Origin of the sequence: Tolypothrix campylonemoides VB511288_2 (genome assembly GCF_045999855.1) — a bacterium.
GTDB lineage: Bacteria > Cyanobacteriota > Cyanobacteriia > Cyanobacteriales > Nostocaceae > Scytonema > Scytonema bouteillei_A.
In genome coordinates, this window is record NZ_JBFPMW010000006.1 from 1 (window position 1) to 115343 (window position 115343).

The 115343-nt window shown below is 42.2% G+C and carries 87 protein-coding genes and 1 pseudogene (1 of these 88 running past the window's edge); 49 read left to right on the forward strand and 39 right to left on the reverse strand.

Annotated features, from left to right (window positions below; translation table 11 throughout):
- Nucleotides 1-538 precede the first annotated feature (538 nt).
- Nucleotides 539-1975, forward strand: coding sequence for an AAA-like domain-containing protein (locus AB0756_RS19185; protein WP_038073258.1), 1437 nt, complete (start codon nucleotides 539-541; stop codon nucleotides 1973-1975).
- A 231-nt stretch (nucleotides 1976-2206) separates the two neighbouring features.
- Here the strand turns inward: AB0756_RS19185 and AB0756_RS19190 are convergent, their stop codons facing one another.
- A complete protein-coding gene (locus AB0756_RS19190) occupies nucleotides 2207-2764 on the reverse strand; it encodes a calcium-binding protein (protein WP_038073260.1) in 558 nt (185 codons plus the stop codon).
- 435 nt (nucleotides 2765-3199) lie between these two features.
- Between AB0756_RS19190 and AB0756_RS19195 the strand changes: the two genes are divergently transcribed.
- Entirely contained in the window at nucleotides 3200-4369 is a 1170-nt protein-coding gene (locus AB0756_RS19195) for a pyridoxal phosphate-dependent aminotransferase (RefSeq protein WP_038073263.1), read from the forward strand.
- Between the two features lie 70 nt (nucleotides 4370-4439).
- Here AB0756_RS19195 and AB0756_RS19200 read toward each other — a convergent pair whose 3' ends face one another.
- Nucleotides 4440-5618, reverse strand: coding sequence for a glycosyltransferase family 2 protein (locus tag AB0756_RS19200; RefSeq protein WP_038073265.1), 1179 nt, complete (start codon nucleotides 5616-5618; stop codon nucleotides 4440-4442).
- 256 nt (nucleotides 5619-5874) lie between these two features.
- Between AB0756_RS19200 and AB0756_RS19205 the strand changes: the two genes are divergently transcribed.
- Nucleotides 5875-6051: a hypothetical protein gene (locus AB0756_RS19205; protein WP_153021419.1), complete on the forward strand. Its 177-nt coding sequence runs from the start codon at nucleotides 5875-5877 to the stop codon at nucleotides 6049-6051.
- 253 nt (nucleotides 6052-6304) lie between these two features.
- Nucleotides 6305-7597 (forward strand): proton extrusion protein PcxA, encoded by a 1293-nt coding sequence (locus AB0756_RS19210; RefSeq protein WP_038073268.1) that lies wholly within the window; start codon nucleotides 6305-6307, stop codon nucleotides 7595-7597.
- A 10-nt stretch (nucleotides 7598-7607) separates the two neighbouring features.
- On the opposite strand, the gene AB0756_RS19215 is transcribed toward AB0756_RS19210, so the two are convergent.
- Nucleotides 7608-7904 carry an acylphosphatase gene (locus tag AB0756_RS19215; protein WP_038073272.1) on the reverse strand — a complete coding sequence of 99 codons (297 nt, stop codon included), beginning with the start codon at nucleotides 7902-7904 and terminating at the stop codon, nucleotides 7608-7610.
- Nucleotides 7905-7975: 71 nt separating this feature from the next.
- Here AB0756_RS19215 and AB0756_RS19220 point away from each other — a divergent pair, with 71 nt between their 5' ends.
- Complete coding sequence (locus AB0756_RS19220; RefSeq protein ID WP_038073275.1) at nucleotides 7976-8341, forward strand: DUF1823 family protein; 366 nt, start codon at nucleotides 7976-7978, stop codon at nucleotides 8339-8341.
- Here the strand turns inward: AB0756_RS19220 and AB0756_RS19225 are convergent.
- A complete protein-coding gene (locus AB0756_RS19225; RefSeq protein WP_038073278.1) occupies nucleotides 8338-9762 on the reverse strand; it encodes a hypothetical protein in 1425 nt (474 codons plus the stop codon). The two genes, AB0756_RS19220 and AB0756_RS19225, sit on opposite strands and share 4 nt — an antisense overlap.
- A 23-nt stretch (nucleotides 9763-9785) precedes the next feature.
- Complete coding sequence (locus AB0756_RS19230; RefSeq protein WP_050046567.1) at nucleotides 9786-10244, reverse strand: hypothetical protein; 459 nt, start codon at nucleotides 10242-10244, stop codon at nucleotides 9786-9788.
- Nucleotides 10245-10438: 194 nt separating this feature from the next.
- On the opposite strand from AB0756_RS19230, the gene AB0756_RS19235 reads away from it, so the two are divergent.
- Together AB0756_RS19235 and AB0756_RS19240 are read left to right on the forward strand one after the other, a co-directional pair.
- Nucleotides 10439-14764, forward strand: coding sequence for an nSTAND1 domain-containing NTPase (locus AB0756_RS19235; RefSeq protein ID WP_272900019.1), 4326 nt, complete (start codon nucleotides 10439-10441; stop codon nucleotides 14762-14764).
- Nucleotides 14765-14849: 85 nt separating this feature from the next.
- Nucleotides 14850-15692, forward strand: a complete 843-nt coding sequence (locus AB0756_RS19240) for an Rpn family recombination-promoting nuclease/putative transposase (RefSeq protein WP_038073283.1) — start codon at nucleotides 14850-14852, stop codon at nucleotides 15690-15692.
- A 259-nt stretch (nucleotides 15693-15951) separates the two neighbouring features.
- On the opposite strand, the gene AB0756_RS19245 is transcribed toward AB0756_RS19240, so the two are convergent.
- The 5 genes from AB0756_RS19245 to AB0756_RS19265 all read right to left on the reverse strand — a co-directional run bounded on the left by AB0756_RS19245 (nucleotide 15952) and on the right by AB0756_RS19265 (nucleotide 21088).
- Nucleotides 15952-19488: a caspase family protein gene (locus AB0756_RS19245; protein ID WP_038073286.1), complete on the reverse strand. Its 3537-nt coding sequence runs from the start codon at nucleotides 19486-19488 to the stop codon at nucleotides 15952-15954.
- Nucleotides 19489-19591: 103 nt separating this feature from the next.
- Nucleotides 19592-19741 (reverse strand): hypothetical protein, encoded by a 150-nt coding sequence (locus tag AB0756_RS19250; RefSeq protein ID WP_408103998.1) that lies wholly within the window; start codon nucleotides 19739-19741, stop codon nucleotides 19592-19594.
- Nucleotides 19742-19819: 78 nt separating this feature from the next.
- Complete coding sequence (locus tag AB0756_RS19255) at nucleotides 19820-20200, reverse strand: DUF3991 domain-containing protein (RefSeq protein WP_408103999.1); 381 nt, start codon at nucleotides 20198-20200, stop codon at nucleotides 19820-19822.
- Complete coding sequence (locus tag AB0756_RS19260) at nucleotides 20089-20376, reverse strand: hypothetical protein (protein WP_038073294.1); 288 nt, start codon at nucleotides 20374-20376, stop codon at nucleotides 20089-20091. Before AB0756_RS19260 ends, AB0756_RS19255 begins: the two co-directional genes overlap by 112 nt.
- Complete coding sequence (locus AB0756_RS19265) at nucleotides 20354-21088, reverse strand: pentapeptide repeat-containing protein (protein WP_050046569.1); 735 nt, start codon at nucleotides 21086-21088, stop codon at nucleotides 20354-20356. Before AB0756_RS19265 ends, AB0756_RS19260 begins: the two co-directional genes overlap by 23 nt.
- A 759-nt stretch (nucleotides 21089-21847) precedes the next feature.
- Here AB0756_RS19265 and AB0756_RS19270 point away from each other — a divergent pair.
- Nucleotides 21848-23824: an ATP-binding response regulator gene (locus AB0756_RS19270; protein ID WP_038073296.1), complete on the forward strand. Its 1977-nt coding sequence runs from the start codon at nucleotides 21848-21850 to the stop codon at nucleotides 23822-23824.
- 45 nt (nucleotides 23825-23869) lie between these two features.
- Here the strand turns inward: AB0756_RS19270 and AB0756_RS19275 are convergent, their stop codons facing one another.
- The 3 genes from AB0756_RS19275 to clpP all read right to left on the reverse strand — a co-directional run bounded on the left by AB0756_RS19275 (nucleotide 23870) and on the right by clpP (nucleotide 26860).
- A complete protein-coding gene (locus tag AB0756_RS19275) occupies nucleotides 23870-24475 on the reverse strand; it encodes an aminotransferase class IV (protein WP_038073299.1) in 606 nt (201 codons plus the stop codon).
- Between the two features lie 552 nt (nucleotides 24476-25027).
- Nucleotides 25028-26065 (reverse strand): NAD-dependent epimerase/dehydratase family protein, encoded by a 1038-nt coding sequence (locus AB0756_RS19280; RefSeq protein WP_038073561.1) that lies wholly within the window; start codon nucleotides 26063-26065, stop codon nucleotides 25028-25030.
- 141 nt (nucleotides 26066-26206) lie between these two features.
- Complete coding sequence (gene clpP / locus AB0756_RS19285) at nucleotides 26207-26860, reverse strand: ATP-dependent Clp endopeptidase proteolytic subunit ClpP (protein WP_050046570.1); 654 nt, start codon at nucleotides 26858-26860, stop codon at nucleotides 26207-26209.
- 2227 nt (nucleotides 26861-29087) lie between these two features.
- Between clpP and AB0756_RS19290 the strand changes: the two genes are divergently transcribed.
- The 16 genes from AB0756_RS19290 (at nucleotide 29088) to AB0756_RS19365 (ending at nucleotide 48117) form a co-directional block, all read left to right on the forward strand.
- Entirely contained in the window at nucleotides 29088-30056 is a 969-nt protein-coding gene (locus tag AB0756_RS19290) for a response regulator transcription factor (protein WP_038073306.1), read from the forward strand.
- Between the two features lie 809 nt (nucleotides 30057-30865).
- Nucleotides 30866-31912 carry a 3-deoxy-7-phosphoheptulonate synthase gene (aroF, locus tag AB0756_RS19295; protein WP_038073308.1) on the forward strand — a complete coding sequence of 349 codons (1047 nt, stop codon included), beginning with the start codon at nucleotides 30866-30868 and terminating at the stop codon, nucleotides 31910-31912.
- A 190-nt stretch (nucleotides 31913-32102) separates the two neighbouring features.
- On the forward strand, nucleotides 32103-33557 hold the full coding sequence (locus AB0756_RS19300) for an NAD(P)/FAD-dependent oxidoreductase (RefSeq protein WP_038073311.1): 1455 nt from the start codon (nucleotides 32103-32105) through the stop codon (nucleotides 33555-33557).
- Nucleotides 33558-33700: 143 nt separating this feature from the next.
- Nucleotides 33701-34570, forward strand: a complete 870-nt coding sequence (locus tag AB0756_RS19305) for a class I SAM-dependent methyltransferase (protein ID WP_038073314.1) — start codon at nucleotides 33701-33703, stop codon at nucleotides 34568-34570.
- A 284-nt stretch (nucleotides 34571-34854) separates the two neighbouring features.
- The gene (gene ltaE / locus AB0756_RS19310; protein WP_038073317.1) at nucleotides 34855-35880 is read left to right on the forward strand and encodes a low-specificity L-threonine aldolase; all 1026 of its coding nucleotides are present in this window, start codon (nucleotides 34855-34857) and stop codon (nucleotides 35878-35880) included.
- 124 nt (nucleotides 35881-36004) lie between these two features.
- A complete protein-coding gene (locus AB0756_RS19315) occupies nucleotides 36005-37252 on the forward strand; it encodes an FAD-dependent oxidoreductase (RefSeq protein ID WP_038073320.1) in 1248 nt (415 codons plus the stop codon).
- Complete coding sequence (locus tag AB0756_RS19320; RefSeq protein WP_050046571.1) at nucleotides 37249-38070, forward strand: alpha/beta fold hydrolase; 822 nt, start codon at nucleotides 37249-37251, stop codon at nucleotides 38068-38070. Before AB0756_RS19315 ends, AB0756_RS19320 begins: the two co-directional genes overlap by 4 nt.
- A gap of 48 nt (nucleotides 38071-38118) precedes the next feature.
- The gene (locus tag AB0756_RS19325; protein ID WP_050046572.1) at nucleotides 38119-39453 is read left to right on the forward strand and encodes a cupin domain-containing protein; all 1335 of its coding nucleotides are present in this window, start codon (nucleotides 38119-38121) and stop codon (nucleotides 39451-39453) included.
- Between the two features lie 105 nt (nucleotides 39454-39558).
- Nucleotides 39559-39975: a DoxX family protein gene (locus AB0756_RS19330; RefSeq protein ID WP_038073323.1), complete on the forward strand. Its 417-nt coding sequence runs from the start codon at nucleotides 39559-39561 to the stop codon at nucleotides 39973-39975.
- Nucleotides 39976-40351: 376 nt separating this feature from the next.
- A complete protein-coding gene (locus tag AB0756_RS19335; RefSeq protein WP_050046573.1) occupies nucleotides 40352-40888 on the forward strand; it encodes a Crp/Fnr family transcriptional regulator in 537 nt (178 codons plus the stop codon).
- Between the two features lie 12 nt (nucleotides 40889-40900).
- Entirely contained in the window at nucleotides 40901-41095 is a 195-nt protein-coding gene (locus AB0756_RS19340; protein WP_038073325.1) for a heavy-metal-associated domain-containing protein, read from the forward strand.
- Nucleotides 41096-41209: 114 nt separating this feature from the next.
- Entirely contained in the window at nucleotides 41210-41497 is a 288-nt protein-coding gene (locus AB0756_RS19345) for a hypothetical protein (protein WP_038073327.1), read from the forward strand.
- 123 nt (nucleotides 41498-41620) lie between these two features.
- Nucleotides 41621-43981 (forward strand): heavy metal translocating P-type ATPase, encoded by a 2361-nt coding sequence (locus tag AB0756_RS19350; RefSeq protein ID WP_038073329.1) that lies wholly within the window; start codon nucleotides 41621-41623, stop codon nucleotides 43979-43981.
- A 141-nt stretch (nucleotides 43982-44122) separates the two neighbouring features.
- Nucleotides 44123-46741, forward strand: a complete 2619-nt coding sequence (locus tag AB0756_RS19355) for an iron uptake porin (protein WP_050046574.1) — start codon at nucleotides 44123-44125, stop codon at nucleotides 46739-46741.
- Between the two features lie 11 nt (nucleotides 46742-46752).
- Nucleotides 46753-47166, forward strand: a complete 414-nt coding sequence (locus AB0756_RS19360; RefSeq protein ID WP_050046575.1) for a prephenate dehydrogenase dimerization domain-containing protein — start codon at nucleotides 46753-46755, stop codon at nucleotides 47164-47166.
- 108 nt (nucleotides 47167-47274) lie between these two features.
- Nucleotides 47275-48117 carry a pentapeptide repeat-containing protein gene (locus tag AB0756_RS19365; protein WP_167844803.1) on the forward strand — a complete coding sequence of 281 codons (843 nt, stop codon included), beginning with the start codon at nucleotides 47275-47277 and terminating at the stop codon, nucleotides 48115-48117.
- A 207-nt stretch (nucleotides 48118-48324) separates the two neighbouring features.
- On the opposite strand, the gene AB0756_RS19370 is transcribed toward AB0756_RS19365, so the two are convergent.
- A complete protein-coding gene (locus AB0756_RS19370; protein WP_038073332.1) occupies nucleotides 48325-48900 on the reverse strand; it encodes an SRPBCC family protein in 576 nt (191 codons plus the stop codon).
- On the reverse strand, nucleotides 48885-49220 hold the full coding sequence (locus tag AB0756_RS19375) for an ArsR/SmtB family transcription factor (protein ID WP_038073334.1): 336 nt from the start codon (nucleotides 49218-49220) through the stop codon (nucleotides 48885-48887). The genes AB0756_RS19370 and AB0756_RS19375 overlap by 16 nt, the downstream gene beginning before the upstream one ends.
- A gap of 283 nt (nucleotides 49221-49503) precedes the next feature.
- Here AB0756_RS19375 and AB0756_RS19380 point away from each other — a divergent pair, with 283 nt between their 5' ends.
- Entirely contained in the window at nucleotides 49504-50337 is an 834-nt protein-coding gene (locus tag AB0756_RS19380; protein WP_038073336.1) for an alpha/beta fold hydrolase, read from the forward strand.
- Nucleotides 50338-50604: 267 nt separating this feature from the next.
- A complete protein-coding gene (locus AB0756_RS19385) occupies nucleotides 50605-51831 on the forward strand; it encodes a DUF4336 domain-containing protein (RefSeq protein ID WP_038073339.1) in 1227 nt (408 codons plus the stop codon).
- A gap of 142 nt (nucleotides 51832-51973) precedes the next feature.
- Here AB0756_RS19385 and AB0756_RS19390 read toward each other — a convergent pair whose 3' ends face one another.
- A complete protein-coding gene (locus AB0756_RS19390; RefSeq protein ID WP_038073342.1) occupies nucleotides 51974-52591 on the reverse strand; it encodes a TetR/AcrR family transcriptional regulator in 618 nt (205 codons plus the stop codon).
- 230 nt (nucleotides 52592-52821) lie between these two features.
- Between AB0756_RS19390 and AB0756_RS19395 the strand changes: the two genes are divergently transcribed.
- The 4 genes and pseudogenes from AB0756_RS19395 to AB0756_RS40045 all read left to right on the forward strand — a co-directional run.
- On the forward strand, nucleotides 52822-54498 hold the full coding sequence (locus AB0756_RS19395) for an FAD-dependent monooxygenase (protein ID WP_038073344.1): 1677 nt from the start codon (nucleotides 52822-52824) through the stop codon (nucleotides 54496-54498).
- Nucleotides 54499-54840: 342 nt separating this feature from the next.
- The gene (locus AB0756_RS19400; protein ID WP_137986553.1) at nucleotides 54841-55419 is read left to right on the forward strand and encodes a hypothetical protein; all 579 of its coding nucleotides are present in this window, start codon (nucleotides 54841-54843) and stop codon (nucleotides 55417-55419) included.
- 114 nt (nucleotides 55420-55533) lie between these two features.
- Nucleotides 55534-55902, forward strand: coding sequence for a hypothetical protein (locus AB0756_RS19405; RefSeq protein ID WP_038073348.1), 369 nt, complete (start codon nucleotides 55534-55536; stop codon nucleotides 55900-55902).
- Between the two features lie 12 nt (nucleotides 55903-55914).
- A pseudogene (locus AB0756_RS40045) lies at nucleotides 55915-56789 on the forward strand (ISL3 family transposase); the annotation flags it as partial.
- 78 nt (nucleotides 56790-56867) lie between these two features.
- On the opposite strand, the gene AB0756_RS19425 reads toward AB0756_RS40045, so the two are convergent.
- Together AB0756_RS19425 and AB0756_RS19430 are read right to left on the reverse strand one after the other, a co-directional pair.
- Nucleotides 56868-57560, reverse strand: coding sequence for a hypothetical protein (locus AB0756_RS19425; protein ID WP_137986555.1), 693 nt, complete (start codon nucleotides 57558-57560; stop codon nucleotides 56868-56870).
- Between the two features lie 53 nt (nucleotides 57561-57613).
- Complete coding sequence (locus tag AB0756_RS19430; RefSeq protein WP_038073354.1) at nucleotides 57614-58528, reverse strand: carbohydrate ABC transporter permease; 915 nt, start codon at nucleotides 58526-58528, stop codon at nucleotides 57614-57616.
- Nucleotides 58529-58649: 121 nt separating this feature from the next.
- Between AB0756_RS19430 and AB0756_RS19435 the strand changes: the two genes are divergently transcribed.
- Nucleotides 58650-59372 carry a DUF3891 family protein gene (locus AB0756_RS19435; RefSeq protein WP_038073357.1) on the forward strand — a complete coding sequence of 241 codons (723 nt, stop codon included), beginning with the start codon at nucleotides 58650-58652 and terminating at the stop codon, nucleotides 59370-59372.
- Here AB0756_RS19435 and AB0756_RS19440 read toward each other — a convergent pair whose 3' ends face one another.
- The 8 genes from AB0756_RS19440 to AB0756_RS19475 all read right to left on the reverse strand — a co-directional run bounded on the left by AB0756_RS19440 (nucleotide 59373) and on the right by AB0756_RS19475 (nucleotide 77732).
- Nucleotides 59373-60680 carry a hybrid sensor histidine kinase/response regulator gene (locus tag AB0756_RS19440; protein ID WP_408019772.1) on the reverse strand — a complete coding sequence of 436 codons (1308 nt, stop codon included), beginning with the start codon at nucleotides 60678-60680 and terminating at the stop codon, nucleotides 59373-59375.
- Nucleotides 60680-63478, reverse strand: coding sequence for a CHASE2 domain-containing protein (locus AB0756_RS19445; RefSeq protein ID WP_038073577.1), 2799 nt, complete (start codon nucleotides 63476-63478; stop codon nucleotides 60680-60682). Before AB0756_RS19445 ends, AB0756_RS19440 begins: the two co-directional genes overlap by 1 nt.
- Nucleotides 63479-63551: 73 nt before the next feature.
- A complete protein-coding gene (locus tag AB0756_RS19450) occupies nucleotides 63552-64463 on the reverse strand; it encodes a DUF928 domain-containing protein (protein ID WP_167844802.1) in 912 nt (303 codons plus the stop codon).
- A 367-nt stretch (nucleotides 64464-64830) separates the two neighbouring features.
- Nucleotides 64831-67404: a CHAT domain-containing protein gene (locus AB0756_RS19455; protein WP_038073365.1), complete on the reverse strand. Its 2574-nt coding sequence runs from the start codon at nucleotides 67402-67404 to the stop codon at nucleotides 64831-64833.
- A gap of 157 nt (nucleotides 67405-67561) precedes the next feature.
- Nucleotides 67562-70048 (reverse strand): two-partner secretion domain-containing protein, encoded by a 2487-nt coding sequence (locus tag AB0756_RS19460; RefSeq protein ID WP_408104000.1) that lies wholly within the window; start codon nucleotides 70046-70048, stop codon nucleotides 67562-67564.
- Between the two features lie 76 nt (nucleotides 70049-70124).
- Nucleotides 70125-72602: a beta strand repeat-containing protein gene (locus AB0756_RS19465; protein WP_038073371.1), complete on the reverse strand. Its 2478-nt coding sequence runs from the start codon at nucleotides 72600-72602 to the stop codon at nucleotides 70125-70127.
- 75 nt (nucleotides 72603-72677) lie between these two features.
- Entirely contained in the window at nucleotides 72678-75152 is a 2475-nt protein-coding gene (locus tag AB0756_RS19470; protein WP_408104001.1) for a two-partner secretion domain-containing protein, read from the reverse strand.
- A 75-nt stretch (nucleotides 75153-75227) separates the two neighbouring features.
- Nucleotides 75228-77732, reverse strand: a complete 2505-nt coding sequence (locus tag AB0756_RS19475) for a two-partner secretion domain-containing protein (protein WP_137986556.1) — start codon at nucleotides 77730-77732, stop codon at nucleotides 75228-75230.
- Nucleotides 77733-77889: 157 nt separating this feature from the next.
- On the opposite strand from AB0756_RS19475, the gene AB0756_RS19480 reads away from it, so the two are divergent.
- Nucleotides 77890-78882 carry a methyltransferase domain-containing protein gene (locus AB0756_RS19480; RefSeq protein WP_038073377.1) on the forward strand — a complete coding sequence of 331 codons (993 nt, stop codon included), beginning with the start codon at nucleotides 77890-77892 and terminating at the stop codon, nucleotides 78880-78882.
- Between the two features lie 49 nt (nucleotides 78883-78931).
- Here AB0756_RS19480 and AB0756_RS19485 read toward each other — a convergent pair whose 3' ends face one another.
- The 8 genes from AB0756_RS19485 to AB0756_RS19520 form a co-directional block, all read right to left on the reverse strand.
- Entirely contained in the window at nucleotides 78932-80527 is a 1596-nt protein-coding gene (locus AB0756_RS19485; RefSeq protein ID WP_038073380.1) for an iron uptake porin, read from the reverse strand.
- A 105-nt stretch (nucleotides 80528-80632) separates the two neighbouring features.
- Nucleotides 80633-82033, reverse strand: a complete 1401-nt coding sequence (locus tag AB0756_RS19490; protein WP_038073383.1) for a sugar porter family MFS transporter — start codon at nucleotides 82031-82033, stop codon at nucleotides 80633-80635.
- A gap of 154 nt (nucleotides 82034-82187) precedes the next feature.
- On the reverse strand, nucleotides 82188-83186 hold the full coding sequence (locus tag AB0756_RS19495) for an ABC transporter permease subunit (protein WP_038073386.1): 999 nt from the start codon (nucleotides 83184-83186) through the stop codon (nucleotides 82188-82190).
- On the reverse strand, nucleotides 83183-84736 hold the full coding sequence (locus AB0756_RS19500) for a sugar ABC transporter ATP-binding protein (protein ID WP_038073581.1): 1554 nt from the start codon (nucleotides 84734-84736) through the stop codon (nucleotides 83183-83185). The genes AB0756_RS19495 and AB0756_RS19500 overlap by 4 nt, the downstream gene beginning before the upstream one ends.
- 55 nt (nucleotides 84737-84791) lie before the next feature.
- Nucleotides 84792-85814: an ABC transporter substrate-binding protein gene (locus AB0756_RS19505; protein WP_038073389.1), complete on the reverse strand. Its 1023-nt coding sequence runs from the start codon at nucleotides 85812-85814 to the stop codon at nucleotides 84792-84794.
- 54 nt (nucleotides 85815-85868) lie between these two features.
- The gene (locus tag AB0756_RS19510; protein ID WP_038073392.1) at nucleotides 85869-86888 is read right to left on the reverse strand and encodes an ABC transporter substrate-binding protein; all 1020 of its coding nucleotides are present in this window, start codon (nucleotides 86886-86888) and stop codon (nucleotides 85869-85871) included.
- A gap of 1010 nt (nucleotides 86889-87898) precedes the next feature.
- Nucleotides 87899-88795 carry an inositol oxygenase family protein gene (locus tag AB0756_RS19515; protein ID WP_038073583.1) on the reverse strand — a complete coding sequence of 299 codons (897 nt, stop codon included), beginning with the start codon at nucleotides 88793-88795 and terminating at the stop codon, nucleotides 87899-87901.
- A 175-nt stretch (nucleotides 88796-88970) separates the two neighbouring features.
- The gene (locus AB0756_RS19520) at nucleotides 88971-89456 is read right to left on the reverse strand and encodes a gluconokinase (RefSeq protein ID WP_038073395.1); all 486 of its coding nucleotides are present in this window, start codon (nucleotides 89454-89456) and stop codon (nucleotides 88971-88973) included.
- Nucleotides 89457-89547: 91 nt separating this feature from the next.
- Here AB0756_RS19520 and AB0756_RS19525 point away from each other — a divergent pair, with 91 nt between their 5' ends.
- From AB0756_RS19525 to AB0756_RS19550, 6 genes are all read left to right on the forward strand, one after another.
- On the forward strand, nucleotides 89548-90582 hold the full coding sequence (locus AB0756_RS19525) for a LacI family DNA-binding transcriptional regulator (RefSeq protein ID WP_038073398.1): 1035 nt from the start codon (nucleotides 89548-89550) through the stop codon (nucleotides 90580-90582).
- An 83-nt stretch (nucleotides 90583-90665) separates the two neighbouring features.
- Entirely contained in the window at nucleotides 90666-92099 is a 1434-nt protein-coding gene (uxaC, locus tag AB0756_RS19530; protein WP_038073401.1) for a glucuronate isomerase, read from the forward strand.
- Between the two features lie 3 nt (nucleotides 92100-92102).
- Nucleotides 92103-92951 (forward strand): SDR family oxidoreductase, encoded by an 849-nt coding sequence (locus AB0756_RS19535; protein WP_038073405.1) that lies wholly within the window; start codon nucleotides 92103-92105, stop codon nucleotides 92949-92951.
- Nucleotides 92952-92953: 2 nt separating this feature from the next.
- Nucleotides 92954-94210, forward strand: a complete 1257-nt coding sequence (locus AB0756_RS19540) for a lactate racemase domain-containing protein (protein WP_038073408.1) — start codon at nucleotides 92954-92956, stop codon at nucleotides 94208-94210.
- A 135-nt stretch (nucleotides 94211-94345) separates the two neighbouring features.
- On the forward strand, nucleotides 94346-94903 hold the full coding sequence (locus AB0756_RS19545) for an AMIN domain-containing protein (protein WP_038073411.1): 558 nt from the start codon (nucleotides 94346-94348) through the stop codon (nucleotides 94901-94903).
- A gap of 8 nt (nucleotides 94904-94911) precedes the next feature.
- Complete coding sequence (locus AB0756_RS19550; RefSeq protein WP_038073586.1) at nucleotides 94912-95412, forward strand: O-acetyl-ADP-ribose deacetylase; 501 nt, start codon at nucleotides 94912-94914, stop codon at nucleotides 95410-95412.
- Here AB0756_RS19550 and AB0756_RS19555 read toward each other — a convergent pair whose 3' ends face one another.
- The gene (locus tag AB0756_RS19555) at nucleotides 95413-96324 is read right to left on the reverse strand and encodes an alpha/beta fold hydrolase (RefSeq protein ID WP_167844799.1); all 912 of its coding nucleotides are present in this window, start codon (nucleotides 96322-96324) and stop codon (nucleotides 95413-95415) included.
- A gap of 994 nt (nucleotides 96325-97318) precedes the next feature.
- Between AB0756_RS19555 and AB0756_RS19560 the strand changes: the two genes are divergently transcribed.
- From AB0756_RS19560 to AB0756_RS19605, 10 genes are all read left to right on the forward strand, one after another.
- Nucleotides 97319-100255 (forward strand): PAS domain-containing hybrid sensor histidine kinase/response regulator, encoded by a 2937-nt coding sequence (locus AB0756_RS19560; RefSeq protein WP_082051866.1) that lies wholly within the window; start codon nucleotides 97319-97321, stop codon nucleotides 100253-100255.
- Between the two features lie 36 nt (nucleotides 100256-100291).
- Complete coding sequence (locus AB0756_RS19565; protein WP_038073414.1) at nucleotides 100292-101593, forward strand: sensor histidine kinase; 1302 nt, start codon at nucleotides 100292-100294, stop codon at nucleotides 101591-101593.
- A gap of 373 nt (nucleotides 101594-101966) precedes the next feature.
- A complete protein-coding gene (gene sodB / locus AB0756_RS19570; protein WP_038073416.1) occupies nucleotides 101967-102572 on the forward strand; it encodes a superoxide dismutase [Fe] in 606 nt (201 codons plus the stop codon).
- A 178-nt stretch (nucleotides 102573-102750) separates the two neighbouring features.
- Nucleotides 102751-102957, forward strand: coding sequence for a hypothetical protein (locus AB0756_RS19575; protein WP_038073419.1), 207 nt, complete (start codon nucleotides 102751-102753; stop codon nucleotides 102955-102957).
- Between the two features lie 84 nt (nucleotides 102958-103041).
- Nucleotides 103042-104070 carry a phosphoribosylformylglycinamidine cyclo-ligase gene (gene purM, locus AB0756_RS19580; protein WP_038073422.1) on the forward strand — a complete coding sequence of 343 codons (1029 nt, stop codon included), beginning with the start codon at nucleotides 103042-103044 and terminating at the stop codon, nucleotides 104068-104070.
- A gap of 327 nt (nucleotides 104071-104397) precedes the next feature.
- Complete coding sequence (locus AB0756_RS19585) at nucleotides 104398-105084, forward strand: PHP domain-containing protein (RefSeq protein WP_038073590.1); 687 nt, start codon at nucleotides 104398-104400, stop codon at nucleotides 105082-105084.
- A gap of 344 nt (nucleotides 105085-105428) precedes the next feature.
- A complete protein-coding gene (locus AB0756_RS19590; RefSeq protein ID WP_038073426.1) occupies nucleotides 105429-106127 on the forward strand; it encodes a class I SAM-dependent DNA methyltransferase in 699 nt (232 codons plus the stop codon).
- Nucleotides 106128-106274: 147 nt separating this feature from the next.
- Complete coding sequence (locus AB0756_RS19595; protein ID WP_038073428.1) at nucleotides 106275-106556, forward strand: type II toxin-antitoxin system TacA family antitoxin; 282 nt, start codon at nucleotides 106275-106277, stop codon at nucleotides 106554-106556.
- Nucleotides 106557-106850: 294 nt separating this feature from the next.
- A complete protein-coding gene (locus AB0756_RS19600; protein ID WP_038073431.1) occupies nucleotides 106851-107450 on the forward strand; it encodes an arsinothricin resistance N-acetyltransferase ArsN1 family B in 600 nt (199 codons plus the stop codon).
- Between the two features lie 55 nt (nucleotides 107451-107505).
- Nucleotides 107506-109104 (forward strand): flavin monoamine oxidase family protein, encoded by a 1599-nt coding sequence (locus tag AB0756_RS19605; RefSeq protein ID WP_038073434.1) that lies wholly within the window; start codon nucleotides 107506-107508, stop codon nucleotides 109102-109104.
- Nucleotides 109105-109948: 844 nt separating this feature from the next.
- Here AB0756_RS19605 and ftsH3 read toward each other — a convergent pair.
- The 3 genes from ftsH3 to AB0756_RS19620 form a co-directional block, all read right to left on the reverse strand.
- Entirely contained in the window at nucleotides 109949-111793 is a 1845-nt protein-coding gene (gene ftsH3 / locus AB0756_RS19610; RefSeq protein WP_038073243.1) for an ATP-dependent zinc metalloprotease FtsH3, read from the reverse strand.
- A gap of 82 nt (nucleotides 111794-111875) precedes the next feature.
- On the reverse strand, nucleotides 111876-112700 hold the full coding sequence (locus tag AB0756_RS19615; RefSeq protein ID WP_038073247.1) for an aminotransferase class IV: 825 nt from the start codon (nucleotides 112698-112700) through the stop codon (nucleotides 111876-111878).
- A 68-nt stretch (nucleotides 112701-112768) separates the two neighbouring features.
- Nucleotides 112769-113557: a hypothetical protein gene (locus AB0756_RS19620; RefSeq protein WP_038080406.1), complete on the reverse strand. Its 789-nt coding sequence runs from the start codon at nucleotides 113555-113557 to the stop codon at nucleotides 112769-112771.
- 359 nt (nucleotides 113558-113916) lie between these two features.
- Here AB0756_RS19620 and AB0756_RS19625 point away from each other — a divergent pair, with 359 nt between their 5' ends.
- On the forward strand, nucleotides 113917-115215 hold the full coding sequence (locus AB0756_RS19625) for a hypothetical protein (protein ID WP_038080409.1): 1299 nt from the start codon (nucleotides 113917-113919) through the stop codon (nucleotides 115213-115215).
- Nucleotides 115216-115342: 127 nt separating this feature from the next.
- Here the strand turns inward: AB0756_RS19625 and AB0756_RS19630 are convergent, their stop codons facing one another.
- On the reverse strand, nucleotide 115343 holds a 1-nt sliver of the coding sequence (locus AB0756_RS19630; RefSeq protein WP_038080411.1) for an HNH endonuclease. The gene runs 401 nt beyond the window's last position; just 1 of its 402 coding nucleotides falls inside the window; the start codon falls outside the window, past its right edge — the gene reads right to left on this strand; the stop codon is cut by the window's right edge — 1 of its three bases falls inside, at nucleotide 115343.

Here is a 115343-nt window from a genome sequence, read left to right on the forward strand (position 1 = left end):
TTGAGAAATAGAAGTAGACATTTTTGACTCCTTAATTTTTCTGGTTTGAGTTTTTAGTTTTTTTGTTGGAAAGCTTGTTTGTTGCTTTCTATTGTTAGTATGATTTATGCTTTTGGAAAAGAGTTTAGCTAAATTCAGGAGTGTCTAAATTAATTTCTATTCCAACAGGTTAGAAAAAGTCAGGAAATTCAGGTAAATTCAGATTAGCCTCCCAATTTGAGCTTTAAAACCTATGGGTTTATCGCATTAATTGTGCAGAGTAGGACTGAGTTGTCATTCTCTCGTTTCTCTCGTTCCTAGGCTCAGCCTAGGAATGCATTACGCGAGGCTCCGCCTCGCAGTACAGGAGGCGGAACTGCCAAAGGAGGTATTCCCAGGCTCAGCTACCGGAACAAGAGAGGAAAAATTGGTTGACTCATCAGAATTAATGCGGTGAACCACTAAGATTGCTATATGTAACACTAGTATTGCGTTATCAACCCAAGCTCTTGTAGCTATATCTGCTCTGGCGATAAAAATTCTTATTTTCAAACGAACTATGGAATTTAATTTAAACGAAGCTATTGAAACGGCTAATCAAGTTATACATTCAAAATTCAACAGAAAATTAACAGATCTTGAAATTGTAATTTTGAAGGGAGCGTGGAACCGTGAGGATTATGACACAATTGCTGCCAAACAACAATATGCTACAACTTACATTAGTCAGGATGTAGCGCCCAAGTTTTGGAAACTATTAAGTGATGCTTTGGGAGAAAAAGTTAAGAAAAGTAATTTTAAGGAAGCTTTAAAAAGGTATTGGGAGAAACCATCTTACGGTGCAGTCAATCAAGATTTACCAGTCTCAGCAAGAAAAAAAGAGAACAAACAGACTTCTAGAAACATTGCTAGCGATCGAGAAGACTATCTAGAACAAAATACGCAAATTCACCAAGAACGCAGTCAAGCAGGGAGGAACGAAGTTGCACAAATGGAAGTTTATGTGGAGCGTCCTCCTATAGAAGCGCTCTGCTACGAACATCTTTTACAACCAGGTTCTCTCATTCGGATCAAAGCCCCGAGTCTCATGGGGAAAACATACTTGATGACCAGAGTTTTGAGTCAAGTGACAGAACAAGAAGATTATCATGTTGTTTACTTGAGTTTTAAACTGGCAGATCGGAGCATACATTTCACTAACCTGAATAAGTTCTTGCGTTGGTTTTGCATAAATATTAGTCGCGAACTTCGGTTACCTACAGAATTGGATGAATATTGGGATGAAGAAGGTATGGGTTCTAAAGTCAGTTGTACAACGTATTTTGAGGAGTATCTCTTAACTGAACTGGAAAACCCCCTTGTGCTTTGTTTGGATGATGTGGATTTACTTTTTCCCTATCCTGAAATTTACGAAGACTTTTTTGGGTTATTGCGTTCTTGGTATGAAAAGGCAAGAAGTCGCAGGCTTTGGCAAAAACTACGATTAGCTATCCTACATTCAACAGACGTTTACATTCAACTCAATATTAATCAATCCCCCTTTAATGTCGGGTTACCCATTGAGTTGACTGAGTTTACTCAAGAGCAAGTCTTAGCATTGTCTCAGCAACACGGGCTTGAAATGGCTACAAATTCAGTTGTACAATTAATGGAATTATTAGGAGGGCACCCCTACCTGCTAGAATTAGCTTTTGCTCATCTTAAAGGTCATCCGGAGATAACAGTAGATCGACTTTTAGCGGAAGCACCGACTGAAGCTGGTATTTACCGCCCTCATTTATGGAAATATTGGTTAGATTTGCAAGAACGTCCCAAATTAGCAGCTGCTTTTCAACAAGTGATTGATACAACTCATCCCGTACAAATAGAACCTATATCCGCTTATCAGTTACAAAGTATGGGATTAGTAAAACTTTCTGGCAATCAAGTACAACCTCGTTGTAATTTGTACCGACAGTATTTTCAGATGCGTTTGAGCAGTAGCGAACAAACATAAAAAATCCCACCCGTGCAAGACGGTGGGAATAAACTACTTTCTTGGAAAATTTCATTCTTGACCTATAAAATTGGCAGTCAAGCGGTTGAATAAAATGCAACGATTGCTGTAAAAAGCAAGGAAAAGAAAAGATTTTCTACTCTATCTACCCCTTTTGGTCGTGAATTTTCCTTAGATGGAAAGTAGATTGGTGAGCCACTCGCATATAAAGAGAACTGCGTTGCAGTAAGATTAGACGAGTTGAATATCAAGATTGGTAGAGAAAGCAGCAGGTTTGTTTTCAATCGTGGCAAACTGAACATTAAGGAAGAACAAACCACCAGTTGAGCTGTCATAGCTAAAGTCGTTATTAGACCAAGCACCAAATCCAGCCTCGGAAACCAGAATTTTGTCTCCTTCAGTCCACTCGAAGTCTTTGATAACGTCAATGCCTTCATACAAGTTGTTGAAGACAAATTTATCTGCTCCAGCACCTCCCCAGAGTGTATCTTGGCCATAACCGCCAACTATGGTGTCATCGCCTGCTTCACCATAAATGGTGTCATTCCCACTACCACCACTGAGGAAGTCATTACCGTTGTAACCTAGTAACGTATCGTTACCAGCTTCACCATAAATGGTGTCGTTGCCATCTAATCCGTCAATGTAATCGTTGCCAGCACCAGCGTAAACGGTATCGTCTCCCGCATAAGCGTAAACAGTATCATCCCCTCCGTAAGCGTAGATGCTATCCGCAAATTCAGTCCCGTAAAGTGTATCGTTTCCAGAAGTACCGTCAATGACAGTCATGTTATTTTCTCCTAAAAAAGTGTGTGTCGATCTGTACTAGGTAAGTTTAGGTTCCATCAGAAGTTTACCTCCGATTTAAACCCTCATTAACTTAACGGAGGCTGTAAATAGATTTACGCAGGTGTCAAAAAATTGTTAAAGTTCTTAACAATAAAATTTTGGTTTAGCGATCGCTGGTTATATCGTGTTCGGATAATGGCTTACGATTAAAAATTAAGCGTGTCGCCGCGTCTCCCAATCTCCGCTTCATTCTTATCGTCATTACTTAGGCGAACCCGATCTTAGAGGTTGGAGCGCAAAGCATTACCCCCAGCAAAATAGTTTAAATGTACTAACATCTACAACCAGCTTACAAAAGGAATTATTAAAAGACAAAAATCGATAAAGTTTCTGGTATATCCTTTAATAGGTAAGAATTTGCCTAATAAAGTAACGATGAAGCTTGCAGGACGAGTGAGTCAGGTAACGCCTTCCATAACCTTAGCCATCGCTGCAAAAGCCAAGGCGATGAAGGCAGAGGGTATAGATGTTTGTAGTTTTAGCGCAGGAGAACCAGATTATGACAGTCCGGCGCACGTCAAGGCTGCTGCACAAAAAGCCCTAGATGATGGTAAGACTAAGTATGGACCAGCCGCAGGAGAACCAAAGTTAAGAGAAGCTATTGCCCGCAAGCTTAAAACTGATAACGGTTTGGATTACAAAGCAGAAAATGTCATTGTCACTAATGGTGGGAAACATTCTCTGTTCAATTTGATACTTGCGCTGATTGAATCAGGTGATGAGGTTATTATTCCTGCACCTTATTGGTTAAGCTATCCTGAGATGGTAACGCTTGCAGATGGGGTTTCAGTCATCGTTTCTACAGATGCTTCTACGGGTTATAAAATTACTCCCGAACAGTTACGTAAAGCGATTACCCCCAAGACGAAGTTATTAATTCTCAACTCGCCATCCAATCCTACAGGGATGGTTTATACCCCAGATGAAATCAAAGCAATAGCCGAGATAGTCGTTGAGAAAGATATCCTTGTCGTTTCTGACGAGATTTACGAAAAGATTCTTTATGACGGTGCAAAACACGTCAGTATTGGTTCGGTAGGAGAAGAAATTTTTGCTCGAACCATTATTAGTAATGGTTTTGCCAAAGCTTACTCCATGACAGGATGGCGCATAGGATACTTGGCAGGACCTCTCGATTTGATGAAAGCAACGATTACCATTCAAAGCCACAGTACATCTAATGTATGTACTTTTGCTCAATATGGTGCGATCGCAGCTTTGGAAAGTTCCCAAGACTGTGTCGAACAAATGCGCCAAGGTTTCGCACAACGGCGACAGGTGATGTTGGAAAGACTAAATGCAATTCCCGGACTCACCTGTATCAAACCTGATGGCGCTTTCTACCTATTTCCCGATATTAGCAAAACAGGGCTAAAATCTCTGGATTTCTGTAACGCCTTGCTAGAGAAAGAGCAAGTTGCAGTTATTCCAGGAATAGCCTTTGGTGCTGATGATAACATTCGCCTTTCCTATGCTACGGATATGGCAACAATTGAAAAGGGAATGGACAGATTGGAAAGGTTTGTAAAATTAGTGACTGGTTAATTACTAATAGCTAATGGCTAATGGCTAATGGCTAATGGCCAGCCTACCATTAGCTAGCAGCAAATAGCTACTAGCTATTAGCCATCAATCCCATCTCTTTCAAACCTTGGCGCAGTCGTTTTGCCTCTTCGGGATTGTGTTGTTCGTGAAGTGCGATCGCAGATCTAAAAGCAGTTAAACTATCTTCTACATAGCCTAGTTTTAATAGCACAACTCCCAGGTTTTGGTAAGCTTCGGCATATTTAGGATTTAATTGAATGGCTTTTTGATAAGCTGCGATCGCGTCTTTGAGCAAATTCATTGCTTTTAATGTCATGCCAAGATTATAGTATCCTATTGTAAAACTGGGATCGATTTTTAAAGCTGTTTCATAAGCTATTTTTGCACCATTTAGATCTCCAGATGCTTTGAACAGAGCACCCAGATTGTTATATGCTCCTAATTTTAGGATTGGATAAATAGGTAATTTGATAGCAGCTTGATAGTGAGCGATCGCCTGTCTGGTATTTTGCAGCCGACTGTAAGCAATACCCAAATGGTAATAAAGTTCGTACAAAATATCGTAGTTCTCTTCAGCAGAAGCAACTCCTCGCGCTAGCAACTCTACTCCTTGTATGACTTTGCCTTGTTCTACATAAACTGCACCCAATTTACTACAAACATAGGGATCGTTAGGATGAGCAGCAAAAAACTTCTCCATTGCTGCTTGTGCTTTAGCAAATTTATTCTGTCGGGCTATAGTATCTTTTTGATATCCTGTATGTAAAATGGCAACTCCTTCCAAGTAACCAATTTGCCAATGCGGTTCTTTATCGATCAGCGTAGATACACTATCATCTACCAAAGCGTGGTAAGGGCGAGAAAAGGAGATTTCAGGATGCTTGCGGAATAGGCGAGAAACCAAGGAATAAGGAGATTGTTCTGCACCAACTTCGTGGCGTACCAGGTTAATAAGCAGGTATTCTTCCCTTTGTATAGCTTCTTTTAACTGCGGTACTATTTTTTGGGTGAGAGATTCATCTGCGTCAAGTACAAGAACCCAATCACCTGTCACATATTTTAAAGCTTCATTGCGAGCAGCACTAAAGTCATTGCACCATTCAAAATGGTGTACCTCAGCACCAAATTTTTTAGCGATTTGTGGAGTATTATCTGTTGAACCTGTGTCTAACACAACCATCTCATCAACAAGGTTCTTAACGCTACTCAGACATTTAGGAAGCGTTGTTTGTTCGTTTTTGACAATCATGCACAGGCTGAGTTTCATAATCTGATGTTATCTGAACTTTCTGAGGGTAGGGAAAGAGCAATAAGCAAAGCTTAACCCCTTAAGGCGTATCGCGCTCACAATACTAATGCTAGATTTAGATTGCTGTGTGTAATGTAGCCAATTATCTTCTTTTAAGAAGTGGGTGCAAAAAGGAACTGGTCTGAGGACTGGGGACTGGGAAATACACTCAATAACCCTGATAACATAAAAAGTAGTTTACCTGCATTGATAAAAGATGACGACTATTACCTTGCAGTTGTCAGTTGAATTAGAGCAAAAACTCAGAGAAAGTATTGCGCGTCGAGACGCCCAAAGTCTTCCACGGCTATTTGCTAATGCGTTTGCACCAACAGTAGAAGCACTACTGGAAAAAACACATCCTCAATTCGGTTTTGCTGGAATGAGCAGGTAAAGATGTGTTGGAAGCAAGTGTAGGTAAGTTCTTGGATGAACTTGCGTTATCCATGAATCAATTCTACCAATACTGTCAGACTAGTACGGTAAGCCCTGAAGGTATTTACAATGTGTAAAATTCTTGGAGATGGGCGATCGCCTTAAAAATTAGAGTTTATCTGTTCCGTTTTTTGGGCTCTCTCATCTGCTATTGTTGACTTGAAAATTAACTCAACAACCTCAAATGCATACCTAAATCCATAAATATTCTCATGAAAGATTATTTTTTGAAGAAAAAGACAGTGGTTTTTAAAGAAAAAATTCAAGAACATTTGCAATTTATCTACCGATGGCTGACAGGTACACCAGAAAGAGCACTTGTAGAAGCTTATCGGGCGGCTCAAACCATAAGAAATCTTGAAGTCGAACACTTTGCTGGAAAGAAAATATCTTCCGCAACGGGAAATTATTCTGAAACTGCCATGTCTTATTGGCAGGTACAATTAGAAAAAAACCTTATTATCATTAAATTAAGATTAACAGAATTTCAGATAGGTAATTCGGTTTTAAACACTTCCAATGCTAGCTTTTTGGAAAAGCTACAGTTTATTGATGAAATACTAGATCAGTATACTTACAGACAAGAAAAGCCAACACAAGCCAGCGATCGCAATATAGTATTAAAACCACAAAATTCTTTAGAAGTTAGTAATGTTATTGAAAATCCAATAACTTCATCTCAAGGAACTGAGATGAGGGTTGAATCTGCTTTTAATAAATCAGGGCTTTTACCTAGAACTATTGGCAGAACCTTCAGTAGAATTCAAGAAGATTTTTCTCCAGAAGCTGAAGCAAAATTTGTGAGAAATTTTCGTATTTCTCAAAATAGAACAAGAATGGCAGTTAGATTTTTACTGTTGTTAGTCATTATACCAATGCTAACTCAGCATTTCTCTAAACCTTTGATAGAACCTATTATTGCAAGAGTAAGAGGCGAAACTCCAAATCAAATTTTTCTTAACTCTGAGATGGAAGAAGAAGCTTTTAAAGAATTAAAGAATTTTGAAAAAAAGCTTCAATTTCAACATTTCATCTCTCAAGCACCGCCTATTTCTCCGGAGTCAATAGAGCACCAAGTCAAAGAGAAGGCGCACGAACTTGTTGAGGAATTTCAAGCAAAAACTAATAGTGCTATTAGCAATATTTTTGCTGATTTATTAGCGCTGATTGCTTTTGCTTTAGTTATTGTTACAAGTCAGAAAGAAATTCTTGTCGTAAAAGCTTTTTTAGATAATATCATTTATGGTTTAAGTGATAGTGCTAAAGCTTTTTTAATTATCTTATTCACGGATACATTTGTAGGTTTTCACTCACCTCATGGATGGGAGGTGATTCTAGATAGTTTTGCGAAACATCTCGGACTTCCAGCCAATCAAAGCTTGATATCTTTATTTATTGCCACTTTTCCCGTAATTTTAGATACTATATTCAAGTACTGGATCTTCCGCTATCTCAGTCGGTTGTCTCCTTCCGCGCTAGCCACATATAAAGATATGAACGAGTAAAAGAGTTGTACTAGCGCCTCACTTGAAATCCTTGCAGCCCTTCCGGTTGTTCGTATTCTATATGCACATCTTTCACCATAGCAGCTGGTGGGCCTTCATAACACCAACGAATTATCTCATCTACTACCTCCTGAGTTCCTTCAAAAACTGCTTCTACGTCCCCATTAGGGAGATTCCGCACCCAACCCGTTAATCTGAGTTGGGTGGCAGTTTCCACGGTAGCATAGCGATAACCTACCCCTTGAACTCTCCCAGAAATAAATACGTGGGCGCGAACTTGCTTTGACTGCGGTGTGGTATTCTGCATTAACTAGTTAGGGTTTGATACATTTCAGCCTACTTTGTTTATTATCGCAATTTTGAATTGTTTAGGTATCTATGTCTAATTTGCCATCTCTGACAACAGAAACTATTTGGGCAATTCTCAACGAAGAAATTGATGACGCTACAGTCAATCAGTTAGTCTGGCACTTTTTGGGCTATCGCTATGACTCGTCAACCAAACAGTGGGATAACACACAAGTTACACCCGAGTGGCGGGATGAGTATCCCGAACCACCTAATTTTATTGAAAGTCGCCCTGCAACAGTCAAGCTGACTCGTTCGATTCCACCAGAGAACAAACAACTCTTAAAGGAAAAACTAGGCTTTAAAGGTTATAAAATTGGAGAGTTTGGACCCCGACAAACTCGCAGAGCAACGGCTGCAAACTGGTTGCTAAGTTTTATGCAGCAGACATCTTAACCTTGTCTGTGACTTGTAGAACCCCATAAGTAAATTGCCACCCAAGTCAATACGGCTGCTGCGATCGCTACACCAATTCCGTATAGAAATGGAATAGCTGGATCGAACCACCACGGTTTTGGTGTTGGATTTCCTATATATTTGCTAAGGAGAATACTGAGTGGATCTGTATTCCCTTCTCCCAGTTTTTCTAAAGATGCAACCATCGAACCTGCAGTCAATCCCACACCAATAATAGCAATAGTATTTTGGAAATTTTGAGCACTTCGCGCACGATTGACTTCTACTTCAACGCGTATAAAATTGACTGCGATATTTAACATTTCTAAGCCCTTACTCAAATTATGATAATCTTTTTGTAGCTGCCGCAAATATTTTTCTTGTACTTGCTGACTAAATTTCTTCAAAAACTCTAAATCGCTTTGAATTCCCCCGGCAGTTGAGTTTTCCAATATAGTCTTCAATCGTTGGGAATAATTGTACAGATTAACTTCAATAGTATTAGATTGATAATCTAGATAATTTAAATCAATTGTATATTGAGAAAATAAATTTTCAACTCTACCTAAATTTTTCTGAAGCTGCTTCAAAGTAATTTTTTCTGATTCTTTTTTTCTTAAAAATAAGATAAAATCCTGAATCTCAACAAAATCTTTTTTTAAATATGTCTTTATTTTTCTGCTTTCATTATACGCCCAAATAATTTTACTTCTATAACAAAATAATCGCAACCAATCATCAATCAATTCTCCCGATTTTTCTGCTGTAACTTCATCAGGATAAATGATAATTATAACATGATGATTGTCTTCAATTCTATCTTCTATAGTGACAGGAGACCCTAATTTTCTAAAATTCTCTTGGCGCAATTCAAAGATACATCCTCCTAAAATCTGACCTTTACCCTGCAAATTATTCTGCCAGTTAGCGTTAGGAATTAAGTTTTGATAGCATTCGCGAGCAATCATTTCAGACTGTTCTGGAGCAGTCGTCTTTGAAAGACTACCAGACACTAACCAGGTTTCCCCTAAATTTGCTTCTTGATAGTTTATGCTTTGGAAAATCAGGTTGCGTAAAGTTTTGATGCTACTAATTGGATAAAGAGCAATGCGATCGGCAATCGAACAATCTACTAATAGCCCATAAGTATCGCTCAACCGTACTGGATAATAATATCCTTCATAATCTGGAGATTTTAAATCTAAAGGTGTTATTTGTTTGTCACCAAGTAATTCTACAAAATCAGCTTCCAATTCAACTTGGATCTCTTCATCTTTCTCTTGAATTGAAAAATGAATATTTGTTGGTAATTTTTGAAAGAACGACTGACGATTTTCTTCTAGTTGTGCAGTACTATGTCCGAGTGCATCTCGCAAGTCATAGAGAAACAAATCGACAGTGGGATAGACTAGATGAGCCATGAAATGGGTAAGTATAAATTAGATCATTGGTAAAGTTTTTTCTGAAGACGCTCAAGAAAGCTAAGTTGCTTGGCTTTTTCAGATGGCTCATCACTTCTTAAAATGGGGACAACAATATCGTTGACTATTTCATTACCACTGTCAGGCTTAGCCAACCTAGGCGGTTTATAACCGCGTACTTCACGCTTACTATTAGTTACTAGCTCCTTCTCTAGCTCACCCTTATTCGGTAATAAGGAAGCTAAAAGATGACTGTCCATGATTTCCAGCTTAGCTTTAGTCGCCTGATAGCGCTGATATAGAGAAGTGTTTGATGAAATTAATTTCATCAAGCGTTCTTGAATATCATTCCAGCGTTGGGGAAAGTCGAGAGCAAGTTGCTCCCCAATCGTTTCTAATTCAGTGTTTTCAGAAGGAGTCAAGGTAACATCAAAGTCCTTCAGAACTAGTAGTAGAGCAAGTAGTGTTGTATTAGCAGACATAAGTATAATAATATCAAGAATCAACACGGAGATACATCCATAATTATAAGGATTCCGGAAAACGCAAGCACCAATAAAGTAATTGTACGCTTGACAGAGAAAGGAAAGATTTTGACATACCCCCAAAAACTTGATGTTTCTCTGTAAAAATTTGTATCAAAATATATTCAACATCACCTTAAATTTACTTTGCCATGAAGCGGGAAGCCCTGGTTGTTGGTATTAATCGGTACCCTTATATGAAGAATCTCTCGCAACCTGCAAAGGATGCAGAAGCGATAGCACGACTTCTAGAGGATTATGGGGATTTTGAGGTGCAGCGTTTGCCTTCTCAGACAGGGAAACGGGAAGTCAGTCCGAAGGAATTACTACAGAAACAAGAACTCGAAGAAGCGATTAAGCGGCTTTTTCACCCGAAAAGTCACATAATTGCTAATACAGCGTTATTGTATTTTGCGGGACATGGTTTGCTTAAGGGAGAGAATCATAATATACAAAGTTTTTTGGCTACCAGTGAAGCAGATCCAGAAGGGGACAGATGGGGCTTTTCAGTTAGAGATTTACGGGAAATATTAGCAAGCAGTCCAGTAAAGCAACAGATTGTTTGGCTTGATTGCTGTTACAGTGGCGAGTTATTAAATTTTCTAGAAACAAATTTATCGGAAGTGAAAAAAAGACGCGATCGCTGTTACATAGCTGCGTCTCGAGATTTTGAGTTAGCATACGGGCAGGAGTTAGGAGAATATGGAGAACTGACAAACGCTCTCCTACAAGGACTCGATCCCAAGCAGAGAGAAGATGGCTGGGTGACAAATTATACCTTAACAGAGTTCGTGAGACGGGCAATGAGGACAACTGCGCCACAGCATCCCGCTTTTAGCAATACAGGTAGCGCCATTATTCTGACTGGCATAAAGGGAGTGCGAGGTCAAATCTGCCCTTACAAAGGATTGGAATATTTTGATTTCAATCCGGAAGCCCCAGAACAATCAACAGACCCCGATTTTTTCTACGGGCGCTCGCAATTAACTTCACATCTGTTAGACAAGATAGAAAAGAGCAATTTTCTAGCAGTGCTTGGAGCATCAGGAAGTGGCAAATCCTCTGTTGTCAGAGCAGGGTTACTCTATCAACTGTATTTAGGTGAGAAAATACCGGGTAGCGAGCAATGGCAAATCTACAAACCATTTACCCCAGGCGAGTATCCGCTTCAAAGTTTAGCAGAGGTTCTGTTAAAGCCAACAATCGCACCAGAAGATTTCATCGCAAAGATTTCAGATATTCAAGCACCTCGCGTGGTGCTCACCATCGATCAATTTGAAGAAGTTTTTACCCTGTGCCAAAATCTCGACGAGCGACAACAATTTTTTGAATGTTTGATAAGCGCAGTCAATCGATTGGGGAATAAACTTTGCCTGATACTGATTATGCGAGCGGATTTCCAAGGCAACTGTGCAGAACAGGAATATGGTGGATTGGTAACAAAAATCGACCGGAATTTGGTGAGAGTCATGCCCATGAAGCCGGAAGAGTTAAGGGAAGCGATTACCAAACCAGCCGAACAAGCAGGCATAGAGATCGAGAATCCACTGGTTGAGAAGATGATTGCAGATGTCAAAGGAGAAGCCGGAGGCTTACCCCTATTGCAGTATGCGCTGACAGAACTTTGGAAAAAGCGACCTTTAAAGCGATGGACGCTGTCCGATTACTATAACATTGGTGGTGTGGAAAAGGCGCTGGAAAAACGAGCTGATGAAGTTTATGAATCTCTTTCTGAAGAAGAACAATTGGTTGCCAAGCGGATCTTTTTAGAACTTACTTATTTAGGTGATATTGCCAACACGCGCAGACGAATACACAAATACGATTTAGCCAGCAAACAGCAGACAGAAGATCTTCTTTTGGAAAAAGTGATTCAAAAGTTAGCGGCACCAGAGACGCGATTGATTACGACAGATACAGCATCAAAACCTGGTGATGTTATTTTGGATATTGCCCATGAAGCCCTCATTCGTCATTGGCAAAAGCTGCACGACTGGATAAGAGAGTATCGAGCAGCAATGGAGATAGAACGTAAGATAGAATCAGAAGCTAAAGAATGGGCAAGAAGAGGTAAACCGGAAAATTATCTCCTTCAAGAAGCGAGATTGGTGGAAGCAGAAGATTATTTGGAAAATTACCTTCACCTTGGGTTGTTGGATAGTTTGGCGTTGGAATTTATTGAGGAGAGTCGAAAGAAACGCGAGTTCGAGCAACAAGAAAAAGAAAGAGTTGCTTTTTTAGAACGGGCACTTGCGGAGAAAGAGCAGGCGCTCATTGAAGCAACACTACCAGAAGAAGCAGAGAAAGTTTTGAGTCTACTACCAAATCAGCCTTCAGAAGCTCTCAAGCGATCGATAGAGTTAATAGGTCAGAATTTAGAGAAATTACCAGATAAGATTCTCACTTCCATTCAGGCTAATTTACTAACTGTCACGAACACAGCCCGAGTGTCGAATAAATGCTGGGGACATGAGAGATCTGTGATATCTGTTGCAATTGCTGCCGATTGCAAGATGATTGTCAGTGGTAGTGATGACGGTACAGTTCGGTTGTGGGATTGCACGGGCAATCCTATCGGTAAACCATTACGGGGGCATTTGGGTTATGTCAGTTCTGTTGCCATCAGTACCGATGGTAAAATCATTGTCAGTGGCAGTAAAGATGGCACGGTACGCCTGTGGGATGTAGATGGAAATCCTGTGGGCAAACCAATACTTGGGCATCAAGGTTCTGTGAGAACTGTTGCTATTAGTACTGATAGCAAAACGATTGTGAGTGGAGGCGATGACAAAGTTGTTCGCTTGTGGGATAGTGCGGGTAATCTTAAGTGCAAACCGCTACGCGGACATAAGGATTATGTCAAGAGAGTAACTGTGAGTGATGATGGTAAGACTATAGTCAGCGTTGGTGCTGATGAGACTATCCGTTTGTGGGATAAGCGTGGCAATCCGATTGGCGAACCTTTATGGGGATATAAAGATAGTATTATATCTGTAATTTTTAATAATAGTAATGAGCCAGTCATTGTCACTGGCAGTCAGCATGGCACGGTACGTTTATGGGACATATCTAACAACCCAATCGCTAAACCTTTGCGGGGACATGAAGCTTATGTCAATGCTGTTGCTATTAGTACTGATGGCAAAATGATTGTGACTGGTAGTGCCGATCGCACAGTACGCGTGTGGGATATCTCTGGCAATTCTATTGGCATACCACTACACGGTCATGAGTCTTTTGTGAATTCTGTTGCGATCGCTACGGATGGTAAGATAATCGTCAGTGGCAGTGATGATAAAACGGTTCGCTTGTGGGATATCTCTAACAACTCCATTGATGAACCGTTACGCGGACACGGAGATTGTGTGAATGCTGTTGCTATTCATGGCGATCGCAAGATAATTATTAGTGGCAGTGCTGACAGTACCATACGTTTGTGGAATAGCAAAAGTCATCCTATCCTCCATCCTTTGCGAGGACACGAGAATTCCGTTAATGCCGTTGCAGTTAGCACTAATGGTAAAATAATTATCAGTGGTAGTACTGATAGTACGGTGCGATTGTGGGATATCTCCGGCAATCCTATTGGTAAACCCTTACGCGGACACGAACGTTGTGTAAATTCCGTTGCAATTAGCACTAAAGGTAAGATAATTGTGAGTGGCAGTGACGACAAGACGATACGTTTGTGGAGTAGCATCGGTAAATCAATTGGCAAACCGTTGCGCGGACATAAAGGTTATGTCAAATCTGTTGCAATTAGTACTGATGCTAAAATAATTATTAGTGGTAGTACTGATAATACAGTACGCTTGTGGGACATTGCAGGCAACCCTATCGGTCTGCCTCTAAACGGGCATGAATATTTTGTCAATGCTGTTTCTATTAGCACTGATAACAAGATAATTGTCAGTGGAAGCGCTGATGGTACGGTGCGCTTGTGGGACACCGATGGTAACCCTATTGGCAAACCGTTACGCGGACATGAAGGTTCTGTGATGTCCGTTGCTATAAGTAGCGATCGCAAGATGATTGTGAGTGGAGGATCTGACGGTACAGTACGCCTGTGGGACACAGATGGTAACTCTTTTGGCAAACCATTATACGGGCATGAAGGTTCTGTCATATCTGTTGCTATTAGTACCAATGGCAAGACAATTGTGAGTGGAGGCACTGATGGTATGGTGCGCTTGTGGCAGGGCGGTTGGCGGGCTTGGCTTGAAGTGTGCTGTAGACGTTTAATGTATCATCTGATTTCAGAGAATCCGGAAATAGATGTTGTTAAATACACTATTGGGGTTAATTTGACAGAGACTTTGAGCAACACAGATTTAGCACTGATTCTTATCAGACAAGGTAACGATTTAGCCCGCTTGAGAAATTTTGCTCTAGCAATTGCCAAGTTTCAACAAGCTGTTGAACTTAATCCTACCCTCAACCTCACTCCTGAAATTGCTGCCCTGCAGTGGCAGCATTAACTTTTTACTATAAGAAAATACTTTTTAAGAAATAAAAATAAATGATCTTAAACTAAGAAAACCACAATTTCTTATTAAGAACTACATGACTGCCGATCCACTTTTCTATGAAATTTTTAAAGAGATACCTGAATTGTTTTTTGAACTTATCGGTCAATCAGGTAAAGATACAAGCATCTATAAATTCAGCGCTCCAGAAATTAAACAGAGAGGATTTCGTTTAGATGGGTTGCTCTCAACTTCTGAAATTTATCTGAACGAACCAATTTATTTTATTGAGGCTCAGTCTTATAAAGATGATAATTTCTACAATCAATTTGTTGCCAAAATCGTTCTTTATCTAACTCAATATCAACCTCCCAATGACGAATGGTATGCTGTTGTCATTTATGACACAAAAAGTAATGAAGGTAATTTTCCGAGATACTTGAATTTTGTCCTATCGAATTTACATCGTTTTTATTTGGATGAACTGGCAAAAACTCCCAACCAATCTCTAGCTGTGGGAGTGATGCGTTTAATAGTCGAAAATAAAAGCCAGGAGAAAACTGGAGAACTTGCCAGACAGTTGCTCCGTCAAGCTCAACAAGAACTTACTGATGCCACTTTAGAGGAAAAGGTTTTAGAATTTATTAAAGCAGTAGTGATTGATAAGTTTGCTAACTTGAGTCGGGAGGAACTTGAAGTGATGCTGAATTTAGATTCTTTAAAAAAAAGTAGAGTTTATCTGGAAGGTAAGCAAGAAGGTAAGCAAGAAGGTAAGCAAGAAGGTAAGCAAGAAGGTAAGCAAGAAGGTTTTGAGGAAGGTGTATTAGTGACAAAGTTAGAGACGATTCCCAAACTCATGAGGTTAGGCTTAAGCATTGAGCAAATTGCAGAATTTTTAGAACTAGATGTAGAAATTGTGAGAGAAAATGCTCGGCAGTAAAACTGACTTGATAAAAGATTGTGATATTGTACGGTTCTGACTTAACTAATGCCGATACAAGTGGCGCTCTAACGGTCCATCGCATTAATTTTGCTGGGTAAGTGAACGCACTACCCACTCTCGTTCCCTGGTTCTACCAGGGAACACAGTCGGCGAGGCTCTGCAGGGCGCTCCACTGGAGGCGGAGCCCCCTGTAAGGCATTCCCAGGCGGAGCCACCGGATCGAGGTATGCGAAGTTTGCCGATCGCCGAGTGCGGGTTAGTGCTTGGGAGACAGTGCTTCTGATAGAGCTGCTAACCCTGAGGGCACAGTAAAGTAAGTTACGTGATCGCATGCAGTATATGGTTCTAATATTCTCGGTGGGGGTGTTCTGTCACTCGTTACACTTGTAATACTAGCCAAACTGACTGCAAGATCGTTGGGTTGCTGAAAGAACGCTAAATCAATAGCTTTATCCACTGCTTTACCAAATAGCTTTTGCATTAATCGATGCAATTGACCGGATTTCTCTTCTGAAATACCCGATATCAATGACCTGTCACCTGCAATAATTGTGTAAGGAACGTGGGGGTCCTCAGACAATGCGATCGCTTTGAAAAATTCAGATTCCGGATGCATTTGCTCCAAAGAAAGATCGTTATTTTCTAAAAGTTCAAGTAACACAGCCACAATTCTTGTCGGCCAAACAACGGCTGAAAGTTGATTCAACCCAAAACTAAGGGCTGTAAATACCCAATCTTGAATGCTAGGCCAGGGGGAACCCGCATTTGGCGTGCCTAACATCACTAAGTGTTGTACAACTTGGTTGCCACCTTCTTGCTCAATAAACCATCGAGCTATCAAACCACCCATAGAGTGAGCTACTATGTGTAATTCTTTACCATGATTTGGTCCCAAGCCAATTTCTTGCAACCGCTGTCCTAAAAGTTTTGCATTTTCTTCAATAGTGGTTTGAAGATTTTCGTAATCAAAAGCCAACACTAAGTCATAGTGTTCTTTTAAAGTCCGATCTTGCCCGTTAACTGTAACTTTAGCTTTGTTAATGGAGGAGAGGCTGCGTTGTGTACTACCAAGAATGCCATGAATGAAGAGAACAATTTTTTGCGCTTGGGCAACTTGTCCTTTAATTGTCTCCTTGTTCGCTTCGTAAGTCACCTTATCTTTATCGTCAATGCTTGCTACAGAACTGAGTAGGGGGTAATTGTAAGGTCTTCCTAACTTTTGATGGGCAACTTTTTCCAAGAAAATTTTGACAGAACCTTGCAAACTACGACTGGTTGTACTTGGTTTGGGCAAACGTTCCAAAACAATTTCTGTTTTGCCATTTTCCGTTCTTATGCCCCGTCCTAAAGGTAAGAAAAACTTATCCTCGCTATCGTAAGCAAATGGTAGGAGGTATTCATTCTCTGTTATTTCTTTATCAATCACTATCGTCAAAGGAGCATCTTTGTTGACAACAGTATAGTCTTCAATATCGCTTAACTCTATTGCACTCAATCCCGGATCGCTTCCTCGACTACTAGTAAATGCAAAAGATTGGGTAACTCGAGGTTCTTGACGCAGGATCGCAGGCAAAATTAGGTTACCCAAATCCCGACTCGCTTGGGGTACTGTAGTCAAATTCACCTTAGCACGCAAACTGGGATGGGGTTGTACCTCAACCAAACCATCTTGTAATGAAGTACTACTATGAGATTTAATTGGTTTGGCATCTTGCGGTTTTATGAGAGTGACTGTAATTTCTTTTGTCATCCAATCATCATAAGTCCCTTGCGCTCTCACAGCATTACGCGTATGCACTCCATCTAACAACCGATCCAATGTTCCGCCATACTGTTCTGTCGAACGATTTCTTGGGGGAGGGTTCAATCCATCTTGCTGCAGCAAACTTGCATTAAATTCTGTGGTACAGACAATCAATTTGAAAATATCTTTATACTCTGTAATTCCCTGTTCTAAAAATGCCTCTGGTATATAGAAAGTGAGTTCACTTTCTACAGATGAACTTCCTCCACTATCGCTTGGTGCTAACCGGATACTGCTTTTTTCCTCAAATAAGTCAGCATTGATTGCGTAATCTTCTGAGAGAAGTACGACATTGGCGTAGAGAGTTTTAAAACTACGATTTGTCAATCTGACTTGAAGAACTGGGCCAAGCCACTCATTGTTATTACTGTCATGGGTATACTCTACGCGCAATTCTGAACTTGATGGCGACTCTTTCTTTCCGGAAACAATTGTAATAGACATCTCTACATCATCAGGTTTAATTCGGCTCGTTGCAGGAGTGGAGAGATCTAAAACATTCTTCCAACGGGCGATATGCTCTAGACGCGTCACGAGTGCAGACGCCATTTCGGATGTGTAACTTTCTCCATTTGAAGCTTCTGGAATGGGAGCGATCGCAGGGCTTAAGTCTTCACGTTGTAAAATCCAATACTGATTCTTATTGGCAGCTAAATAGTAATTTGCATCTGCGGCTTGCTCGACTTCACGCACATATAATGAAGGCTGATTTTTCAGTCCAGATGTTTGTAATGTTTTCCGTGCTAGTTCTATACCGACAGCATCACTTTCATCAGTCTTAAAGTAAACTTTTAAAGGCGGAAGTGGTAAGCCGATCGCTACAGCCTTATAACTTTCTTTTTCCGATAACTTTTCTTCACCCTTAGTAATTTGTACTTTACTTCGTTGAGGAAATACTTTAGTGACTTTTGCTTCGCCCAAAGCAGCATCAAGGTTGCGTAACTCTTCGGAATTAGCTGTTAAGGGAAAAATTGCGAGTAGAGTTTCTGTCTCTTGAGAAACTCTCAGACCGTGGAGTCCACCACCATCAATAAGCCAACCATTCTCATTTCTGTTATAAGTTAGGGCAAAAAACACATCGCGATCGCCAATTGCACCGCCTAAGAAAGGCTGGTCTAGCTCCTCGGGATTGGTTGCGTCAACTTGCGGCGATTGTTCCTTAACTTTACCACTAACGATCGCATTAATATTTCTGGCTAAGTCTCGGTAGGTGATTTTACCATTAGTCCGTTGGAGTGTTTGCATCAAAAAGTAAGAAAAAACGCCTCTTGGTTCACCTCGATCTCCTTTGTACTCTTTAGCCAACTCATAATCCCTACAAGCAGAAAACATAATATGCTTACCTCTTGGTGGTAAAACAACACCAGTCGTCTTTTTCTGCTCGTCCAAATTACGAGAGGACGTTAATATCTCATCCAATGCTTTTTGGTCTTCATAAAACAGATAGCTCTTCAAATCTCGCTCTCGATTATCTACAGAGGCGCGACGAACTTTCACATCTGGTGCTAAATCTCTCGTTCCCGAACCAGAGTGACAGCAATCAAGCACAATCAAGACATGAGGGTCTTTCTTTGCCACAAGAGAGATCAGGTAAGATAACTCTTTATCTGCAAGGTCTTTCCCATTCGCTGTACGGCTATCATAGCAAATCAAACTTTCATTCAAACGGTCTGGTTCTAAAACCCAAAATTCCTCTGGTGCTTTTTCTTGACCCCCATGACCTGCATAGTAGAAAAACACAACATCACTGCTGTCAGCCTTGCACAGATGATCCTTAAAGCCTTGAATAATTGCTTCGCGAGTGGCTTGTTCGTTCTTCAAAATCAATGGTTCTATCAATTGCCATTCACCATCTTTTGTGCGCTCTTCAAGATATTCTTGCGCTGCTGCAATATCATTAACGCACCCCTGTAATGAAGGGACTGGAGAAACTGAGTTAGGGTCGTATCTATCGATACCGACAAGCAGTGCGTAAATACTTTTAGCCATGTCTGTTTACCCGAATATTGCTGTTGTTTTTAAATGTTTGCTAAGTACCGTGTGGATTAACACAGTTTTAACAATGACTTAAGAAGTTATACTCGTTTGGCATTTAAAATTTCGGATTGAAAAGCCATTGCACTTGAACTATAGCATTAGGTAAGGTCGCCATGCCGAGAGCAAACAGAAATATAAAGTTTTTTGAACCGATCGCATACACTTCTCTTTCGCAAGCTAAAGCTTGTGAATAAGTGCGTTCCATGAACATAACATCCACCAACTTAGCCCCAGCGAGATTAGCGCGTACCAGAATAATTCCATTCAAATCCAAACCGGACAGCTAGCAGAAGCCCAAATCACCAAATTCGACGACCTCGTTCACCTCAACTGCGGTACCCTTCTGATAAATATCGATTTTCCTAGCAAAGAATAAGATTTTAGTATGCTCCCCCCTGGTGCCGCGCAAGAAAGCTCCGGTGGTTTCTTCTGTGAGCGATCGCATTCTGAATACAGCATTTTGGTTGAATTCAACATAAACCAACCCCGGACCGTGGAGAGCTTGCACCATGTTTGCTGGCAGTTCCTTTTGTTGGATGAGGTATTGCTGTACTAAGGACCGCTGACTTGAGTCAACAGCAGGTGGTATGCACTGTGATGTTGGTTCTGTTTGGGCAATCTCAATGGCTTGCATCCTGGCGTCGTGAGTAGGTGCTTTAAGCATTCCTCTAGACCCGAAGCGAAGCGATCGCGCAGCCATGCCACTGCTTCATTGAACTGACAGCCGTTGACGTACATCACCAAATCGATTGCTCCACCACCACCTTTTTGGTAACTCTTGGCTGAGTCAGATTTCTCTAAAGAAGGCTTATTTGCTTCAGCTACCACGCACACTGCCATCAGGCATGAGGGTTTTCCCAAAACAACAATCTCGGAATCTTACCCCAGAGGCTCCACGTTTGTCCTTTCCGAAGTCGGCTCCACGGAAGTCGGTCCGCACCAACTTGGCTTCGTCAAACAGAACATTTTTCAACCTAGCTCCATTGAAAATAGCCTTGTTCAAGTTGTTGCAAGCGAACGTAATATCATCGATTCTTGCATTGGTAAAGTTAGCTCCGCAGAGGTTAACCCCAATGAACCCACTGTCAACCAACTCAGCTCCTGTCAAATCGGCTCCACTGAGATTAGCACCATTAAAAGCCGATTGGAAGTATTTGGTTTCCCGCAAAATGGCATTACTCAAATCAGCCCCCTCGAAGTTGGACTCACCCAAATCAACGTCGGTCAAATCAGCCCCGCGCAGAATTACTCCGTCCATGTAAATCGCGATCCATCTTATACTGCTGTTACGCAAAATAATGCCACTCAAATCCAAACCTCTGAAATGTCCGAGTTCCCAAGAGGAGGTTTGGGGAAAAGGGGTCTCTATAATGACTTCACTAAAGTTTCTTTCGCCAGCGGCATAACGACTAATGAGGTCTCCAATCAGAATTTCTTGCTGCGGCATATTATTACGTAACAATACTGCTACCAATAATAACGTTGCCACACTATCAGCACCACTCAGTGCGATACTACTGGCAGAAATCACCAGTGACAATAAAGTTCTCACCTAGATTTACCTGAATTTCCTTTTAACAAACAAAGGGTTTTACACTCAAAGGCAGCGAAGCAGTGCCTTTTTTCGTAGGGTTTTAGTGTAGGACTTTATTGTCTAGGGTACGAGTTTATTGTTCAGTGTAAGACTTTTTTGTTCTTATACACATATAACACCCTCATAAACGAATTCATTCCTCCATGTATTACATCGTTACTCTCGTCCATTTTTTCCTACGTATTACATGCTATCAGCACAATTAGCTCCTCTGTAAGGTTTTTTCCTTACCCAGTCAGGCATTAATTCCTCTCTCTCTTCAAAAATGAGCGAATGTACAGTCTAAAGGGTGCTGTTAGCGAATGATAGGTTAGGCTCTTCTTCTCGATCCAATGCTAGAGACGCCGAGATCGAGAAACGAGAGATAGCTCTAGGGGGAAGTATCCTTCAGGTGTGTAGTGACATAGCTATGCCTTCATGAATAAAATATCAATGAAAGAATGTAACTTAAATGAAACTTATATGTAAGCAATTACTTCAATTAAATTTACTTTACGTTAAGTATTTTAACTTTCAGTTGCGTAATGAATACATAACTGAGGTAGTTGACAGAAATTAATTGAATAGCAAGTGCCTGCATTTGCCATAGGTGGCATAGTAGTGGTCTCAATAGGGACCTCTCCGATTTTTGCAACTTCTATCGCTACTTGCTAGATAGAATTATTATCAATTTCAAGATCGACCAACAATTTTTTAAATCAATTTTTAGAGGATACAATGAATTTTAGCAATCAAGAAAAAAACACGATTCTTATTGTTGATGACAATCCTATCAACTTACAGATATTACTGGCTTTACTATCAGATGCTGGTTTTCAAGTTTTAGTAGCTGATGATGGGGAAAGTGCAATACAGATAGCAGAAACAGCTTACCCAGATCTGATATTGTTAGATGTTGTAATGCCAGTTATGAATGGCTTTGAAACTTGCTGTCGTTTGAAGAGCAATATAGCAACTCAAGATATCCCTATCATTTTTCTGACAGCATCATCACAAAAAGCAGACAAGGTGAAGGGTTTAAATCTTGGAGCTGTCGATTACATTACCAAACCACTAGAAAATGAAGAAGTTTTAGCAAGAGTCAAAATTCATCTCAGCTTGAGAAATTTAACTAAAAGACTTAAAGAACAAAATACACGTTTGGAAACAGAAATTCACGATCGCCAGCAAGCAGAAAAAAAAATCCAAGAACAAGCCGCATTACTTGATATTACTACAGATGCAATTTTTGTTCGGGATGCATGCAACCTCATCCGTTACTGGAATAAGGGGGCCGAACATCTTTATGGGTGGACGTCTGAAGAAGCCATTGGCAGAGACTCTCGTGAAGTTTTATATAGATCGGAAACTCTTTCCCAACTTGATAATATCCAACAAAGTTTAGCTGTTGTTGGCTCTTGGCAAGGTGAGTTACACCAAGTTACAAAAGCAGGTCACTCAATTATTGTTGCTAGTCGATGGACATTGATAAATAATGTGGAAGGACAGCCTAATTCCATCTTGACCGTCAACACAAATATAACAGAGAAGAAACAACTTGAAGCACAATTTTTGCAAGCGCAACGCATGGAAAGTTTGGGAACACTAGCCAGTGGGATCGCTCACGATCTCAACAATACCCTAACCCCAATGATGATGATAATTCAACTGTTAGAAACTAAAATGCTCGATGAGCAAAGTCGGCAATGGAGTGCTTTATTGGAAAACAACGTCAGACGGGCAGCAGATTTAGTCAAACAGGTATTGTACTTTTCACAAGGGAGTGAAATTCAATTTGCTACTTTACAGGTTAGGCATTTAATTTTGGAAATTGAGCAGATTGTCAAACAATCATTTCCTAAATCGATCAATATCATTTTAGATATTCCAAAACCAAATATCTGGAGTATTTATGGTGATGCAACTCAACTTCACCAAGTTATCATGAATCTCTGTATCAATGCTCGCGATGCAATGCCAGTAGGTGGGACTTTACGGATTTCTGCAAAAAACGTTTGGGTGGATGTTCAATGTACGCGCAAAAATATTGATGCTAAAGTAGGACCTTATGTTGCAATCTCTATATCTGACACGGGGATAGGCATTCCCAAAGAAATCATAGATAGAATTTTTGAACCATTTTTCACAACAAAAGAAGTTGGTCAAGGTACGGGGCTTGGATTGTCCACAGTGATGGGTATTGTGAAAAGCCACGGTGGATTTGTGAGTGTGACAAGTGAGGTAAGAAAAGGAGCAGAATTTCAGATTTATTTACCAGTCAAACAAACGTTAGAAATCAACAGTCTCTTAACAATAGATAAAGACGATTTGCCACTAGGACATGGAGAACTTATTCTTGTAGTTGATGATGACGATTCAATTCGAGAAATGACTAAAACTTTGTTAGAAAGAAATGCTTATAAAGTCTTAGTGGCTCGAGATGGGATGGAGGCGATCGCTCTATACACGCAACATATACGCGAAATCAATGTTGTCTTGATTGATATGATGATGCCTTCCATGGATGGTCCAACAACGATCCGTATTCTAAGAAAGATAAATCCAACAATTAAGATAGTTGGTTTTAGCGGACTTGGGTCAAACCATGAGATGCTAAAATTTTTAAAAGATAATGTCACAACTGTTTTACCAAAACCTTTTTCGTTAGACGAACTGTTAAGTAATTTACAGCTTGTTTTACATACTAATGGCTAATAACTAATGGCTATTAGCTAATAGCCATTAGCCATTAGCCATTAGCTATTTCAAAATATTGATATTTATTGTAATTGCCGTACCTTGGAATTTACCACTCGTTAGGGAATGATAGGACACAAATCCGCGATGTGGTTGGTCAAAAAGATAACCACGCGGTAAAGGTGGAACTTTACCTTGCTTAACTAAAGAAATAAAAGTTGCTAGATAGTTGCGTATACTTTGACGATTTCCATCAGTTGTACGTATATGTTTTTCAATTAACGTCATAAATAAGTCTAAACTTCGGGTTTCTTGTCCGTCTATCCAGTTACCATTCTCTATAAAAGAAGTTGCAATGAGTTTTTCTCCTATTTGTTGTACTTTAAATAAGGTATAGTAACGCCATTCTTTTTTAGAATCACTGACATAACAAACCCAAGAACCATCTGAGTCTTGTACAAAACCTTGTTGTCCAAGATAGGCAAATAGAGAACTACTTTGTTGGCTTGCTATGGGAGGCAATAAATTTTCTACAGTATTAAAAGAACAAATTTTTGGTGTGTTTTTTTGTTGTGGTGAAATGGGAATTTCTTGTGCTATGGCAACAATAGATACAAACGCAAACGCCTGAATAGCGGATGCGCTAAACCAATGAATAATTTTATGCATAATTTTTTACTTATTTAGTTAAAAATGAGCCACTTTGTTATGTAAGGTTAAAAGTGTCTCTCTTCCATTCTTTTATTCGATAACTTGTTTAGCACTCCGGAGAATATTTATTTTTTCTCTTTAGAAAAGCTATTTAAAAATAATGGTATAAATTGATATGATTTAATTTTAATGTTATTGTTTAAAAAGTTTCAAGTTTTGATGAATAGTATTTCAAGCTACTGTTTTTGATTGTTTTATTCTTATATAGGAATCATTAATGATTTATGAAAATTGCCAAATACGGTAGGGTGGGAAATGCCAATCAAATAAGGTTTTTAGTTAACATTTCCCACCCTAGCTATATTTCAAAAACCCAATAGGAGTCCCAGGGTCTGTTTCCTTTACCTATTTGCCACGCGAGGTAGAGCTTTGCAGACTTCATTACCAGGTGGAGCTTGGGGACGAGAGGAAAACAGGATTTTTTGGTAGGAGAGAGATATCACCTCCATTAACTCATTTTGTGCTATAAGAAGTCAGCGATCTTGTAGTATTCTGGCAAACAAGAATTAGTTAGTTGTAACTGCTTACTTGTGACCGTATTGCATCTTCGGTTGCGTAATCAAGCAATGAAGGAAACGCTAACGGATGAGGGTCTTGTGGAGGATTGGCTTGCTCCCAGCGAATGGTTTGCAACAGTGCTTCATCTGGAGATACCAGTTCCTGATATCCTAATTCCTCACGAATACGAGTTGAGTCTATTAACCAATGTTGTTTTGTGTTAACTGTTAATTTCCATTCGGTTGGAAGCTTTTCTTTGGGTACAACTAAAACCTGACCTTGCCATCCTGTCAATCGACCCACTCTGTCTATGCGTTCAGCTTCGCTCAAGGCTTCTCGGTCCGCAACGTGATAAATGCGACCTACAGCTGGCTCGTGACAGGCTGCTAAAGCTATTGCGTATGCCGCATTTTCGACATATCCATAAGAACCACGCCACAGGGCAAAGCTTTTTTCTAACACAATAACAGGGCGGTTATCATCTATTCTTTGAAGATAAGGATGTAAACGGTGGCGGGGATCTTTAGGACCGTAAACCATTGGCAGTCTTACGATTGTTCCAGGTAAAGTGGGTTCTGACATGACGACTTGTTCCACTAAAATCTTTTCGTAATCTATTGGTGTATTGAGGGGTCTGTCAGGCATTTCCCGAAAAGGATAAAGTTGTTGGCGTAATGGAGAAGTTTCTGTCAGTGGTACTGAAATGACTTCAGACTCCTTCCCTAAAAGAACACTGTATGCGCGGTATACGTCTATACTGCTAATAGCAACAACACGCTTGGCAATTCCTTTAAAAGTGTTCATGAGTTCCACAGCGTGTTGTTCGGTGAATAAAATCATATCCACTACAATGTGAGGTGCCATTTCCTCAAACTGGCTTTTGAATTCTTGAAGGTGATGGCGATCGCCAAGAATGTGATGTACATTTGTCGGTAATTCAGCCATCGTTTCTCCCCGATGAAATACAGTTACCTCATGACCCAAATGACACAAATGGCGAACAACATGGGGACCAATAAAATTTGTACCGCCAATCACTAAAATTTTCATCAAAACCTCCAATATCATTTGTTTGTCAAGAGCCAACGCTGTCTCCATTAGTAAGGAGAGACTATAGGGGTTTTCTAAGGAACATTTTTATACAGATAAAAATGCCACGGTAGGTCTCTACATTGCTTTTCACTCCTATATCTAATGCCCGTTGAGTAAATACCGATCGGTTACAGAATGAGTGGAATCTAGAGCAGATGTTGGTGTCTTCAAAATAACGCTATCCACTAATCCGTAGATTTTTGCTTCTTCCGCACTCATAAAAAAGTCTCGTTCTAAATCTCGTTCAATCTTCTCTAAAGATTGGTTGGTATTGGCTGCCAATATCTTGTTGATAGTTTGTTTGGTGTGCAAAATTTCCCTAGCCGCTACCTCAATGTCACTCGCTGCACCTTGAACCCCCCCTGAAGGCTGATGAATCATAATCCGAGCATTGGGTAAAGCATATCTTTTACTTTTTGCTCCAGAAGACAGCAAAAATGCACCCATCGAAGCTGCAAAACCAACACAGACAGTACATACTTCAGCACGAATTTGATTCATAGTATCGTAAATTGCCATTCCTGCTGTGACCGAGCCCCCAGGGCTATTGATGTACAAGAATACATCCCGCTCTGGATCTTCAGCATCAAGAAATAGCAATTGAGCAACAATTAAATTAGCTATCTCATCAGTCACTTCGCTTTTTAAAAAAACAATGCGCTCTGCTAGCAAACGAGAATAAATGTCAAAGGCTCTCTCCCCTTTGTCTGAAGGTTGAATCACAATCGGAATGTTGAAATTAGTGGAACTCATATTTTTTACTCCAAAGCTTATCTGACGGATGTAGAGACACTTTAAGAACTGACTTCCGTAGGCTTAAGGGTATTTTGGGGTTTTCAGGTGTTGCAGTTTCCTCCAAACCCCCTTAAAAAAACTACGGTGTACACATAAATCTGAAATATAGCAATCCGTGTAGGAGCGACAAACACCTCTTCCTTGTCCTCCTTGTTCGGATCTCAAATAGGATTGCCATAGTTAACGCACTGAGGATTGAGCGTTAGTTTTACCTCACCCCTGACCCTCCATCGTAAAGAGAAATTTAATTTTTTATTTCTGAATACCTCAGGGGATTAAGGGGGTAAACTCGATTTGTGCATGCACTGTCCCTTAAAAAGGGAAGCTATGCGTAAGTTCTAGCTTCAAATAGCTAGCCTCAATTGCAAACTCTAAATATAGTTAAGCTTTTACTTAACTATAAACATTATATTTAAGTAAAAGCTTAAATGTCAATCATGAGAACTGTAAAAAAATACAGTAGTTTTCAAGCTTTAGAAACAAACTGCGATTCTGTGGTACGGGCGTCCTGGCTGTATTACAAAAATTACAAAGAAATATGAATAAATCTCCTCTGCTTCTTGCTGTGTGTCCTCGTTACATTCACTTAACTTAATATAAAGTCTTTGTTAAATTTATTTACGGGTATAGCTTTTGGTGTGTCACACTTACGAACTAGCACTGGTTAAATATTTGGAGTAGAAAGTCCGCAACTCCTGACTTTTGCTTTTTAGTTACTTTGTATGGGTGTAACGAATGATATGATGTGAAGTTAGTATCAATCAAATCCAATACTATTTACACCACTACATTCTGGAGCGTCTTACTTGTGTGTTATTACGAAATCTGGTATCCTCTCGAAGGGAATTAAGCAGCTCCGTCAAATCTTCTGGTGTGGCAAATCTTACCGCAACAGAAATCTTATTTAACCAGGGAAAGTAGTGATTGGTTTGATGGATGTAACAAATAAGTCCGTCCTCTACAGATACAAAAGCTAAATCTTAAATTTATGGAGGTATCTGTACGGATTGACAGTGTTCTACCAGTCAGGGATTTACTTGTTAGGCTGCAAACCCCTTGCAAATTATCATATTGGCTGTTCTGGGTTCACACGACCTAACCAGCCCCAGTCCTGCTGGGACTGTGTTTGGGGAAATGTTTGTGTTCCTGCCTTTAGGGTGCTCGCCAGCCCCAGAGTTACCGAAACTAGGTAGGTTGAGCAAGCCTAAGTAGAGACGCAATAATTTGCGTCTTTGCAAACGTGCATCTCGAAACAGTTCTTAACCCAGACATAACGTTTTTCGCATGACTGGGTTGATTGGAAGAGGCTTTACACGGCGCACCAAAGAGAACACCGGACGCGCAACGAGTCTGCCCCTTCCTGGGAAGTTCTGCAAGAGCATAATCTGCTCGGAGCAAAGATTTGCGGTGAAATGACAACCAATATTTTGGCAATCTTTTTTGGGTTGCCTTGGTATTTTGCACAACCATAACCTAAGTGACCTCAAAAATAACGTCTGAAGTATGAAGTATGAAGTCAACCCTATGAATGAATTCGGGAGGCAGCGCTTTGCACGGAGAAGTCGGCTGAAAGGTTTTCCTCGATCCCAACTTCGCCCCATGTCCTTCGGATATCCTACGTGCTTAGCTCCTTTGCAGGAGATAACACAAGTTTCTACGGTAGCGCGTTGCTGTAGTCGAGAATGTTTTTGTGACTGTCTCCCTATTGTGACGACTGCTATGGGTTTAAAACTTAGATTGTATATTCTGCGTGCTACCAGAATAAGTTCGGGTACTTGTGCTGGCAATAGCACTTTTTTACGCTTAGTTCTTCATCTTTTAGACTTTATTTTTCATATTGGGAAAGCACTACATTATAAAGTAAGAAGGCAGAAGTACGACGGCAGAGGAGCCACTGCGGTGGACGGGTTTCCCGGCATAAAGCAAGTGGCGTGGCAGAAGGGAATCCCCATGTATAAATGTGAGGGATTTAATAAAGTTTGCACTCTATTATTTTTCGACCTAAATCAATTCAGGGACGCTACACCCTTTGGCAGAGCACAGAAGACTTGCTTTTGTATGAAATCTTACAATATCAACCTTCTGCCCTCTGCCATCTGCCCTCTACCTTTCTTTTGGTAACTTGTCACTCTACCAAGTGGTTTGTCACTGTACACCTGTGAATTGTCCATAAACCCGTATTTGGATGGCAAAGGAAACGGTGAAAAAGATTTTAGTGATTGAAAATAAAGCAGAAACCCGAAAACTTTTTCTTTCATGCCTAAAAGCTGAAGGTTTCCATGCGATTAGTGCTGAAAACGGTGCGATCGCAGTTCAAAGAGCACAACAAGAGTTACCCGATCTAATCATCAGCGAAGTTTTAGTGCCGAAACTCGATGGTTTTAGAGTTTTAATGGCATTACGCCAAGATCCAGCCACAGCAATTATTCCTTTTATCTTTGTCACCGCTAAAGTCAGTCGCACTGATATCCGCAAAGGTATGGAATTGGGAGCAGATGATTACATCACAAAACCTTGTACATTAGACGAATTACTCAAAGCGATCGCAACTCGCCTGCAGAGGCAAAGCTTCCTGCAAAAGTTATATGGAACAGTACCCACATCAGTAACAGAAAAGCCCACAGGCGATAGTTGCGGCACGTCTTTGACGAACGCAGTTGCTCCAACCGGCGAAACATCTACTGGCACTTTTCTATACTCTGGTTCTAAGAACACAGGAGCCCTTTGTGCAAAGCAAAACTTCTCACCCAATAAAGCCATGAAATCGGACGAGCCCCAGTCAATTCTGCCATCCGAGCCAGAATTGAGAGAGGTCTTCCGCTTCATTGAGGCGAACTACAATCAACAGATCACTTTGAGTGATGTCGCAGGAGCTGTAGGTTATTCTCCGGCTTATCTCACTAATCTTGTGAGACGGCAAACAGGACAAACTGTACAAGGGTGGATTATCGAGCGGCGAATGGCAGCAGCACGTTCCTTACTGTTGGAAACTAATGAAAGAGTCGAAGAAATCGCAGCCCAAGTTGGGTATTATCACACAGTTCATTTCTTTCGCCAGTTTCGCCAGTATCATGGAACAACTCCCCAAGCTTGGAGAAGGACACAGCTTGCTCAGTACAAAGCCCAATACACGCAAGAGAGACAAAACGGTTAGCTCTTGTGCGAAATACACTTAGTTCTGGGGGCGCGGCGGTATTGCGCCCCTACCGATCGAATTTATGCGTTTCTCTCATGCATTTGAAATATGCAGAAATTTTAAATTCTTAAAAAAATCAAAAGAAATTTCAACCTAAAGCCAAAAATTAACAAGAAGGGCAGAGGGCAGAAGTGATAAATCCCTTCTGCCTGATACCGTAGATCCTCTGCGCGACCTTCGGGAGCAACGGGTTTAAATCAAGCGCCATAATCTCCAAGAGGCGCGGTCTTCAATTAGGTGCGGGTTTAAATCCCCACCTAATTGCCTTCTGCTCTAGTAGCGAGCGTACTTCTGCCTTCGTTTTAAAATTTTATTCTAATCTTTTAATATTCTTTTATTAAAAAAAATTATATTTCCGATTTCTTTCCAGATGTTATCAATTTAAACCACTTTAATAACATAGAGGAATCTTATTTTTTCTTGAAATACCTGGAGGGATGTCTAAAGCCCGCCAAGAAACTGTGATTGGCTTTGCCAACGCTACCATTTTTCTTGAGTAATTTAGGATTCCTATAAATCAAATTCTTAATGCACAATACTAAACATCTATATGATTTCCGGAACAATCGCAATTATCATTGATTGTGTTTTAAATTAAACATTAGCGAAAGAATTGTTACTTTTCAAAAGATAGACTGTTGGCAAGCGCTTTTTAACTACAGTAAGCTTTAGAAGACAAAGAAAAAGGGTGAGGAGATAAAAACAAATAGTAACAACTGAACCACGGAAGACCATAAGATGCTGTTATTTAAGGAGGATTCTTATCTATGATCGTCGTCATGAAATCTGGTAGCCCATCAGAAGAAATTGAACGAATCATTAAAGAAATCCGCAGTTGGAATATCACTCCCGAAAAATCAATAGGTCAGCACAAAGTGGTGATTGGTTTAATAGGTGAAACAGCGGAGATTGACCCGGTACAAATTCAAAATTTGAGCCCCTGCATTGAGCAGGTTGTCCGGGTAAAAAAGCCTTTCAAACGAGCTTCTCTAGAATTTCACTCTTATCAACCGACTGACGTGGTTGTACCCACCCCAAATGGCTCTGTCAGTTTTGGTCAAAACCATCCTTTGGTTGTTGTAGCGGGACCTTGTTCTGTAGAAAATGAGGAGATGATTGTAGAAACAGCCCGGAGAGTGAAAGCTGCCGGAGCTAAATTTCTTCGAGGAGGGGCGTACAAACCCCGTACCTCCCCTTATGCTTTCCAAGGTCATGGAGAGAGTGCATTATTACTCTTAGATAAAGCACGAGAAGCCACTGGATTGGGAATCATTACAGAAGTGATGGATACAACTGATATAGAGAAAGTTGCATTTGTCGCAGATGTGTTGCAGGTTGGTGCTCGCAATATGCAAAACTTCTCACTTCTTAAGAAGATTGGTGCTACTGGCAAGCCAATTCTTTTGAAGCGCGGATTGTCAGCTACCATTGAAGAATGGTTGATGTCAGCCGAGTACATTTTGGCGGCTGGTAATCCCAATGTCATTCTGTGCGAACGCGGTATCCGCAGTTTCGATCGCCAATACACCCGCAATATTTTTGATATATCTGCAATTCCGGTTTTGCGATCGCTCACACACCTGCCCATCATGGTCGATCCCAGCCATGCTACTGGTAAATCGGAGTTTGTGCCAACAATGGCGAAGGCATCTGTAGCAGCTGGTGTTGATTCGGTGATGATTGAAGTTCATCCCAACCCAGGCAAAGCCCTTTCTGACGGTCCTCAATCTCTAACATGGGAAGGATTTGAGGAATTAATGCGGGATCTGCCCAATTTGGCGAATCCTTTTGAAAGGATAAAGGATAAAGTTTGAAGGATTAAGAATAAAAGATTGTTAATTCTTTCATACTTTATACTTCACAGTTCATCTCTAAATAAAACTTCTCCATTCAGGAAGGTTCTAACAGCCTTGGAGAAAAGCTTGCCATGCCTTGCTTAACGGAGAAGTTAACTGAATTCGTTGTTCTCAGAACTCTACAACCATAAAGGAGAAGAATCCTGTCATGTCCAATATACCAAATTCTACTCAAATTTTAGTCATCGGTGGCGGACCAGCTGGATCGACTGCTGCGACTTTATTAGCACGCGAGGGTTTTGACGTGACTTTGTTAGAACGAGATTTTTTTCCCCGATATCATATTGGTGAATCGCTTTTGCCATCTGCTTTAGAAATATTTGATTTACTTGGAGTACGGGACAAAGTTGAAGCCCAAGGATTTCAACGCAAGCCCGGAGCCTATTTGGAGTGGGGCAAAGAGAAGTGGAGCCTCAATTTTGGAGAACTCAGTGGCGACCATACTTATAGCTTTCAAGTTCGTCGTGCCGACTTTGACCACTTGCTTTTAGAGCATTCTAAAAGCCAAGGTGTGAAAGTTTTTGAGGGAACCGAAATTCGTCAAGTCTCTTTTGATGAAAATCGTCCAAAAAGTGCTACTTGGTCTCAATCCAATGGTGCGACGGGAGAAATCTCTTTTGATTTCGTCATTGATGCTTCAGGTCGTGCTGGTGTTTTGTCAACGCGCTATCTAAAAAACCGCCGAAACCACAACGTATTCCAAAATATAGCTATATGGGGTTATTGGAAGAACGTTCAAAGATTACCTCAAGGTCAAGAAGGAGCGATCGCAGTCGGTTCTATTCCAGAAGGTTGGCTGTGGGGAATCCCCTTGGATGAAGAGATTATGAGTATCGGAGTGGTCATGCACAAAGATATTTATAAAGAAAGACGCAATAAGAAGTTGGAAGATATTTACTCAGAAGCCATTGAAGAATGCTCTCTTATCTCTGATATGGTTGCACCAGGTCAGTTAGTATCAGAAGTCAAAGTCGAGCAAGACTATTCTTACACCTCTGACTACTTCTCCGGTCCGGGCTACTTTATGTCAGGAGATGCTGCTTGCTTCCTAGATCCGCTCTTATCAAGTGGAGTTCATCTTGCCACTTACAGCGCACTCCTAGCAGCCGCAAGTATCGCAAGCATTAAGCGCGGTGAGATTGACGAAGCACAAGCCACTACATTTTATGACAAGAGCTATCGGCAAGCATATCTGCGGTTCCTCGTGTTTGTCTCAGCTTTCTACGACCAGAACCGTGGTAAAGATTCCTATTTTTGGGAAGCACAAAAATTAAGCCGCCACGATTTCAGTGGTGCCGATCTAAAACTCGCTTTCTTAAACCTAGTGTCTGGAGTGGAAGACTTAGTCGATGCCCAAGAAGGTGTCAGCGAATTTGCTGTCAACGAGATGTCAAAGCGGATCAAAGATAACCATAACCTTCGTCAGGACAAAGAAGCTTTGGCATCAAAAGACAAGGCTACGGATTCTACAATCCAAGCTACAAATAATTTCTTTAATGCAGTAGAAGGTTTCTTTTCACTTTCAGCCGCAGGAGCTATTGACGGTGTATATGTTGTTACTAAGCCAAACATAGGTTTAGCAACTGTAGAGGCTAGAGTCTAGGGACTGGGGATAAGGGAGACAAGGGAGACAAGGGGAAATATATTTTGACCAATCCTTTCATCCCTTTATCCCTCAATCCCCTAACCCCCAACCCCCAACGCTCAATACCCAATCCCCCAAGCAAAAATTTAAGGAGTCTCCTCATGTCCGTTTTTGTACCTGACAACCTTCTAGATGATGTTAAGTCAGAGGAAATTGATGTTGCAGCCCAAATGCGTAAAGGGCATCCCCAAATTCCTGAAGGTGACGCTTACATCATTAGGCTGATAAAACAATACGCTCAAAAATTGGGACGACCAATTCGCGTATTTGACGTTGGTTGCGGAACCGGATATTTTGCTTCAAAGTTAGCAAAACGTCTCCCTGAAATAGAACTTATTGCAAATGAGGATGAACCAGAAATTGTTGCTAAATTGGAACGTCGTTTAGCAACTGATACTAATGCTAAAGTGTTCTCCGGTTCTTTTGAAGAATGGAATGAAACTGTAGATATAGTTCTTTCCTGGGGAGCACATCACCATCTTCCGAAAAATTACTTGGCTCATGCCAAGCAAATATTACATCAAGATGGTGTTATCATTGTAGGTGATGAGTTTTGCCCAGAATATTGCAAAAACCATCACGAAAAACGCATAGCTAATGCTGAATTGATCCACATTGCAAACGGGTATATCTTAACCACTGCAGAAGAGGTAGAGAACTATCAGCAAACGGGTCACATCCCAGAAGCAGCATTGGATCTCGAACGTCGCCGACAGCAGGCACTGTGGACGTGGTACAGGTATGTTGTTGATTTCGCTATGGATCGCAACTGTATTGGTGTTGCAATTGATGAACTGCGAGCAACTCACGATGACCTAATTACAGAGTTAGGTATTGAACATAAAATGTCTCCACTGATCGTGGAGCAAGAGTTTAGGCTCGGTAACTTCCGACAAATTTCCAAGAAAGTTTTTGGTCCTTCCTATGCACCGGAATACCAAAGCTTTGTTATCTACGAATTGGGAATTTAAAGTAGGCTAATGGCTAATGGCTAATAGCTAATAGCTAATGGCTAATGGCTAATAGCCACTAATCACTAGCCCTATGCTTTCGGTACGCTACGCAAACAAGTATCTCCTTACGGAAAAGCTATACGATGCTGCAGGTTATGCCCGCAAGGGCTATAAGCTGGTCCCCAGGACGTAGGAAACCTTCTTACAGCACTAGTCTCACCGCCTACTTTCTCTGAACTCACCATTAGCCATTAGCCATTAGCCATTAGCAATTAGCAATTAGCAATTAGCAATTAGCAATTATGATTGACCTCCGCAGTGATACAGTAACGCAGCCAACTCCTGCCATGCGTCAAGCTATGGCTTCTGCTAAAGTTGGTGATGATGTGTACGGTGAAGACCCTTCTGTCCGCCAGATCGAGGAATATGCGACCCATCTCACGGGTAAAGAAACTGCATTGTTTGTTCCCACAGGTACAATGGCAAACCAAATCGCATTAGGTGCGCTTACCAAACCTGGTGATGAAGTGATTATAGGTACAGGTAGTCATTGTTACCTTTATGAAGGCGGTGCAGGTGCTGCTCTCAACGGTTTGCAATTTCAAACTGTTGGTAACAATGGTCGATTTACCGCTCGTGATGTTAGTGCTAGTTACAAACCGGATAACCATCACCAAAGCCCAACAACTGTTGTTGCTTTTGAAAACACCCACAACCGTGGTGGGGGATGGGTTTGGGATATTAATGAGTTGCGATTGTCTGCATCTGTTGCTCGCGAATATGGAATGTCACTCCACTTAGATGGCGCTCGTATTTTTAACGCTGAAGTGAAGAGTGGAGTGACTGTCAAAACCTGGTCGGAACCATTTGATACCGTCACGTTTTGCTTATCTAAAGGTTTGGGAGCACCTGCGGGAAGTGTTGTTTGCGGTTCTAAAGAGCAAATTCATCGCGCCCATCGTTTGCGGAAGATGTTTGGCGGTGCTATGAGGCAGGTAGGAATTTTTGCTGCGGCTGGTATGTATGCGCTAAAGCATCATGTAGAACGATTGGCAGACGATCACGCCAACGCTCAGTTATTGGCTCAGATGTTAGCAGAGACATCCGGTATTGTTCTCGATCCTGTAACGGTAGAAACAAACATTATTTGGTTTCAATTAGCACCCGATGTTCTTGACGCTCCAACTTTGGTAGCTGCTGCACGCGATCGCGGCGTGTTTTTGAGTTCTTCAGGGAAGCGAGCCGTTAGAGCCGTTACCCATCTTGATATTACCCGAGATGACTGCGTAATAGCAGCTGGAATAGTGGGTGAAATTCTTGCACAGTAAACGTTAGCGGTTGGTTGTTATTAGTTATTAATTAGTCGTTAGAAAATTTTTTAGTTGCTACTAACCATTAACTACTAGCCACTAACCACTAACAATTTCCTAATTAACTTTCCGTACAACGGATATGCAAATAAGTGAACGTATCATTATTGACATACAAGAAACAACGTGCTGTATAGTTGGAGGTGGTCCAGCAGGAGCGGTTCTAGCACTGCTCCTAGCACGTCAAGGAATTTCTGTTACGCTACTAGAAGCGCACAAAAACTTCGATCGCGACTTCCGAGGCGATACAATTCATGCAGGAGTCATGGAAATTGTAGAAGAACTTGGTCTCGTTGACCGATTGCTTCAAGAAATTCCGCATAATAAAACAGGTCAAATTCAATTTGTAACTCCTCATGATGCGATCGCGTTTGCCGACTTCAGTCATTTAAAGAGCCATCACCCTTACATCACAATTATTTCTCAGATCAATTTTCTAGAATTCATCATTGCTGAGGCAAAATGTTACCCTAACTTCCAGTTAGTTATGGGCGCTAATGTACAGCAGTTGATTGAAGAACATGGTAAGATTTGCGGAGTTCGCTATCGCGGACAAGGAGGATGGCATGAAGTACGAGCAGAATTAACCGTTGGTGCAGATGGTCGTTTTTCTAACATTCGTCAACTCGCAGGTATAGACCTTATTCAAGCGGCTCCACCAATAGATATTTTGTGGTTTCGCTTACCCCGAAACCCGGAAGAGCCAAAAGGTCTCAAGGCACGCTTTTCGAGTGGTCGTGTTTTAGTACAGACAGTAACGCCTACCTCTGACAAGTGGCAAATTGGTTACATTATTCCTAAGGGTTATTACCAGCAACTTCGGACTAACGGTATAGAAGCATTGCAAAAGTCTCTTGTCGAAGTTGTGCCAGAGTTTAGCGATCGTGTGGAGCATTTAAAAGATTGGAAGCAGGCTTCACTACTGACAGTTATAGTAGGTCGTGTTTCCCGATGGTATCGCCCTGGATTACTTTTGATTGGTGACGCTGCCCACGTACTATCTCCTATTGGTGGAGTTGGCATTAACTATGCAATTCAAGACGCTGTTGTAGCATCAAATATCATCAGCGAACCTCTTAAGGAAGGATATTTAAGGCTAACTCACTTAGCACAAGTACAACGCAAACGCCAGCTATCCATAAAAATTATTCAGGCGTTTCAATCTTTTATCCAGAGCCAAATTACTGTCAGAGCCCTCAAATCCGAAGGAACATTCAAACTACCGTTTTATATGCGCCTACCGCTCTGGCGAAACCTACTTGCAAGCTTGTTAGCTTACGGCATTTCACCACCTCATGTAAAGAAGCGATCGATGACCCGCAACCAATGACAATCTTAACTAACAATAAGGAATCTTTTCATATGGAATCCCGCATCCTCAATTTTCAAAACGGTAAATTCTCTATCAACTTTCTGCAAGGTGGTTCTGGAACTCCACTCTTATATCTTCATAGTGCGAGTGGATTGCAAACAGGAGAATATTTAAATCTTCTCAGTCAGAATTTTCAGGTATATGCTCCTTGGCATCCTGGTTTTGGCCCTTCAACGGGAGAAGAACACCTTAGCGATACAGTGGACTTAGCGCTTTATTACCAGGACTTGATGGACGAACTAGAAATTGAATCAGCCTGTGTAGTCGGTCATTCCTTTGGAGGTATGTTAGCAGCAGAAATCGCTGCTCTTTGCCCAAATCGAGTTAAGAAACTGGTATTGGTCAGCCCGCTTGGTCTCTTCCGAGAAGATTTACCAGTGCTTGACTTCTTTTCTGTCAGTCCAGACAAACTTGTCAATGCTTTATGGCACGATCCCAGTTCCAAAGTATTTCAGCACGCTCGCGCTACTGCAACATCGGAAACGCCACAAGTCGATTTAGAAGCTCAAAAGCAGAGATCTTTTGCAACTGCCAAAAAGTTCCTTGTTCCATTTTCCAATTGGGGGTTAAAACATCGCATTAACCACATTCAAGCACCTACATTAATTGTCTGGGGAGAGTCAGATGGACTTGTACCTTCAGACTATGCTCGAGATTTTTGCTCTCAAATCCAGCAAGCACAAGTCACTTTACTTCCAAACTGCGGTCATTTACCGATGTTTGAGCAGCAAGACAGTTTTATATCCACTGTCACAGAGTTTTTGCAAAAAGCGTAGTACATCAACTATTAGACTTTTTGCACCACCCATTCTAAGGAGAATTTTATGCATACGGAAACAGAGCTAAACCAGGAAAATACTGGGGAACAAAATACGGGTACTGAAGATGCGACATCCCAAGTCGCTTCTCAAGAACCATTGATACTTACAGATCAAAATCGACCTGGATATTGGCTGGTAGGCGATCACCCGACTTTTGTCGCCACTGGCGAGCAAACTAACGGGGAATATGCACTCTTGGATTTTTACACAGTACCGCAGGGCGGTCCTTTTCCCCACATTCACCGACAAGAAAACGAGTTTGCATATATTCTTGAAGGAGAAGTTTCTTACCAACTCAATGACCAAGTCGTCACTGCTACTCCCGGAACATTTATCTACAAACATCAAAATGATACTCATGGATTTCTTAATTTGGGAGATACAGCATCACGTCATTTAGAGTTTGTTTTTCCTGCAGGCTTGGAACAAGCGTTTGCAGAAATAGGTGTTCCCGGATCGGTTACATCCCCTCCCCCCAATGAAATCCCTCCTGCTGAGGCTTTAGATCGATTTTCAGGTATTTTAGCCGAATATGGTGTAGAAACATTAGACTCAATTATCTTCCACTCATCTGAATTCAACAAAACAAGGACTGGCGATCCGCAAGTTACTTTACTCCGTCCTGGGGAAGCAGAAGGAGAGGTCAGTGCAACACTTGCTCTCAGTAATGGTCTCTCAGTAGAAGTTGACTTTGCTGATGGTCAGAGAACTCAGACAGTAGCTCTTCCCATCTCTTCCAATACAACTGATGATTTGAGATTGACTATTACTAACCCCACAAATGGCGCTGTTGTTGGGTTATTACAAGATGAGGCTGTTCTGAGTTTTGCTGACGATGGCTCTTACACTCTAAAGAATGGAGATACACCTGAAACTACACCAAAATTAGAGCCCAACAACGAACAACGTGAAAAGTACTGGTTGGGAGGCGATCTTTATACTTATGTTGCTACAGCTGCTGACACAGAAGGAAAACTTTCACTCTTTGATGTTTATGTTCCACCCGGTACTGACAATGAAGATTTAATTTCTGCTCCTACAGATAAAGGATTCTTTGTTTTGGAGGGGAATGTCACCTTCGAGATGGAAGATCAATCCTTTACTGCAACTCCCAATACCTACGTCTTACTTCCTGAAGATAAATCCTTTGCTTTGACAAACCAAGGAACTTTACCTGCAGAGGTACTTATGTTTACAACAACTTCTCCCACAGCAATTGAAAGTTTTATCGCCAGCATGGGTACGGCTGGAGATATCTCTAATCCTCCACCATCTATTTTAGAACCTACAGTGACATCTGACATAAGTGCAATGATCGCTACAGAATCCATCATGTAAGCTCGTTGTTCTTCCCAAAGTATTGCCTAAAGATGAGTTCAATGAAATCGTAGAACAACTCAATGTTTCCGGCTCGCTCAAATTAAAAACTTGTTCAAGGTTCATATGCTCAAAAAGTACATATCTCTGGTTGCAAGATCTTCCCTGTCCTTGATTTTTCTCGAGTCTGGTGTCAATAAAATTCTGCATCCCGTTGCTACTCAAGAATTTATGGCTGCTTATGGTATGCCTCAGACAGGCTTCTTTTTAGTGAGTGCAATTTTGGTAGAATTGGGTGCTGGATCGTCAGTTTTACTGGGTTATAAAGCTCGTTGGGGAGCGATCGTGCTAGTTTTGTTCCTCATTGCTGCTACACTGATTTTTCATACCAATTTTTCCGATCCCATGCAGCTAGGTCAATTTATGAAGAACTTAGCTATTTTAGGTGGATTGCTGATGATAGTTCAATACGGACCTGGTGCAGTTAGTTTTGACACTCGATCTAATTTATCGAACTCAAAAAGTCAAATTGTCCGGTATTAGCCTAAATACTCAGTACATTTGATTACTGTACTGTTCTCAAATTCCTCTTTAGCAGTTTCTAGTTTCCAGCGATCGCTTATTTTTGCAGGCTTGTGAAGCCTTGATTCTCCTAAAGCATCAGTACATTAATCTTACACAGCCTAGTTTCTTAATTAAGACGTTGTGTATAAAGCGTCTGTAAAACAACAAAAGCAAACTTTGCACTTTTAGAGAAACTGGGTTTTCCCACCAAGTTGAAGACTGTATAGATGTTTTAGCGCAAAAGACTCGCACGACAAAAAGTGTGTTTCAGACAACTGAAACCACAATCTGTTCTGAAAAGCTGACTTGAGAGAACTACTTGCTTATCCACGAACACCTTTTGAGGATTAGAAAAATGAATGCGATTGATACTGATGCCCTCAACCAATTCAACGATCTGCCTTTTTTCTCTATACCACAAACTCAGCGACAAAAACTGTTTTCTCATGGTAAAGTACGCAAAGTTCAATCTGGCGAAAGATTGATTGAAGAAGGCACTACAGAGCCAATTCTTCTCATCCTTTTTGAAGGAGTCTGTCAAGTTCGCAAACTAGCACCAGAACATGAATTGAGCCAATTTCGAGAAGTCACTTTACGGCGTACACTGGCTCCTGCAATTTTTGGTGAAATGTCTTTTCTAGAGAGTAGACCTCATTCATCTTCTGTAGTAGCGACAACATCTTGTTTGGTGTGGGAGTTGACTTCTGAAGCTTTTCACCGATTTATGGATGGAAATATTAATCTTGGTATTGCTCTAAAGCGCAGTTTTAGTTATTTGATTGCACAGCGTTTGCGTGAGGCTGAAACAGCTTTAGCCGCTATGCTTGTCTATCAAGATACAGTTTCCCTGAAATACAACGACATTAGTTTTGATGACGGTTCGCAATCCTAAAAATACATAACTATGGCATTTCAATTAACAATTCCAAAAATGGCTTGTTCTGTCTGTGCTGATAAGATTACTAAAGCAATTCAAGCCATCGATCCTAACGCTACAGTGCTCACAGATCCAAGACTAAAGCTTGTAAGTATTGCCACAAAAGTATCAGAATTCACAGTTAGGCAAGCACTAGTCAGAATTGGTTATCCTGCCATTTAACAAGTATGAAGGATAAAGGATGAAAAATGAGTTTTACCCTTCATACTTCATACTTTACCTTCATACTTTATACGTCACCCTTCACTCTTCACCCTTAAAGGAGCCAAATAACTTATGGCAACCGTTTCATCTTTATTTCGTAAATACCATCGACAACTATCAATCATGGTATCCATACCTCTAATGTTGATGGCTTTAACTGGAACTGTTTCACCCATTTTGGAAGAGATGCATTTTGACACTGCAGTTAAATTCATCCGAAAAATTCATAGTGGGAAGATTTTTTTTGGTTCTGGTTATGTAGTTTACTCAGCTTTAAGTGGTTTGGCATTGTTAGGGTTACTGGTGACAGGGTTTAGCATGCTACGGATATTTGGGCGTAAAAATATCAAGAGACAGTAGTAAGTTATTGTGCTAGCAAGAGTACCGAAAGAACGCATAATACAGTGACTGGTGACCCAAAGGGTCACCAATTCCCAGTCACTCATTTACTTAATAACATCAAATTCAAAGGGTTAATCTCACATGGAAACTCTCACATTAAAATTAAGTGGTATGAGTTGTGCTGCTTGCGCCCAAAGTGTTGAAGCAGCAATTCGTTCTGTACCTGGAGTATTGCAGTGCAATGTGAACTTTGCTGCAGAAATTGCTACTGTTCGATACGAAAAGTTGCGAACAAATCTCGAAAAAATTCAAGCTGCGATCGATGCTGCTGGATACTCTTCTTACTCTCAATCAGATGAGGTCATAAATACTGTTGAAGAAGATGCAAAAAGTGCAGCTTATTTGGCAAAGTCACGCAACCTTACACGCAAGTTGATATTTGCCAGTATCCACAGCATCCAAATTTTTTTAGGATCGCTACCACATATGATGGGATTGCACTTATCTTTTATTCCAACAGTCTTAAGCAATCCTTGGGTACAGTTACTGTTAGCAACTCCCGTACAATTTTGGTGCGGTGCTTTCTTTTATCGTAATGCATGGAAAGCTTTTAAAGGTCGAAGAGCAACAATGGATACATTAGTTGTTTTAGGGACGAGTGCAGCTTATTTTTATTCCCTATTTGTGACGCTTTTTCCCGATTTATTTATATCTAATGGTTTAATGACTGATGTATATTATGAAGCTGCTACAGTTGTTATTACTTTAATTTTGTTAGGTCGTTTGTTGGAACATCATGCCAAAAGTAAAACCTACGAATCTATACGTAAATTAATGGGGTTGCAACCCAAAACTGCTTGTATTATCCGCGATAACGTAGAAATTAATATTCCAATTCAGGAAGTAGCTGTTGGTGATGTTATCTTGGTACGTCCGGGAGAAAAAATTCCGGTAGATGGAGAAGTGATTGATGGAATTTCTTCTGTGGATGAAGCTATGATTACAGGTGAAAGTATGCCTGTAAAAAAACAACCGCAAGATGAAGTTATTGGTGCTACAATTAACAAAACCAGTGTGTTAATATTCCAGGCAACGCGAGTGGGACGCGATACAGTATTGTCCCAAATCGTGAAGCTAGTGCAAGAAGCCCAAGCGTCGAAAGCACCAATTCAGCGTCTGGCAGATCGAGTGACAGGATGGTTTGTACCAGCAGTTATCGCGATCGCGAGCATCACATTTCTCGTCTGGTTTAGTATTGTCGGTAACCTCACCCTATCCTTAATAACAGCAATAGGAGTGTTGATTATTGCATGCCCTTGCGCTTTAGGTTTAGCAACTCCGACATCAGTTATGGTAGGAACGGGCATAGGTGCAGAACATGGGATTTTAATTAAAGGAGCTGAAAGTTTAGAACTAGCGCACAAAATACAAACGATTGTGCTAGATAAAACTGGAACTCTCACAGAGGGAAAGCCAACTGTGACCGACTTTTTTACTGCTAAAGGTACCCAAGACCAGAACGAACTTAAACTTCTACAAATGGTTGCGGCGGTAGAACAAGATTCCGAACATCCCTTAGCTGAAGCAATAATCAAGTACGCAAAATCGCAAGGTATTGATACGGTAAAAATTCAATCCCTGCGAGCCAGAAATTTCCAAGCATATCCAGGGATGGGTATTCAAGGTGGAGTTTCAGGTTGTTTGGTTCAAATTGGAACCCAACGTTGGCTAGAAGAACAAGGTATTAATACATATAGATTCCACAAACAAAAAATCATTTTAGAAGCAGCAGGTAAAACCCTAGTATGGATTGCGGTAGATGGATCGATTCAAGGCTTAGTTGGAATCTCTGATGCTTTAAAACCTTCATCAAAAGAAGTTGTAAGAGTACTCCAAAAAATGGGTTTAGACGTTATCATGCTGACTGGAGACAATCGTGCATCTGCGATCGCAATTGCTCTACAACTGGGTATCAAGAGAGTGTTTGCAGAAGTGCGACCCGATCAAAAAGCTCAAGTCATTCAATCTCTGAAATCTGAGAGGAACGGGAGACAGGGGGAACGAGAGAAAGGGGGAAGAGTCGATTTACAATTATTCCCCCCATCTCTGACTACCCCATTCCCCCAATCTATTGTTGCTATGGTAGGGGATGGGATTAATGATGCACCAGCCCTTGCACAAGCAGATGTTGGGATTGCCATAGGAACCGGGACAGATGTTGCGATCGCCGCTAGCGATATTACCCTCATATCGGGCGATTTAGAAGGAATTATCACAGCAATTCAGTTAAGCCGTGCGACTATTCGCAATATCCGCCAAAATCTGCTTTTTGCCTTCATTTACAACCTTGCTGGAATTCCCATCGCTACCGGAGTTCTCTTTCCATTCACCGGTTGGTTGCTAAACCCAATTATTGCAGGAGCCGCAATGGCTTTTAGTTCATTTTCCGTCATTACTAATGCCTTACGCCTGCGTACATTTCAACCCAAAATTTATTTTTAGGTTAGTGGTTAGTAGTTTGTCGTTTGTCGCTTACTACAGTCGCAATCATTTGTTATGAGTCATTAGACCTCAGCGGTATAACAACTAATTACTAACCACTAACCACTAACCACCGACCACTAACTACTAATCATTAAACAAATGACTTTAAGACATCGTTTTCCCAATTTATCTGTTATTGGTAGCTTAAGTCTTCTTGGTATAGTTACCCAACAACATCCAACTCGTGCCGAAACAGACATACCTGAAAACATTCCTTTTGAGAAAATTTTAGCTGTCGAGACAAATTTACCTTCTAAGGTATTAGCACCTTCTAGAACAGTGATATATGCTCGAAAAAAATCTCAACAAAATCAGCTTTTTACCGCAGAAGCAGTTATATCTTGTGGATTTTCCAACACAAATTTAGCGTGCTCCAATAAAAAAGATGAAAAATTTTCTCCTACAAATATAGAGTTAAGAAACCAGGAAGAAAATATCCAAGAAACTGAATCGAAAAGTTTGGCACAATTAATGATTGAAAAATCAAAAACTTTAGAAAGTAAGAATCGTGAGTGGAGAGTTACACCACAAAATAAAAATCTAGAATCTTCTTCATCTCCATACTCTCTACGTCCATATAAAAGAAAGAATTCAAAAGAAAATTTCTCACAATTTTCCAATCTTAATGATTCTGTAAGATTCTTTTCAGAAACTGCTACGACTTCCAAACCTTTAAAATCATCATCCGAAATGGCTGATTCTACAAAAAAATCTTCATCTCAATCTTCTCTTCCTTACTCTTTACGTGCAAAAAATCTTGTTGATTCTGTCAAATTCTTCTCGGAGGAATCTCCAATCGTCAACTCTTCACCAACTCAAGAAGTTTTTGATTTTACACAAGTTTCTACAAAAATATATTCAGAAAAAACTTTCAGTGCGCCTTATTCTTTACGTCCATACAGTAGTAGTTCAAGAGAAGGAATTTCTGAAAAAAAACCTACTATCTTAGAATTAGTTGAACTTTGGGAACCCAAAGATAATATAGCTTCCGTTGCCGATCTTACTACCACAACCCCAACAGACAAAGATAACACCATATTAGAGCCAAAAAAAAACTCAAAGGAACAACCCATTTCCAGTTCCTCTAAAGATTTATCATTAGATCTGACAACAAGAGAAGCCCCCAATACGAGTGTTCTTCCCATTGAACAAACTGTTCCCAGACAAATAGATACAGTCAACCGCAGAGATTTAGATAACCAACAAATAGCAGAAGTTGAGATAACGCCTGTCAGTCAACTAGAAGATCGGCAAATATCAGAAGTTGATATGACCCCCGTCAGTCAACTGGATGATATCCAACCATCTGATTGGGCTTTTCAAGCACTTTATTCTTTAAACGATCGCTATGGTATTAATAAAACCAATCCAAATGGTGGATTTCGAGGTAACCGAGCCTTGACTCGTTATGAATTTGCCAACGCACTGCAAACAACAATTGAGCAAATCAACGAGCTTGTAGCACAAGGGAATACCCCCGCTATTTCCCGTGATGATATAGCTATTTTAGAACGCCTTCGGGAAGAGTTTGCTGCTGAGTTAACTAAGTTACAAGGGCGTGTAGACACATTAGAGGTTCGTACTTCTGAATTGCAAGCCAACCAGTTTTCAACAACAACCAAGTTAACAGGTCAAGTCATCTTTGGTGTGACGGGAGGTAGTTTTAGTGGCGATCGCATTGTTGACGTGACAGGGAGAGAAATTACGACAAAACAACCCAATCCAACCTTTGTTTATCGAGCAGCTTTGGATTTTAACACGAGTTTCAGTGGTTCTGATTTGTTAAAAATCCGATTGGATGCAGGAAGCGATGGTGCGGATGATAATGCTGCAGGATTTCTTGAACCCAGCCTTGGTAGCGTTTTGGATTTTGCTGCAAAACCTCCAGTAGAACAATTGGGTATTTCCCGTCTCTTCTATACTTTCTCTCCTCTTAAAAACGTAATTCTTTCCCTCGGTCCAAAAATAGTTCTTAGCGATTACATAGACACAAACCGCTACGCCAACCTCAGCTTTTTAGATTTTTCCACTCAAGCATTTGTTAACAACTATCTTTTGTTTCCAGTTCAGGGCTTGGGTGCAGGTGCTGTCATTAGTTGGAACCCAGGCGATGGTCCTTTTACAGCACGAGCAGGTTATATAGCGGCGGCTGCTAATGAACCAACTTCAAGAGATTCGACTTCCTTTGTTCCTGGTATTTTTCCAATAGGATACACTCTTTACCCTAATGGAGGTAGTACTGGGGGATTCTTTGGCGATCCCCATCAAGGGATAGCTGAAGTAGAATATGCGCCCTCTAAAAACTTTGCAGTTCGTCTCCAGTATGCTTTTGGTAATATTTTAGGTGGACAATTTAATGTCTTTGGAGCCAACTTTGAATTAGCTTTGTCAGATCGATTTGGTGTCTTTGGACGCTACGGTCATGCTAGTTATAAAGACACAAGTTTTGGTGATATCAGCCCCACTTACTGGATGCTAGGTCTGGCTTTTCCCGATCTATTTGTGCGAGGTGCTAAAGCAGGTATTGCTGTTGGTCAGCCCTTTATATCTCGTGATGTTGGTAATGCCACTCAAACTAATTTTGAAGCTTTTTACAACTATCCCATTAGCAACAATATTCAAATTGCCCCAGTCATACAAGTCATTACAAACCCAGGCAATCAGGAAAGCAATGGTACCGTTCTTACAGGTACACTCCGCACAGTGTTTTCTTTCTAAGGCTATTAGATATGATTGAAAAGGATGGTGGTAACCTCATCGCCTGCGAACCGCAAGAGCACGACAAAATTATGGTCGCTATTCAGGCAATCCGCAACTTTACAGCATTGAGTCTCGGTATTTTCTCGAGTCAAGAGAAGATCGATCTCCCTCGCAATCTTAACTTCTCTAGCCCGACGTTCCGTCTAGAAATTGGTTTAGTTAGCCGCTCGTTGACTCAATTTGCATCAATGATAGCAGATATTTTGCTTGCAACATCAGAACGACAGCAAGCCATTGAGAGATTGTCAGCAACTTACAGTGAGTTAGCGCAATTGGTAGTTCGAGGCGATCGCGATGCTTTAATCCATAAGTTTCAAATAGCCTGCAATTATTTTGCCGGAGAAATTGCCATGACAGTAGAAGAAAGTCATCATGTGCTCTAAGCACTCAGTGTACTAGTAGCTGCTAAAGGAGCCGATCGCAAACAAAGCAAGCACGCAAACTAAAAAACTGTTGACCGAGCAAGCCGCTTTCTAAAAATTCAGTATTATATGAAACACAATTCACTCAAAATTTATCTAAATGTTGCAATCGGTAGTATGGCTCTAGTCACAACTCCAGTATATGCGGCAAATCCCATACATATCCAGCAACTACTAACAACAAAAAAGTGTGTTAAATGCAATTTATCGCAAGCTAACCTACAGGGAGCAGATCTGGATTACGCCAATCTTCAGGACAGCAACTTATCAGGAACTATTTTATCAGGAGCTAACCTTCAGTATGCTAACTTTCAAAATGCTAATTTGTCTGGAGCCGATTTGATACAAGCTAACTTGTCAGAAGCTAATTTCTCATCTGCAAATCTTCAGAAAGCTAAGCTTTCCCAAGCAAACTTATCATCGGCGAGTCTTCAAAAAACCGATCTATCCCAAGCCAATCTTGTGCAAGCTAATTTATCGCGAGCTATCTTTTGGCAAGCCAACCTGCGACAAGCTAACTTATCCAAAGCCAACTTGTGGCAAGCCAATTTATCGGTTTTAGGTAGCCTTCAGCAAGCTAATTTAACAGGAGCTAAGCTATGGCAAGCTAATCTACGACAAGCAAACCTACAGGAAGCCAACTTTACACAAGCCGATCTTTCACAAGCCGATCTTACATCAGCACGCATTCAGAAAAGCAAGCTGTGGTATGCTAATCTGTCGCAATCGGTTCTTGAGGGAGTTAACCTTCAAGAAGCAGATCTTGAGGCGGCTAACCTTCAGGGGGCAAAAATGCCCAATGGTGAAATATATTCTTCATCTGCTCCCAGTATCCCTATTCTTCATATTCTTCTCAGTACTTTTAGCATTTTTGGCGCTGCGATCGCGTTTTGGCGACTGGCAAAAAGTTAATAAAATGCTAATTGCTAATGGCTAATGGCTAATGGCTAATGGTGAGACTAGCCCTGTAGGCGGGTTTCCCTCGCCCTGGGGACTGGCGTTTGCGAAGCGTGCGCTCCCCCCGTTGAAGCAACTGCCGTCCACTCTTCTAGAGTGAGGGCAATTAATGTGTAACTTCACTTAGAATTGGTATAACAATTAGCCATTAGCCATTAGCCATTAGCAACTAACCATTTGTAGCAGAGATTCCAGTTTATGTTCCCATCGGCTATTTAAAAATGACGTGAGGATTACGCTTGTATTTGGACTTGTTGCGAACGCTCCATTTAATAAAGAATTAAACGTGGAAGTTCGTTCCCTCAATTCCTGAGTTCTTGTTTCAGGCATATAAGCTAAAGCAGTTGTTCCATATCGGTGATTTAAATTACCAGTGTGAGAATACTTTGGTTGGGGTGATTCTGTAGGGAGCGATTGTAGAATTTTGTGTTCCAAACGCAATTGAGTTCCTCCTTCCTGTGGTTCTAAAATCCACGTGACTGTGGAAGGTCGGGACATAAATCTGTCCTGCCACGTGTAGGAAAGACGGTTTGGCTCATCTAATTCAATCACTTCACAATCAATACTTTCATTTAGACCGGGCAATGTAGAGTCTTGAAATTGAAATTTATGCCCCACTCGCGGCTCAAAATTATTTTCCATTAACCATGCAGCCAAGGCACGGCGGTTGGTAAGCACTTGCCAAACCTTTTCGGGCGGGTATGGATAGAAAATTTCTTTTTTTAAGTCTCGGAGCATATATTGTCCTCTAAGTAATTGCCTAAGGCGTCTAGTTTTTGTTGCCAGAACTGCTCGTAATCGGCAATCCAGTTAGAAACTTGCCGAAGAGGTTCGGGATTGAGTCGATACAGACGCTGTCGCCCCGCTTTTCTCATTTGTACTAAGCCAGCATCACAAAGCACTTGTAAGTGTTGAGAAATAGCTGGCAAACTCATGGCAAAAGGCTCAGCTAACTGTTTAACTGGTTGCTCCCCAGTCAGTAACCGATCTAATATTGCCCGTCGCGTTGGATCTGCGATCGCTGCAAAGACATCGGCACTAGCAGCAGGTCTACTCATTGATTACCCTGTAGCTAGAAAACTCGAAGATATACCATAAAAATACAACTTAATTATTTAAGTTTATTCTTAAGTATTTTTATGATAGATAAGTATTGACTTAAATGTCAACTCTTAATCTATGCACACATAATTGCAGAAGGCAACAACTCCCTTTCCGCTCTAAAATTCTACTCCTATATGTAGGGTGGGCACTGCCCATCCTACGCCCATAAGTAATCTTTTAGCAGCAAGGGGTATGGTGTAAAATCGGGTTGATTGTTACGAGTTGAATAAAGTCGAGATGAATCGAACTGAGCAATTGCAAGATCGGTATGTCAAAGTTGGGTCTGTGAACACTCGATATTGGCAGATTGGTGACTCAGGTAGCACAGTCATCTTGCTTCACGGTGGTGGCGGTTATATTGAATTGTGGAAGCACAACATCTTTGAATTAGCTAAGCATCATCGCGTTTACGCTTTTGATATGGTGGGCGCAGGTCGATCCGATAAACCGGATGCCAAATACACCTTCGACTTTATGGCTCAGTTCACTCGGGATTTCATGAAGGCTTTAGATATCGCTCGTGCTAGTCTGATTGGTACTTCCGCAGGTGGTGGCGTTGCACTCACCTTTACACTGAACTTTCCAGAGTTAGTCGAGGGACTCATCCTTGTTGGCAGTGCTGGTTTGGGGAAAGAAATCAGTTTTTGGCTGCGAGTCACAACGCTTCCCGGTTTAGACAAGTTATTCAGTTCGCCGAGTCAATCAAGTCTTGCAATGTTGTGCAAACAGGCGGTCTACGACTCAAAACTAATTACTGATGAAATTGTCAAGGAGTTTTATCAAATGGCACGGCTACCTGGTGCGGCGGAAGCGACATTAAATGTAGGTCGTTCCAATTTCAACATTTGGGGACAATTCTATCAGCCGATCGCACAGAGGTTGCCTACCATTGTTGCTCCAACCCTCATCATTTGGGGTAGGCAAGATACAATGGTTCCTGTAACTCATGCTCACAATGGTGCTAAAACTATTCCGAATGCTCGGTTGGAAATTATTGAAGAGTGTGGCCATTGGGCTCCTATCGAATATCCACAGAAATTTAACCAGCTAGTTTTAGAGTTTCTATCGTGATTGTCGAATTCGTAGTGTTAGATCTGCTTTCAAGCATCTATCCGGGCGAATAAAATCTCTTTCACACGGTAACAGAAAATTGTGTTTCTTCCATATTTTACGGGAGCGAGCGCTGCACCCATCAGAGGCTTATATCAAACTCAGGTTAATTAAAATGAATTGTCTCCATATATTAATATTTAAGGTATAGGTTCACAAATCAGGGAAATTCAGCTAAAAATAATTTGAGACTTTGCAAGGGAAAAAAGTGGAGTGGCTCAACTCAAGATGAAGGTGCAGGAAACGCAGGGACAAGAGAACAATTCTAGGGACTTTTCATGGCAATTCTGGCCTGCTTTGCCACTTTATCCCTTTGGTGAACGGCGGACAATTCGCAAAGAAGTGGTAAGGGACACAATTTGGACTTTTGACCAGCTTCAAGGTATTTTCTACGTCGTTGTGCCTATTCGCATGACCGTAGTAAAGTTAGAAGGAGGGGGTCTCCTCGTTTACGCGCCTGTTGCGCCAACCCCAGAATGTATCCGCCTAGTGAATGAGTTGGTAGCAGAGCACGGTAACGTCAAGTACATCATCCTGCCAACTATCTCAGGTTTGGAACACAAAGTATTTGTTGGTCCTTTTGCCAGATATTTTCCTGAATCTCAGGTATTTGTTGCTCCCAAGCAGTGGAGTTTCCCTCTCAATCTTCCACTCACTTGGCTTGGTTTACCCAGAAAACGCACTCAGGTACTTCCAGAAGATAGCAGTCAAACTCCCTTTGGTAAGCAGTTTGATTACGCCATCCTCGGTCCGATTGAACTTGGACCGGGTCGGTTTGCAGAAGTCGCCTTCTTTGACAAGCGATCGCACTCACTCCTGGTAACAGATTCAGTCCTTTCCGTACCGGAAGAACCGCCTGCGATCGTGCAATTAGATCCATACCCCCTACTATTTCATGCCAAAGACAAAGCATCCGATCTCATCGAAGACAACCAAGCAAATCGCCGTAAGGGATGGCAGAGAATTGCTTTATTTGCTTTGTACTTCCAGCCAAGTTTGCTAGAAGTCATAAAATGGGGAGAAGTGTTTCGCAATGTCTTAAAAGCGTCCGAACGTTCCAAAAAAGCTTATTTTGGGTTATTTCCTTTCAAATGGAAACCTGATTGGAAGCAATCTTTTGATGCATTGAGAGGAGATGGGCGTCTATTTGTCGCACCAATTTTACAAACTCTCATTCTCAATCGCGCACCTCAAGAAACTATCAATTGGGCTAATAAGGTAGCGAGTTGGGATTTTCAGTGGATAATTTCCTGCCATTTTGATGCCCCTATTAAGGCAAAACCGCACCAGTTTCGTCAAGCATTCTCCTTTCTAGAAAAGAACCCGGCTGTCAGTAGTGGTGTATTCAGCAGTAGCAGTTATCCCCTACCAGAAGAAGATTTTAAAACACTTAGGGAACTTGATGAAGGTCTCAGCAAGTTTGGTATTGTACCACCAGCAAAGGAGAAATTGTAAAGACCCTATCTTCTATCAGAAGCACTTCAGATACTGTTGGCTAAATATAACTTAACATTTAACTGATGGAAAGAAGCTTTTTGATTTTTTGCTCATGCCATGTGTTGCATAATGTTGCTGATTCCAAAAAAGCTTTACACGCTTATTTGCGAATGCCTGCAATCAACGAAATTAAGGTATCAATCAGGTTATCGCGACTTATCGGTAAAACGTCTTTGCCCTGTAGTAGCTCCTGTGAGATGACAAAATACACCAACGTTCCGATAAAGGTTTGAGCAACAGCTTCCGGATGTTGTAACTTCAGTTCTGGACGTGAGGCTAAGTATTGACTCAGGAGTGCGATCGCTGGTTTATCTACTGCACGAATGAACGTCTTAGCCAGAGTTGGAAAGCGTCCCGACTCAGCAATCGCCAGTCGAATCAGTGCTAGTAACTGTTCATTATTAAGAATTGTATCGAGCAAATTCGTTGCAATTTGCCGCAGTACAACTTCAGCTTCATCTTGAGGGATTTGGGCATTATCAAGTCCCACAATAGTGCGATATTGCTTCTGAGCGAGTTGCTCGATCAGCGCCGCGAACAATCCTTCCTTATCCTGAAAATAGCTATAGAGCGTCGGTTTTGAAACTCCTGCAGCAACAGCAATTCTATCCATACTTGCAGCTGTATAGCCCTGCGCCATAAACTCCTGCATTGCCCCTTCTAAAATTCGCTGGGCTTTCTCAGACATTTTGCGCCGATTTTCATTAGTTGTCGTCATACCCCGCCTCTTGACATTAAAGCATTAAACTACCTCACTCTATCTTAAGGTATATTTTACTAAACTGTGTGGTAAGTTTACTAAACTGTTTAGTAAAATCAGATTAAGCATTCTACAAAAGGAATGACAACACGCTCAGTTATGTGGTGTCAATACGATTGACCGCTCGAGAAACACAATTAAGCCGTGGAGCGATCCACAAATGAATAAGATTTAGGAGAACTCAAATCATGTCTCAATCTTCAGCGATCGTGGATGTTTTGGTAGTCGGAGCGGGTCCAGTTGGGCTAACTTTAGCCAACCTGCTTGTCAGCATGGGTGTGAGATGTCGTATCATAACCAAAGAGGCATATCTTCGTCCCGTGTCAGAGTCACGCGCTGAGGGAGTTCACATCCGCACGCTTCACTTGTTAGAACAACTAGGGGTATTAGAGCAGGCATTCTCACAAGGTAGACCGATACATGGTGCAACACTGCACGCTAACGGACGGGTATTGGGTAGTTTTGGCTTGAACGATCCACAAACCCCCTTCTTTCCGGGTGCTTTAATTCTGGAGCAGGGAAAAGTAGAGCGTATTCTTGCCGATCGCTTCACAACACATGGCATCGCTTTGGAACGGGGTGTTGAGTTGATCGATTTGCAACAGGAACCAGATCGGGTGATTGCAACTTTAAAATTGGCAGATGGGCAAACCAGTCAGACAAGCGCTCGTTATGTAGTTGGTTGCGATGGAGCACACAGCAAGGTGCGTCACTTAATTGGAGCAAGCTTTGAGGGAACAGCTCATCCCGGACAGTATGCCCTAGCCGATGTACAACTGAACTGGTACGACCAACCCTATGATGACAATTTGCATATTTTTCTCAGCCCGATGCTAGTGTTAGGAAGGCTGGCAGAGGGTAGTTGGAAAATAGCAGCACCGTTGCTCTCCCCCATCAAGCTAGGGGAGGAGTCAGAGACAGATTTTGTGCTGGCAACGCTGCAACAGCAGATGGACCGACATAAGATTCCTGCAACGCTGCACAGCCCCCGATGGACATCGCTTTTTCGTATTAGCACTCGTATGGTGAATCAGATGCGAGATCGCCGGGTGTTTTTGGCAGGTGATGCGGCACACATTCACAGTCCGATGGGGGGACAGGGAATGAATGAAGGAATGCAAGATGCGTTGAATCTAGCTTGGAAATTGGCAATTGTGCTTCAGAGGGGGGCAGGAGATGATTTGTTGGATACCTATCACGCGGAGCGACACCCATCGATCGCTGAAGTGCTGCACGATACCCAACGCATGACTCAACTGGTTGAAGTCCAAAACCCTGCGATCGGTCATTTGCGTAATGCAGTGCTTGCTACAGCCATGCACTTAGAGCCGATTCAAACAGCAATGCGGCTACAGTTCACAGGCAGTCGGCGGGCATTAGGTACGTCTGACAAAGCTTATTCCCCGTTCACCCATACTCTCCCGTTTGCAGGTGGACCTGAAGTTGGGCATCGTGCTCCCGATGCCCAAGACATTGTAATAGCAGGCAATCCGGGAAAGCGCCTGTTTCAAATTTGGGCGGAGGAGCCGCACCCCTTCTGCCATCGTTTGCTGTTGTTTGTGGGTGAACGTTCGGATATAAAACAAGGAACTGAATTGAGTAAACTAGCACGACAAATTGAGGAGCAATGGGGTAGGGTTTTGCGATCGTATCTCATCTATTCCGGTGATGTTGCGATCGCAGAGGCTTTATTGCAAGAAATTCCAACTGCTTTAAAGGATGTCTCGGGTGAACTACATCAGCGTTATAGTGCGCGAACCGAATGCCTCTACTTGATTCGCCCAGATGGCTTTGTTGGATTTCGCAGTCAAGGAATAGACGTACAATTGTTGCAAGCATTTCTGTATCACATGGGGCTAAATTGACAGCCTACAGATACGAAAATGAGAGGATCTATAATTGAGGTGTTTTCCATGTCAGACCATCAAAAAGTTGAGTCTTCAACCCAACAGGAGTTTGGCACTTCAGATAAGTGTGTCAAATCTCAAAAGGAAAGCTTACTCATATGATTCAAAATTTATCAGCCAAAGAAGTTCAGGCATTTTAAAAACAGTTCGGAAGGAGTTAAAGAGAAAGTGGTAAGTTTACGTTTGAGGTAGGAAGAAATTTTCGTGTCAAATGAATAAAATTTGGAAATTGAGCATATGTATTGCTATATTTGGAACCCATACATTGTGAAGGGTCATCGTTATACAATAGAATTCGTATTGACAGAATTAGAAGAAGATTCAATTTTTATAGGAACTAAAAATTTCTTTGAAACTCTCCTAAAAGACATGGGGATTGAGGGAGAGGTTGTAAACTGGTTGCTTAAACCATATCGAAGTAATTACTATACAGATTATCTAGGAGAAGCAGATTGGCATGATGTTTGGCAAATTGTCTGGAAGGCTCGTGTAGTGACAGTTGAGGAAATTAGTACATTTCTTGAGTGGGAAGAAACCTATATCGAGAGTGAAGCTATTGATGAGAGTGCTTCGTTGTCACATACAATCACTGATACTGCAACGATTGGGTGCCTTATAGTTGCCGACTTTAAAAGCCTTGCTACTTTAATAAAGACGACGAAAGCGATCGCGAATGCTAATTTTAGCGAGATACAGCACAAATACTCAGTCTCTCCCCCAATATTTAATTATTCATTGTCAAAAAAATACAAGCAACTTCAAATTGACATAGGTCAGTTTCAGAGCGATTTTTTTTTGCAAGGAGCTGATTATGCGGAACAAATACTAGAGATATGCAAACAGGCAGGAGGCACAGTTAATTATCAAGAACGCTATTGAAAGAGCAACATATTTTCCGATACCTTTTTATTTAATTTATTGCCCGTGACTTGTGGCAGATATATATGCAATTGCACTGCAATACTATCATGCCCTCCGGCAGTATCCATACTGATGATGCTTGAATTAGAAGATAAAACCTCCGTATCGGCTATTCAAGGAAGAGACGCGGAGATTGTGGGACAATCCCTAAGAGTGCCAATTGCCCTGAGAATAGAATTCACCGACGGCAGGCGCTATCTCAGGAGCGGAGACGCTACGCGAACAACGGGGAACTCAGAGTATTTAATAACAATTCCCATTGTTTATCTGTCAGGTTTGTCGGATATGATGTTAGACATTGCTCTAATAACCCTGTCGCTTTTTTATCTACTGACACACCGTTACTGGAGTTTTTTTAGACTTTCCAAACGTCCTCTAATACCCGAGCGTGACAACAGTGGACAATCTACAGTTTCAAACCTATCTAAAATCCATCAGTGATAAGTATAAATACTTAATAATGTTTCTAAAAAAAATGGCTTAACGGCAGAAGAAGTCGAATCAATGCTCAAAACTATAGTCAAAAACATTTTACCTATTGATGTAAAAAATTTGCGCTCCTTAGGAATAGATGAAATTAGTTTAGTCAAAGGTCAAGGAAAATTTATAGTCGTTTTAGTAGACTTAGAAACTCATAAATTAATTGGTTTAGTCTCAGAAAGAAAACAAGTAGAGATAGAGAAAGTCATGCGTTTATGGGGAGAAAATGTTTTATCTCAAATAGAAGAAGTAAGTATGGATATGACAGGCAACTATAAATCAAAGCGTGAAAAAAATTTGTCCAAATGCGGAGGTAACAGTAGACAGATTTCATGTTACAAAAATGATTCACAAGGAGTTAAATCAGGCAAGAATTGAGCAAAAAACAGCAGCAAAATCCTTAAAAACTAAGGAAAGAGCTAAATTGTTTTACAGTTTAAAAGGCAGTAAATATACATTGCTAAAAGCAGAAGATAAGCTATCTAACAAACAAAAAAAAATTAGAAGAAGTCAAGGAAGCTTCTCCATTAGTAAGAATCATGCACTCTTTAAAAGAAGAGTTCCATGCTCTTTTTGAGAAGAGTAAGGACTGGGCAAAAGGAACATTAAAATTAATTGATTTGTTAAAAAAAGCCGAACCATATTATCAGAAGAGCGTCACAACAATTAAACGATGGTTTGGTGAGGTCGTCGGATATTTTGAAAAAAGAACAACTAACGGAGTAGTTGAAGGAATTAATAATAAATTGAAGCTATTAAAACGCTGCGGATTTGGGTTTAGAAATTTTAATAATTTTGAAATCCGGGCTTTACTATTTTGGCATTTTCCGAATATTTTAGGCCACTAAGTACGGAAGAACCGTTTTTTAGGAAATATACAAATCCGTTATACAGTATATATCGGGCATTGACTACTTGCAATAACCTTATGGTAATGTCTTTCGTATAGAAATCCAAGTTTTTAATTCTTCATTTGGAGAAATTTTTTCATCTTCAATTAACGATTGCAAGATACCTAAGTAACCCTTAATCCGCTTTAATTCTAGCAGAGTTTCTATAGAATCTTCTCGAGAATTTTTCAAATCTTCCCAACAAGACAAGGTCTTAATTTGAGCTTCTTGGGGCGACATAGTCAAGTTGTCGAAGAACCAGTGAATAATTCTGTCTGCATCAAGAATAGGATGACCGGGAATAGCATTAAATCTTCGTATCATAGATGCTCGCAGTAGCATTGAACTATATATAAAACTTTCTTGTTGGTCAGACTCTACCTTACTTACTAGTAGGTCATAAATTAATAATCCTACCTCTGCCCAAGGCAAGGCAGATGTAGTGTCACCATTATCAAAGTTATATCGAGCCCTACTTCCTGCTGCTTGAGCTAAGCCCAACCAATTAAAGTCTTTAGGAGCTTTTAATTGCCCTGACCTAATATCTTTCAGCCAAGCAAGTACATCAGAAGCATCTTTTTGCAACAGTTGGCTAAATAAATCTACGGAATTTTGCATATCTGACATATTATGATTTAGCTCTGGCTGTGATGGATCGCATGAAAGCTCGTAGCGAAGCGTTTGAAAACTGATTCTTATTGTGCCGCCAATATAACTATAAGTCGTCATTCAAATCCGCGACTCTCAACTTATCAAGCAAGTCAAGAGTAGCGGCATAAAAATTAGAGGCGGCTGCTTTGCAACGTTTCTCCCGTACTGCGATCGATTGATAATCGCAAAACAGACAGTCCCAAAATAATTAAAAAGAGTACGAGCCCAATCGTACAAGCATAGTTAATTTCCAAGTTTGTAAATGCTTGCTCATATAAATAGTAAACAATCGTCTTCGAGCTATTACCCGGTCCGCCTTGGGTCATGATATATATTTCTTCAAATACCTTAGTGGCAGAAATTGCTGATATCACTGCAACTAAACCCAAATAAGGTTGCATCAAGGGTATAGTGATATCCCAATGCTTGCCAATACCATCTGAGCCGTCTATAGCTGCTGCTTCATAAATATCGCTGGGAATAGATTGTAACCCTGCTAGATAAATTACCATGTAGTAACCCAATCCCTTCCAAACAGTCACAGCCATCACGCTGTAAAGTGCCAATTGGGGACTGGTGAGCCAAGGAATTCCTCCTGGAAAAATACCCTTAAGCAGTTGGTTTAGCAAACCCGTTTCTGCATACAACCACCTCCAAGCGATCCCAGCAACTACCATGGAAATGACAACTGGCGTGTAATACGCTGCTCTAAACCAGTTCATGCCACGCAGTTTTTGGTTGACTAAAATTGCCAGTACTAGGGGAGCAATCACCAAAATTGGCACGACACCTACAAGGTATAATAGGGTGTTCCCCAAAGTTTTCCAAAAAACTGGATCTTTCCACAATTTGTTAAAATTGGCTAAACCCACCCACTGTGGCATCTGGGTTAGATCGTATTCATATCGGGTAAAACTCAGGTAAAACGCTTGCAGTGCGGGCCAAAAAACGGTTAACCCTAAAATGACCATTGCTGGCAGCAAAAATAAGTAAGGAGTCAGTCGTTGGGTAATAATCATCCAATCTTTAGATGTCAATCTATTCATAGAATGCTTTTTTCGTACTTTTCCGTGCTCAATTCCTATCTTAGATAAGATGAATTTTTATTTTGAATCAGTGCAATATGAGAAAGCAAATCCATATTACACGAGCATCTAAGTTTAATTCATGATTGCTAATTTACACGAAAAAGGTTGGGAAGTGATTTACCATCGCGCCCATGCTTTGCTTGCTGCTCAGATTGCCGGACACTGGCATCCTACAAAACGTCCTGTACGTTGGCTGGAGACAATTGCTGCTATTTCCCATCACGACGATTTGGAAAAGGAATGGGAAGGCAATCACCTGACAGAAGCGGGCGCACCTTTAGACTTTACTCTTGCTAAAAAAACTGATATAAACAAGTTGCGACAACTCACGCACAACGCTCGATATCGGGGACGGTGGGTGGCAATGATGATTTCCATGCACATGAGCTTTCTGAATGAAGGTAAGCGTGGAGAGTCACCAGAGTTGGATAAGTTTTTGGACGAGCAACTCCAACATCAGGAACAGTGGCGACAGGAGTTGAATATTTCAAAAGACGACGCAGCAGAAGCTTACGAGTTTTTTCAGTGGTGCGATCGCCTGTCCCTTATCTTGTGCAATCGGATGTTACCTGTGGGCGAACGTGCTTTAGAAATTGCTACTCTGCCAGATGGCAATCGTTATGATGTGATAGAACGCAGTGATGGGGTAACAGTCAAACCTTGGCCTTTTTTAGAAGACAAGTTTACTGTAAATGTAGAGGCTACTTATCTGGAAAAATTAAAATTTGACAGTAATGAAGAACTTTCAGAAGCACTACAGACTTCACCCATTAAAACCTTAGAGTGGAAGTTTGTTCGATAGTTAACAATCACTCGCAATTGGAAGAGTAATTGTAAATTTCGTACCTGTACCGGGGACTGATGAGCAGCTGATTTGTCCGTTATGTTTGTCAACAATAATTTGGTGGCTGATAGCTAATCCCAGTCCAGTCCCTTTACCTACAGGCTTGGTTGTAAAAGATGGTTCAAAAATTCGAGCTTGTATTTCAGGAACTATACCAGGACCATTATCTTGGATGCAAATTGTGACAGTTCCTTGCTCGGAATCAACCGATGTAGCGAGCGTAATTGTGTTTGGAAAAGCAGCCATCTCTTGAGAAGAATTGCTGCGTTCGAGGTCATCAAATGCATCAATGGCATTAGCGATGATGTTCATAAAAACTTGGTTCAGTTGTCCGGGATAGCAAGTAATTGCTGGTAAATCACCATACTGTTTAACAATTTCGATTGTAGGGCAATCTCCGTTACCTTTTAATCTATGTTTTAAAAGCATCAAAGTGCTATCAATACCTTCATGAATTTGAAACTCAACTTTAGAGGATATATCGGCACGAGCAAAAGTTCTAAGAGAGAGACTAATGTCCTTAAGACGGTCAATTCCTTGGTGCATTGATGCTAGCAGTTTTGGTAAATCTTCAGTTAAATACTCTAAATCAATTTCTTCAATAAGCTCTTCAATATCTGGAGATGGTGGTAGCTTTTGTTGTTGGAGCCTCAATAAACGCAGAAGATCGTTTATATATTCCTCAATGTGGCAGAAATTTCCTCCAATAAAACCAATAGGGTTATTAATCTCATGACCAATACCTGCAACAAGTTGTCCTAGAGTGGACATTTTCTCACTTTGGATCAGTTGTAGTTGAGTTTGTTGTAATTGTTGTAATGATTTGGTTAATTGTCCCGTGCGTTCTTGTACCCTTTGTTCTAGAGTACGGGTGAGATGAGAGATTTTAAGATGTAACTTTAATCGAGCAATGACTTCTTCTTGCTGAAAGGGTTTGGTAATGTAATCAACTGCACCAATTTCCAATCCTTTCACTTTGTCCGTAGAATCTGACAGAGCAGTCATAAACACAATTGGGATATTCTGAGTGTCAGGATTGGCTTTCAATCTGCGACAAGTCTCAAATCCATCGATACCGGGCATCATAACATCTAGGAGAATGAGATCGGGTTGAGCGTATTCTGTTTGTTCGATCGCTGACTCTCCGTCTGTTGCCATCAGAGCTTTCCAGCCATATGCGTGTATTGCTTCTGAAAGTACCTTAATATTATTTGGATTGTCATCCACTAACAAAATACGTATTGACTTTAAGTAAGAATCAGCCATCATTTATTTGTCTCCTTAGTTATACAGTTTTTTAAAAATGTACGTATTTGTTTAGTTTGGAAATTAGCAGTCAGTTGACTCAATTCAGCCACAAAGGATGCTAATCCTGGATCGGAAGGGGCTAACGCTTCTAGTATGCCCTCAATGGCTGGAATATCTCCCATCATTGCTAAGTGATAAAGTTGTTGCAAAACATCTTGGGATGGAAGAACCCACTCACTCTCAGGAATTTCCTGACGTTTGGGAAATAACTGCTGAGGTGTGGATTGAGCATAAATCCACTCCACTCCCAGCACCGATTGCAGCATATTAAACAGTTCGTCGATCTGTAGGGGTTTGGGTAGAAAAGCGAGCGCCCCTGCTTGTAAACTCTGCTGACGATTTTCCTCAAATACGTTAGCACTGGAGACGATAATAGGAATGTCATGGGTTTGCGGATTTGCTTGCAAATGAACCATAAACTCAAAACCATCCATATGAGGCATGGCTAAATCAAGCAAAATCGCATCAGGTTTGTATTTGGCAACCATCTGGAGTCCTTGTTTGCCATCAGTTGCTTCCAAGGTTCGACAGCCAATTTCTTGCAACACACCCATCAACATGGAACGGTGCTTGTCATCATCATCAATAATCAGAATCTGAGGTTCACTATTCTGAATTCCAATAATTTGCCGATTGAGTGGCGCAACTCTTGCATCCCAATCATGGGAAAGCGGTACTGTTAAATCCAGCCAAAACACGCTCCCCTCACCCAGACGACTTTGTACTTGAATTTGGCTTCCCATCAATGCCACAATTCTTTGACTGATAGTCAATCCCAAACCAGTCCCCTCAGCTCGCTTGCCACTGTCGCCTACTTGTTCAAAAGGCAAGAAGATTTTCTCCAGTTGTTTTGGCGACATCCCGATACCCGTATCTTCAATTTGGAAGCGAATTGTTTGATGTGTTATTTGTCCGGTGTCACCTGTCAATTGTTGACACTGGTGAGCGATCGCATTTACTTTAAATGTAACGCTACCAGTATCTGTGAATTTGACAGCATTGCCTAGTAAATTAATTAACACTTGCCGCAATCGCTTTTCATCTGTTTGAATGGCAGATGGTAGGCGATCGCTAATGAAAACGTTAAACGCAATTCCTTTCTGTTTGGCTCGGATACTGCAAATCTCGGTCACACTATGCAGAAAGGTCAGTAAATGTACGTTTGTTGTCACCAATTCTAGTTTGCGAGCTTCTATTTTCGAGAGATCGAGAATATCGTTGATCAGCATCAACAGGTGCGAGCCACACTGGTGGATAATGCTGATTCCTTCCCGACTTTTGTCTGTGAGATTTGGCGATCGCTCTAACAGTTGTGCATATCCAAGGATGCCATTCAGCGGTGTGCGAAGTTCGTGGCTCATATTTGCTAGGAACTCACTTTTTGCTTGGTTAGCAGCATCAGCAGCTAGCTTTGCCTCAAACAGTTCGTGAGTTCGCTCTTCGACTTTGATCTCTAAGGTTTTGGAATAATCTGATAGTTGATTGTTAGCAATTTCTAGTTGGCGATTTGTTTCTTCTAGTTTCCTTTGTTTATAAGCATTTGTTGTTGCGATTACACTGCTGATAAATGCAGCTAAAACAGGTGATACTGGAATCAACACTCCATTCAAAAATATACCGCAGGCACTTGCCATATATGCCACACAAATGAGTACAGTAGCCCAAAGAATTTTGCCACCTGGAATTCGCCGACCGGTACGCACGCTAGCTAAGTACCAACTCCCTGTAGAACCGACGGTAGACCAAAACACAATCCAGAGCGGTAGAAAAATGCCAGAAACCCCATGGAGATTTGTGTTTCCTACTTTTGCCCCTTGCACTAGCTGGTAAGCAATATTGGCGTGAACAACAACACCGGGTGTAGGTTTTTGGGCAGATATGAAGGAAGAACTAAAGGGCGTGCTGAAGAAATCATTGGTACTCGCAGCGACTGAACCAATAAATACCATACGATCGCGTATTAAATTTGCTGGAAGTTTCCCTGCTAATACATCGCGTAGAGTCACTGTGTGAAAAGCTGTTTCCGAACCGTACCAGTTGAGTAGAATTTGATAGCCGCCTAACTCAATCTCTGGATAACCGGCTTCTTGATTCTTAAGTGGTGAGTAAACCGCTTTACCCAATCGAAACTTTTGCTGCTGGGGGTCAATGCTTTCTAATGCAATTCCTTCGGCTTCAAGATACTGTAGCGCCACACGAGTTGCCAGTCCTGCTTTAAGAGTATCTTGCTCTTTTGCATCTTTTGCTGTCAGGAGAGCACGACGTACCTGACGATCTCCATCCAGAACTAAATCTGCAAATCCGACTCGATCGCGCTTTTTCAGTTCTGGAGGAGGGTTGACTCGTTCACCAGTAATTTTCTCGACCCCAAACAAGTTAGGAGTGGTGCGGAAAATTTGTACCAGTTGCTCGTACCCTTTTCCTTCTGGCAGATCCCGATAGAGATCCAAGCCAATAGCTCTGGGTTGTTGCGCCCGAATTTTTGCAAGTAATTGTGCCAGTGCCCAATCTGGAATTGGCCATTTACCCACCGATTGGATATCACGTTCATCAATGGTAACAACAACAATTTCATTAGCTATTGTCTCTTGTATTGGCATCACCTGGCGTAGGCGAACCCATTCATCCCGAAGTTTCCACTCAGGCAAATTGAACAATCCCAGCGATTGCCCAACCAGAACTGTTAGGGTAACACTGGGAGTAATAATCAAAATACTGCGAGTTCGTTGGATAAAAGCTTGAAATTTGCGCCACATATTTGCGCCATATATATCATTAATATCAGCAGTTGGCATTGGTAAAGCTTAACTTCACCAACACCTGTATAAGTTAGTCAATAATAACGGGAACTGTCGCAATTTCCTTTAAGCTAACCGAGGAAAGAAGTTCTGCCCATTGCTTGGCAAGGGTTCCATTCGCAGGTTGGGCAGTGTGTAGAGTAGCAAGTGTTGCTATACAGTCATACCAAACACCGTTTTTCCCAAAAGCAGCAGCCTGCTTGAAAGCATCTTTTTGTTGCATTGCAGTTGCTAACTCAACGTTAGGTTGAATACGTTGTATCCAACCATCGACATAAGGTGTACTTGGGCTGAGTTGTCCATCCACTTTAAGTGCCAAGAACCATTGGTAATTTTTTCCAACGGCTAAAGCAGGTGCGTGAACTGGCAATTTAACAGCAATGACTCCAATTTTTCCAGCCACTGGAATAGTCATCTGATACTGCGTATTGCCAGCTTCATCTTTCAGGCTGAATACAGCTTCTTCTGCATTAGAAGGAGGCAAATAAACCAAAATTGTAGGGCGTTCGGACACCGTTGTGCCATAAAAAGTTTGGGGTAACAGAGCGATGAGTGCTGCTGGGGTTTCTGCCTCTATCAAAGGATTTACGTTAGAATTTCCAACACGAGAAGCCCCTCCCGTTGCTTGTTTGGGAGCCCCATTTCCAGACACGGGAGTAAAGAGATTGCCACGAGAAGCCCCTCCCGTTGCTTGTTTGGGAGCCCCATTTCCAGACACGGGAGTAAAGAGATTGCCACGAGAAGCCCCTCCCGTTGCTTGTCTGGGAGCGCCATTTCCAGACACGGGAGTAAAGAGATTGCCACGAGAAGCCCCTCCTGTTGCTTGTCTGGGAGCGCCATTGTTAGGGGGTGGTGTAAATGTGATAGCACGGGCGCTCGTCCATGCATTGCTAGCGATTAGAGCAATAATGCTTAATACACTAATCAAATACCAAGATTTCACTATTTTCTACCTCGTTTTTTGTTTGTAATAAAAGATACGTTAAAATTGAATGATGAGTCAGACCCTCACCTCATTCCGAAGCAGAGCCTCGAAGTACCTTCACCTTGGGCCCCGCCTTTTGTGATTTGCTACGAGAGCCAGAATCTCATACTCTATATTCCCAGCTAGAGGAGGGGAACAAGAAACATGAGAGTACTAGATGGAAGGTCTTAAACCCCATTCGCGATTGATTAACCCTTAAAAAATCAGGGAGCTTGCAATCTACCAAAATTAATGTGGCAGATTATTAGCAGTATAAACTACCCTTAACTAAAACTCCATAAAAAATGTCTTTATTTTTTCAAATTAACTCAGTAATTGTACGTATTTAAGACCAATTGCCAACTAAAACGAAAGCAGACCAAAAGAACGGATCGAAGAAATCAGTTTGGCGAATTAAATCCATTTGTGCTTGGCGTAATGCCTCAGCTTTGGAGATTCTGGGTTGTTTGAGTCGATCGTAGAAGCGAGTCATGAGCATGGCAGCTGCTTTATCTTTGACAGGCCATAGGGTTGCAATGGTTGAGCGGGCACCAGATTTGACAGCCAAACCCGCAATTCCAAGGACGGCGCGATCGTCTCCTGTTGCTGTATCACAAGCGCTTAACACTAATAACTCAATAATTTTCGATGAATTGCTACCCTGATTTTTTAAAAGTTCTGACAGATCTTTAATATTGATTTGTCCATCCCAAGTCACTAAGTATGTATTTTCAAGGCGAGAGCTAAACTGTGCATGAGTTGCTAAGTGGACAACATCAGCGTTACTAGATCTCATCCGAGCGGCAAGAGCTTGGCTGGTAAACTCTTGATTCAACAAAACGGAAGATGGTACAGCCTTTGAAATATGTTTGAGTTCCAATTCCACATCAGGTAAAGCACTAAAACCAGCGCGAGATTGGCTGATACCGCCTACGAGGGCTTTGATGTTTTGAAACTGGAGCGATCGCGCCGCCATCAATTGCAATCCTGGCGAGATTGCAACAGCATACTTTTCAATGAGGTACTGTTTGCCATCATACAAAGCTGCTATTGGAATATTCCGTAATTGACCATCTAAAACAAACACTAATGTTTTCGTCTCCTGAAGGGCTCGATCCACTTCCAACGGTTTAATCAACCAATCATAAACTTGTTGGGATAACCGCTTCCGCTCTTGGGAATCTGAGACTGGATTGAAAAAAAGTAATAATTTACTTATAGTTTGTTCAATTTCTGCTTGAGATTTGTGAATGACATAATAACGAAGTGGTTGTCCGGCATTTGAGAGAATCAGTGCTAGCCGATCGGATAAGATAATGGGATAAACGATTGTGGCTGTAGGGTCAACCCGGTCAATTTGCTGGACTTTATCTAAACACGCTTCCCTGAAGTAGTTATCAAGTTCTGCAAGTTGGAGAGACTCAATCAATTCACGGGCTTGTACTAGTGCTGCTTGACTCGGTTGTCCATCTAGGAGTAAACCAACTAGTTCTCGGTATACGGGCTCCACACTTTTGCGGAAAGAGAACTGGACATCAGCGTTGACAGCAACCAAATCTCCCCGCAATGCTTTGAGTGCTCTCACCGCTTCGGTATAGGCGCTAATTGCTTGAATTCGTTCGCCTTGTTGCTTGTGTAATTGTCCTACCTGCCAAGCTGATTGAGCAATGATATCTTCAGCTTGGAGTTGACGAGCAATATTGAGGGATTGTTGAGCGAGTTGCTTTGCTTCTGACCACTGCTGCATCTGACGATAGAGTTGACCCCATTGATGCAGTGCATAAGCTTCTGCGCGAGCATCTTGAATCTGGCGTGCAGATTGAACTGTGGCCGCCATGAGTTGCGCCTGGTCTTTAAGTGGTAAAATTTGGGAAGGGCTTTCACCCCCGTTGAGGGTAGCAACAAAATTGATAGCAGCGTAAAGAGAACTGTGACTGGTGGGAAGTGTCTGAAATTGTTGTAACAGTTGAGGTGCAAGTGGGGCTGCAAGCTCGGGTTTATTGTGGTTGAGGAAAAGTTTAAAACGAGCTAAACTTGCTTGCAACCGATCGCCTGGGTTGGTAGCGACTTGTTCTGCCTGTTCAAAATAATCCAGTGCTGCGTTAGGATCTTGCAAGTCTACAGCATTTTTTCCCAAGCTTAGAAGGATAGAACTTAAGTGGGGTTTGGCTTCTATTTTGCGAGCAATCTCTAAACTTTCCTCCAAAACCTCTTGACTTTTAAGATCGCCGATCGTTTGCAGGGTTAAGCCAAGGGAGCGCAACCCACTGACTTTGATTTCAGAATTTGGCATCGCTTTAAGCTTTTGGGAGATCGCCTCTAATTGCTGTTTGGAGCGACGGTAAAATCCTAAACTTTGTAAAGCTTGTGCTTGATTGATCTGGCTCCCCAAGCTTCCCATCGTATCGCCTGCTTGCTCGTAAAATTTTTGAGCTTGTTGCCAAGTTTCAAGAGCAATTTCGGCTTTGCCAACGTGCAGTTGCAAATTGGCTTGAGTGTTGAGTGCTTGCGCCCAGAGAATTGCATCAGCAGGAGGTGTAGCTGCTTGCAACAGTTTTAGGCTTTGCTCAATAGATTGGCGGGCGGCTTCCCACTGATTGAGTTCTTGTTGTGCTAATGAGAGGTAACTCAAGCTGAGAGCAACGTTAAGGCGATCGCCTTGAATATTGTACTGCTGTGCAGCTGTTTGCCAAGCTGTCAGTGCTTCTGCAAAGCGTCCCAAGCGGTAGAAGTTCCTTCCTTGTTCTAGCAAGTTACTGGGCTGGGAAAACGATGCGGAAATAAGTGATGGCGCATTAAAGTTAGAGGTTGTTAATACTGGTAACGATGCTTTTGCAGGCATAATGGTGACTGCCAAACACAAGCTCAAAGTGCTTAGACTGATATATAGCCAACGATACCGTTTCATTTGGAAAAGCATAAGTCATTCACGAGATTGAGTTTGAATAATTTGTGCTATTGTCATCCTTTTGATGCAACTTAATGGAACAGAGGTGGCTTTCATCAATTGTTTTCCCATACTTGTACATAGTTATGATTCCCTAAATGGAATAACTTTTAACACGAGCTTTTATGTACTAGTGTTGTTTGACAATATCAGCGCAGGTTAGCAATTGTTGTTCGCCACCGAGAGATGGCGGTGCAATTAACTCCAACTCTCCTTTGGTATTGCGATGCCAAGTTGTGGCTTCTACAAGCAGTTCTGGAGATAGGGGCGTTTGGACAACAACGTCACGAGTTTTTTGGTAAGCAGACAAATCGCGTGTATCATCCCAGGTGCGATCGCTTATTGCTTGTTGATTGGGATTTTGCGGTATGCCACCGCGTCCTGTTGCCACAAAGCGATTGCTTTGAGAACCCGCACAACCTGTGGCAATTTGCTGAGATGGATCGACTACGTTTGCTGGCAGTTCTACGACAGCAGTGTTTGGAGCAATACCGATGGTATTAATTTGCACTGTACCGCTCACCCCAGATTGGGAACTCGCAGTGATATCATTCTCAGGAGTCAGTTGGGAACGGAACTTCAATCCAAAAATTCCTTGTGTGGTAATTTGGATATTGCCGCCTCTACCTTGTATGGCATTAGCAACAATATCGCTGTTGTTGAAACCGACAACCACCGGAGCGTTTATCGCGATATTGCCACCATCTCCAGTTCCCTTTGCTTCCACAGAAATTTTGCTATTCCCGTCAATCAGCAACAGTTGTCGAGCATTCAGAAGTAGGTTGCCGCCGGTTCCAGATTGCGTCGCGGCGGAAATCCCTCCTCGATTGTTCAGGACAATCGAATCTGCATAAATCTCGAAATTCCCTGCATTGCCCGTACCGTCATTTCTGACCCCCACCTCAGATCCATCCTTAACGCGCAGTTGTGGCGTCACCAGGACTACACCTCCAGCATTTCCATTGGGAATTTCGGGTAGGTTATAAGTTGCACGGGTGACAGGATCGATAGATTCGAGGCGTATTGCACTAGAACCAATGCTGCTGTGGACAAAATTATTTGGTGATGCACCGTTTACGTCAATAAAGTCTGAGGCGATAATCTTGACATTGCCAGCATTTCCTATCGCGCTAGTCAAAGAAGAAACCAAGCCGCCATCTCTAACTGTGAGTTGTGCCGTAGAAATGCTTAGATTACCCGCACTACCATATCCTATTGTTGATGAAGCTACAAAGGTAGGGAGAAATGTAATGTTATTAATTCCAGAAACATCGATCGAGTCTGAGGCATCAATCTGCACATCGCCACTATCGGCAGTTGAGCTAGTAAGTGACCCAATACCAGCGCCGTTAGCAACCATGAGTTTTTGGGTTGAAACAGTGACATTTCCTGCTTTTCCCGAACCAGCTGAGGTTGTGGCAATTGATGTACTTTCTAAAGGATTGACAGGGTTAAGTCCATTTGCTGAGATAAACTCGACAGCCCTCACCAGGATATTCCCACCCTGCCCCGAACTAACGCTTTGAGTTGCGATTTGGGCTCCACCTCGTAGCAAGAGTTGTCTGGTCAAAACGCTAATATCTCCGCCCTTCCCCAAACCAAGAGCGCTGCTTGCCACTTGGCTGCGTATAGTTCCTTGTGGGTTTGTGCCTTCAAGACTGAACAACTCAGTGGCATGAATCGCAATCCGATCTGATGAGCGAGAACCGAGATTTTGAGTGGTCACAGCCGAACCTTCCACAATGCTGATATTTCTGCCATGCATTTGAATTGCACTACTTCCAAATCCCAACCCAGAGACTTGTGCTTGCTCACTCAAGTGGAGATCGCTCAGTCCTTCCCCAACGTTGGAGTAATCAAATGCCCACCCAACAGATGCTTCTTGAAGGTTAACTTGTCCCGAGCGAACGCTGCCAAGTTCAATAGAGCCATCTACGGTTTTTAAAATGCCTCCCGCTAAATCAATGCCATTTCCCAGCAAAGCGAGTGTCTTTCCAGGCATCACCCCTATGCCTGATGAACTTTCCGAAAGGGAAGGGCTGGCATTTTGAACGGAGATGGCACCTGAGTTTGGACCAAACTGCAAGCCTATGGGTACGCTTACCGTTAGTATGGGGGGTGTCATCGCCTCAGTTGCCTTCAACTCCACACCATCAGCAAATTGAATGCTCGTTGCCGTTGTACCAATGAATGAGCCGCTAATATTGAGTTTTGCATTTGCTCCAAAAACAATTCCACTGGGATTGATTAAAAACAGACTTACGGGACGATTGCCGTTGATGGTCTCAATTAAACCGTCAATCTGAGAAATACTGCCAGAGGTGACGCGACTGAAGATGGTGGAAATGTTGGGCGTATTGGCTAAATCAAAGGTGGCTGAACCACCTGTGGGAACGGAAAATTGACGAAAGCTGTGAAACAGGTTGCTGCCTGTAGCACTGCCGTTAGTGATAATGAAGCGATCGCCGCTTTGGGAAACACTGGTGTTGAGAGTACCATCAGAACTGACTTGAGCGTTAACATATCTAATGTCGGGGAACATTATCCCCAATGGTAATAGCACCCCAGTTGTTATTATTCTCTTGACGCAACTCAATCGAACAGAGGCAGCTTTCATCAGTTAATTTTTCTTAATACTTGTACATAGTTATGATTCCCTAAATGAAGTAACTTTTAACACGAGCTTTTGCGTGCTAATGTTGTTTGACAATGTCAGCGCAGGTCAGCAATGGTTGTTTGGGAGCAAGAGATGGCGGTGCAACTAACTCAATTTTTCCTTCGGCGTTGCGATGCCAGGAAGTCGCTTCGACGAGAACCGCCGGTAATGGGGGAATTTGGGCTGTCACCTCACGAGTTTGGCGGTAAGCAGACAAATCGCGTATATCATCCCAAGTGCGATCGCTGCTTAGTTGTTGATTGGGATTTTGCGGTATGCCACCGCGTCCTGTTGCCACAAAGCGACTGCTTTGAGAACCCGCACAGCCACTTGCAATTTGTTGAGAGGGATCGACTACGTTTGCTGGCAATTCTACAACAGCAATATTTGGAGTGATGCCGATGGTATTAATTTGAACCGTACCGCTTACCCCAGATTGGGAACTGGCGGTGATGTCATTCTCAGAAGTTAATTGGGGACGGAACTTCAATCCAAAAATTCCCTGTGTGGTAATTTGGATATTGCCGCCTCTGCCTTGTATGGCATTTGCAATAATATCGCTGTTGTTGTAACCGACAACGACGGGAGTGTTCATCGAGATATTGCCACCATCACCAGCCCCCTTTGCTTCCACAGAAATTTTGCTATTCCCATCGATAAGCAACAGTTGTCGAGCATTCAGAAGTAGGTTGCCACCGTTTCCAGATTGGGTGGCGGCGGAAATTGCTCCTCGATTGTTCAGGACAATCGAATCTGCATAAATCTCGAAATTCCCTGCGTGGCCCGTACCATCATTTTTTACTCCTACCTCGGCTCGATCCGTAATATGCAATTGTGGCGTTATGAGGACTACACCTCCAGCATTCCCATTGGGAATTTCGGGTAGGTTATAAATTTTACGGGTAACAGGATCGAGGCGGAGTGCATTAGAACCAATGCTGCTAGTGAGAAAGCTGTGCGACGATGCACCATTTACGTCAATAAACTCTGATGCTGTAATCTTAACGTTACCAGCATTTCCTATTGCGCCAGTCGAAGAAGAAACTAAACCTCCTTCTCTAACGATAAGTCGCGCCGTTGAGATCGTCAGACTACCTGCATTCCCATATCCTATTGTTGATGAAGCTACAATGCTAGGGAGAAATGTAATGTTGTTAATTCCAGAAACATCGATCGAGTCTGAAGCATCAATTTGGACAGCCCCACTATCGCCAGTTGTGAAAGTAGTCGATCCAATAGTAGCGCCGTTAGCAACTATGAGTTTTTGGGTTGAAAGAGCCACATTTCCTGCTTTTCCAGAACCAGCTGAGTTTGTCAAAATTGATGTACTTGCTGAAGGATTGATAGGGTTAAATCCACTCGCTAAGATTGACTCGGAGACCTTCACTACGATATTCCCACCCTGCCCCGAACTAACGCTTTGAGTCGTGATTTGGGCTCCACCTCGTAGCAAGAGTTGTCCGGTCGAGATTGTAATATCTCCTCCCTTCCCCAAACCAAGAGCGCTGCTTGCCACTTGGTTGCGTATAGTTCCTTGTGGGTTTGTGCCTTCAAGACTGAACAATTCAGTAGCATGAATCGCAATCCGGTCAGATGAGAGAGAACCGAGATTTTGAGTAGTCACAGCCGAACCTTCCACAATGCTGATATTTCTGCCATGCATTTGGATTGCACTACTTCCAAATCCCAACCCAGAGACTTGTGCTTGCCTACTCAAGTGGATGTCGCTCAGTTCCTCCCCAACGTTAGAGTAATCAAATGCCCACCCAAGGGATACTTCCTGAAGATCAACTTGTCCCGAGCGAACGCTGCCAAGTTCAATGGAGCCATCCACGGTTTTTAAAATGCCTCCTGCTAAGTCAATGCCATTTCCCAGCAAAGCGAGTGTCTTTCCAGCCATCACCCCTATGCCTGGTGAAGTTTCCGAGGGAGAATGGCTCGTGTTTTGAACGGAGATGGCACCTGAGTTTGGACCAAACTGCAAGCCGATGGGTACGCTCAGCGTCAGCAGGGGAGGTACCATTGCCTCAGTGGCTTTCAACTCTACGCCATCGGCAAATTTAATGCTACTTGCCGTTGTACCAATGAATGAGCCGCCAATATTGAGTTTTGCATTCGCTCCAAAAATAATTCCACTAGGATTGATTAAAAACAGACTCACGGGATGATTGCTGTTAATGGTCTCAATTAAGCCATCAATCTGAGAAATACTGCCAGAGGTGACGCGACTGAAGATGGTGGAAATGTTGGGCGTATTGGCTAAATCAAAGGTGGCTGAACCACCTGTGGGAACGGAAAATTGACGAAAGCTGTGAAACAGGTTGCTGCCTGTAGCAGTGCCGTTAGTGATAATGAAGCGATCGCCATTTTGAGAAACACTGGTGTTGAGAGTACCATCAGAACTAACTTGAGCTTTGGCGCATCCAAGATCGAAGAGCATTATCCCCAATGGTAATAGCACCCCAGTTGTTATTATTCTCTTGACCAAACCCAATCGAACAGAGGCAGCTTTCATCAGTTAATTTTTTCCGTACCTGTGTATGGCTAGAGTTCCCCAAATGGAATAACTTTTAACACGAGCTTTTGCGTGCTAGTGTTGTTTGACAATATCAGCGCAGGTTAGCAATTGTTGTTTGGGAGCGAGAGATGGCGGTGCAATTAACTCCAACTCGCCTTTGGCATTGCGATGCCAGGAAGTCGCTTCAACGAGAACCTCCGGTAACGGGGGAGTTTGGGCTGTCACCTTATTTGTTTGTCGGTAAGCAGACAAATCGCGTGTATCATCCCAAGTGCGCTCTCCTACTGTTTGCATAATGGGGCTTTGCGGTATACCACCGCGTCCTGTTGCCACAAAGCGATTGCTTTGAGAACCCGCACAACCTGTGGCAATTTGCTGAGATGGATCGACTACGTTTGCTGGCAGTTCTACGACAGCAGTGTTTGGAGCAATACCGATGGTATTAATTTGCACTGTACCGCTCACCCCAGATTGGGAACTCGCAGTGATATCATTCTCAGGAGTCAGTTGGGAACGGAACTTCAATCCAAAAATTCCTTGTGTGGTAATTTGGATATTGCCGCCTCTACCTTGTATGGCATTAGCAACAATATCGCTGTTGTTGAAACCGACAACCACCGGAGCGTTTATCGCGATATTGCCACCATCTCCAGTTCCCTTTGCTTCCACAGAAATTTTGCTATTCCCGTCAATCAGCAACAATTGTTGAGCATTCAGAAGTAAGTTGCCGCCGTTTCCAGATTGGGTGGCGGCAGAAATTGCTCCTCGATTGTTTAGGACAACTGAATCTGCATAGATCTCTAAATTCCCTGCATTGCCCGTACCGTCATTTCTGACCCCCACCTCGGCTCGATCCTTAACGCGCAGTTGTGGCGTTATGAGGAATACACCTCCAGCATTCCCTTTGGGCAATTCCGTTAGGTTATAAGTTGTACGGGTGATAGGATGAAAGCGTACTGCATTAGAACCAATGCTGCTAGTGAGAAAGCCATCCGGTGAAGCACCGTTTATATCAATAAACTCTGATGCTACGATTTTGACATGACCGGCATTTCCTGTTGCGCTAGTCAAAGAAGAAATTAAGCTGCCATCTCTAACTGTGAGTCGCGCTGTTGAAATCGTCAGATTACCGGCATTTCCACGTACTACTGTTAATGATGCCACAAAGGTAGGAAGAAATGTAATGTTGTTAATTCCAACAACATCTATCGAGTCTGAGGCATTAATCTGGACATCGCCACTATCGGCAGTTGTGCCAGTAAGTGACCCAATAGCAGCGCCGTTAGCAACTATGAGTTTTTGGGTTGAAAGAGCCACATTTCCTGCTTTTCCCGAACCAAGTGTGCCTGTCAGAATTGATGTACTTTCTAAAGGATTGACAGGGTTAAGTCCATTTGCTGAGATAAACTCGGCAGCCCTCACCACGATATTCCCACCCTGCCCCGAACTCGAGTTTTGAGCAAGGATTTGGGCCCCATCCCGCAGTAAGAGTTGTCCGGTTGAGATTGTAATATCTCCTCCCTTCCCCATGCCAATAGTGCTGCTTGTCACTTGGCTGCGTTTTCCTTGTGGATTTGTGCCTTCAAGACTGAACAACTCAGTGGCATGAATCGCAATTCGATCTGATGAAAAACTACCTTGATTTTGAGTAGTCACAGTTGAACCTTCCACAATGCTGATATTTCTGCCATGCATTTGGATTGTACTACTTCCAAATCCAAAGCCCGATACTTTTGCCTGCTCGCTCAAGTAGATATCGCTCAGTCCTTCCCCAACACCGGCATAATCAAATGCCCACCCAACAGATGCTTCTTGAAGGTTAATTTGTCCCGAGCGAACACTTCTAAGTTCAATCAAACCATCTACGGTTTTTAAAATGCCTCCTGCTAAATCAATGCCATTTCCCAGCAAAGCGAGTGTCTTTCCAGGCATCGGGGTGATGCCTGGTGAAGTTTCCGAAAGGGAAGGGCTGGCATTTTGAACGGAGATGGCACCTGAGTTTGGACCAAACTGCAAGCCAATGGGTACGCTCACCGTCAGCATAGGAGGTGCCATTGCCTCAGTGGCTTTCAACTCCATGCCATCGGCAAATTTAATGCTACTTGCCGTTGTACCAATGAATGAGCCGCCAATATTGAGTTTTGCATTCGCTCCAAAAATAATTCCACTAGGATTGATTAAAAACAGACTCACGGGATGATTGCTGTTAATGGTCTCAATTAAGCCATCAATCTGAGAAATACTGCCAGAGGTGACGCGACTGAAGATGGTGGAAATGTTGGGCGTATTGGCTAAATCAAAGGTGGCTGAACCACCTGTGGGAACGGAAAATTGACGAAAGCTGTGAAACAGGTTGCTGCCTGTAGCACTGCCGTTAGTGATAATGAAGCGATCGCCGCTTTGGGAAACACTGGTGTTGAGAGTACCATCAGAACTGACTTGAGCGTTAACATATCTAATGTCGGGGAACATTATCCCCAATGGTAATAGCACCCCAGTTGTTATTATTCTCTTGACGCAACTCAATCGAACAGAGGTAACTTTCATCAGTTAATTTTTTCCGTACCTGTGTATGGTTAGAGTTCCCCAAATAGAATGGCTTTTAACACGAGCTTTTATGTACTAGTGTTGTTTGACAATATCAGCACAGGTCAGCAATTTTTGTGTGTGAGTGAGAGATGGCGGTGCAATTAACTCCAACTCTCCGTTGGCATTGCGATGCCAAGTTGTAGCTTCTACAAGCAGTTCTGGAAATAGGGGCGTTTGGAGAGCAACATCAGTTGTTTTTCGGTAAGCAGACAGATCGCGTGTATCATCCCAAGTGCGATCGCTGCTTAGTTGTTGATTGGGATTTTGCGGTATACCACCACGTCCTGTTGCCACAAAGCGACTGCTTTGAGAACCTGCACAATCTGTGGCAATTTGCTGAGATGGATCGACTACGTTTGCTGGCAATTCTACGACAGCAGTATTTGGAGCGATGCCGATGGTATTAATTTGAACTGTACCGCTCAATCCAAATTCGGAACTGGCGGTGATGTCACTTTCAGAAGTCAGTTGGGGACGAAACTTTAGCCCCAGTAATCCTTGAGTGGTGACTAGAATGTTGCCACCGCGTCCGCGTACAGCATTGGCAACAATATCACTATTTTCTTTAGGAACTGCCACAATAAAAGGAGCATTGAGCGTAATATTGCCCCCGTTACCTCCTTCCCTTGCTTCTGCTGAAAGTTTGCTGTTACCACGCATGAGTAAAGTTTTTTGAACATTGAGAAGTAGATTTCCGCCATTGCCAAATTGCGTAGCAGCAGTAATCGTACCTTGCTTTGTGAGAATGACCCGATCTGCATTAATCTCAAGATTACCTGCATTGCCTGTACCATCATTTCTAACTGCTACATTTCCTCGATCTGAAACTCGCAATTCCGGTGTTGTCAGTATAACTGTACCCGCATTTCCACTGAGGGGAGTTGTGATATTAAGCAAAGCCCGAGTCTTTGAACTCAAAATAAGTCCGTAAGCCCCAAGGCTACTTGTCACGTTGCCACTTGGTGCTGCACCGCGTACCTCAATCGAGTCTGAGGCTATGACGCTCAGGTTACCAGCATTACCCGCACCAAGAGTCAAAGAGCCAAAAGTACCCCCATTGTCCACAGTCAATTTTGCAGTTGTGACGATCGCGTTACCAGCATTGCCAGTACCGAATGTTGATGAGCCTACACTACTGAGTACGGAGGTCACAGCATTGTTCCCAACAAGGTTAATTGAATCGGAAACATTAAGGTAAAGATCGCCACCGTTCCCCGAGCCATATGTATATGTTTGAATACTAGCGCTGTTAGTCACGCTCAGTTTTTGGGTTAGTAGATGAATATCTCCTGTTTTACCGGAACCTAAGGAGCCTGACGAAATTGTTGAAGAAGTAAAAAAGTCTGAAGAAAACCCATTACTCTGGATAAACTCAGATGCATGGATAATAACATCACCGCTTGTACCCGATCTTAAAGTACTACTAGTAATTTGTCCGCCATTCTGAAGTTGTAGTTGTCGGGTAGAGACAGATATGTCTGCTCCTTTACCTGTATTCAAAGTTATACTTGCTAAATAGCTTGTTTCGGCAATTTTCAAAGATTCCGTTGCATTGACCTGAATCCGATCCTGTGCTAGCGAACCTAGGTTTTGAGTGCCCACAAATGAGTTACCTGAGATGGCAATATTTTTAGCCTGGAGTTGAATTTTACTGCTACCGAAACCAGTACCATCTAGCAGCGATCGCTGAGTCAACTGGATGTCGTTCCAGTTTTCTACATTAGAAAAATCAAATGTCCAACCCTGTGTGGTTTGGTTCAGACCAACACTTCCTAACTCAACACTACCGAGTTCAATAGATCCGTTGGTAGCACCGAGAACACCACCGGAAAAGTCAATTTTATTACCTAGCAACGCCAGTGTTTTACCAGGATTTACCCTTAATCCAGACGGATTCTGCGCGGGGTCATAAGCGAGAACAAAACTACCAACTTTCAAACGATGACCTAAATTTTTCACCGCGATCGGTCCTGCGTCTTGCCCAAATTGTAAACCAATGGGGACGCTAATTGTTAACAAAGGAGATGCTGAGGGATTAACAGCACTAAACTGTGTATTATCGGCAAACTTAATACTATTGGCAGTTGTTCCTAAAAAAGAACCACCAATATTTAATTCAGCACCGGGACCGAAAAAGATACCAGATGGATTCAGCAAGAACAGATTGGTAGCACCATTTACCCGAATTAATCCATCAATATTAGAAGCATGACCCCCTGTAACACGACTGAAAATGTTCTGTACATCACTAGTATTGTCAAAAATTGCAGTTCCTCCTGTAGGAACTGAAAACTGAGCGAAACTATGAAATAAATTATTGCCTACCCTGTTGCCATTGGTGATGGTGAAATGATTGTTGCCAGTTTGAGAAACAGTGGTATTGAGAGTGCCATCAGCACTCACTTGGGCGTTGGCACAACCGAGGTTCGTGAGTGTTATCCCTAATAGTAACAACATCCCACCTGTCAAAATCCCATTAACTATATCTAACCAAGCAGAGGTAGCTGCCATCACTGAATTTCCATCCGTATCCACCACAGTTAGAGTTCCCTAGATAGAATGGCTTGTAACAATTTCAGCGTTTATTTGAAAAAAACTGCTTGTTCGGTTCCGAATCAATGACTAAGAGCAATTTAAGATTCTTCTAGTTGAGCAATAGGATAAAATTGTAAATAAATATTAAGATGTTATTTCCATGAATTGGTTTTTTTCTACGCTGGGAGTTCTTCTTGCATTACTGATGGTCTTGCTCGCGTTGTATCTAATAACTGCAAGACGTTATCAATCATCTAAATCCGTAGCCAATTCCTATGACCAATGGACTGAAGACGGTATTCTGGAGTTTTACTGGGGCGAACACATCCACTTAGGTCATTATGGTTCACCCCCACAAAGGAAGGATTTTCTAGCTGCTAAATCTGACTTTGTGCATGAAATGGTACGTTGGGGAGGTTTAGACAAATTACCCCCCGGTACTACCGTCTTAGATGTTGGCTGTGGAATTGGGGGTAGCAGTCGCATTTTGGCACGGGATTACGGATTTGCAGTCACAGGTATTACTATCAGTCCCCAACAAGTCCAACGCGCCCAGCAGTTAACTTCTCAGGAACTTGACGTCAAGTTTCTTGTGGATGATGCCATGGCACTTTCTTTCCCAGATGCTAGTTTTGATGTCGTTTGGTCGATTGAAGCCGGACCGCATATGCCAAATAAAGCTATTTTTGCCAGAGAGTTGATGCGGGTGCTAAAACCGGGTGGAATTATGGTTTTAGCTGACTGGAATCAAAGAGACGATCGCCAAAACCCGCTCAATTTTTGGGAGAAACCAGTCATGAAACAACTTCTAGATCAGTGGTCTCATCCAGCTTTTTCCAGCATTGAAGGCTTTTCCGAGCTTTTAGTAGCGACGGGATTGGTCGAGGGGGAAGTGATGACAGCAGACTGGACGGTACAAACACTTCCTTCTTGGCTGGATTCTATTTGGCAAGGAGTGGCTCGCCCAGAGGGATTGGTACGTTTTGGTTTATCTGGTTTCATAAAATCTCTGCGCGAAGTACCTACCTTGCTTCTGATGCGGCTTGCATTTGGCGCGGGGCTCTGCCGATTCGGGATGTTCCGCGCTATCCGTGCTAATTCGTTGCCACGATCGACAGAGCAAACAGTTGCGATGAAAACATCTCGAGTTTGATAAAGCAAAAGCCAGGGTGAAAACCCTGATTTAGGTTAGCTTAAGCAACTTAAAAATCAAAGGTTGTGCGAATCACACCCACATATTGAGTATCATTGTCGCTGTTATTTTCTGGGTTAATAACTACCCAGAAACCGGGAGTGACTGAGATATTGGTATTTAAACGCCAGCGGTAGAACGCTTCAACGTGGTAAGCGCGATCGCTATCTTTACGAACATCGCTGTTAGAAACGTGTGGTGGTAACCCAAAGAGGATTCCTGGAAGGTTACCTTTCCCTCCGACATCTGGAAAGGACATACCAATTGCCCCATACCAAGCATTGGCATTGTCACCACTTCTTACAAAAAGTGAATCGGTTCCGCCGGTGCCATTGGAAATATCGCTGAACCCCGAGTTTTTCGCATTTGCCCAGATATATCCGCCCCAAGCGTGGATCTGAAAATGGGGCGAAAAGCGATAGTATCCTTGCGCCCCAACTATGTTGTTGGAAGTTGCTATGTTGTTTCCAAAGGGCGCATTTGCCAAGACACTACCCGTTCCACCTATAAGACTGACTGTTCTACTGGGGTTGTACCCGTGAGAGTAAGCAACACCAACCGCACCTTGTTTGCCATAATAGACTAAGTGGGCGAGCGCATTGTATCCACCGTTAAATAACCCATTTTTGTCAGATGGAACATTGGGATTGTTCGCCAAATAGCCTAGTGTCAGAGTTAAGTCTTTAGTGAGCTTCCAGTTAACGGCTGCACCACCACCACCCCGTCGGAAGACAGGATTGTATTGACCAAATAGCGATGGGACACCGTTACCATCATCTGCGATCGTGGCAGGAGTGACTGTGTCCGTTATATCTGTATAGCCTATACCTGTGGGTCCAACTACAAAAGAAAGAGAGTCACTAACCGGGAAGTAATAACGAACGTGAGGAATGCTCAGGTCATTGTTACTATCAGTGTCAAAATTCAAGCGCGTCATGCCCGTACCCGTGGCTGAGGCAATTTGACTTGTACCATTAGAATTTAAGAAGTTGCCAAATTCCAGACGAACTCGTAATAAATCTTTGCCCGTAAAACTGCTTTCAAAGTTAAGACGACCCCGATCTGCAAAATAGGCTTCCGAGCGATCGCCATTACCACCTACACTATTACCAAAAGTATCGCTGATAGCAGTAATAATTTGGGCATTTAATTTGGTCGTTGTGGAAAACTGTTGTGCTTCTAGTGTTGCCGTGCGTGCTTCAAGTACATCTACCCGCCCGCGTAAAGTCGTTAGTTCTGTCGTAAATTCTGTTTGCAACTTTTGCAGCACTGCCAGATCTTCCTTCCTCACTAGTTCGCTCGTACTGGTTGCAAGTAATTCAGAAATCCTGTTCATGCAAGTATTTAACCCGGCTGCAAACTCATAACGACTGAGAGCACGGTTACCGCGATAAGTGGAGTTAGGGTAACCTGCAATGCAACCGTAGCGTTCAACTAGCGATTGCAATGCTTGAAAAGCCCAATCAGTTGGTTTGACATCGGAAAGTTCGGAAACAGAAGTGACTTGTCCTTGCAAGTTTTTAGAATTCTCTTCTGGAGGTGCTGCCCAGACAGCAGGGCATATTAACAGCATAAACGGAAAACTATATAAAAAAAATTTCAACATAAAACGTCCTAATTTATATTAGTTAAAAACAAACTATGCGCTGAAATGTAAAATCTCCTATACCCAACTTCTTAAAGAAGTTGGGTATCTTGCAACTCTTATAAATTACATACTTTCTAACTCAATGCCCTTGGTTTCCTTAATAAAGAAGAGAACGAAAAACAATGATATAGCTGCTGCAGTTGTATACAGACCATAGGCAGCACCCAACCCAAAGTATTGCAATATGGGAGGAAATGTTGTGGAAACAACGAAATTGGCAACCCATTGCATGGCAGCCGCAATGGACAGTGCAGCTGCTCGAATCTTGTTATTAAACATTTCTCCTAACAGCACCCAAACAACTGGACCCCAGGAAAAACCAAAGCAAAAGACATACAGGTTCGCTGCTATGAGAGCTATAGTCCCTGCTGAACCAGTGAGAGTGGGGTTACCCGCAGGATCTACTTGAGCATTTCCAAAAATGACAGCCATTGTTCCTAATGTTACTGTCATACCAAGTGAGCCCAGAACTAGCAAGGGCTTGCGGCCGAATTTATCTACAAATGCGATCGCAATGAGTGTCGTCAGAATATTTACAGCTCCGGTGATCACCGTGATGGTAAGGGAATTTTTTTCCGAAAAACCAACTGCCCGCCACAGAATACTGCTATAATAAAAGATTACATTAATACCAACAAATTGCTGGAATACAGACAAACCTATTCCTATCCAAACAATAGGCAGGAGTCTGCCGCTTCTTCCAAAAAGGTCAGAAAATTGAGGCTCCCGTTCTCGAAGAACTGTTTGCCGAATTTCCTCGATTTTGGCAAATACGTTACCGCCCAAAATTTTCGTCAAAACGTTAGCAGCTTCTGGTTCCCTTCCTTGAGCAACCAAGTACCGAGGAGATTCGGGAATCGTTAAAGCAGCCATACCATAAAGGATGGCAGGAGGAATTTCTGTCCAAAACATCCAGCGCCAAGCGGCAATTCCAAACAAAAACGGCGATTCAGCTGAACCTGCGGATACGGCAATAAAGTAATCGCATAACAGTGATATAAAAATACCGACGACAATCGCCAGTTGTTGGAGAGAGCCCAACCTTCCCCGCAAATGGGTGGGAGAACACTCTGCAATGTAAGCGGGTGCGATCGCACTAGCAATACCGACTGCAACTCCACCCACTGTGCGCCAAAAGGTAAAATCCCATATACCTACGGGAAGCCCAGAGCCAATAGCACTGATGGTAAACAAGATTGAAGCAACTATCATTGCTTTGACTCGACCATAGCGATCGGCAATTTTCCCTGCATAAAAGGCTCCTATTGCAGAACCTAACAATGCTAAGGATACTGCCAAACCAGTCTCTATACTGCTAGCGTTGAAAGTTTTGGTCAGAGCCGCAACAGCACCATTAATGACAGCAGTATCAAAACCGAATAAAAAGCCGCCGAGGGCAGCAGCACCAGCAATCAGAATAACGTAATACGTGTTTGCTTTACGACGAGTCGTAGTTGAGGACATGGTTGTATCTAGTAAATAGGGGGATGGAGAGAATTGGGGTTAGACTTGAGAAGCCGATCGCTGGTAAGTCCAGCGCTACAGGCAGCTTTTCCGCGCCTTAGTGACTGGCGAACGAACCCGAAGAGTACCAGTCACTGATGACTGTTTGCTGTTACTATCGTCTCGAACGTCTGCGGAGGCGATCGATCATCACCGCCACAATAATTACCAGTCCTTTGACAACAAGTTGCCAGAAGTAAGACATGTTCAACAAGGTTAAACCGTTGTTGAGAACAGCAATGATTAATGCACCTAAAAGAGTTCCGCCAATGGTGCCAATACCACCTGTAAAACTAGTGCCACCTAAAATAACAGCAGCGATCGCATCTAACTCGTAACCTTGACCTAACATACCAGTGGCACTATAAAGACGGCTGGCACTCATGATTCCTGCCAAACCTGCTAGCAACCCACTCACACCGTAAACAAATAGCAACACTCTGTTAACTTTAATACCTGTCAGTCTTGCTGCTCGTTCGTTACCACCAACAGCATAGATTTGTACTCCCAAAACAGTTTGTCGCAGGACAAACCAACTTGCAGCTACAGTTAACAGGGCAATAATAACCAGCCAGGGAAGGGGACCGACGTAGTTATTACCAACCCAAGCAAAATTTATGTCACGATTAATTACCGTTGTACCGTTGGCAACCAAAAAGGCAGCACCCCGTAAAGCAGTTAGCGAACCCAAGGTGACAATAAAAGGTGGTACATCTAAAAAGGTGATGAGAGCACCGTTAACTAAACCTAAAAGCAATCCTGTGAGCAACCCAGCAGGTACCGCCGCCCAACCTAAAGCAGGAAGTAGCGATACTAACACTGCAACTACAGCCGAAACAGCCAATATTGACCCAACGGAAAGGTCAATACCTCCTGTCAGAATCACAAACGTCATTCCTGTTGCCAGCACAATATTAATTGATGCCTGACGCAAGATATTGACAACATTACCGACTGTCAGGAAGTTCGGAGAAACGACTGTAAATAAGATGCAAATCAGTAATAAAATTGGCAGAATTCCTGCAACCTCAAGCAGGGTGTTAATCGGTTTGCGCTTGCGCGATGTTGAATTCTTGCCCACCTTATTATCAACAGGTCTTAAGGTTTGACTCATGATGCTAGTACCTCCGATGCTCCAGTTGCATAGTGCATAATGTTTTCTTGGGTAATTTCTTTCCCAGGGCTACCATCAAGTTCGCCCACTAACTTTCCTTCCCGCATCACTAAGACGCGATCGCTCATCCCGACAATCTCCGGTAGTTCGCTCGAAACCATTAAAATAGCCACGCCCTGTGCTGCTAACTCGCTCATAATTCGGTAAATTTCGCTTTTGGCACCGATATCGACACCACGTGTCGGTTCGTCTAACATGATGACTCTCGGTTTAATAGCTAACCACCGCGCTAGCAAAAGCTTCTGCTGATTGCCACCAGAAAGATCCACTGCTCTGATTTCCAAATTAGCGAGCCGGATATTAAAGTTTTCTACTGCTTCTGTTGCCAACCTGTTGACTGAACCCCAGTTAACAACACCAGCTTTTGCATCCTCCTGCAGCGTGTTGAGGGCAATATTTTTGCGGGAACTCATTTCCAGAAATAAACCCTGGTCTTTGCGGTCTTCCGGGACGTAACCAATTCCGGCTGCAATAGCGTCGCTTGGGTTGTGAATCTCCAATTTGTTACCGTTTAGGAAAACTTCACCACTGACTTTAGGATCGGCACCAAAAATGAGCCGAGACACTTCCGTGCGCCCCGCACCAACTAACCCTGCTAATCCGAGAATTTCTCCAGCACGAATTTTAAAGCTAGCTGGTTCAATCTTGCGTCCGTCACTAATATTTCTAACTTCTAGCACGACTGCACCGGGATTGGTTTGCCGTTGATGCTCGTAAAAGTCTTGCATGGAGCGACCCACCATCATCTGCACCAATCGCTGTGGAGAAATTTCATCCCGTGTCAAACTGCCAATGTATTGACCATCGCGCAGGACGCTAATTCGGTCAGCTAGGGCATATATTTCTTCCATGCGGTGACTGATGTAGATAATCGCAATGCCGTCATTCCGCAATTTGCGAACAATCTCAAACAAACGCTCTGTTTCGCGATCCGACAGTGCTGCTGTTGGCTCATCCATCACTAAAATGCGGCTTTTGTCCTTCAACGCCCGTGCAATTTCTACCTGTTGCTGTTCGGCGATAGACAAAGTACCAACTACGTCGCGGGCTGCAAAGCTGGCTCCCAAACTTTCCAGCACTTGCTGTGCTTCTAGTTGCATACCTTTGCGGTCTAAAAACTGACCCTTCCGCAACTCGCTACCCATAAAAATATTTTCAGCGACGGTTAAGTTGGGTGCAACATTCAGTTCTTGATAAATGAGATTAATACCCGACTTACGTGCTGTACCCGGATCTGTAATTTTGACGGGTTGACCGTTGATGCGAATTTCTCCTTCATCAGCGATGTAAGCCCCAGCTAGAATTTTCATCAAGGTGCTTTTACCCGCCCCGTTCTCACCCATAAGAGCGTGAACTTCTCCCGGATAAATCGTGAGATTCACGTTTTGAAGAGCAGGTACACCATTAAATCGTTTTGTAATCCCTTGCATTTCCAATACAGGGGTGGTGGTTGATGCTTGGGGAAACAAGGTTTCAGTATTTGTTGTCATGAGCAGACCTTGCAAAAACAAGTTACATAATTTTTACCGAAAATCCCAAATGGTCTTACCAGCCCTTGTAGCTGCTGACGTTCTCTCGCGTAACGAGCTTGACTGGAATTAAAATGTTGGGATTGCTGGGTTTTTTGCCATGTAGGATGTTGTTGCCAACCTCAACCGCTTTTTGAGTCATCCCTCTTGGATCTTGAGTTGCAGTTGCAGCATATAGACTGTTTTTAGATGCGATCGCTTCGATCGCTTCTGGCGCACCATCAACTCCAACAATGAAAAAGTCTTTGCGTTTTGCTTGACTGGCTGCGAGATCTACGCCAACACCGCTCGGATCGTTAATAGCAAAGACAGCATCAATCTTGGGGAAGGTTGTTAGCAAATCGCTCATCACTCTCAGCCCTCCATCCCTGCTTCCTTCGGCGTTCTGATCTTTTGAGAGGACTTTCATACCGGGGTATTTAGACAAGACCTTTTCGCAACCATTGACCCGATCGATCACTGAGGCGACTGGAGGACCGTTGACGATGACCACATTACCTTTGCCTTTGAGGCGATCGACAATGTATTGGCAACCAACTTCTCCGGCTTGTACATTATTGGTAGTCACTGTGGCATCCACTTCTCCACTAATGGCTGTATCCACTGCAATCACGATCTTGCCTGCTTGTCTTGCTTTCTCAACTGCTGGTGTAATTCCTTTACTATCAGCAGCATTCAAGATAATGATGTCAGTATCAGCAGCAACGAAATTTTCGATTTGGTTGGTTTGCTGGTTCAAATCGTAGCCACTGGATACTACAGTCACTTTGACATCATTACCTCCGATTTTCTTCGCTTCTTTCTCCGCACCTTTCCCCATAAGAACAAAGAAGGGGTTACTTAAATCACCAAGAGTGACGCCAACAGCTCGTAATTTTGCATCTCCACTATCTTGGCTTTTTATACTGACATTGGTAGCAGTGTTGGTATCGGTGTTAGTAGAGGTGTTATCGTTTGGAGAAGTATTTGTGCAGCCAACAATAGCACCACTGATGATACTTAATACACTAGCGACAGTTGCAATCCTTTTCACATTCATTTTGCTCCTCAAGTTTAAATCCTAAACTTTCCAATCTCAAATCAAAAATTGGGTTCACCAACCTTTATAGCTACTTAGGTTGTCGTGAGTTACCAACTTCACTGGAATCAGAATCGTCGATATTTCAGGTTTTTCCCCGCGCAGAATATCATTGCCTACCCGAATAGCTTTTTGAGCCATTCCGGCTGGATCTTGAGCAGCCGTTGCCACAAAGAGACTATCTTTGGTCGTCATTGCTTTGACTGCATCCGGTCCTCCATCAACCCCAACAATAAAAAATTCTTTGCGTCTTGCCTGCTGGGCTGCCAAGTCTGCTCCAACTCCACTTTGATCGTTTGTAGCAAAAACAGCATCAATCTTGGGGAAGGTAGTTAGCAGATCGCTCATCACTCTCAGCCCTCCATCCCTACTCCCTTCTGCGTTCTGGTCTTTTGAGAGAATTTTGATACCCGGATATTTGGATAATGCCTTCTCGCAACCATTCACTCGCTGAATGACTGAGTCCATCGGGATACTATTCAGGATGACCACATTGCCTTTGCCTTTGAGGCGATCGCCAATATACTGGCAAGCAAGTTCTCCCGCTTGTAAATTATTAGAGCTAACAGTAGCATCTACATCTGCATCAACGGCTGCATCTACCGCAATGACGATTTTTCCTGCAAGTTTTGCTTTGTCGATCGCTGCCTTAATTCCTCTATTATCAACGGCACTCAGGATAATTACGTCCGTATCAGCAGCAACGAAATTTTCTATTTGGTTGAATTGCTGATTTAAGTCAAAGCCACTAGAAACCACACTAATTTTGACATTATCACCTCCGATTTTCTTCACTTCTGCCTCAGACCCCCTCCCCATAGCTACAAAGAAGGGATTACCCAGGTCTCCAAGGCTGACGCCAACCGATCGCAATTTGACATCCTGGCGGCTATCCTTAATTTCTATAACATTGCTGCTATTTTGGAAGCCATCTATAGCACTTTCAGCATTTTGGGAGGTTTTTGTACAGCCTATAACGGTACTGCTAATGAGACCTAATAGACTAGCTGCGAGCGAAATTCTCTTCACGTTCATCTGTATTTAAATGAGGTATGTCAAAACCAGTCACTGCTCACGGGTGAGTTCAACTGGGGTTAGCATATAGCCCTTACGGGTATAGCTTCGCATCGCGTAGCATGTGCAAAGCACATAGCGTGTCGCGCCAGCGACGAGAGCGTCTCTGTGTGATACGCCGAACGAGCGCTCAATACAGTTTGGGTAACAATGTCCAACCCTTTAAATCCTCCTCTAGCCGTCTTTTTTAAGGGGGTTAGGGGAGATCGAGTCTTATCCAAATTGCATTCACTGGTTACTGCTTTTAACTCAAGCCCGTAGTAGCTTGTGTTATAAAATTGGTAAATTTTTATTTTCTTTGAATTTATTATGAGTTTATTTCTACAAAGGTGCAAAAATAAACTCCCTTTCTTGAAAGACTTGCACTAACTCAAGAAGACTATTCCTTCTCTATGTTATTTCTTTCAAACAGGGTATTTACAGGTTATTTATAAAGTAACTTTTAAATTGCAAAATCTATAATGTAGTTTGGTTTGAGCAACAGTGTCAACCAACACGAACGTATACTTGTTGGGTCCCGTTCCTCAACTCAACCTAAAAGATTCTGAATTTGCACTTTATAAATCATCTCTTAGGGACAATTCAGCAATTGTCATATTGAGTCTAATTTAACAATTTTACAGACTAACCTTAAATTGCATTCACAAAATTTAACAGCGCAATGGGTAAATATTTCCTTTTCAATTGGAATTTTGGTTGCTGCGAATTTGTAGTACAGCTTTCAATCTGAAAATCCTTCTACCTTGTTTTCAGACTTAACCCAATTATACTTGTCAAATGCACTGACTTGTTATACTCAAGTGCCAAAGCTAGTTTTTTAATATATTGTTACATTAAACAAATCTTAGCAAAAACTAACTTTTTCTCAAGCGCTCGCGTATATAGTCCCAGCATCATGACCTATTTGTTGAGGGAACGAACTGATTTATGTTCCATATTTGTTAATCCTTGTTTCTGCTACCGACAGATGTTTAAAACTTTAATGTTGCAGGTAAATACTTAGCCACTAAATCTTCATAATAGGGTTTGAGTTCTTGCCAATTTGGAGGATTGGGATTTTTTGAATACAAATCGTAGGGATTGAATAACTTCACCCATTTAAACATTTGGCGATCGCGTTCATCCATCAAATGCTCGTAACCGTTTTCTCGGTGTTGGGGATAAAAAGAATGATAGCGAAGTATGTACAATGCAGGTTCGGGTAAATAGGGTTTCATCATGTGATAGAAATATTCATCATGTCCCCAGGACATATGGACTTGACTTAACCCGCAATTAGGCTTGTAAATACCATATTTAGTATTGTATTTCGGGTTATTGGAATCGGGATTCTCCTGAAAAAATTCAGAAAAAACAATTTTATCGCAGAATGCACAACCAACGGGATAGGTATCGCCTACAGTAGCCCATTGAGGTTCCCCAAACAGACACAGAACCTTACCCAGATCGTGCAAGAAGCCTGTTAGTACCATCCAATCAGGATGACCATCAGCGCGAATAGCTTCCGAGGTTTGCAACAAATGCTGTAATTGATCTAAATCTGTATCGGGATCTGAATCATCCACTAATTGATTCAAAAATTCGACTGCATCCCAAACAGCCATTTCTTTGTTATCAAACTTCAGGAATTCTGCTTTTTGGTGCAAGACAAAGTCATATGTTTGGTTAATGTGATTTAACCGATAGAACTCTTTGACTGTATCTCTAGTAGGGGTTTCATAATTCCTATACTCTTGAGTCGTTTTGCCTTCCTTAACTATGCTATGCGGATCGGGATAGCGGTTAAGTAAATCTTCTTCCCATTCTTCTAACGAATGTAAGGGATTGTTTTGAGAGAGTTCGATGGAATTATTTAGAGTTTGAGACATACCTTCGCTACTTTTGAAGTTCATTTGTGAAATGCACTTTCGAGTTCTAATTAAAATGCACAGGTGTGCATAAACTGTTTTTTGCTTATTTTTATTTTTGCACACGTGTGCAAAAGCGTGCATTAAGTTTTTTTACGAGCGATCGCACTCTGTTTGGACTTTGGACAAAAATTGCCTAAATTCCCAAAGCCGTTCTAATGTTTTGTACAATGACTTGAGGGGGCGCACTCACCTCCACGTGTATAGCGTCTGATGGCTCTTCTAGAGTCTCAAACTGAGTGTTTAGCAATTTTTCACTCATGTAATGATTTTGACGCTCGTGCAATCGCTGTTGAATCAACTGGTAAGACCCCTTGAGGTACACGAGTTTGGTGCGTTCGCTATCTAAGATCAGAAATTGGCGGTAACTGTCTTTTAATGCAGAACAAGCCAACACCATATTCTTATTGTCTTGCAACCAGTGTTTGATAGCTGCCTGCAAATCTTGCAACCAAGGTTTTCTATCGGTGTCACTTAAGGGGATACCGCGTCGCATTTTCTCCACATTCTCTAAAGAATGGAAATTATCGGCGTCACTAAATTCCCACTGTAAAGACTCTGCTAGCAGTTTTCCTATGGTGGTTTTGCCAACTCCTGAAACACCCATTAAAATAACGATCATGGATTTGTAATTGGTAGTCGATCGCATTCACTAAATTTTAGTATAATATACAATCATGCACACGTGTGCATGAAAAATTTAAGTATAGCAAATGAGCAAACGAAAAATTTCCATTGAAGATATTGCTCGAAGAGCAGGCGTTTCTCATTCCACGGTTTCACGCGCATTGCGAGATAACTCTCTCATTAGCCCCCAGGTACGAGAGGAAATTAAGAAAATAGCGCGGGAAATGAACTATGTTCCTAATGCTGTTGCTCAAAGCCTGCAAAATAAACGCACGAATACCATTGGAGTTGTAGTGACTTCAATAGCAGATCCCTTTTTTGCGGAGGTGGTCGAAGGAATAGAACAGGTAGCGAGATCGGCGGGCTTGAGTGTGTTGTTAAGTACTTCACACCGAGATTTTGAGCAGGAATTAGCAGCTATTGACAGTTTTCATCGCCGTAGGGTAGACGGTATATTGGTAGCCGATTCAAGAATCAGCAAACATCATACACAACAACTCGCACAAATTGCCGTACCAATAGTTTTTCTCAACAGCCAAACTCAAGAACTGCCCGAAATGTTTCATATTGTTACAATAGACGACTTTTTGGGTGCTCGATTGGCTGTAGAGCATCTTGTGAGTCTCGGACATACCTCCATTGGATACCTGGGGGTGGGCGATCGCAGTCGATCGAACCACCAGCGCTTGGAAGGATATCGCATAGCGCTGAAGGAAGCGGGTGTATTGCCAAAGACCGACTGGGTTGCATTGAGTGATGAAGAACATGGTAGAACCGACGATGTCGCGATCGCTCAACAACTGCTACCCGAACTATTCAAGACTGGGGTCACCGGCATCTTTTGTTATAACGATATGGTAGCAGTTGGTGCAATGCTTGCCTGTCAGGAATTAGGTATTTCAATACCGCAAGATTTAAGCCTAGTTGGATTTGATGGTATTGCGCTGTCTCGTTACGTTACCCCACCACTGACGACAGTTTGCCAACCCATGTTAGAACTTGGTCGCTCTGCCATGCAAATGCTACTTGATTTATTACAAGAAAAAAATGTAGAAAATCTCGTTTTATCTCCTTTTCTCGTACAACGGGGTAGCAGTGCGGAATTAATGGCTAATGGCTAATGGCTAATGGCTAATTGCTAATGGCTAATTGCTAATTGCTAATTGCTAATTGCTAATGACACTTGACCAATAACTAAAAAAATATGTTGACTAAAAAATGGACTCTATCTCCCAATCGTTGCTTCGATCCAGAACCGATTCAAAGACGACTAGCCCATCAATTTTTTGAAAGTATATCTGCTCTACCCTTAGTCTGTCCTCACGGTCACGTAGATCCAGCCTTGTTAGCCGATCCAACCGCCCGTTTTGGATCGCCGACAGAACTATTTCTTATCCCCGATCATTACATTTTCCGCATGCTCTACAGTCGGGGTATACCTTTGCAAGCTTTGGGTATACCTACGAGTGATGGTTCGCCTGTAGAAACCGACTACCGCAAAATTTGGCAACTTTTTGCCGAACATTTTTACTTATTCCGGGGGACTCCATCAGGCTTGTGGCTGAAAGACGAATTGACTAATGTCTTTGGAGTGGATGAGCCTTTAAATGCTCGTAATGCTGGGTATATCTACGATTATTTAACAGAGCAGTTAGCATTACCAGCATTTTCACCGCGTGCTTTATTCAAACGCTTTAACATTGAAGTGCTTTGTACCACTGATGCAGCAAGCGATCGCCTTGAGAAGCATCAATCGTTGCACGCAGAAGGTTTTACGCAGATCAAACCTACTTTTCGACCAGATGCAGTGGTTAACCCAGACACTCCTGGTTGGCGCGAAAATCTCACCAAGCTAGAAAGCATCGCAGGACGAGAAATTAACACTTATGCCATTTTTATACAAACTCTAGAAGAACGTCGGGCTTTCTTTAAAAAAATGGGTGCAACGGCTACCGATCACAGTGCAGCTACACCTTATACTACGCGTCTTTCCCACCAAGAAGCAGAAACTATTTTTACCAGAGCATTAACTAACAAGCTAAATCCAGGTGACGCAGAGCGTTTTACGGGTCATATGTTTCTGGAAATGGCTCGTATGAGTGTGGAAGATGGTTTGGTGATGCAAATGCATTGCGGGATTATGCGTAACCATAACCCCGATATCTTCGAGCGCTTTGGGTCAGACAAAGGTGCTGATATTCCATTAAAAATAGAGTGGACTAAAAATCTGCGCCCTCTGTTGCAAGCCTATGGTAACAATCAACACTTTCATTTAATCTTGTTTGGATTGGATGAAAGCACTTATAGCCGGGAATTAGCTCCTCTAGCAGGTCATTATCCCGCAGTCTTGCTCGGTCCACCTTGGTGGTTTCACGATAGCGTTAATGGTATGGAGCGCTACTTTAATCTGGTCATGGAAACGGCTGGGCTTTACAATACAGCAGGGTTTAACGATGATACACGCGCTTTTGTTTCCATTCCCGCACGTCACGCTGTCTGGCGGCGTGTCGCTTGTAACTGGATAGCTGGATTGGTCACCCGTGGATTGGTTGAGGAAGAAGATGGCTATGAGATGGCTCGTGCTTTAGCTTATGACCTTGCCAAAACTGCTTACAAGTTGAATGAAATGGAGGAATGATGAATGCCAGACTTGATTTTGAATAAACTTTTTAGCTTAAAAGACCAAGTAGCGGTGGTCACCGGAGCATCAGGCGTGCTGGGTGGGGCGATGGCAAGAGGTTTAGCTCTCGCTGGAGCAAAAGTCGCTGTTCTGGGTCGCAATGAAGCACGAGCGAGTGCGGTTGTGGCTGAAATTGCGGCTAGCGGTGGAGAAAGCATGGCTGTGCTGGCAGATGTTTGCGATCGCTCTCAGTTAGAAATAGCCAAAACTGCCATTTTAAAGGAGTGGGGTCAAATAGACATCTTGGTAAACATGGCTGGGGGGAATGTTCCCGCCGCCACAATTCATGCAGATGCAACTATTTTTGATATGCCACATGAAGCTTTTGAGGAAGTGGTTAGCCTCAACTTAATAGGAACTTTACTACCGTGCCAAGTATTTGGTCAAGCAATGATCGAAAGAAATGGAACGGGTAATCAACCCTACGGTTCTATTGTCAATATTTCTTCTATGTCCGCTACACGCGTTATCAGTCGCGTAGTTGGGTACTCAGCCGCTAAAGCAGGGATAGATAACTTGACTCGATGGCTGGCTGTAGAGCTTTCTCAAAAATATGGAGCTGGGCTGAGAGTCAATGCGATCGCACCTGGTTTCTTTATTGGAGAGCAAAATCGAGATTTATTAGTACATTCCGATGGAAGTTTAACAGCTCGCGGGCAAAAAATTATTGACCATACCCCAGTGGGGCGTTTTGGAGAACCAAACGAATTACTCAGTACTTTAATTTGGTTGTGCAGTGATGGTTCTAGTTTTGTCAACGGGGTAGTCGTGCCGGTAGACGGTGGGTTTAGTATTTATAGTGGAGTTTAAAAATGCATTCAGTAGCCGTAGCGAACGGGACACTTTCTGAAGAACAAGTTTCCACCCTGGTTCATAAAGCTTTAGCAGACCCTAAGTTTGATAGAAAGCGCATCCTAGTGTTAATTCCCGATGGAACCCGCACTGCTCCCATTCCTCAAATGTTTCGACTGCTGCACAAGGAGTTAAGTAAGAGGGTTAAATCTCTGGATTTTTTGATTGCTCTAGGTACGCACAATCCCATGAGTGAAGAACAAATCAATCGCTTGGTGGGAGTCACCACCAAAGAGAGAGAAACAACTTTTAAAAAAGTTCGTATCTTTAACCATCTTTGGAATGAACCGGATACCTTTATTTCTTGTGGAGTCATTTCGGCTTTGGAGATAGCAGAAATCAGCAATGGAATGCTGCATCAGTCAGTAGAGGTACGGATTAATAAACTTGTAACAGAATACGATTTAATTGTTGTTTGCGGTCCGGTATTTCCCCACGAAGTTGTTGGTTTTTCTGGTGGAAATAAATATTTTTTTCCCGGTATTAGCGGTTCGGAAGTCATCAATTTATCGCACTGGCTGGGAGCATTAATTACCTGTTATGAAATTATTGGTACACCAGGAATAACACCCGTTCGGCGATTGATTAACCGAGCTGCTAGTCTAATTCCTACTCCAAAGCTTTGTTTGGCTATGGTGGTCGCACCAAAAACAAATCAATTAGCTGGGCTTTACATTGATAAACCAGAGGAAGCCTGGGAAGCGGCTTCACAATTATCAGCCAAACTGCATATTAAATATACAGACAAGCCTTTTAAAAAAGTGCTTTCTGTAATGCCCGAAATGTATGATGACATTTGGACAGCAGCTAAAGGAATGTACAAGCTAGAGCCAGTTGTGGCTGATGCAGGTGAGTTAATTATTTATGCACCTCACATTACTGAGTTTAGCTACACGCACGGTAAAATCCTGGCTGAAGTTGGTTATCACGTGCGGGATTACTTCCTCAAACAGTGGGATAAATTCCAAGGGTATCCCGGTGGAGTGCTAGCACACAGTACTCACTTAAAAGGTATGGGGACTTTCGATCCTCAAAAAGGGGAACAAGCACGGATTCGTGTCACTCTAGCAACTGGTATTTCCCCCGAACGCTGTGTTGCTCATAACTTAAACTATTGCGATCCGGCTACCATTGGACCTGCACAATGGGCGAATCGGGAAGATGAAGGGATCTTGCTTGTACCAAAGGCTGGCGAGATACTTTACCGTCTCAAATAGTTTTTTTACGTTAAGATTCTATCTTTGTGGGGAGCTTAAGTAGAATTTAGTTCCGTAAAATGATATTCTGAGAAAAATTATCAAAGCAAAGTGTGTTTCCGCATCCAATTCGGGTGAGGCGCTGTGTGAGGAGTCATGGTACAACAATCGCCCTTGTTAACAAGCTGTTCTATCGTAGGAGCGATCGCCCTCCTAGCGGTTCAACCTGCTTGGGCTGAGATGAACCAAGTCAATGCTGTTACTGTCAATCCTGCTAAAGAAGGGATTGAGGTCATCTTGGAGACCACAAACCCCAAGTTGTCCAAAGTTGTGACCTCTACCTATGAAAAGACTTATATTGCTGAACTGGCAAATACTCAACTGCATTTGGAGTCAGGAAACCCATTCAACGTTAATAATCCTGCTAATGGTATAGCTGGTGTGACCGTCACATCCTTTAATACAAGTAGTGTACGTATTGTTGTAACTGGTATTGATAGTCCGCCCGCCGTTAAGATCGAAAAAAGCGATGATAATGTGGTGCTGACAGTAGCCGCACCATCACAGACACCTGCAAGTGCAAAATCACAACACCTCGTTGCAACAAAGGGAATCGCAGCCATTACTCGACACACTTTCCTCTCAAATAATTGCAATCCTGCTCCGAGTCCCTTTGCTAGCGATCGAGGAGCGAGAGATTTTACGATTTCTTGATGAGTTTTATGGAAACTGTTTTAGGGGACATTACAAAACTAGAAGTTGATGCAATTGTCAATGCTGCGAATAGTAGTCTACTTGGAGGTGGCGGAGTAGATGGAGCGATACATAGAGCAGCTGGCTCGGAGCTTGTTGAAGAGTGTCGCTTGCTTGGAGGATGTAAGACGGGCGATGCCAAACTAACTAAGGGGTACCGTTTGAAAGCACGTTTTATCATCCATACAGTAGGACCAGTGTGGCGCGGAGGTAACAACGGAGAACCCGAATTTCTGAGACAGTGTTACCGCAAGTGCTTGCAAATTGCTGCAAAGCAAGAGTTTATTAGTCTGGCATTTCCTTGCATCAGTACTGGTATTTATGGATATCCCAAAACTTTAGCTGCTGAGACGGCGGTGGAGAGCTGCAAGGAAGAACTACAAAACAACAGTTATCCTCAAAAAGTAATTTTTTGCTGCTATGACCGAGAAAACTTTGAAATTTACCAGAGGCTTTTGTCGCGCTTCTAGCTAAGTACAGGGGGCGGAGCTTGGGAATGAGGAGATAAACTCTAGAATACATTGGGCTATAAATTTTGGTTGTTCAATTTGGGGAGCGTGACCGCTATTCTTTATCTTTATCAATTGAGAATGCTTAATATCCTTGTGAAATTTTTCTGCGTCTTCAGGTGCTAGCATATCATCAGCTTCTCCCCATAAAATTAGCGTCTCTTTATCCACTCGAGCAATCCGATCGACCAAATCATCATATCCACCAGTTTTAGCATAAGAAATCATAGCATCATGCCAACCGGGCATTTCTTGATGTAGCATAGCACATTGAATATCTGAAAGCGTTTTTTTGTCTAAATTAGCAAAAAAACTACCTAAATTAAACGCCATAAGTTTGCGTTGGCGTAGATATTCTACAGCTAAAAAATCTAAAGGCGGAAATAAGTATTTGCTAAAAGGTGGAGCGGAAGTATAACCTATGCTATTAATCAGCACTAATGATTTTACAACTTGAGGATAAGTTAGGGTAAAGTCAATTGCAGTTGCTCCTCCCATTGACGCACCTACCAGTATGACAGGTTTAGCAATCAAGGTTTTCCAAAAATGGTAAAGGTGTGTTTTGATAGTACTTGGGCTATAGTTTATTTCTTTTTGCCGTTGCGTAAAGCCAAAACCTAACAAATCTACTGCCCATGTTTCATTGTAAGTTGTAAGTAATGGTAAAAGATGACGAAACTCTAACATGGAACTATCAAAACCATGCAATAGCACAATTGGTATTCCCTGACTTCCTTGATGAATATATGTCGTCAGAATTGGTTGGTGGCTTAAGGAAGTTGTCAGAGCAATTCTTTCAATATTTTGAAGCAGAGCGATCGCATCTGCATCTTGTATTTCCTCAGTTTGAGATGGGAAAAAAGTGGGGAACATTTGAAGGATGAAGGATAACGTATGAAAAAATCATACTTTATTGTGATTTGAACTAAAAAATGAGATTTTAACTCATGATATGCTTCGGAAATGAGTATCCAATTTATAGTTCACTTTTAGTCTTCGAGTTTTTTAAAATAATGATTATCATATAGTAAATAAAAAACAGATACGAGAGACGTTTGTATTAAACTTTGTTTGATAATTATTATTACTTAGTTAGGATTTGAGTTAGCGATAAGCTTTTATGCTTAACGGCTGAAGCCGTATCGCCCAACAACAGAGTGATTGCTTGGACAATGAAATATTTTATTTTTACTCAAATATCTACATAAAACAAAAGTTTTGAACCCTAACATGGATATTTGAACCATATTTTGAATTAAAAGTTTAAGTTAGAGCAATTTTTTCAGAGATTTTTTGTGCAAGTTTTGTCCATATGTGTTCAATACATCTGGGGAATTACAAGCAAGACAGCATTTTTTTAGATTAATTAGGCTTAAACATATGGAATTAAGTTCGTCAGGAGAAAACTGCTGAGTCATCTCTATCTAAAATATTAAGTATTTATACTTTAACATCTCATTTTCAGAAAATTTGTAAACTTATAGTGTGTTTCTATATACTAAAATGTCAAGATCTTGCAAAAATAGCTATCCTGAAAAATCTATCTAGAACATTGATGCTTGAATGAGTGCCGCAAATTCTGTCAGTGGCAGAAATTGTCCGCTCAAATACTAGTAATTATACTGAAGCAAAATTACGGCGGTATTTTTACAATTTATCAATCATAAATTTGTTTTTTACTGATTTTGAGTTTGATTTTTAATTTATCTTTTTATTACTAAATGAGTCTTTAATTGTTCTTATCAAATTGATTTGATAGTTTTTACCAATCGCCGCTGGAAATTGTTTTCATGGCAACTGCTTTTAACAAATGAAAACCTGTTGAAATCTTTCATGAATCAGAAAAAATAATTATGTGCATTTGGAAATGAACCAATATCAGAATGAAGTCTACTTGCAGCAGTTAATTGAATATGCTCCCGTTGCCATCTCTATAGTCGATCGCGAAATGCGATATTTAAGTGTTAGTCGCAGATGGTTGTCAGAACATGGTTTAACTCATGAAATCATCGGTCGCTCTCATGACGAAGTTTTTCCAGATACCTCCCAAAAGTGGAAGCAAATTCATCAGGATTGTTTAGCGGGAGCAATCCATCAATGTGATGAAGATGCAACCCTAAGTGCAGATGGGTCTGTAGAATGGGTACGCTGGTTAGTACGTCCTTGGTACATGACAAGCGGTGAAATTGGAGGACTGATGATGTTTCACGAAAACATCACCGGGTGTAAAGCTACCCAAAGCGCTATGGGTCAAAATGAACAGTATTATCGTTCTCTGGTAGATGTCATTTCTGAGATAGTTTTGGTAGTTGGACCTAATGGCAACTTCTTAGAAGATAATCTGAGTTGGCGAAACTTTACAGGACAATCCTTGGAGGAATCTGTAACAGGAAAATGGTTAGAGGTAATTCATTCAGACGATCGCCAATTGGCAACTCAGACATGGGAAACAGCTAGAACAACGCTTTCTCGTTATGAAGTTGAGTGTCGTTTGCGACGATCTGATGGTGAGTATCGCTATATGCAAGTGCGAAGTACTCCTATTTTAGAAGCAGATGGTAGTGTTCGGGCATGGGTAAACATTTGTAATGATATTCACGAACGGAAAGTTGCGGAACTAAAACTTAAACAGAGTGAAGAACGCTATCGATGTTTAGTAAGTGCTACTTCAGTATTTATTTGGACAGCGCCTCCTAATGGTACTGCTGTTCAAGACAATGTTGGCTGGCGAAACTTTACCGGGCAAACGTGGGAGGAATATGAGGGAGAGGGATGGTTAGATGCAATTCACCCAGAAGATCGCGAATTAATGGGTCAGGCATGGGAAGACGCAGTCAACAGGGGTAGCCTCTTCGTACATGAATATCGTTTGCGACGGTATGATGGTAAGTATTGTTACATGATATCACGAGGTGTCCCAGTATTAGAACTAGATAATAGTATCCGCGAGTGGATTGGGACTTGCAGCAATATTCACGAGCAAAAAGTTGCTGCACTGGCACTTCAGCGGAGTGAAGCACGATTCCGTTCGCTAGTTGAAGCGACATCACAAATCGTGTGGACAACTGACGCTGAAGGTAAATTCGTGACCGACCAACCGCAATGGTGTGCTTTCACGGGTCAAACGCTTGAACAAGCTTTAGGGTGGGGATGGTTAAATGCAATCCATCCCGAAGAGCAACAGTCTGCTAGTGACAATTGGTCAGTCGCTCTGACGAATCGCACCGTTTATGAAAGTGAGACTCGAATTCGACGCTATGACGGTGAGTATCGCTACTTAAGTGTGCGTGGTGTGCCGATTATCGGAGCAGAGGGTGAAATTTGTGAGTGGGTGGGAACCAACACCGACATTACCGAACGCAAGCAAGCAGAACTCGCCCTTGCTCGAGCAAAAGAAGTAGCGGAAGCAGCTAATCGTACCAAAAGCGAATTCCTTGCGAATATGAACCACGAACTGCGAACCCCGCTCAATGGCATCCTGGGCTATGCTCAGATCCTTCAGCGCGACCCTACCACTACTGCCAAACAGCAAAAGGGATTGGGCGTTATTTATCAGTGTGGTTCCCACCTGCTGACCTTAATCAACGACATTCTCGATCTCTCGAAACTGGAAGTACAGAAGATGGATCTTTATCCTCAGGATTTCCACTTCGCCAACTTCCTGACCACCACCATAGAAATTTGTCGCATCAAAGCCGAACAGAAAGGTATTGCCTTCCATTACCACCCCGTCAACTTGCCCGTTGCCGTCCATGCTGATGACAAACGCCTGCGACAAGTCCTGCTGAATCTCCTCAGCAATGCAATTAAGTTTACTGATTTTGGAAGTGTCACCTTTACGGTTGAGGCTTTTGGGAATGAGCAAACAGCTAGCACTCGCTCCACGAAAATTCGCTTCCAAGTTCAAGATACGGGCATCGGTATTGCAAAAGAAAAGTGGCAATTGATTTTTTTACCCTTTGAACAGGCGGGAAAACGCGATCGCAACAGCGAAGGAACTGGGTTGGGGTTAGCAATCAGCCAGCAAATTGTCCAGCTTATGGGCAGTTCCATTCACCTCAACAGCGAACCAGGTCTGGGCAGTACTTTCTGGTTTGAGGTGGTACTGCTTGCTGCTGCCGATTGGCTGTCTCGACCTGCGTCTCCTCATCAAAAGGTGATTGGCTATCAGGGGGAACGGCGCAAAATTTTAGTGATTGACGATCGCCATGATAACCGTGCTGTTGTTGTAGGAATGCTGGCACCTTTAGGCTTTAAACTGGCTCAAGCGGATGACGGACAACTCGGGCTGGATTTAGCACTTCAGATACGCCCGGATTTAATCATTACTGATGTGATGATGTTAAAAATGAATGGGTTGGAAATGACCCGTCGCTTGCGTCAACTGCCTGATTTTGCCAAAATACCGATTATTGCTTCCCCAGCGAGCTTGTCTCAAGTAGATATGCAACAAGCTATGGATGCTGGGTGCAGTAGCTTTTTCCCCAAGCCAATCGAGTTCATTGGCTTGCTGGGGGAATTGCAACGCCATCTAGAGTTGCAATGGATTTATGAAACAAAAACGGAGGTGGTTGAAGTGTCTGCTGTGGTTTCTCCTTCGGCAGATCTGGTGGTACCGCCACCACAGGAGTTAGCTGCCCTCTACCAAGCAGCCCGAGATGGCTTTATCACCGATATTCAGTTTGAAGCCAACCGCCTCAAGCAACTTAATCCTGAATATGCACCTTTTGTCAATAAATTACTAGAACTTAGTTTTAAATTTGATGACGAAGCCATTCTTAATTTATTAGCACCGCATATTTAATATTTTTCATTTTTATTATATTTCAGGAGTTCAAGCATGCCCGTTGACATCACAGCCCCAAAAGGAACCATTTTGGTAGTTGATGATAACCCTACCAATATTCAAGTGTTGTTCGATATTTTGAGTGAAATCGGTTATCGGGTGGCGATCGCTAAAAGTGGTGAAGCGGCTTTACAACGGGTTCAGTCTTATCATCCCGATTTAATTTTGCTAGATGTGATGATGCCAGGAATTGATGGCTTTGAAACCTGTACGCGCCTCAAAGCAGATTCCGCCACCAAAGACATTCCGATCGTTTTTATGACCGCTCTGTCTGACTCAGTTGATAAGGTCAAAGGGCTGAGTTTGGGTGCAGTCGATTACATTACCAAGCCCATCCAACATGAAGAAGCTTTAGCACGTATTCGCGTACACTTGCAACTGAGCGAATCCCAAAAGTCTTTACAACAACATGCTACCAAACTTTCCGAGGCACTTGACAACCTCAAGCAGGCACAAATGCATCTCGTGCAAAGCGAAAAAATGTCTTCACTCGGTCAAATGATGGCAGGCATAGCACACGAAATTAACAATCCCATCACTTTTATTTACTCCAATCTTGCTCCTGCTAAAGAACATATCGAAGATTTGCTTGACTTTATTGAGTTATATCGCCAATACCATCCTCAACCCCATCCCAAAATTCAAGCTTGGATGGACGAAGTTGATGTTGAATATCTAGAAACCGATTTGCCCAAGCTCATGAAATCCTTGGAATTGGGGAGCGATCGCATTCGCCAATTGGTTGTTTCCCTACGTAACTTTTCTCGCTTGGATGAATCGGGAACTCAAATCATCGATTTGCACGAAGGTATTGAGAGTACTTTGTTAATTTTGCAACATCGTCTCAAACCCAGACCCGAACATCCTGGCATTCAGGTGGTACGAGATTACGGACAACTGCCCCATGTGGAATGCTATCCCAGTCAACTCAATCAGGTGTTCATGAATATTTTCGGCAATGCCATTGATGCCTTGGAAGAGCGCGATCTCCATCGCAATATGGATGAGATCCGGGCCCATCCGAGCCAAATTTCTATCCGTACCGAACAACTACCAAACCACGACATCGCCATCTCCATTAGTGATAACGGTTGCGGCATTGAAGAGAATATCTGTCCCCAACTGTTTGAACCATTTTTTACGACTAAACCCGTTGGCAAAGGCACTGGATTGGGGCTTTCCATCAGCTATCAGATTGTTACCCAAAAACACGGTGGCAAAATCTATTGCCAGTCAACACTTGGTAGGGGAACTGAGTTCACGATCCAAATTCCGGTTCGCCAAGCTCTATGTTAAGTAGATGTCTAAGAAGTGGAAAAATCATTTTAACTGGTAATCACTCTTACCTGATTGTTCCCACTGGTAGAACGCGGGCTGTCTGCTTTAGTCTATGTAAGCCAGAATTCGGCATCGTTAATCTCTCTCAATGACACGCCGATCTTTGGAAGCTGTGCAAGGCTTTTCTATTGTACATTAGTTTGATTATCATTGATAAACTCCCAATCCTACTGACGAAGGGGTCATTCAAGTGACTTTTTTAGGTAGAATCTAGTTGTTAAGTTTGGTATCGCGGTTTTAAGCTCCTGAAACTGCTTAGCACAAACGTGTAATTTCCACAGCTACCCCAGTAGCTTTAAACTGAAATACGGTAAAGAGAGGATTAGACACAATGGCATTCGTACAGGAACCACTACCATACGACTTTAATGCTTTAGAGCCATACGGCATGAAAGGTGAGACGTTCGAGTATCACTATGGTAAGCACCACAAAGCGTATGTAGACAACTTGAACAAGCTGACTGACGGTACAGAACTTGCCGATAAATCCTTAGAAGAGGTTATTAAAATTTCCTTCAAAGATTCCTCCAAAGCAGGAATTTTCAACAACGCCGCCCAAGTGTGGAACCACACTTTCTTTTGGAACTCCCTAAAACCAGGTGCTGGTGGTAAGCCTCAAGGTGAACTAGCTTCTAAGATTGAAAAAGATTTTGGTAGCTTTGACAAATTCACAGAAGAGTTTTCTAACGCGGCTGCAACTCAGTTTGGTAGCGGTTGGGCTTGGCTAATTGATGATGGTGGTACTTTAAAAGTCACTAAAACACCAAATGCAGAAAATCCCCTAGCTCACGGACAGAAGGCGCTTCTGACCCTAGATGTTTGGGAACATGCCTACTACATTGATTTTAGAAATGCTCGCCCTGCATATATCAAGAACTTCCTAGAGCAGTTAGTCAACTGGGATTTTGCGGCTGAAAATTATGCCAAAGCCTACTAATTATCTGTCAGTTGTGTGCTGGTAACGATAGTAGGTTTGGCGAAATTTGTCAGACGAAAATAATTGATTTATGAAATTTAGAAGCAGTCACGACTTCGCTCGTGGCTGTTTTTGCTCAAGCCAGACCAATTGATGTAGTTTTTTAGTTACGGATGCGGGGTTGTGTTAGAGTAAAGATATGGATAGCATACAATTAGCAAAATATTTAGAAGAAACTAACAGCATAACCAAGCCTTGGCTGTTGGTGCAGTTACGATTAAAGAAACTTCAAGAGCGTAAAGACTCAATGACAGAAGTTGATTACGTTCAAGAGTTAGAAGATATCCGCCAAGATTTGATGAATTTGGGCGAATGGTGGCTGGGCATTGAAGATGAGGTATTTTAATGGTTAGTTGTTAGTTGATAGTTGTTATTAGGTACTAATCACTAACCACTCACCACTTACAATTTATTATCGGTGTTCTGACGGATGGACTACAAAGAGGCAGGGGTAGATGTTGAGGCTGGGCGAGAATTTGTCAATCAAATTCGGAATTTAGTTCACAGTACTTTTAGACCAGAAGTGATTGGTGGATTGGGCGGTTTTAGTGGCTGTTTTCAACTACCAACAGGTTATAGGGAACCGGTTCTGGTTTCAGGAACCGATGGTGTGGGTACAAAGCTCAAAATTGCTCAAGCTGTCAATCGTCACGACACTATAGGGATTGATTTGGTAGCAATGTGTGTCAATGATGTGTTGACATCTGGTGCAGAACCTCTGTTTTTTTTAGATTACCTGGCAACAAGTCATTTGGAAAAAGAACAATTAACTGAGGTGGTTGCAGGTATAGCCTCTGGATGCAAGCAAGCAGGGTGCTCCTTACTTGGGGGAGAAACCGCAGAAATGCCCGGTTTTTATCAGGTGGGTGAGTACGATCTGGCTGGGTTCTGTGTGGGAATTGTTGAGAAAAGCCAGATGCTGGACGGTTCTCAGGTACGAGTAGGTGATGTCGCGATCGCTCTTGCAAGTGCTGGCGTACACAGCAATGGCTTTAGCTTGGTCAGGAAAATTGTCAGCGACAAAGGATTTTCTTGGAGCGATCGTCCAGATAGATTGGGAGGGCAAACACTAGGAGAAATTTTCCTCACGCCTACCTACATTTATGTTGAATCCGTACTCGCGGCGCGTAAAGCAGGCTTAGAAATCCACGGGATGGCACATATTACAGGTGGAGGGCTACCTGAAAATTTGCCTCGTTGCTTGGGTAAAGGTCAAGCGATAAAAATCGATCCCAAGAGTTGGTCCATTCCACCTATATTTCAGTGGCTAGCCGAAGAGGGATCTGTGAATGCACAAGCAATGTATAACACTTTCAACATGGGGATCGGGTTTGTACTGCTTGTTCCCCCTCATCAAGTAGAGCCAGCCATGACACATTTTGCTTTACAAAATATTACAGCTCGTACCATTGGAGAGGTTATTCCCGGTTCTGGCGAATTATTGGGATTGCCAATTTAAATAGTATATTTTTATACATCTTTTTTAAAGCTTCTTTTCTTTTTCATTGCATTTTTTCTTTTACCAGTGGATGATTGCTGGAGTTGTAGCTTGTAAGTTTGACGGATAGGATCTGCAAAATTTCTTACTTTTTCTTATAAAACCAATCGAATATACGCATGACCGTCAGCCTTTGAATTTGCTAACGTAGTCTTAACATATTGAAAAAATTTGCCAAAGATGCCCGGAAACTAATAACCAACACACAAATGTAGTGCTGGTGTATTCTGGGCTATTAGTGTCATGTTTTTCTGTGTAAAAAATGACCTATTTGAAAAAGAGGTACGTATGACTGTCAAGGTAGCCGAGGTTTCCACCTCACGCGAACAATTAAAGTATATATTTCAAAGCATAAATGCATTGAGCTGTCCGATGAGTTTCAACTTTCACATGCACACTGTCCACTCAGATGGTAAGCTCCAACCAAGTGCATTGATGGAGCAGGCAGTTACCATTGGGTTAAAAGGGCTTGCTATTACCGATCACCATAGTATATCTGGTTATCAAGCAGCGCAAAATTGGTTAGAACAATGGCGATGGAATAATCCAGGTGCAAATGTACCCCAGCTTTGGACTGGTGTAGAAATTAACGCCAATCTTCTCAATACAGAAGTTCATATTCTAGGTTATGCGTTCGATATAGAGCAACCCAGCATCAAACCTTACATTCAAAGAAAAGCTACGACAGGCGAACACCATCAAGCAGCTAATGTGATATCTGCTATCCACGAAGCAGGGGGACTAGCCGTTTTGGCTCACCCAGCGCGTTATCGGCGATCGCACTTTGATTTGATTCCTGCCGCCGCAGATGCTGGGATCGATGGCGTAGAATCTTTTTACGCTTACAACAATCCCAACCCTTGGAAACCCAGTGCGAGAGAGTCAGAACAAGTGCAACAGTTAGCCAGCGAATACAGCCTGTTTAACAGTTGTGGGACTGATACTCATGGCTTAAGTTTACTACATCGCTTGTAAGATGCTAGTCACTTTTACCGAAAAACTCCTGGTTATCTAAGCCAGGGAGTTTGTATTACGCATTGCCGTTCTAAATAATTAACTCCTAAAACTTTAAATACGGTACATCTATCAATTTAAGTTATATTAAGCTGGCGAAAGTTGTTTGTAAATTACGGTAAGATAACGACTGATACGGTTAGTTGTAGACTTTTAAGCGCAATAGGTTAGGCAGTTTCGATGAAAAATGTTCGCTTAGAGCATCGATAAAATTTCTCTTACCTAACCCCTATTCCCTATTTTTAAGATAGTAGCCATTGGCATTGTGTATTGCATAAATACCACCCACTCCTTATTTTGAAATAATGACAGATAGTATTCTTCAGGAACAAATTGCCTACTACAGTGCAAGAGCTAACGAATACGACGAATGGTTCTACAGAATTGGACGTTACGATCGCGGAGAAGAACTCAACCAGCGCTGGTTTAACGAAGCTGGTGTCATCAGAAATGCTTTGTACCAAATTGGTAATGTAGAACGCGTTCTAGAGTTAGCCTGTGGTACGGGAATTTGGACTCAAGAACTTTTAAAGATTGGTCAGAAAATTACTGCACTTGATGCTTCAAGTGAAGTGATTGCGATTGCTCGCAGCAAAATAGGTGCTGCTAACGTCGAGTATCAGCAAATCGATTTATTTAATTGGGAACCCAACACTGAGTACGATTTAGTGTTTTTCTCCTTTTGGCTTTCTCACGTACCACCAAATTTGGTTGACTCATTTTTAAAAAAAGTCTATAAAGCGACGCACAGAGGTGGGCAAATTTTTATTGTTGACTCTCGCTTCGAGTCAACATCAACAGCCAAAAATCATGTATTAGAAAACGATGGGAATATTTACATCAATAGAAAATTAAATGATGACCAAGAGTTTAAGATTGTTAAAATTTTTTATTCTCCCGAACAGCTTCGTGGCAAGTTAATACAAGCGGGCTTTGAAGTAGATGTTAAGGTCACAGATAACTATTTTATTTATGCAAGCGGGAGCAAAAGTGAGACTCATTGATATCCTAACTTTACTGGAGCAAGCTTGATGTTAGAACCCTGGTAAAGGGAACAATCGGCTTTTGGGTACAACCAAATTTAAATAAATTGCAGCCTTCACTAGTGGGGTGTACATTGGGCATATAAAGACACCTATAGGAGAAAAACTATGTTTGAGGTAGCAGCCGCTACGCCAAAAGAAACGCGGCTTTCCATTCGCGCAACGGAGCCGGAAAAGGCAATACTGGCAGAAGCCGCACGAATACGGCACACGAATGTCAGCAAGTTTGTGCTGCAAGCATCGCTTGATGCCGCAAATGCTATTCTCATGAATCAAACCGAGTTTCGCTTGCCGCCCGATCGCTGGGAAGCGTTCTGCGAACGTCTTGACGCGCCGCCGAAAGTCGTTCGAGCGCTACAGCAGCTCTTTAGCGAACCGGAACAGTTTTAACGCAAAGTGAGCTTCAAGGATATTCGACAATCGCTTGAAGCGGCAAGATAAATTTTCAACGCAGAAATTTTGATTTTTGCGATGCTTAGAAATAGCTGTAGCTGTAACTGTAACGGCTTGCACAAATGCACTCCCTTTTCTCAAAGCACTTGCCAACTCTTAATAAAGAAATGGCGCTACCCTAAGTTAAGAATAGCGCCATTTCTTTATTAAGTTCAGGGATAATATATCGTTTTATAAAAATCGTTAAAAGATAAGCTTTATAGAAATTAATCAGATAAGAACTCATCAATTGTGAAAGCTACAATCCGATTAGCCAATGAAAATGATGCATTCCAAATGCTGTCAATATATGCACCTATTGTCCGTGAAACGCCAACTTCTTTTGAAGTGGAACCTCCAAGTGAAGCAGAATTTAAACAACGGATCAAGGATTATCAAAAGCGACTGCCTTGGCTTGTCTGTGAACTTGATGGAGAAATTTTAGGTTACGCTTATGCTAATCCTCATCGAAGTCGTGCAGCATATCAATGGTCTGTAGAATCATCAGTGTACGTCGCTGCGAAGCACAGGAAAAAATCAGTGGGTAAAGCTTTGTATGCTTCTCTATTTAAAGTGCTTCAAGTTCAAGGGTTTTACAATGTCTTCGCAGGAATTGTCTTACCCAATCCCGCAAGTATTGCTCTACATGAAGCATTCGGTTTTACGTTAGTAGGTGTTTACCGGGCAGTTGGTTATAAGCTGGGACAGTGGTATGATGTTGGTTGGTGGCAATTATCTCTACAACACGAGCGATCCGAACTCGTGAACCCACCGCTTTCTTGGCAAGAAGTTGAGAAATTGCCTCTATGGAATGAAGCACTCAGAAGTGGTCTGAACTTCCTGCGGGTTTAAGGCTGCTTTTAAGGTATATTTCTTGATTGAAAAGCAAAACATAAAGGCATACCCAATGTCAAGATCGGCGTTGATGGCATCATTGCGGCGAGCTTATAAAATCACCAGGGCATCGCTAAAAACAGGGATTCGAGCAGATGAAATAGCTGATATTGTCCGCGACAAGATGACTCGCCGCCGTCTCATATATGGCGGTTTGGGATTGGCAAGTGCTATGAGTGCAATGATGTGGGATGGAGAACGAAGTTCTGCTGCATTTGCCAAACTTCCTAAAGTTTTAGTCGTAGGTGCGGGAATTGCTGGGCTTGTTGCGGCTTACCGCCTTTCTCAAGCTGGAGTCCCTGTAGATATTATTGAAGCTAGAAATCGTGTTGGCGGACGCATACATACGCTGCATAATGTTGCCGATCTTTCTATACCTGTAGATTTGGGGGGAGAATTTATTGACACTCATCACACAAGTTTACGCAATTTGGCAAAGGAATTAGGTCTGGAGATTGTTGATTTGTATGCTATAGATAGCAATTTGACAGAAGGAATATCGTATTATGATGGAAGTCTAATTTCAGAAAAAGAAATACAACAGTGGTTACCGCCATTGGTACAAAAAATAGAACGAGATTTGGCAGCTTTTGGGAAAACGCCTGTAAATTACCGTACAAAGAATCAATTGGCTATTCAATTAGATAATATCTCTATCACTCAATATTTAGAGGAAGCCAAAACTCATCCAATTCTTAAAGCCATAATTGAAAAAGCTTACACAAGTTTATACGGTCAGGAAACCGAAATTCAATCTAGTTTAAATATGTTGTTATTTATTGGTACGGATGCTAACAGCTTCGATCCAATTGAAGAAAGTGATGAACGGTATCAGATCGTTGGTGGAAACGATCGCATCATTCTTTCTTTATCACAATTCCTCAAAAATTCTATTGAACTAGAGACAGAATTAGAAGCGATCGCTACTCAAAGTGATGGTAGATATCGGGTGAGTTTGCGCTCTGGAAACCGCTCTGTTGAAAGAATTTATGAGCGAGTTTTGTTGGCACTACCATTTAGTACTTTGCGTAATGTCTCGTTAAATGTAGATTTGCCAGACTTGAAAAAGAAAGCGATCTTAGAATTAGGTTATGGTAACAATGCCAAATTAATTACTGCTTATCAAGAACGGATTTGGCGCACGCGGTACAAATCAACTGGATTTGTCTCTACTGACTTAAACTTTCAAACAATCTGGGAGTCATCTCATTATCATAAGGGTTCAAGTGGTTTACTCACCAATTTTACTGGCGGTCAAAAGAGTTTACCATTAGGGCTAAATTCACCGGAAATTCAAGCTCAAAAACTTCTCTCCCAATTGGAAAATATTTTTCCAGGAATTGGTAGTATGTATCGGGGTCAGCCTGTTTGTGCTTATTGGCGTCGGGAACCGTATACGAGAGGCTCTTATGCTTGTTACCTTGTGGGACAATGGACAACAATTGCAGGAGTTGAACAACAACGGGTGGGGAATTTATTTTTTGCTGGCGAACACTGCTCCCAATTGTTTCAAGGTTATATGGAAGGTGGTTGTAGAACGGGAGAAATGTCAGCTGCGGATATTCTGCGTTCTATGGGTTTGAAAAAGAGAGTTTCTGTAACAGAACATTGAATGAAGCCTTTGTATGAGCATTAATACACCGATTGCGTATTTACAGTCATATCATGTTCGGTTGAACACTTGTAATTACCCGAACTTGATATCAATCATCTATCTACACACGAATCTTGTAGCAAAATAAATCCCCCAAACTTTAGCTTGAGGGAAATTTAACATGATGCATAAGACTAAGTTTAAGTGTTGCAGCCTATACAAATATTAGCTTCCTACCTTTGGCAGAGAAAATTAGTCATTTTGATTGAGTTGCACGGGGGTACAGTTGGGAGCATCCCTAAGAGTGCCAATTGCCTTCAGACTTCCTGAACCAATTGATTTTTAGGATTGCTCTCTCATCACTTTTTCTTCCTCATCTCTCCGCGTCCCCGCGTCCCCTGGTCTCCGCGTCGCACTTCGAGCGTGCCATTCGGGGTAACCCCCCTTCGGGTATCTCAGGAGCGGAGACGCTACGCGTTGCGAAGCTATGCCCGCAACGGCTTACGCCAGTCCCCAGGGCGTGGGAAACCCACCTACAGGACTGGTCTCACAGTCGCCAGGGCGCGGGAAACCCGCGCCACTTCTCTCAACGGGGGGAACCCCCGCACGAGAGTGGCTTGCCTGCAGCACTGGACTCACCGCCTGTAGGGCTGGTCTCACTATTAGCCATTAGCCATTAGCCATTAGCTATTAGCCATTAGCTATTAGCCATTAGCAATCCAAATTTTTTACAAATGATTTAGGATTGCTATAACAAATTATAAAAAAATCAGGATAATTCAAAAATTACCCTGATTCGCATCGATTAAGAAGTAAAAACTAAGATTTATTTAAATCTTAAATCTTAAATTTTTACTTATAACTATGCAAAAGTTGCAGTTTTAACGTCATTGCTAGCAAGTACGTCTTGCAACTCTTCCGCGTCTACAGTTTCTTTTTCAACTAGCATTTCTGCAAGTTTGTCAAGAATGTGGCGGTTGTTTTCCAAAACTTCTTTAGCGCGTCGGTAAGCTGTTTCTACTAACTGGCGAACTTCTTCATCAATAGCAGCTGCAGTTTCTTCTGAAAAGTCGCGCTCTGACATGATGTCCCGACCGAGGAACATATTGCCTTGCTGGCGTCCGAGAGCAACTGGTCCAAGACGATCGCTCATCCCAAAGCGTGTTACCATTTGGCGGGCAACACGTGCAACTTGTTGCAGGTCGTTAGAAGCACCAGTGGTCACTTCTTCTTCACCAAAGATTAATTCTTCAGCAATGCGACCACCCAAAGCAACTGCCATCTGATTTTCCAGATAAGCACGGCTGTACAAACCAGTATCCATCCGGTCTTCACTGGGGGTGAACCAAGTTAAACCACCTGCACGTCCGCGAGGAATGATGCTAATCTTCTGCACTGGATCGTAATCTGGCATCAAAGCACCAACGAGGGCGTGACCTGCTTCATGATACGCAACTAATGTTTTGCGCTTTTCGCTCATGACGCGATCTTTCTTCTCTGGACCAGCCAATACGCGATCGATGGCATCATTAATTTCATCCATCGAAATTTCACTTAAATTTCGACGTGCTGCTAGGATTGCAGCTTCATTCAACAGGTTGGAAAGGTCTGCACCAGTAAATCCTGGGGTACGACGGGCAATTCTTTCCAAGTCCACATCTTTTGACAGGGTTTTGCCACGGGCGTGAACTTTGAGAATTTCAACTCGTCCGGCGTAGTCTGGGCGATCCACGACGACTTGACGGTCAAAACGACCGGGACGCAGTAATGCAGCATCCAATACATCGGGACGGTTGGTAGCAGCAATAATGATGATACCAGTGTTGCCTTCAAATCCGTCCATCTCAGTTAGTAACTGGTTGAGGGTTTGTTCCCGCTCATCGTTACCACCACCTAAACCTGCACCTCTCTGACGACCTACGGCGTCAATTTCATCGATGAAGACGATACAAGGAGCATTGGCTTTTGCTTGCTCAAATAAGTCGCGGACTCGGGACGCACCTACACCCACGAACATTTCGACGAACTCAGAACCAGAGATGGAGAAGAATGGTACACCAGCCTCGCCTGCTACAGCACGTGCGAGCAAGGTTTTACCAGTTCCAGGAGGACCAACTAGCAACACGCCTTTGGGAATTTTGGCTCCAACAGCAGTGAAGCGATCGGCATTTTTCAAAAAGTCTACAACTTCGTTTAGTTCTAGCTTTGCTTGGTCGATACCAGCAACATCGTTAAATGTTACTTGGGTTTGTGGTTCCATTTGCACTCTGGCTCTGGACTTACCAAAGTTCATGGCTTGGCTACCAGGTCCATTCTGAGCGCGACGCAACAAGAAAAATAAACCAACCAAAAGCAATACAGGGAAAAATAAGCTACTGAGTGCCTTAAACCAAAATCCTTCGTCGGTTTGAGGCAAAACAGTGATATCTACTTTGTATTGAGTCAGAGTATTGATCAGGTCAGGGTCATTGACTAAGGTGACTAGCTTCTTGTTCGTGTCATTTTTGGTCATGACAAGAGCTGTAGACCGATCTGCGCTCAAACTAACTTTTTCTACATTACCATTTTGAACTTCTTGAATAAATTGGCTGTACCGCCATGTTTCTCTGCTTTGTGGTTGTTTGTCAAAAAATGCTGTCCCAAGGGCTATGACAACAATAAATAGCAGCGCGTACAGCCCCGCATTTCTCCATCGTTTATTATTCACCGAGGCAAATCCTCCTAATTGTCTTCTTGTGCGATCGCGTCTCTGTAAAGAGATGAGATTTTAAGAAATATATTAACTTATCTTAAGTTATACCAAATTTTACTCCTATAGTGCTAATAAAAAACATCCGCAGTTGTTGAAAACATGGATGGTGCGGATTATATTCTAGCTTTCCTAAAGGCGAGCTAACGGTATGTACCGGGACGGTTTCCACTACACTGTTGCTGTAGGCAAGCGCTTCAAACTTCCTGACTAGGTTCGGCGTCCAAGGTTCCTCTCTCACCACCAGCCCCTCTTGGCGAAGCCATTTGACCAGTTCTCCTCTCATAATTCCCGGTAAAATCTCCCCTGTTGCAGGTGGCGTCCACCAACTTCCATCCAACCAACCCCAGAGATTTCCCGTACTTGTTTCCAACCAATTGCCTTGGACATCCACTAATATCGCTTCTTGTGCATTTGACTGTTGAGCGATAGATTTTGCCAACCATGCACCTAAATAATTCCCGTTTTTGCGATCCGGAAGACAGCGAGAAAATTCTGGTTTTGCAAGAACTGCCAGTATACCATGACTTTGCTTTTCTATCAATCCTTCTGGGAGATCTCTACCAATTATCCATTCTCTCCCATCGGGAAAGACCGTAATTCTCAAAACGGGAAAGTGAGCGGCGAGCGATAAAGCACCTTGACGCAACCTTTCTTCACTTGGCAGTTGCCAACCAAAAGATTCCAGACTCGACTTTAAGCGATCGCAATGCGCCCGCCAGTGAGTTAACCTGCTCTCAAGAGAGCGATCGTAAACTCGTAATGTTGTAAAAACCGTTGCTCCATAGAGTAACCCCGGCTCGTCAATTGCTAACTCTATAGTTGGAGACTCGATTAACTGACCGTTATACCAGTAAATTTTCATGAATTATAAATTTATTATGTATTCATAATTCATAATTCATAATTCATAATTCATAATTCATAATTCCTTCAATCTTTTTTAGGAAGTTTAATTTTGTGAGTACCATCAGGATTTTCAGTAACGTCACCACCTAAAGCTTTAATTTCAAGAATAGCTCGCTGACGAGTTTTTTTATCCACTTGATTGTTTAATACCATCACCCAAGTTGCTATCCTCGCATATGTACTATCGGGATTGCGCTCTAAAAACTCCGCAGTCTTCTTTGAGATTGCTCTAGCGTGTTGGCTTTCTTCATCGGAATGATAACTTGCCCAGTCCGCTGACTTTTCAAATGATTGTCGTGCTTTTAAAGCTTGCCCTAAAAACAACAACTCATCAATACCTTTATACCGCCAAACATAATAAGACTTTGTAGGAGCAAAAGGAGATAGAGATTTTAACCCTTTCTCCATTAACTTAATAGAAAATTCCGGCATGGCGGCATACATAGAAGTACTGGTAGAAAGCCCCAAATAAGCATTTATAAATCGAGGATCGCGTGCTAATATGATTTCAAAGTATTCCGGGCTTAAATTATAACCTGTCTTTGAACGAACTTCATCGTCCCCAAAATATTGGAGAAACCAGAGATAGGCAAAATTGGCTATGACATTATCATAGCCAAAACTAGGTATTTTCTTAATTAAGTTTAGACGAGTTCTTTCTAAATCAAGTTCTCTCTGTAAAGTTTTGACTGACACTGTTTTGTTGGTATGAAGCAATTTTTGCATGCGTGGTATTTGGAGCGAACTTACTCCTAACAAGCACAAACAAGTGGCAAAAAAGAGAATGAAATTTCGACCGGGTAGAAGAAACATTTTAGTTAACTGACAATAATAGGGTGGCACTATAGGTAAATAGTTCCCCGAAATCGTCCTAAAATAACAGTAATGTAAAAATCGCACCCACTGCGCGTTCTCACTATAGGAGCAACGGGGGGCGCGATCGCTTTTGCCTGGTGTTTGTCGCTCCCTGGGAAGATTGTAGCGATGGGCGGTATTGGCAATGATAGAGGCTGATTCCTGATGTAGCGTTATTTTATATTTTTAAGTGATGGTATTGCTCTTAATTTGCTGTTGGGTTTTATCATAAAGCAGAACAATTGCAGATCTAGCACAGCATTGACAAATTACCAATAGGGCGTCAATAATTCGTAAATTGATATCTCTGTTTGTTTATGAATTCTACAAAAAAGGTTTTTTCCTATTCCTTGCTATCTTTGTTACTATTTAACAATATTTTAACTTTTCATCAAAAAGCTATTGGTTCTCAATCTATTACAGATAAACCTAATTTAGAAAAAAGCTTGCTTGAGGAACAAAACCGAATTGCTCAAGGTCAAAAGAGAATATGCCTTCGGAGTTTCTGTATTGATAAAAGTTCTTTCACAGAGACTTTTTTAGCAAAACAAATACGAGTGCTTGTTGAGCAAAATGCCCCAGTTACGGCGAATAGCAATAACCTTTATCCTTTGGTATCCTCACTACCGGGTGGTTCGTTTCGTCCTAACATCCTTGATTTAGAAGGTGCTTCTCCCAAGCAAATTTTGCCTGCTGGTGATTATGTGATTCCAGTAAAGGTTTATTCTTTACAAAGAGTCGCAAGCAGCCCTAACGGACATCGTTATTTATTGGGGAGATATGGCGGTAGCCGCAAGGAAGTTCTTGCCGCACTAAACCGATCTGCGGCGAGTTCCGATGTTTCTCAAAAGGACTTGCAAAACCTTTCTTGGGCGGTACAAGCTGGAGCATCATATAAAGATATGCCTGCTGAAATGCAAGCTTTGGTAAATAAATTGATTCCTCAATATCGTTCTGCTTTAAAACCGGGTTGGTGGGAAGAGATCGAACAGTTATGGAATCAAAGTTCTCAAGCATTGCACTTGCATTCCTTGCAAGAGTTTCTTACAAGGAACCTTGGGGACACGGGGCGTAGCTTATTTGCCATGAAACAGGTACGCGATCGTCTTGTAGCAAAGGGAGGGAATTGGCGCAATCTAGCCGATCTTTTTTTGATTAATGATGGGACAGCAGGAGCGGGGAATGTTTTAGAGACTCCATGGAGTCAGGTTGGTGAGGGAGTCTATGCCCGTTTTGTCACGGAAGGTAATGCAAATGACACTGGTTTGCTGCAGTTGCGTATTATGGATGGCAAAGTTGCCCAGAAAGGGATGACTAATGGAAATAAAGGGATACCACTGCTACCAATTATTGCCCGTGCCATGACAGTTTATGAACTCTACCAGATAATTACCACATTGGTTGCATTGCCTGAAGGAAATAAAAATATTCAGCCATTGACGATGTCGCCAGATCTGTTTTCAGTGACAAAAGATCTTGTAGAGATTGGGATAAAATTTTGCGAGCGTAGAAGCGCACCGAGAGGAAGATTGTTAAAGGCAATGAATATTTTATGTAGTATTGCCGGGGAAACACCTCGCATTACAAAATTAAAAGTCAAAGAATTTCATCATTAAGCGTGAAATTTTCGTAGGTTGGGTTGAGGAACGAAACCCAACATATCGAGAAATGTTTTCTTGCAGTTAAAAAGTAGGGAACTGTTGCCAGAAAGCTTACAAAGCTTGTATTGAGATTTGTAGAGACT

Excerpts from the sequence above, each read along its gene's own strand:
- AB0756_RS19185 (WP_038073258.1), top strand. The coding sequence starts at position 539 with ATGGAATTTAATTTAAACGAAGCTATTGAAACGGCTAATCAAGTTATA.
- AB0756_RS19190 (WP_038073260.1), bottom strand. The coding sequence starts at position 2,764 with ATGACTGTCATTGACGGTACTTCTGGAAACGATACACTTTACGGGACT.
- AB0756_RS19195 (WP_038073263.1), top strand. The coding sequence starts at position 3,200 with ATGAAGCTTGCAGGACGAGTGAGTCAGGTAACGCCTTCCATAACCTTA.
- AB0756_RS19200 (WP_038073265.1), bottom strand. The coding sequence starts at position 5,618 with ATGATTGTCAAAAACGAACAAACAACGCTTCCTAAATGTCTGAGTAGC.
- AB0756_RS19205 (WP_153021419.1), top strand. The coding sequence starts at position 5,875 with ATGACGACTATTACCTTGCAGTTGTCAGTTGAATTAGAGCAAAAACTC.
- AB0756_RS19210 (WP_038073268.1), top strand. The coding sequence starts at position 6,305 with ATGAAAGATTATTTTTTGAAGAAAAAGACAGTGGTTTTTAAAGAAAAA.
- AB0756_RS19215 (WP_038073272.1), bottom strand. The coding sequence starts at position 7,904 with ATGCAGAATACCACACCGCAGTCAAAGCAAGTTCGCGCCCACGTATTT.
- AB0756_RS19220 (WP_038073275.1), top strand. The coding sequence starts at position 7,976 with ATGTCTAATTTGCCATCTCTGACAACAGAAACTATTTGGGCAATTCTC.
- AB0756_RS19225 (WP_038073278.1), bottom strand. The coding sequence starts at position 9,762 with ATGGCTCATCTAGTCTATCCCACTGTCGATTTGTTTCTCTATGACTTG.
- AB0756_RS19230 (WP_050046567.1), bottom strand. The coding sequence starts at position 10,244 with ATGTCTGCTAATACAACACTACTTGCTCTACTACTAGTTCTGAAGGAC.
- AB0756_RS19235 (WP_272900019.1), top strand. The coding sequence starts at position 10,439 with ATGAAGCGGGAAGCCCTGGTTGTTGGTATTAATCGGTACCCTTATATG.
- AB0756_RS19240 (WP_038073283.1), top strand. The coding sequence starts at position 14,850 with ATGACTGCCGATCCACTTTTCTATGAAATTTTTAAAGAGATACCTGAA.
- AB0756_RS19245 (WP_038073286.1), bottom strand. The coding sequence starts at position 19,488 with ATGGCTAAAAGTATTTACGCACTGCTTGTCGGTATCGATAGATACGAC.
- AB0756_RS19250 (WP_408103998.1), bottom strand. The coding sequence starts at position 19,741 with ATGGAACGCACTTATTCACAAGCTTTAGCTTGCGAAAGAGAAGTGTAT.
- AB0756_RS19255 (WP_408103999.1), bottom strand. The coding sequence starts at position 20,200 with ATGCTTAAAGCACCTACTCACGACGCCAGGATGCAAGCCATTGAGATT.
- AB0756_RS19260 (WP_038073294.1), bottom strand. The coding sequence starts at position 20,376 with ATGGCAGTGTGCGTGGTAGCTGAAGCAAATAAGCCTTCTTTAGAGAAA.
- AB0756_RS19270 (WP_038073296.1), top strand. The coding sequence starts at position 21,848 with ATGAATTTTAGCAATCAAGAAAAAAACACGATTCTTATTGTTGATGAC.
- AB0756_RS19275 (WP_038073299.1), bottom strand. The coding sequence starts at position 24,475 with ATGCATAAAATTATTCATTGGTTTAGCGCATCCGCTATTCAGGCGTTT.
- AB0756_RS19280 (WP_038073561.1), bottom strand. The coding sequence starts at position 26,065 with ATGAAAATTTTAGTGATTGGCGGTACAAATTTTATTGGTCCCCATGTT.
- clpP (WP_050046570.1), bottom strand. The coding sequence starts at position 26,860 with ATGAGTTCCACTAATTTCAACATTCCGATTGTGATTCAACCTTCAGAC.
- AB0756_RS19290 (WP_038073306.1), top strand. The coding sequence starts at position 29,088 with ATGGCAAAGGAAACGGTGAAAAAGATTTTAGTGATTGAAAATAAAGCA.
- aroF (WP_038073308.1), top strand. The coding sequence starts at position 30,866 with ATGATCGTCGTCATGAAATCTGGTAGCCCATCAGAAGAAATTGAACGA.
- AB0756_RS19300 (WP_038073311.1), top strand. The coding sequence starts at position 32,103 with ATGTCCAATATACCAAATTCTACTCAAATTTTAGTCATCGGTGGCGGA.
- AB0756_RS19305 (WP_038073314.1), top strand. The coding sequence starts at position 33,701 with ATGTCCGTTTTTGTACCTGACAACCTTCTAGATGATGTTAAGTCAGAG.
- ltaE (WP_038073317.1), top strand. The coding sequence starts at position 34,855 with ATGATTGACCTCCGCAGTGATACAGTAACGCAGCCAACTCCTGCCATG.
- AB0756_RS19315 (WP_038073320.1), top strand. The coding sequence starts at position 36,005 with ATGCAAATAAGTGAACGTATCATTATTGACATACAAGAAACAACGTGC.
- AB0756_RS19320 (WP_050046571.1), top strand. The coding sequence starts at position 37,249 with ATGACAATCTTAACTAACAATAAGGAATCTTTTCATATGGAATCCCGC.
- AB0756_RS19325 (WP_050046572.1), top strand. The coding sequence starts at position 38,119 with ATGCATACGGAAACAGAGCTAAACCAGGAAAATACTGGGGAACAAAAT.
- AB0756_RS19330 (WP_038073323.1), top strand. The coding sequence starts at position 39,559 with ATGCTCAAAAAGTACATATCTCTGGTTGCAAGATCTTCCCTGTCCTTG.
- AB0756_RS19335 (WP_050046573.1), top strand. The coding sequence starts at position 40,352 with ATGAATGCGATTGATACTGATGCCCTCAACCAATTCAACGATCTGCCT.
- AB0756_RS19340 (WP_038073325.1), top strand. The coding sequence starts at position 40,901 with ATGGCATTTCAATTAACAATTCCAAAAATGGCTTGTTCTGTCTGTGCT.
- AB0756_RS19345 (WP_038073327.1), top strand. The coding sequence starts at position 41,210 with ATGGCAACCGTTTCATCTTTATTTCGTAAATACCATCGACAACTATCA.
- AB0756_RS19350 (WP_038073329.1), top strand. The coding sequence starts at position 41,621 with ATGGAAACTCTCACATTAAAATTAAGTGGTATGAGTTGTGCTGCTTGC.
- AB0756_RS19355 (WP_050046574.1), top strand. The coding sequence starts at position 44,123 with ATGACTTTAAGACATCGTTTTCCCAATTTATCTGTTATTGGTAGCTTA.
- AB0756_RS19360 (WP_050046575.1), top strand. The coding sequence starts at position 46,753 with ATGATTGAAAAGGATGGTGGTAACCTCATCGCCTGCGAACCGCAAGAG.
- AB0756_RS19365 (WP_167844803.1), top strand. The coding sequence starts at position 47,275 with ATGAAACACAATTCACTCAAAATTTATCTAAATGTTGCAATCGGTAGT.
- AB0756_RS19370 (WP_038073332.1), bottom strand. The coding sequence starts at position 48,900 with ATGCTCCGAGACTTAAAAAAAGAAATTTTCTATCCATACCCGCCCGAA.
- AB0756_RS19375 (WP_038073334.1), bottom strand. The coding sequence starts at position 49,220 with ATGAGTAGACCTGCTGCTAGTGCCGATGTCTTTGCAGCGATCGCAGAT.
- AB0756_RS19380 (WP_038073336.1), top strand. The coding sequence starts at position 49,504 with ATGAATCGAACTGAGCAATTGCAAGATCGGTATGTCAAAGTTGGGTCT.
- AB0756_RS19385 (WP_038073339.1), top strand. The coding sequence starts at position 50,605 with ATGAAGGTGCAGGAAACGCAGGGACAAGAGAACAATTCTAGGGACTTT.
- AB0756_RS19390 (WP_038073342.1), bottom strand. The coding sequence starts at position 52,591 with ATGACGACAACTAATGAAAATCGGCGCAAAATGTCTGAGAAAGCCCAG.
- AB0756_RS19395 (WP_038073344.1), top strand. The coding sequence starts at position 52,822 with ATGTCTCAATCTTCAGCGATCGTGGATGTTTTGGTAGTCGGAGCGGGT.
- AB0756_RS19405 (WP_038073348.1), top strand. The coding sequence starts at position 55,534 with ATGATGCTTGAATTAGAAGATAAAACCTCCGTATCGGCTATTCAAGGA.
- AB0756_RS19425 (WP_137986555.1), bottom strand. The coding sequence starts at position 57,560 with ATGACGACTTATAGTTATATTGGCGGCACAATAAGAATCAGTTTTCAA.
- AB0756_RS19430 (WP_038073354.1), bottom strand. The coding sequence starts at position 58,528 with ATGAATAGATTGACATCTAAAGATTGGATGATTATTACCCAACGACTG.
- AB0756_RS19435 (WP_038073357.1), top strand. The coding sequence starts at position 58,650 with ATGATTGCTAATTTACACGAAAAAGGTTGGGAAGTGATTTACCATCGC.
- AB0756_RS19440 (WP_408019772.1), bottom strand. The coding sequence starts at position 60,680 with ATGGCTGATTCTTACTTAAAGTCAATACGTATTTTGTTAGTGGATGAC.
- AB0756_RS19445 (WP_038073577.1), bottom strand. The coding sequence starts at position 63,478 with ATGTGGCGCAAATTTCAAGCTTTTATCCAACGAACTCGCAGTATTTTG.
- AB0756_RS19455 (WP_038073365.1), bottom strand. The coding sequence starts at position 67,404 with ATGCTTTTCCAAATGAAACGGTATCGTTGGCTATATATCAGTCTAAGC.
- AB0756_RS19460 (WP_408104000.1), bottom strand. The coding sequence starts at position 70,048 with ATGAAAGCTGCCTCTGTTCGATTGAGTTGCGTCAAGAGAATAATAACA.
- AB0756_RS19465 (WP_038073371.1), bottom strand. The coding sequence starts at position 72,602 with ATGAAAGCTGCCTCTGTTCGATTGGGTTTGGTCAAGAGAATAATAACA.
- AB0756_RS19470 (WP_408104001.1), bottom strand. The coding sequence starts at position 75,152 with ATGAAAGTTACCTCTGTTCGATTGAGTTGCGTCAAGAGAATAATAACA.
- AB0756_RS19480 (WP_038073377.1), top strand. The coding sequence starts at position 77,890 with ATGAATTGGTTTTTTTCTACGCTGGGAGTTCTTCTTGCATTACTGATG.
- AB0756_RS19485 (WP_038073380.1), bottom strand. The coding sequence starts at position 80,527 with ATGTTGAAATTTTTTTTATATAGTTTTCCGTTTATGCTGTTAATATGC.
- AB0756_RS19490 (WP_038073383.1), bottom strand. The coding sequence starts at position 82,033 with ATGTCCTCAACTACGACTCGTCGTAAAGCAAACACGTATTACGTTATT.
- AB0756_RS19495 (WP_038073386.1), bottom strand. The coding sequence starts at position 83,186 with ATGAGTCAAACCTTAAGACCTGTTGATAATAAGGTGGGCAAGAATTCA.
- AB0756_RS19500 (WP_038073581.1), bottom strand. The coding sequence starts at position 84,736 with ATGACAACAAATACTGAAACCTTGTTTCCCCAAGCATCAACCACCACC.
- AB0756_RS19505 (WP_038073389.1), bottom strand. The coding sequence starts at position 85,814 with ATGAATGTGAAAAGGATTGCAACTGTCGCTAGTGTATTAAGTATCATC.
- AB0756_RS19510 (WP_038073392.1), bottom strand. The coding sequence starts at position 86,888 with ATGAACGTGAAGAGAATTTCGCTCGCAGCTAGTCTATTAGGTCTCATT.
- AB0756_RS19515 (WP_038073583.1), bottom strand. The coding sequence starts at position 88,795 with ATGTCTCAAACTCTAAATAATTCCATCGAACTCTCTCAAAACAATCCC.
- AB0756_RS19520 (WP_038073395.1), bottom strand. The coding sequence starts at position 89,456 with ATGATCGTTATTTTAATGGGTGTTTCAGGAGTTGGCAAAACCACCATA.
- AB0756_RS19525 (WP_038073398.1), top strand. The coding sequence starts at position 89,548 with ATGAGCAAACGAAAAATTTCCATTGAAGATATTGCTCGAAGAGCAGGC.
- uxaC (WP_038073401.1), top strand. The coding sequence starts at position 90,666 with ATGTTGACTAAAAAATGGACTCTATCTCCCAATCGTTGCTTCGATCCA.
- AB0756_RS19535 (WP_038073405.1), top strand. The coding sequence starts at position 92,103 with ATGCCAGACTTGATTTTGAATAAACTTTTTAGCTTAAAAGACCAAGTA.
- AB0756_RS19540 (WP_038073408.1), top strand. The coding sequence starts at position 92,954 with ATGCATTCAGTAGCCGTAGCGAACGGGACACTTTCTGAAGAACAAGTT.
- AB0756_RS19545 (WP_038073411.1), top strand. The coding sequence starts at position 94,346 with ATGGTACAACAATCGCCCTTGTTAACAAGCTGTTCTATCGTAGGAGCG.
- AB0756_RS19550 (WP_038073586.1), top strand. The coding sequence starts at position 94,912 with ATGGAAACTGTTTTAGGGGACATTACAAAACTAGAAGTTGATGCAATT.
- AB0756_RS19555 (WP_167844799.1), bottom strand. The coding sequence starts at position 96,324 with ATGTTCCCCACTTTTTTCCCATCTCAAACTGAGGAAATACAAGATGCA.
- AB0756_RS19560 (WP_082051866.1), top strand. The coding sequence starts at position 97,319 with ATGAACCAATATCAGAATGAAGTCTACTTGCAGCAGTTAATTGAATAT.
- AB0756_RS19565 (WP_038073414.1), top strand. The coding sequence starts at position 100,292 with ATGCCCGTTGACATCACAGCCCCAAAAGGAACCATTTTGGTAGTTGAT.
- sodB (WP_038073416.1), top strand. The coding sequence starts at position 101,967 with ATGGCATTCGTACAGGAACCACTACCATACGACTTTAATGCTTTAGAG.
- AB0756_RS19575 (WP_038073419.1), top strand. The coding sequence starts at position 102,751 with ATGGATAGCATACAATTAGCAAAATATTTAGAAGAAACTAACAGCATA.
- purM (WP_038073422.1), top strand. The coding sequence starts at position 103,042 with ATGGACTACAAAGAGGCAGGGGTAGATGTTGAGGCTGGGCGAGAATTT.
- AB0756_RS19585 (WP_038073590.1), top strand. The coding sequence starts at position 104,398 with ATGACTGTCAAGGTAGCCGAGGTTTCCACCTCACGCGAACAATTAAAG.
- AB0756_RS19590 (WP_038073426.1), top strand. The coding sequence starts at position 105,429 with ATGACAGATAGTATTCTTCAGGAACAAATTGCCTACTACAGTGCAAGA.
- AB0756_RS19595 (WP_038073428.1), top strand. The coding sequence starts at position 106,275 with ATGTTTGAGGTAGCAGCCGCTACGCCAAAAGAAACGCGGCTTTCCATT.
- AB0756_RS19605 (WP_038073434.1), top strand. The coding sequence starts at position 107,506 with ATGTCAAGATCGGCGTTGATGGCATCATTGCGGCGAGCTTATAAAATC.
- AB0756_RS19615 (WP_038073247.1), bottom strand. The coding sequence starts at position 112,700 with ATGAAAATTTACTGGTATAACGGTCAGTTAATCGAGTCTCCAACTATA.
- AB0756_RS19620 (WP_038080406.1), bottom strand. The coding sequence starts at position 113,557 with ATGTTTCTTCTACCCGGTCGAAATTTCATTCTCTTTTTTGCCACTTGT.
- AB0756_RS19625 (WP_038080409.1), top strand. The coding sequence starts at position 113,917 with ATGAATTCTACAAAAAAGGTTTTTTCCTATTCCTTGCTATCTTTGTTA.